At 66.6% G+C, this 113,024-nt stretch carries 114 protein-coding genes, 1 tRNA gene and 2 pseudogenes (1 of these 117 only partly in view); 70 read left to right on the top strand and 47 right to left on the bottom strand.

The window, feature by feature from the left end:
* Positions 1-148: 148 nt before the first annotated feature.
* The gene (locus tag VF643_RS02060) at positions 149-1,891 is read right to left on the bottom strand and encodes a fatty acyl-AMP ligase (RefSeq protein WP_331041692.1); all 1,743 of its coding nucleotides are present in this window, start codon (positions 1,889-1,891) and stop codon (positions 149-151) included.
* A 133-nt stretch (positions 1,892-2,024) separates the two neighbouring features.
* Here VF643_RS02060 and VF643_RS02055 point away from each other — a divergent pair, with 133 nt between their 5' ends.
* The 5 genes and pseudogenes from VF643_RS02055 to VF643_RS02035 all read left to right on the top strand — a co-directional run.
* Complete coding sequence (locus tag VF643_RS02055; RefSeq protein WP_331041691.1) at positions 2,025-2,594, top strand: regulatory protein RecX; 570 nt, start codon at positions 2,025-2,027, stop codon at positions 2,592-2,594.
* 77 nt (positions 2,595-2,671) lie between these two features.
* The gene (locus VF643_RS02050; protein WP_331041690.1) at positions 2,672-3,235 is read left to right on the top strand and encodes a cold-shock protein; all 564 of its coding nucleotides are present in this window, start codon (positions 2,672-2,674) and stop codon (positions 3,233-3,235) included.
* A 20-nt stretch (positions 3,236-3,255) separates the two neighbouring features.
* Positions 3,256-3,708 (top strand): DUF192 domain-containing protein, encoded by a 453-nt coding sequence (locus VF643_RS02045; RefSeq protein ID WP_414713767.1) that lies wholly within the window; start codon positions 3,256-3,258, stop codon positions 3,706-3,708.
* 146 nt (positions 3,709-3,854) lie between these two features.
* Positions 3,855-4,250 carry an NADH:ubiquinone oxidoreductase subunit NDUFA12 gene (locus tag VF643_RS02040; protein WP_331041688.1) on the top strand — a complete coding sequence of 132 codons (396 nt, stop codon included), beginning with the start codon at positions 3,855-3,857 and terminating at the stop codon, positions 4,248-4,250.
* A 71-nt stretch (positions 4,251-4,321) separates the two neighbouring features.
* Positions 4,322-4,693: pseudogene (locus tag VF643_RS02035) on the top strand (DUF2155 domain-containing protein); the annotation flags it as partial.
* Between the two features lie 35 nt (positions 4,694-4,728).
* Here VF643_RS02035 and aat read toward each other — a convergent pair.
* The 3 genes from aat to VF643_RS02020 all read right to left on the bottom strand — a co-directional run bounded on the left by aat (position 4,729) and on the right by VF643_RS02020 (position 6,664).
* Positions 4,729-5,451, bottom strand: a complete 723-nt coding sequence (gene aat / locus VF643_RS02030; protein ID WP_331041687.1) for a leucyl/phenylalanyl-tRNA--protein transferase — start codon at positions 5,449-5,451, stop codon at positions 4,729-4,731.
* Positions 5,452-5,456: 5 nt separating this feature from the next.
* A complete protein-coding gene (locus tag VF643_RS02025; RefSeq protein WP_331041686.1) occupies positions 5,457-6,158 on the bottom strand; it encodes a ParA family protein in 702 nt (233 codons plus the stop codon).
* Between the two features lie 122 nt (positions 6,159-6,280).
* Positions 6,281-6,664 carry a hypothetical protein gene (locus VF643_RS02020; RefSeq protein ID WP_331041685.1) on the bottom strand — a complete coding sequence of 128 codons (384 nt, stop codon included), beginning with the start codon at positions 6,662-6,664 and terminating at the stop codon, positions 6,281-6,283.
* 154 nt (positions 6,665-6,818) lie between these two features.
* Between VF643_RS02020 and VF643_RS02015 the strand changes: the two genes are divergently transcribed.
* The 21 genes from VF643_RS02015 (at position 6,819) to VF643_RS01915 (ending at position 30,850) form a co-directional block, all read left to right on the top strand.
* Positions 6,819-7,787 carry a cysteine synthase A gene (locus VF643_RS02015; protein WP_331041732.1) on the top strand — a complete coding sequence of 323 codons (969 nt, stop codon included), beginning with the start codon at positions 6,819-6,821 and terminating at the stop codon, positions 7,785-7,787.
* 77 nt (positions 7,788-7,864) lie between these two features.
* Positions 7,865-8,101, top strand: a complete 237-nt coding sequence (locus tag VF643_RS02010; protein WP_331041684.1) for a hypothetical protein — start codon at positions 7,865-7,867, stop codon at positions 8,099-8,101.
* A gap of 238 nt (positions 8,102-8,339) precedes the next feature.
* Positions 8,340-8,840, top strand: coding sequence for a division/cell wall cluster transcriptional repressor MraZ (locus tag VF643_RS02005; protein ID WP_331041683.1), 501 nt, complete (start codon positions 8,340-8,342; stop codon positions 8,838-8,840).
* A complete protein-coding gene (rsmH, locus tag VF643_RS02000) occupies positions 8,837-9,793 on the top strand; it encodes a 16S rRNA (cytosine(1402)-N(4))-methyltransferase RsmH (protein ID WP_331041682.1) in 957 nt (318 codons plus the stop codon). The genes VF643_RS02005 and rsmH overlap by 4 nt, the downstream gene beginning before the upstream one ends.
* Positions 9,790-10,470 (top strand): hypothetical protein, encoded by a 681-nt coding sequence (locus VF643_RS01995; RefSeq protein WP_331041681.1) that lies wholly within the window; start codon positions 9,790-9,792, stop codon positions 10,468-10,470. The genes rsmH and VF643_RS01995 overlap by 4 nt, the downstream gene beginning before the upstream one ends.
* Positions 10,467-12,206: a penicillin-binding protein 2 gene (locus VF643_RS01990; protein ID WP_331041680.1), complete on the top strand. Its 1,740-nt coding sequence runs from the start codon at positions 10,467-10,469 to the stop codon at positions 12,204-12,206. The genes VF643_RS01995 and VF643_RS01990 overlap by 4 nt, the downstream gene beginning before the upstream one ends.
* Positions 12,203-13,618, top strand: coding sequence for a UDP-N-acetylmuramoyl-L-alanyl-D-glutamate--2,6-diaminopimelate ligase (locus tag VF643_RS01985; protein ID WP_331041679.1), 1,416 nt, complete (start codon positions 12,203-12,205; stop codon positions 13,616-13,618). Before VF643_RS01990 ends, VF643_RS01985 begins: the two co-directional genes overlap by 4 nt.
* Entirely contained in the window at positions 13,615-13,755 is a 141-nt protein-coding gene (locus tag VF643_RS01980) for a hypothetical protein (protein WP_331041678.1), read from the top strand. Before VF643_RS01985 ends, VF643_RS01980 begins: the two co-directional genes overlap by 4 nt.
* Before the next feature lie 62 nt (positions 13,756-13,817).
* Positions 13,818-15,125, top strand: coding sequence for a UDP-N-acetylmuramoyl-tripeptide--D-alanyl-D-alanine ligase (locus tag VF643_RS01975; RefSeq protein ID WP_331041731.1), 1,308 nt, complete (start codon positions 13,818-13,820; stop codon positions 15,123-15,125).
* Complete coding sequence (gene mraY / locus VF643_RS01970; protein ID WP_331041677.1) at positions 15,126-16,196, top strand: phospho-N-acetylmuramoyl-pentapeptide-transferase; 1,071 nt, start codon at positions 15,126-15,128, stop codon at positions 16,194-16,196.
* Positions 16,193-17,653, top strand: coding sequence for a UDP-N-acetylmuramoyl-L-alanine--D-glutamate ligase (gene murD, locus VF643_RS01965; RefSeq protein WP_331041676.1), 1,461 nt, complete (start codon positions 16,193-16,195; stop codon positions 17,651-17,653). The genes mraY and murD overlap by 4 nt, the downstream gene beginning before the upstream one ends.
* Positions 17,654-17,715: 62 nt before the next feature.
* Entirely contained in the window at positions 17,716-18,897 is a 1,182-nt protein-coding gene (locus VF643_RS01960) for an FtsW/RodA/SpoVE family cell cycle protein (protein WP_331041730.1), read from the top strand.
* On the top strand, positions 18,894-20,039 hold the full coding sequence (murG, locus tag VF643_RS01955; protein WP_414713766.1) for an undecaprenyldiphospho-muramoylpentapeptide beta-N-acetylglucosaminyltransferase: 1,146 nt from the start codon (positions 18,894-18,896) through the stop codon (positions 20,037-20,039). The genes VF643_RS01960 and murG overlap by 4 nt, the downstream gene beginning before the upstream one ends.
* Before the next feature lie 151 nt (positions 20,040-20,190).
* Positions 20,191-21,606: a UDP-N-acetylmuramate--L-alanine ligase gene (gene murC, locus VF643_RS01950; protein ID WP_331041674.1), complete on the top strand. Its 1,416-nt coding sequence runs from the start codon at positions 20,191-20,193 to the stop codon at positions 21,604-21,606.
* Positions 21,603-22,502 carry a UDP-N-acetylmuramate dehydrogenase gene (murB, locus tag VF643_RS01945; protein ID WP_331041673.1) on the top strand — a complete coding sequence of 300 codons (900 nt, stop codon included), beginning with the start codon at positions 21,603-21,605 and terminating at the stop codon, positions 22,500-22,502. The genes murC and murB overlap by 4 nt, the downstream gene beginning before the upstream one ends.
* Before the next feature lie 133 nt (positions 22,503-22,635).
* Entirely contained in the window at positions 22,636-23,580 is a 945-nt protein-coding gene (locus VF643_RS01940; protein WP_331041672.1) for a D-alanine--D-alanine ligase, read from the top strand.
* A complete protein-coding gene (locus tag VF643_RS01935; protein ID WP_331041671.1) occupies positions 23,577-24,518 on the top strand; it encodes a cell division protein FtsQ/DivIB in 942 nt (313 codons plus the stop codon). The genes VF643_RS01940 and VF643_RS01935 overlap by 4 nt, the downstream gene beginning before the upstream one ends.
* Before the next feature lie 2 nt (positions 24,519-24,520).
* A complete protein-coding gene (ftsA, locus tag VF643_RS01930) occupies positions 24,521-25,783 on the top strand; it encodes a cell division protein FtsA (protein ID WP_331041670.1) in 1,263 nt (420 codons plus the stop codon).
* A 111-nt stretch (positions 25,784-25,894) separates the two neighbouring features.
* Positions 25,895-27,433 carry a cell division protein FtsZ gene (ftsZ, locus tag VF643_RS01925; RefSeq protein ID WP_331041669.1) on the top strand — a complete coding sequence of 513 codons (1,539 nt, stop codon included), beginning with the start codon at positions 25,895-25,897 and terminating at the stop codon, positions 27,431-27,433.
* 220 nt (positions 27,434-27,653) lie between these two features.
* Entirely contained in the window at positions 27,654-29,687 is a 2,034-nt protein-coding gene (locus VF643_RS01920; protein WP_331041668.1) for a tetratricopeptide repeat protein, read from the top strand.
* Positions 29,684-30,850: a deoxyguanosinetriphosphate triphosphohydrolase gene (locus VF643_RS01915; RefSeq protein WP_331041667.1), complete on the top strand. Its 1,167-nt coding sequence runs from the start codon at positions 29,684-29,686 to the stop codon at positions 30,848-30,850. Before VF643_RS01920 ends, VF643_RS01915 begins: the two co-directional genes overlap by 4 nt.
* Before the next feature lie 17 nt (positions 30,851-30,867).
* Here the strand turns inward: VF643_RS01915 and VF643_RS01910 are convergent, their stop codons facing one another.
* On the bottom strand, positions 30,868-31,164 hold the full coding sequence (locus tag VF643_RS01910) for a hypothetical protein (RefSeq protein ID WP_331041666.1): 297 nt from the start codon (positions 31,162-31,164) through the stop codon (positions 30,868-30,870).
* 190 nt (positions 31,165-31,354) lie between these two features.
* Between VF643_RS01910 and argS the strand changes: the two genes are divergently transcribed.
* From argS to tatC, 6 genes are all read left to right on the top strand, one after another.
* Positions 31,355-33,079 (top strand): arginine--tRNA ligase, encoded by a 1,725-nt coding sequence (gene argS, locus VF643_RS01905; RefSeq protein WP_331041665.1) that lies wholly within the window; start codon positions 31,355-31,357, stop codon positions 33,077-33,079.
* Positions 33,079-33,804, top strand: coding sequence for an SPOR domain-containing protein (locus VF643_RS01900; RefSeq protein WP_331041664.1), 726 nt, complete (start codon positions 33,079-33,081; stop codon positions 33,802-33,804). Before argS ends, VF643_RS01900 begins: the two co-directional genes overlap by 1 nt.
* Positions 33,805-33,841: 37 nt before the next feature.
* Entirely contained in the window at positions 33,842-34,843 is a 1,002-nt protein-coding gene (locus tag VF643_RS01895) for a glycoside hydrolase family 3 N-terminal domain-containing protein (protein ID WP_331041663.1), read from the top strand.
* Positions 34,844-34,959: 116 nt separating this feature from the next.
* Positions 34,960-35,208: a Sec-independent protein translocase TatA gene (locus tag VF643_RS01890; protein WP_331041662.1), complete on the top strand. Its 249-nt coding sequence runs from the start codon at positions 34,960-34,962 to the stop codon at positions 35,206-35,208.
* 15 nt (positions 35,209-35,223) lie between these two features.
* Positions 35,224-35,613, top strand: a complete 390-nt coding sequence (tatB, locus tag VF643_RS01885) for a Sec-independent protein translocase protein TatB (protein ID WP_331041661.1) — start codon at positions 35,224-35,226, stop codon at positions 35,611-35,613.
* Entirely contained in the window at positions 35,610-36,416 is an 807-nt protein-coding gene (tatC, locus tag VF643_RS01880) for a twin-arginine translocase subunit TatC (protein WP_414713765.1), read from the top strand. The genes tatB and tatC overlap by 4 nt, the downstream gene beginning before the upstream one ends.
* Positions 36,417-36,473: 57 nt before the next feature.
* Here tatC and VF643_RS01875 read toward each other — a convergent pair whose 3' ends face one another.
* From VF643_RS01875 to VF643_RS01865, 3 genes are all read right to left on the bottom strand, one after another.
* Positions 36,474-36,608 (bottom strand): entericidin A/B family lipoprotein, encoded by a 135-nt coding sequence (locus VF643_RS01875; RefSeq protein ID WP_331041660.1) that lies wholly within the window; start codon positions 36,606-36,608, stop codon positions 36,474-36,476.
* A gap of 261 nt (positions 36,609-36,869) precedes the next feature.
* Positions 36,870-38,417: a sensor histidine kinase gene (locus VF643_RS01870; protein ID WP_331041659.1), complete on the bottom strand. Its 1,548-nt coding sequence runs from the start codon at positions 38,415-38,417 to the stop codon at positions 36,870-36,872.
* Between the two features lie 95 nt (positions 38,418-38,512).
* A complete protein-coding gene (locus VF643_RS01865; protein WP_331041658.1) occupies positions 38,513-38,731 on the bottom strand; it encodes a NepR family anti-sigma factor in 219 nt (72 codons plus the stop codon).
* A gap of 240 nt (positions 38,732-38,971) precedes the next feature.
* Here VF643_RS01865 and VF643_RS01860 point away from each other — a divergent pair, with 240 nt between their 5' ends.
* From VF643_RS01860 to VF643_RS01820, 9 genes are all read left to right on the top strand, one after another.
* Positions 38,972-39,778 (top strand): response regulator, encoded by an 807-nt coding sequence (locus VF643_RS01860; RefSeq protein WP_331041728.1) that lies wholly within the window; start codon positions 38,972-38,974, stop codon positions 39,776-39,778.
* 47 nt (positions 39,779-39,825) lie between these two features.
* Positions 39,826-39,957 carry a hypothetical protein gene (locus VF643_RS01855; RefSeq protein WP_331041657.1) on the top strand — a complete coding sequence of 44 codons (132 nt, stop codon included), beginning with the start codon at positions 39,826-39,828 and terminating at the stop codon, positions 39,955-39,957.
* An 80-nt stretch (positions 39,958-40,037) separates the two neighbouring features.
* On the top strand, positions 40,038-40,694 hold the full coding sequence (locus tag VF643_RS01850; RefSeq protein ID WP_331041656.1) for a sigma-70 family RNA polymerase sigma factor: 657 nt from the start codon (positions 40,038-40,040) through the stop codon (positions 40,692-40,694).
* A gap of 362 nt (positions 40,695-41,056) precedes the next feature.
* A complete protein-coding gene (locus VF643_RS01845) occupies positions 41,057-43,654 on the top strand; it encodes a bifunctional [glutamine synthetase] adenylyltransferase/[glutamine synthetase]-adenylyl-L-tyrosine phosphorylase (RefSeq protein ID WP_331041727.1) in 2,598 nt (865 codons plus the stop codon).
* Positions 43,641-44,099 (top strand): peroxiredoxin, encoded by a 459-nt coding sequence (locus VF643_RS01840; RefSeq protein ID WP_331041655.1) that lies wholly within the window; start codon positions 43,641-43,643, stop codon positions 44,097-44,099. Before VF643_RS01845 ends, VF643_RS01840 begins: the two co-directional genes overlap by 14 nt.
* A 219-nt stretch (positions 44,100-44,318) precedes the next feature.
* A complete protein-coding gene (locus VF643_RS01835) occupies positions 44,319-45,044 on the top strand; it encodes a M23 family metallopeptidase (protein ID WP_331041654.1) in 726 nt (241 codons plus the stop codon).
* A gap of 54 nt (positions 45,045-45,098) precedes the next feature.
* Positions 45,099-45,437, top strand: coding sequence for a HesB/IscA family protein (locus VF643_RS01830; protein WP_331041653.1), 339 nt, complete (start codon positions 45,099-45,101; stop codon positions 45,435-45,437).
* Between the two features lie 4 nt (positions 45,438-45,441).
* Complete coding sequence (gene xth, locus VF643_RS01825) at positions 45,442-46,212, top strand: exodeoxyribonuclease III (protein ID WP_331041652.1); 771 nt, start codon at positions 45,442-45,444, stop codon at positions 46,210-46,212.
* 167 nt (positions 46,213-46,379) lie between these two features.
* A complete protein-coding gene (locus VF643_RS01820; RefSeq protein ID WP_331041651.1) occupies positions 46,380-46,610 on the top strand; it encodes a hypothetical protein in 231 nt (76 codons plus the stop codon).
* A gap of 50 nt (positions 46,611-46,660) precedes the next feature.
* On the opposite strand, the gene VF643_RS01815 is transcribed toward VF643_RS01820, so the two are convergent.
* Positions 46,661-47,815 (bottom strand): N-acetyltransferase, encoded by a 1,155-nt coding sequence (locus VF643_RS01815; protein WP_414713772.1) that lies wholly within the window; start codon positions 47,813-47,815, stop codon positions 46,661-46,663.
* A gap of 164 nt (positions 47,816-47,979) precedes the next feature.
* Here VF643_RS01815 and VF643_RS01810 point away from each other — a divergent pair, with 164 nt between their 5' ends.
* The gene (locus tag VF643_RS01810) at positions 47,980-49,071 is read left to right on the top strand and encodes a fatty acid desaturase (RefSeq protein WP_331041649.1); all 1,092 of its coding nucleotides are present in this window, start codon (positions 47,980-47,982) and stop codon (positions 49,069-49,071) included.
* Positions 49,072-49,157: 86 nt separating this feature from the next.
* On the opposite strand, the gene lptG is transcribed toward VF643_RS01810, so the two are convergent.
* The 11 genes from lptG to VF643_RS01755 form a co-directional block, all read right to left on the bottom strand.
* On the bottom strand, positions 49,158-50,255 hold the full coding sequence (lptG, locus tag VF643_RS01805) for an LPS export ABC transporter permease LptG (protein WP_331041648.1): 1,098 nt from the start codon (positions 50,253-50,255) through the stop codon (positions 49,158-49,160).
* The gene (lptF, locus tag VF643_RS01800) at positions 50,252-51,445 is read right to left on the bottom strand and encodes an LPS export ABC transporter permease LptF (RefSeq protein WP_331041647.1); all 1,194 of its coding nucleotides are present in this window, start codon (positions 51,443-51,445) and stop codon (positions 50,252-50,254) included. The genes lptG and lptF overlap by 4 nt, the downstream gene beginning before the upstream one ends.
* An 84-nt stretch (positions 51,446-51,529) precedes the next feature.
* Positions 51,530-53,377 (bottom strand): ATP-binding protein, encoded by a 1,848-nt coding sequence (locus VF643_RS01795; protein WP_414713771.1) that lies wholly within the window; start codon positions 53,375-53,377, stop codon positions 51,530-51,532.
* Between the two features lie 118 nt (positions 53,378-53,495).
* On the bottom strand, positions 53,496-54,758 hold the full coding sequence (gene spt / locus VF643_RS01790) for a serine palmitoyltransferase (protein WP_331041645.1): 1,263 nt from the start codon (positions 54,756-54,758) through the stop codon (positions 53,496-53,498).
* Positions 54,755-54,997 carry an acyl carrier protein gene (locus VF643_RS01785; RefSeq protein WP_331041644.1) on the bottom strand — a complete coding sequence of 81 codons (243 nt, stop codon included), beginning with the start codon at positions 54,995-54,997 and terminating at the stop codon, positions 54,755-54,757. Before VF643_RS01785 ends, spt begins: the two co-directional genes overlap by 4 nt.
* A gap of 40 nt (positions 54,998-55,037) precedes the next feature.
* Positions 55,038-55,931, bottom strand: a complete 894-nt coding sequence (locus VF643_RS01780) for an SDR family oxidoreductase (protein WP_331041643.1) — start codon at positions 55,929-55,931, stop codon at positions 55,038-55,040.
* On the bottom strand, positions 55,928-57,028 hold the full coding sequence (gene proB, locus VF643_RS01775; RefSeq protein ID WP_331041642.1) for a glutamate 5-kinase: 1,101 nt from the start codon (positions 57,026-57,028) through the stop codon (positions 55,928-55,930). Before proB ends, VF643_RS01780 begins: the two co-directional genes overlap by 4 nt.
* Before the next feature lie 31 nt (positions 57,029-57,059).
* Complete coding sequence (locus VF643_RS01770) at positions 57,060-57,620, bottom strand: Uma2 family endonuclease (protein ID WP_331041641.1); 561 nt, start codon at positions 57,618-57,620, stop codon at positions 57,060-57,062.
* A 62-nt stretch (positions 57,621-57,682) separates the two neighbouring features.
* Positions 57,683-58,741, bottom strand: a complete 1,059-nt coding sequence (gene obgE, locus VF643_RS01765) for a GTPase ObgE (protein ID WP_331041640.1) — start codon at positions 58,739-58,741, stop codon at positions 57,683-57,685.
* Between the two features lie 439 nt (positions 58,742-59,180).
* Entirely contained in the window at positions 59,181-59,672 is a 492-nt protein-coding gene (locus VF643_RS01760) for a hypothetical protein (protein WP_331041639.1), read from the bottom strand.
* Between the two features lie 229 nt (positions 59,673-59,901).
* Positions 59,902-60,486, bottom strand: coding sequence for a TetR/AcrR family transcriptional regulator (locus VF643_RS01755; protein ID WP_331041638.1), 585 nt, complete (start codon positions 60,484-60,486; stop codon positions 59,902-59,904).
* Between the two features lie 45 nt (positions 60,487-60,531).
* On the opposite strand from VF643_RS01755, the gene VF643_RS01750 reads away from it, so the two are divergent.
* Positions 60,532-61,380, top strand: coding sequence for a metal-dependent hydrolase (locus VF643_RS01750; RefSeq protein ID WP_331041637.1), 849 nt, complete (start codon positions 60,532-60,534; stop codon positions 61,378-61,380).
* Between the two features lie 210 nt (positions 61,381-61,590).
* On the opposite strand, the gene VF643_RS01745 is transcribed toward VF643_RS01750, so the two are convergent.
* The 4 genes from VF643_RS01745 to hspQ form a co-directional block, all read right to left on the bottom strand.
* Complete coding sequence (locus VF643_RS01745) at positions 61,591-62,136, bottom strand: GNAT family N-acetyltransferase (protein ID WP_331041636.1); 546 nt, start codon at positions 62,134-62,136, stop codon at positions 61,591-61,593.
* A 174-nt stretch (positions 62,137-62,310) separates the two neighbouring features.
* Positions 62,311-62,583 (bottom strand): 50S ribosomal protein L27, encoded by a 273-nt coding sequence (rpmA, locus tag VF643_RS01740; protein WP_331041635.1) that lies wholly within the window; start codon positions 62,581-62,583, stop codon positions 62,311-62,313.
* Between the two features lie 14 nt (positions 62,584-62,597).
* Positions 62,598-62,945 carry a 50S ribosomal protein L21 gene (rplU, locus tag VF643_RS01735; protein WP_331041634.1) on the bottom strand — a complete coding sequence of 116 codons (348 nt, stop codon included), beginning with the start codon at positions 62,943-62,945 and terminating at the stop codon, positions 62,598-62,600.
* A 108-nt stretch (positions 62,946-63,053) separates the two neighbouring features.
* Positions 63,054-63,428 (bottom strand): heat shock protein HspQ, encoded by a 375-nt coding sequence (gene hspQ / locus VF643_RS01730; protein WP_331041633.1) that lies wholly within the window; start codon positions 63,426-63,428, stop codon positions 63,054-63,056.
* A 119-nt stretch (positions 63,429-63,547) separates the two neighbouring features.
* On the opposite strand from hspQ, the gene VF643_RS01725 reads away from it, so the two are divergent.
* The 3 genes from VF643_RS01725 to VF643_RS01715 all read left to right on the top strand — a co-directional run bounded on the left by VF643_RS01725 (position 63,548) and on the right by VF643_RS01715 (position 67,842).
* A tRNA-Ser gene (locus VF643_RS01725) sits at positions 63,548-63,637 on the top strand.
* A 189-nt stretch (positions 63,638-63,826) separates the two neighbouring features.
* The gene (locus VF643_RS01720; protein WP_414713764.1) at positions 63,827-66,154 is read left to right on the top strand and encodes a TonB-dependent receptor; all 2,328 of its coding nucleotides are present in this window, start codon (positions 63,827-63,829) and stop codon (positions 66,152-66,154) included.
* Between the two features lie 29 nt (positions 66,155-66,183).
* Complete coding sequence (locus VF643_RS01715; protein ID WP_331041632.1) at positions 66,184-67,842, top strand: alkaline phosphatase D family protein; 1,659 nt, start codon at positions 66,184-66,186, stop codon at positions 67,840-67,842.
* Positions 67,843-67,863: 21 nt separating this feature from the next.
* Here VF643_RS01715 and VF643_RS01710 read toward each other — a convergent pair whose 3' ends face one another.
* The 4 genes from VF643_RS01710 to VF643_RS01695 are packed head-to-tail and all read right to left on the bottom strand — an operon-like array spanning position 67,864 to position 71,325.
* Positions 67,864-68,247, bottom strand: coding sequence for a hypothetical protein (locus VF643_RS01710; protein WP_331041631.1), 384 nt, complete (start codon positions 68,245-68,247; stop codon positions 67,864-67,866).
* Entirely contained in the window at positions 68,247-68,657 is a 411-nt protein-coding gene (locus VF643_RS01705) for a hypothetical protein (RefSeq protein WP_331041630.1), read from the bottom strand. The genes VF643_RS01710 and VF643_RS01705 overlap by 1 nt, the downstream gene beginning before the upstream one ends.
* Before the next feature lie 36 nt (positions 68,658-68,693).
* A complete protein-coding gene (locus tag VF643_RS01700; protein ID WP_331041629.1) occupies positions 68,694-69,701 on the bottom strand; it encodes an oxidoreductase in 1,008 nt (335 codons plus the stop codon).
* Entirely contained in the window at positions 69,694-71,325 is a 1,632-nt protein-coding gene (locus tag VF643_RS01695) for an NAD(P)/FAD-dependent oxidoreductase (protein WP_331041628.1), read from the bottom strand. The genes VF643_RS01700 and VF643_RS01695 overlap by 8 nt, the downstream gene beginning before the upstream one ends.
* An 83-nt stretch (positions 71,326-71,408) precedes the next feature.
* Here VF643_RS01695 and VF643_RS01690 point away from each other — a divergent pair, with 83 nt between their 5' ends.
* The 5 genes from VF643_RS01690 to VF643_RS01670 all read left to right on the top strand — a co-directional run bounded on the left by VF643_RS01690 (position 71,409) and on the right by VF643_RS01670 (position 76,856).
* Entirely contained in the window at positions 71,409-71,606 is a 198-nt protein-coding gene (locus VF643_RS01690; protein ID WP_331041627.1) for a hypothetical protein, read from the top strand.
* Positions 71,607-71,725: 119 nt separating this feature from the next.
* Positions 71,726-73,144 (top strand): hypothetical protein, encoded by a 1,419-nt coding sequence (locus VF643_RS01685; protein WP_331041626.1) that lies wholly within the window; start codon positions 71,726-71,728, stop codon positions 73,142-73,144.
* The gene (locus VF643_RS01680) at positions 73,141-73,905 is read left to right on the top strand and encodes a DUF72 domain-containing protein (protein ID WP_331041625.1); all 765 of its coding nucleotides are present in this window, start codon (positions 73,141-73,143) and stop codon (positions 73,903-73,905) included. Before VF643_RS01685 ends, VF643_RS01680 begins: the two co-directional genes overlap by 4 nt.
* Before the next feature lie 38 nt (positions 73,906-73,943).
* Complete coding sequence (locus tag VF643_RS01675; protein WP_331041624.1) at positions 73,944-75,239, top strand: family 1 glycosylhydrolase; 1,296 nt, start codon at positions 73,944-73,946, stop codon at positions 75,237-75,239.
* An 87-nt stretch (positions 75,240-75,326) separates the two neighbouring features.
* The gene (locus tag VF643_RS01670) at positions 75,327-76,856 is read left to right on the top strand and encodes a M28 family peptidase (RefSeq protein WP_331041623.1); all 1,530 of its coding nucleotides are present in this window, start codon (positions 75,327-75,329) and stop codon (positions 76,854-76,856) included.
* A gap of 25 nt (positions 76,857-76,881) precedes the next feature.
* Here VF643_RS01670 and VF643_RS01665 read toward each other — a convergent pair whose 3' ends face one another.
* Positions 76,882-77,109 carry a hypothetical protein gene (locus VF643_RS01665; protein ID WP_331041622.1) on the bottom strand — a complete coding sequence of 76 codons (228 nt, stop codon included), beginning with the start codon at positions 77,107-77,109 and terminating at the stop codon, positions 76,882-76,884.
* A 161-nt stretch (positions 77,110-77,270) separates the two neighbouring features.
* Here VF643_RS01665 and VF643_RS01660 point away from each other — a divergent pair.
* The 3 genes and pseudogenes from VF643_RS01660 (at position 77,271) to VF643_RS01650 (ending at position 80,113) form a co-directional block, all read left to right on the top strand.
* Positions 77,271-78,402: pseudogene (locus VF643_RS01660) on the top strand (aldose epimerase family protein).
* A 26-nt stretch (positions 78,403-78,428) separates the two neighbouring features.
* Positions 78,429-79,580 (top strand): endo-1,4-beta-xylanase, encoded by a 1,152-nt coding sequence (locus VF643_RS01655; protein ID WP_331041621.1) that lies wholly within the window; start codon positions 78,429-78,431, stop codon positions 79,578-79,580.
* Positions 79,577-80,113 carry a TonB-dependent receptor domain-containing protein gene (locus VF643_RS01650; RefSeq protein ID WP_331041620.1) on the top strand — a complete coding sequence of 179 codons (537 nt, stop codon included), beginning with the start codon at positions 79,577-79,579 and terminating at the stop codon, positions 80,111-80,113. The genes VF643_RS01655 and VF643_RS01650 overlap by 4 nt, the downstream gene beginning before the upstream one ends.
* 48 nt (positions 80,114-80,161) lie before the next feature.
* Here VF643_RS01650 and VF643_RS01645 read toward each other — a convergent pair whose 3' ends face one another.
* From VF643_RS01645 to glf, 3 genes are read right to left on the bottom strand one after another with little or no spacing between them, the layout of a single operon-like run.
* Complete coding sequence (locus VF643_RS01645) at positions 80,162-80,392, bottom strand: hypothetical protein (protein ID WP_331041619.1); 231 nt, start codon at positions 80,390-80,392, stop codon at positions 80,162-80,164.
* Positions 80,393-80,450: 58 nt separating this feature from the next.
* Positions 80,451-81,047 (bottom strand): isochorismatase family cysteine hydrolase, encoded by a 597-nt coding sequence (locus VF643_RS01640; protein ID WP_331041618.1) that lies wholly within the window; start codon positions 81,045-81,047, stop codon positions 80,451-80,453.
* A gap of 7 nt (positions 81,048-81,054) precedes the next feature.
* The gene (gene glf, locus VF643_RS01635) at positions 81,055-83,451 is read right to left on the bottom strand and encodes a UDP-galactopyranose mutase (protein ID WP_331041617.1); all 2,397 of its coding nucleotides are present in this window, start codon (positions 83,449-83,451) and stop codon (positions 81,055-81,057) included.
* Positions 83,452-83,634: 183 nt separating this feature from the next.
* Between glf and VF643_RS01630 the strand changes: the two genes are divergently transcribed.
* A complete protein-coding gene (locus VF643_RS01630) occupies positions 83,635-85,875 on the top strand; it encodes a sugar nucleotide-binding protein (RefSeq protein ID WP_331041616.1) in 2,241 nt (746 codons plus the stop codon).
* 6 nt (positions 85,876-85,881) lie between these two features.
* Here the strand turns inward: VF643_RS01630 and VF643_RS01625 are convergent, their stop codons facing one another.
* Complete coding sequence (locus tag VF643_RS01625) at positions 85,882-86,904, bottom strand: patatin-like phospholipase family protein (RefSeq protein ID WP_331041615.1); 1,023 nt, start codon at positions 86,902-86,904, stop codon at positions 85,882-85,884.
* A gap of 188 nt (positions 86,905-87,092) precedes the next feature.
* On the opposite strand from VF643_RS01625, the gene VF643_RS01620 reads away from it, so the two are divergent.
* Both VF643_RS01620 and VF643_RS01615 read left to right on the top strand, forming a co-directional pair.
* Positions 87,093-87,587, top strand: coding sequence for a ferritin-like domain-containing protein (locus VF643_RS01620; protein ID WP_331041614.1), 495 nt, complete (start codon positions 87,093-87,095; stop codon positions 87,585-87,587).
* A 12-nt stretch (positions 87,588-87,599) separates the two neighbouring features.
* Positions 87,600-88,454: a type 1 glutamine amidotransferase gene (locus VF643_RS01615; RefSeq protein WP_331041613.1), complete on the top strand. Its 855-nt coding sequence runs from the start codon at positions 87,600-87,602 to the stop codon at positions 88,452-88,454.
* Between the two features lie 17 nt (positions 88,455-88,471).
* Here the strand turns inward: VF643_RS01615 and paoC are convergent, their stop codons facing one another.
* Genes paoC through paoA form a run of 3 tightly spaced genes read right to left on the bottom strand, consistent with a single transcriptional unit; the run spans position 88,472 to position 92,267 of the window.
* Positions 88,472-90,688: an aldehyde oxidoreductase molybdenum-binding subunit PaoC gene (gene paoC, locus VF643_RS01610; RefSeq protein ID WP_331041612.1), complete on the bottom strand. Its 2,217-nt coding sequence runs from the start codon at positions 90,686-90,688 to the stop codon at positions 88,472-88,474.
* Positions 90,685-91,638: a xanthine dehydrogenase family protein subunit M gene (locus VF643_RS01605; protein ID WP_331041611.1), complete on the bottom strand. Its 954-nt coding sequence runs from the start codon at positions 91,636-91,638 to the stop codon at positions 90,685-90,687. The genes paoC and VF643_RS01605 overlap by 4 nt, the downstream gene beginning before the upstream one ends.
* Positions 91,635-92,267 carry an aldehyde dehydrogenase iron-sulfur subunit PaoA gene (gene paoA, locus VF643_RS01600; protein ID WP_331041610.1) on the bottom strand — a complete coding sequence of 211 codons (633 nt, stop codon included), beginning with the start codon at positions 92,265-92,267 and terminating at the stop codon, positions 91,635-91,637. Before paoA ends, VF643_RS01605 begins: the two co-directional genes overlap by 4 nt.
* Before the next feature lie 162 nt (positions 92,268-92,429).
* On the opposite strand from paoA, the gene VF643_RS01595 reads away from it, so the two are divergent.
* The 3 genes from VF643_RS01595 to VF643_RS01585 are packed head-to-tail and all read left to right on the top strand — an operon-like array spanning position 92,430 to position 94,477.
* The gene (locus VF643_RS01595) at positions 92,430-92,846 is read left to right on the top strand and encodes a cupin domain-containing protein (protein ID WP_331041609.1); all 417 of its coding nucleotides are present in this window, start codon (positions 92,430-92,432) and stop codon (positions 92,844-92,846) included.
* Positions 92,843-94,213: an AarF/ABC1/UbiB kinase family protein gene (locus VF643_RS01590; RefSeq protein WP_331041608.1), complete on the top strand. Its 1,371-nt coding sequence runs from the start codon at positions 92,843-92,845 to the stop codon at positions 94,211-94,213. Before VF643_RS01595 ends, VF643_RS01590 begins: the two co-directional genes overlap by 4 nt.
* A 12-nt stretch (positions 94,214-94,225) precedes the next feature.
* Entirely contained in the window at positions 94,226-94,477 is a 252-nt protein-coding gene (locus tag VF643_RS01585) for a glutaredoxin domain-containing protein (protein ID WP_331041607.1), read from the top strand.
* A 3-nt stretch (positions 94,478-94,480) separates the two neighbouring features.
* Here VF643_RS01585 and VF643_RS01580 read toward each other — a convergent pair whose 3' ends face one another.
* The 7 genes from VF643_RS01580 to VF643_RS01550 form a co-directional block, all read right to left on the bottom strand.
* On the bottom strand, positions 94,481-95,242 hold the full coding sequence (locus VF643_RS01580; protein ID WP_331041606.1) for a ZIP family zinc transporter: 762 nt from the start codon (positions 95,240-95,242) through the stop codon (positions 94,481-94,483).
* A gap of 54 nt (positions 95,243-95,296) precedes the next feature.
* Complete coding sequence (locus VF643_RS01575) at positions 95,297-95,965, bottom strand: spermidine synthase (protein ID WP_331041605.1); 669 nt, start codon at positions 95,963-95,965, stop codon at positions 95,297-95,299.
* Between the two features lie 55 nt (positions 95,966-96,020).
* Positions 96,021-96,146 (bottom strand): hypothetical protein, encoded by a 126-nt coding sequence (locus VF643_RS01570; protein ID WP_331041604.1) that lies wholly within the window; start codon positions 96,144-96,146, stop codon positions 96,021-96,023.
* Positions 96,147-96,180: 34 nt separating this feature from the next.
* Positions 96,181-96,564: a DUF6481 family protein gene (locus tag VF643_RS01565; RefSeq protein ID WP_331041603.1), complete on the bottom strand. Its 384-nt coding sequence runs from the start codon at positions 96,562-96,564 to the stop codon at positions 96,181-96,183.
* 19 nt (positions 96,565-96,583) lie between these two features.
* Positions 96,584-96,913 carry a hypothetical protein gene (locus VF643_RS01560; protein ID WP_331041602.1) on the bottom strand — a complete coding sequence of 110 codons (330 nt, stop codon included), beginning with the start codon at positions 96,911-96,913 and terminating at the stop codon, positions 96,584-96,586.
* 24 nt (positions 96,914-96,937) lie between these two features.
* Positions 96,938-97,144, bottom strand: coding sequence for a cold-shock protein (locus VF643_RS01555; protein WP_331041601.1), 207 nt, complete (start codon positions 97,142-97,144; stop codon positions 96,938-96,940).
* 268 nt (positions 97,145-97,412) lie between these two features.
* Entirely contained in the window at positions 97,413-98,639 is a 1,227-nt protein-coding gene (locus tag VF643_RS01550) for an MFS transporter (protein ID WP_414713762.1), read from the bottom strand.
* A gap of 213 nt (positions 98,640-98,852) precedes the next feature.
* Here VF643_RS01550 and VF643_RS01545 point away from each other — a divergent pair, with 213 nt between their 5' ends.
* From VF643_RS01545 to VF643_RS01525, 5 genes are all read left to right on the top strand, one after another.
* Positions 98,853-98,981, top strand: coding sequence for a hypothetical protein (locus tag VF643_RS01545; RefSeq protein WP_331041599.1), 129 nt, complete (start codon positions 98,853-98,855; stop codon positions 98,979-98,981).
* 73 nt (positions 98,982-99,054) lie between these two features.
* Complete coding sequence (uxaC, locus tag VF643_RS01540; protein ID WP_331041725.1) at positions 99,055-100,488, top strand: glucuronate isomerase; 1,434 nt, start codon at positions 99,055-99,057, stop codon at positions 100,486-100,488.
* A complete protein-coding gene (locus VF643_RS01535) occupies positions 100,488-101,495 on the top strand; it encodes a sugar kinase (RefSeq protein WP_331041598.1) in 1,008 nt (335 codons plus the stop codon). Before uxaC ends, VF643_RS01535 begins: the two co-directional genes overlap by 1 nt.
* Positions 101,496-101,623: 128 nt before the next feature.
* Entirely contained in the window at positions 101,624-102,730 is a 1,107-nt protein-coding gene (locus tag VF643_RS01530) for a DUF47 family protein (protein ID WP_331041597.1), read from the top strand.
* 15 nt (positions 102,731-102,745) lie between these two features.
* Complete coding sequence (locus VF643_RS01525) at positions 102,746-103,759, top strand: inorganic phosphate transporter (protein WP_331041596.1); 1,014 nt, start codon at positions 102,746-102,748, stop codon at positions 103,757-103,759.
* A gap of 294 nt (positions 103,760-104,053) precedes the next feature.
* Here the strand turns inward: VF643_RS01525 and VF643_RS01520 are convergent, their stop codons facing one another.
* Positions 104,054-105,889 carry a DUF885 domain-containing protein gene (locus VF643_RS01520; protein ID WP_331041595.1) on the bottom strand — a complete coding sequence of 612 codons (1,836 nt, stop codon included), beginning with the start codon at positions 105,887-105,889 and terminating at the stop codon, positions 104,054-104,056.
* A gap of 135 nt (positions 105,890-106,024) precedes the next feature.
* Here VF643_RS01520 and VF643_RS01515 point away from each other — a divergent pair, with 135 nt between their 5' ends.
* Positions 106,025-106,474 (top strand): DUF2141 domain-containing protein, encoded by a 450-nt coding sequence (locus VF643_RS01515; RefSeq protein WP_331041594.1) that lies wholly within the window; start codon positions 106,025-106,027, stop codon positions 106,472-106,474.
* Here VF643_RS01515 and VF643_RS01510 read toward each other — a convergent pair.
* Together VF643_RS01510 and VF643_RS01505 are read right to left on the bottom strand one after the other, a co-directional pair.
* Positions 106,458-107,630 (bottom strand): hypothetical protein, encoded by a 1,173-nt coding sequence (locus tag VF643_RS01510; RefSeq protein ID WP_331041593.1) that lies wholly within the window; start codon positions 107,628-107,630, stop codon positions 106,458-106,460. The genes VF643_RS01515 and VF643_RS01510 overlap by 17 nt on opposite strands.
* Entirely contained in the window at positions 107,627-108,739 is a 1,113-nt protein-coding gene (locus tag VF643_RS01505) for a hypothetical protein (protein WP_331041592.1), read from the bottom strand. Before VF643_RS01505 ends, VF643_RS01510 begins: the two co-directional genes overlap by 4 nt.
* A gap of 39 nt (positions 108,740-108,778) precedes the next feature.
* Here VF643_RS01505 and VF643_RS01500 point away from each other — a divergent pair, with 39 nt between their 5' ends.
* The 4 genes from VF643_RS01500 to VF643_RS01485 all read left to right on the top strand — a co-directional run bounded on the left by VF643_RS01500 (position 108,779) and on the right by VF643_RS01485 (position 112,964).
* Positions 108,779-110,104, top strand: coding sequence for a lipopolysaccharide biosynthesis protein (locus tag VF643_RS01500; protein ID WP_331041591.1), 1,326 nt, complete (start codon positions 108,779-108,781; stop codon positions 110,102-110,104).
* 171 nt (positions 110,105-110,275) lie between these two features.
* A complete protein-coding gene (locus tag VF643_RS01495; RefSeq protein WP_331041590.1) occupies positions 110,276-111,301 on the top strand; it encodes a diacylglycerol kinase family protein in 1,026 nt (341 codons plus the stop codon).
* Complete coding sequence (locus tag VF643_RS01490; RefSeq protein WP_331041589.1) at positions 111,298-112,212, top strand: hypothetical protein; 915 nt, start codon at positions 111,298-111,300, stop codon at positions 112,210-112,212. Before VF643_RS01495 ends, VF643_RS01490 begins: the two co-directional genes overlap by 4 nt.
* On the top strand, positions 112,209-112,964 hold the full coding sequence (locus VF643_RS01485; RefSeq protein WP_331041588.1) for a nucleotidyltransferase family protein: 756 nt from the start codon (positions 112,209-112,211) through the stop codon (positions 112,962-112,964). Before VF643_RS01490 ends, VF643_RS01485 begins: the two co-directional genes overlap by 4 nt.
* A 4-nt stretch (positions 112,965-112,968) precedes the next feature.
* On the opposite strand, the gene VF643_RS01480 is transcribed toward VF643_RS01485, so the two are convergent.
* Positions 112,969-113,024, bottom strand: the 3' portion of a protein-coding gene (locus VF643_RS01480; RefSeq protein ID WP_331041587.1) for a DUF6445 family protein. Its footprint extends 640 nt past the window's final position; the window shows 56 of its 696 coding nt (coding positions 641-696); the start codon falls outside the window, past its right edge; it ends in the stop codon at positions 112,969-112,971.

Raw genomic sequence — 113,024 nt, 5'->3', positions numbered from 1 at the left:
AGCACGAGCAGCGGGACTGCCGGCGATGCCGGGACGGGGGGGGGCTCATCGTTCACGATGCTGGCGTAGCAGCCGCTGGTTAGCGGATGGTTTGCGATCGTTGCCGGATGTAAATTTCTAATCGCAGTCGCGTCGGGTCAAAGCCGGATCAGGCCGCAATGTCGTACGGCTTGATCTCGCCGGCCAGGTACAGGTTGCGCGCCTTGGCACGGCTGAGCTTGCCCGATGAGGTGCGCGGCAGCGTGCGCGGGGGGATCAGTTCGATCACGCAGTTCATGCCCGTGACGGAGCGTACCCGCTCGCGAATCTCTTCGCGCAGGCGGACGCGTTCGGCTTCGTCGGAGCTGCGGCACTGAACGAGGACCGCCGGCGTCTCCTCGCCACCGGGCGTGGTGATGGCAAAGGCCGCGATGTCGCCCTGCTTGAAGCCGGGTAGCTGCTCGACCGCCCATTCGATATCCTGCGGCCAGTGGTTGCGGCCGTTGACGATAATCATGTCCTTGGCGCGGCCGACGATGTAGATATAGCCGTCGGACATATAGCCCATGTCGCCGGTGTCGAGCCAACCGTCCGACAGGCACGCATCGGTCGCGGCCTGATCGCGGAAATAGCCTGCCATCACCGATGGTCCCGATACCCATACCTTGCCGATCGCGCGTTCGGGCAGCGGCGTCCCATCCTCCTCGCGGATTTCGATCGTCATGTCGCGCGCGGGCTTTCCGCAATTGACGATCGCGCGGAACCGCTGCGGGCGGTCCCCGCCGCGCTCGCCCCCGGCCAGATCGGTTTCCGCGACGAGTTCGACGCGGATGCCTTCGCCCGGCGGCATGATCGACACCGCCAGCGTCGCCTCCGCCAGGCCGTAACTCGGCAGGAAGGCACTCGCCTCAAACCCCGCATCGGCGAAGGCATCGACGAAGTTTTGCATGACGTCGGGACGGATCATGTCCGCGCCGTTACCCGCCACCCGCCAGCGCGAAAGGTCGAATCGCGCGCTGGCCTTCGTCTGGCTGGACATCCGTCGCGCGCAGATGTCGTACCCGAAAGTCGGCGAGTAGCTCAGCGTCGTACCCTGGTTGCGGCTGATGAGGTCGAGCCAGGCGAGCGGACGGCGCGCGAAATCCTCGGTTTTCAGGTAATCGGTCGAGACCTGGTTCGCGATCGGCGACAGGAAACAGCCGACGAGGCCCATGTCGTGATACCAGGGCAGCCACGAGACGCAGCGATCGCCATCGCGAACGGCCATGCCGTGGCTGTGCGCTGCCAGATTGTTGAGCAGGGCGGCATGGGTGATCGCCACGCCGTGCGGGAAGCGGGTCGATCCGCTGGAATATTGCAGATAGGCGATGTCGCCGGTCTGGGCCTCGGGCAGAACGACCTCGGCGGCGTTGCCTTGCGCGAAGGTGGTCCAGTCGACGCCAACGATGCCGGCCGCTCTCGCCGCTGCCCCTGCCATCTCGCCGATCTCGGGCGGATAGACGATCATCCTGGGGTCGCAACTGGCGAGCTGGACGCGCAGCTGTTCGATATAGGAATCGCGCCCGCCGAATGAAGTCGGCAGTGGCAACGGCACCGGCCAGGCGCCGGCATAGACGGCACCGAAGAACAAGGCGGCGAACTCCGCGCCCGTTTCGGCCACCAGCGCTACCCGGTCTTGCGGCGCTATTCCAGCGTCCACCAGACGGCGCGCCATCGCCAGCGCATCCTCACGCAATTCGGCATAGCTATAAGCGCGCGTCAGGGTTCCGCGCGCATCGTGGAAGTTCAGCCCGCGCGTTCCCGCCGCGGCATAATCGAGCGCCTCGCCCAGCGTCGCGAAATCGGCAAGGCGCCGGGGCAGCGCGTCGTCGGTTGGCGTCGGCTCAAGCGCGGGCGTGAAAGGGATGGTCATGCGGTTCGTCGTCCTCGTTCGTCCTCGGCACGGACCAGTTACGCGGCAAACTCGCGCATGGACCCTGCCAACCCGCGACGATGCTCCTCGCGCACGTTCAAATTCCGATCCCAGTGTGGCACAATCATGGCGCATGACCGAAACGACCCGCAGATCGCCCAAGGCTGCCAAGCCCCGCAGCGAACGCCGCCCCCCGCCGCCGCTGGATGAGGCCGCGCTCGATCGGCTGGCGTTGCGCTATGTCGAGCGCTTCGCGACAACGCGTGGCCGGCTGACCGATTACCTCAAGCGCAAGATGCGCGAGCGCGGCTGGGACGGTGCGCCCGTCGATCCCCGCAGCGTTGCCGAACGGATGGCGGAACTCGGCTATATCGACGATCGCGCCTACGCCGAAGCGCGTGCAGGCGCGATGACGCGGCGCGGGCTGGGCGCACGCCGGATCGCAGGCGCCTTCCATCAAGCGGGAATCGACGAAGCGGATGCACAGGCGGTCGCGCCCGTGATCGCCGAGAGCGCCGGCAGCGCGGCGCTGGCCTTTGCACGACGGCGGCGGATCGGCCCCTGGGCGCGCGAAATGCCCGATCGCGCGGGCGCTGATCGGCAGATCGCGGCGATGCTGCGCGCGGGTCACCGGTTCGATCTGGCGCGGCGGATCGTCGCGATGCTACCGGGCCACGAACCCGAACCCGCTGATCTCGATTAAGCGGCGACGACGATCGCGCCGCCACGGATTGCGATGACGGTTAACCGTGCTAGGCTTTAGGACATGGGGGAATTGGCATGCGTGCAGAGGAGCAACGCGCCGGCACAGGCATGATCGACGTCGGGGGCGACGCGGTCGCTCTGAGCGGCACGATCAAGTGGTTCGACATGACCCGTGGCTTCGGCTTTGCGGTATGCGACGATCCGCAGGTCGGCGACATTCTCGTCCATTTTTCGGTCGTCCAGCCGCACGGCCGCCGCAGCCTGCCCGAAGGTGCGCGGGTCGAGACGATGGCGGTGCGTCGGGGCCGCGGCTATCAGGCACGCGAGATCGTCACTATCGACCTGTCGAACGCGGTCGAGGAATCTTTGCCCCGCCGTGGCGAGGGCGATGACCGGATCGACCCGGTCGCCTTGATCGACGCAGCCGGCCCGTTCGAACCCGCCGTCGTCAAGTGGTTCAACCGGCTAAAGGGCTATGGCTTCTTGATCCGCGGCAGCGATGGCAGCGACATATTCGTCCACATGGAGACGTTGCGGCGGGCGGGATTGGGCGCGATCGAACCCGAACAGCCGTTGCGCGCGCGGGTCGTCGTCGGGCGCAAAGGCCCGCTGGCCGTCGCGGTGGAGCCGGTCGCGTGAAGCGTCTATCCTGCTTGTTGATGCTCGCGATTGTGGCCTGCAAGCCCGGGGTCGGGACGTCCGGCGACAATGCGAGCGCAGCGGCGGCGGCGCGTGTGCCGGTGACTGTCGCAAGCGCGAGCGGCAGTCATGTCTTCCGGGTCGAACTGGCCAGGACTCCAGCGCAGCAGGAACAGGGGCTGATGTTTCGTACCGGGCTGACGCCCGACGGAGGCATGCTCTTCGCGCCGTATCCGGGCGATGGCGGCCCGCCCAGGCCAGCAAACTTCTGGATGAAGAACACCCCGAGTTCGCTCGACATAATTTTTATCCGCGCCGACGGCACGATCGCGCGGATCGCCGAGAATACCGTGCCGTTCTCCGAGGCAATGGTGTCCTCGGGCGAGCCGGTGGCGGCGGTGCTGGAGGTTGCGGGCGGCCGGACGAGCGCCTTGGGGATCGCAGAGGGAGACCGGGTGACGTGGCCGCGATGACATGGGCGTGTCTGTAAATTCGATCGCTGGATGAAGTCGAAGGACTGGCACTGGAGCCGGCGTTCTCGGGGTTACGCCTATGGCTCGGTGATGCACGGACGTCATCCCCATTGAAGCCCGCGCAACCGCACGGTAAGCGGGCGGACATGGGAATCCTCGCTTCGATCTTCACCTGGTGGAACGGCGCAAGTCTTGGCACGCGGGTCTGGGGCCTGCGTGGCATGGCAAAGATGGGGGCGGACCCGCTCGGGAACGTATATTACGAGGGCGGCGCTGATACGTCGGGGCGCAAGCGTCGCTGGGTGATCTACGAAGGCTCGAACGATGCCAGCCGTGTGCCGCCCGAATGGTTCGGCTGGCTGCACCACCAGGTTGACGGCATCCCCGACGATTCGCTCCCGCCCCCGCGGCGTTGGGAGAAGGAGGGGATGGCCAATATGACCGGCACCGCTCAGGCGTATCGTCCGCAAGGTGCGTTGGAGAAGGGTGGCCGCCGCGCCGCCGCGACGGGCGACTACGAAGCTTGGACGCCCGAAGGGTGAACAGGCGCTGGGTGGCCGCGGCCGTTCTGGCCGCGGCGCTGGCGCTGGCGGGCTGGTTTGTCTGGAGCGCGATGCGCGCCGACGTGCCGGTCGCAACTGGTGCCACCGAACAGGACATACCTGCCATCGCAGAGCCAGCACGTGGGGCGGCTGAGACGATCGAAACCGTGGATGCGGGGGCCGAGGCACTGCCAACGGGCGGCACGCCGATGGCGCAACGTATCGCGGTGGTCGGCCTGCTCAACAAGCGCAACGGGGTCAGCCGCGAACTGACCTTGAAGCCTGGACAGGCGGTGCGGGTCGGCGACGTGGTCGTCCGCCTGCGTGCGTGCGATCGAACCGCACCGTGGGAAGATGCGGCGCTGACCGGCGCGTTTGTCCAACTCGACGTGCGCGGCGTGGACAGCCGATGGCGGCGGGCGTTTTCGGGCTGGCTGTTCAAGGAACGGCCAGCGTTCAACGTCGTCCTGCACCCGATCTACGATGTCTGGACGAAAAGCTGCGCGATGTCCTTTCCCGATGGCGGGCCCGACACGGTGCCGGTCGGTAGTCTCCAGCCGCGGTCGAGTGCGCCGAAGTCGCCCGCCGCTGATTCCCGGATCCCTGAAGCCGCGCCCACAATCCCCGACAGCGCATCGCCGAGCAACGCCACATAGGCGTCGCGGTCGATCTCCACCGCGCCGAGCGAGGCAAGGTGCGCGGTCTGGAACTGGCAGTCGAGCAGGGTAAAGCCGCCGACCCTGAGCCGTGCGACGAGCCAGGCAAGCGCGACCTTCGAGGCATCGGTCGCGCGGCTGACCATGCTCTCCCCGAAGAATGCGCGGCCAAGCGCCAGCCCGTATAGCCCGCCCACGAGCTGCCCACCGGCATCGCGGCACTCGACCGAATGGGCAAACCCCATTGCATGTAGTTCGCTGAACACCCGCTCGATCCCACGGTTGATCCACGTCTCGGGGCGGCCGGGCACGCTCTCGGCACATAGCCGAACGACCTGGGCGAAGGCAGTATCGGCGGTGACGCGGAAGCGATCGGCCGCGAGCGTCTTGCGCAGCGAACGCGCGCAGCGGAACCCATTGAGGGGGAGTATCGCGCGCCGTTTCGGCTCGACCCAATAAACGTCGCGCGCGTCGCGATCGTCGGCCATCGGAAAGACCCCGACGGAATATGCGCCGAGCACCAATTGGGGGTCGAGGACCGGCATGCCGGTCACGCCGTCAGCCGCTGCTCGATTTCACGCCACAGGCTCGCGAGCGCGTGCGCGGGTGCGGTGCGCTTGGCGAAGGTGCCAACCGGCGCGCGGTGCAAGGCCATTGCTTCCATCGTGCTCGACATCGGCACGATCGGCCACTCCGGGTGCCGCGCCAGCGCTTCGGCATGCAACTTGCGACGGCGATCGACCATCGAAAACACGGGCAGAAGGGGCGTTCGACCACCGACCCGCTCGATCACCGCATCGAACGCGCGTTCCGACAAGGGTGAGGGGATGACGGGAATGACGATCAGGTCGGCAGCGCGGATCGCCTGATCGGCCACCTCGCCCAATCCCGGTGGACAGTCCAGTATCACCCGATCGAAATCGCCCGATCGCGCGATCAGTTTCAACAACCGCTTCTTGGCGTCAGCTTCGTGGAAGAGACGGTCCAGGCCGTGCAGCGACGCGTCGGCCCCGATGACGCTCAACCGGTCCCAAATGGTGGCACGCGGCTTGGGGACGGCTTCGCGCGCAAAGATCGCGCGGGCCTGCTCGCCGCCGGCGTCGCCGAGCAGCCATGTCGCCGCCGCTTGGGGATCGAGATCCCACAACAGTGTCCGCCGCGAAGACAGCGTCGCCGAGGCCCATGCCAGATTGACCGCGATGGTGGTCTTGCCCACCCCACCTTTCAGCGCATGTACCGCGATCGTCGCCATGGCGGCAGCCTGCCCGCGCATGCGGCGAGTGGCAACCCCGGACACCGGAGAGTGCACCAGGTCATCGAGCAGGCGCCCGCGCGAAAATTCGCACGGGCGCCCGGATCAGAGCGGTACGGAGTTCAGGCGCGGCAGGTTTGCGACGGCTTTCCGGGCACCGTCACGGTGATGCTGGCGGGCGTGCCGGTCAGCGTCCAGCCGCCGTCCGCAGTCAGCGGCTCGCCCGCCGCTGGTGCGGTCAAGCGCGTGACTGGCCCGGTCTGCTCGGTACGGATGCTCGCCAGCTTGTCGCCTTGGAAAAAGGTGACGTAGACCAGGCTGTTGTCCTTGCAGCGAAAAGTCTTGTCCGCCTTGATTGCAGGCGGGAGTTCAACCGGGGCCGCGTTGGCCAGGACGTTCTTCATCGGATCGGGGTTGGCATCGAGTACCTCGGGGGCCGAGGGCTGAGAATTGCACGCCGAGACCAGCGCGGCGGCGGTGAGAGCGAGGAAGGGGATGGTTTTCATAGTCCGGTGATGTTCGCGGATGCAGCATCCCTCGTCAAGCGCGTCTTCGCACCTGCACCATAAGGATGCGATGCGACGAAAGCGGGATCGGCTTGTCTGGCAGATTGCAGACTTGAGGTTGCGCCAAATGCCCCCGACTACCTATCTCACTGCCATGCACACGACCTCCGATACGCTCGCACTCATCGGCAATACGCCGCTCGTCCTGCTCAAAGGCCCCAGCCAGGCCGCTGGCGCTGAGATTTTCGGCAAGTGCGAATTCGTCAATCCCGGTGCTTCGGTGAAGGATCGCGCAGCCTTGTTCATCGTCGAGGATGCCGAGGCGCGGGGCACTCTCCAGGCTGGTGGGATCATCGTAGAGGGGACCGCCGGCAACACCGGCATAGGGCTGGCGCTGGTCGCCAATGCCAAGGGATATCGCACGATCATCGTGATGCCGGAGACGCAGAGCCGCGAAAAGATGGACACGCTACGTGCGCTCGGGGCCGAACTCGTGCTTGTGCCTGCCGCGGCTTATTCCAGCCCTTGTCATTTCGTCCACACCTCGCGTCGCATCGCCGAGGAAACGCCCGGCGCGATCTGGGCAAATCAGTTCGACAACGTCGCAAACCGGCGCGCGCATGTCGTTGGGACGGCAGAGGAAATCTGGGCGCAGATGGAGGGGCGGGTGGACGGCTTCACCTGCGCCGCGGGAACCGGCGGCACGATCGCCGGGGTCGGCCTGGGATTGAAAGCGAAGGACGAACGCGTCCGAATCGCGCTGAGCGATCCGCACGGCGCCGCACTCTACGACTATTATGCCCACGGCGAATTGCGGTCCGAAGGATCGTCGGTGGCGGAGGGGATCGGGCAGGGCCGGATTACCGCCAATCTTGAGGGCGCGCCGATAGACACGCAATTCCGCATCTCCGACGCGGAAGGCTATTCATGGGTGCGGCGACTACTCGACGAGGAGGGGCTGTGTCTTGGCCTGTCCTCCGGGATCAACGTCGCGGGCGCAGTGCGACTGGCGCAGCAACTGGGCGCGGGCAGCAGGGTTGCGACGATCCTGTGCGATACCGGCTTTCGCTACCTCTCGACTCTCCACGATCCTGCATGGCGTGCGGAGAAGGGGCTCGTGTGAGTCGCGATTGGACAGATCGGCCCGTTTCGGTTAGTTTTGTCGGAGCAATGAATCCCGTCCGCGATCCGAAACAGTCCATGCAGCGCGTCAAGGTCGGCCTGATCGGTCTTGCCGCGGTGATCCTGCTGATCGGCCTGGCCAGTTTGGTGATCGGGTCGGCCAGTCGCGAACGCCCGGTGTCCGCGATCGGAGCGCCGCAGCCCGAAGTGGTCGCGAACATGGCCCTCGATAATATGGCAGGCGTATCCAGCGAGCCGCTCGCTGAACTCGGCGTCGCGCCCAGCACTAACATCCAGGCTCCGGCGACCCCGTGATGCGTTCATACCTGACACCTCCAAACGTGGAAGCCGAACAGATCGGCAACGTCTTCATAGGCGAGTAGCTAAGCGCTCATTTCCCCTAAAATCCCGTAAAATCCCGTTGCGTCCCCGACTGGCCGCTGATACGTCGGTTGGACAGAGGGCAAACTCATATCTGCACGGAGCAGGACCGTCGGCGCCGAGAGGTGCTTGCCGGATCGAGGGCGCTTGTGCGTATGCGGTGGGGAATGGAGTGTCGGCCAGGGGGCGCTATCAGGGAGACGGTATCGGCCTTGTCGACGACAAGGGTCGGGTCGCGATCCCTTCTGCGCTCCGCACGGTTCTTGCGGCCAACAGCCCCAAATCGAACGGCAAGGACGGGGGCACGATCGTCATCGGCGCGCATCAGCGCAGCCGTTGCCTGATCGCCTACGATCCCAACTTTCTCGATGTCTTGGCCGAAAAGCTCGATCGCCGCGAAGCCGACAACACCAGTGCCGACGGCGAGTTTGATTACAATATCAAGCGCCGGGCCGCGTCCGGCGAAGCCGTGCCGTTCGACGGTTCGGGCCGCTTCATCATGCCGCGCTTTCCGCGCTTCCATGCCGGCATCGGCGAGCATGCCTTTTTCTACGGGGTGCTCGACTATATCGAGATCTGGGATCCCAAGACGCTGATCGAGACCGCCGACGCGCCCGAGATCATGAAGTCGATGGCCCGCTTCTACATGGCCGAGAAGGGGGTGGCGCTGTGAGCGACGATCGCCATGTCCCGGTGCTGCTGGAAGAAGTCGTCGCCGCGCTCGCGCCTACGCCGGGCGAGACGATGATCGACGCGACTTACGGAGCCGGAGGCTATGCCCGCGCGCTACTGGCAGCCGGGGTGCGGGTGATCGCCTTCGACCGCGATCCTGATGCGATCGCGGCCGGGCGGTCGGCGGCGCCCGAGGGGCTGACGCTGGTGGAGCGTGAATTCTCGGCGATGGAGAGCGCAGTCGAAGCCGCGTCGGCGGATGGCGTGACGATGGACATCGGCGTGTCGTCGATGCAGCTCGACCAGGCGGCGCGCGGCTTCTCCTTCCAGGCCGACGGTCCCCTCGACATGCGCATGGCGCAGGATGGGCCGACCGCGGCGGATTTCGTCAACGAAGCGGAAGAGAGCGATATCGCTGACGTCCTCTATCGCTACGGCGACGAACCCAGATCGCGCCGCGTCGCGCGCGCGATCGTGGCGGCGCGCCCGCTGACGCGTACCGGCGAACTTGCCAATGTGGTTCGCCGTGCGCTCGGCCACCGCGCGCACGACAAGAAAGATCCTGCCACCCGCGCGTTCCAGGCCATCCGCATCCACGTTAATCGCGAACTCGACGAATTGGCGGACGGTCTGGCTGCGGCCGAGCGCGTGTTGAAGCCGGGAGGCCGGCTGGCGGTGGTGACCTTCCACAGCCTGGAGGACCGGATGGTCAAGCGCTTCCTGCGCGATCGATCGGGTGGCGCGCCTTCAGGTTCGCGTCATCTTCCCGATGCGACGACCGCCCGGCCGGCTCCCAGCTTCGAAGGCGTGGGCAAGGCCGTGCGCGCGGGCGAGGCCGAATTGGCGCGCAACCCGCGCGCGCGGTCGGCGACGTTGCGGATGGCGCGCCGAACCGATGCGGCGGCTTGGACGATGGTGGCGGCAAGTAACGTGTTCGAGGAGCGACAGGCATGACGGCGGCGCATCGGTTGAAGGGCGTGGGCTGGTTCGGCAGCTGCGTTGTGGTGGTCCTGACCTTCTATCTCGTCTCGCTGCAGGTTGCGGCCGAGCGGAGCCGTCTGGAAGCGGTTAATGCGCGGGTCGTGGATGCCGAGCGCGACATCCGCGCGCTGGAAACCGAGTTCAACACGCGTGCGAACCTGGCGCAGCTCGAACGCTGGAATGGCGACACGCTGGCGCTGACCGCTCCGGTCGTAGGCCAGTTCATCGCGAACGAGACGGCGTTGGCGGCGATAGACGTGACCGCTGGTCCGGCAGCCGGCCCGGATGGTTCGCCGGTTCGCACCGCGGCCTTGCTGGTGCCCAGCCTTGCGGGCGTGAACCTTCAGACGGCCGTCGTCGCACCCACCGTTCCGCGGCAGGCATTCTCTCCCGCGACAATCCAGACCGCGTCGGTCCAGGTCGCATTGCAGCAGCCCGATCCGGTGCGCCCCGCCAGGCTGGTCCGGGCCGCGACGCCGATGCGGGCGATCGTGACGACCGCCAAGGCACAGGCAGCAATGTACCGTGCGGTAGCGGTCGCCAACGTCAGGCCGCAGGCAGTGGCGATGCTCGATCGCAAATTGCTGTCGGACACCACGCTCGGCGACATCCTGAGCGGTGCGCGCGCCGAGGCAGGTCGGCGCCGGTGACGGTGCTCGTCGCCCGGCCGATCGGTCAGCGCCGCGATTCGCGTCAGCGTCATGCGCTGATCGGGGTTGCGCATACGCGGCTGATGATGGCGATGCTGCTGTTCGCGGCGGCGGTGACGGTGGTAATCGGGCGGCTGGCGATGCTCGCGCTGTTCGCTGGGCCGGCCGATGCGGCGGTCCGTGCAGCGACGCTGGCGGGGCGCGGCGACATCGTCGATCGCAACGGATCACCCTTGGCGCGAACGATCGACGCCTGGACGATCGCGGTTCATCCCAGAAAGCTGATCGGCGATCCGATGGACATAGCCTCGCGCCTGGCCGCGCTGATGCCCGATCGCGGCGACCAGGCGTGGTTCTATGGTCAATTGACCAAGGACGTCAGCTTTACCTATCTCCAGCGCCGCGCGAGTCCGTCGCTGGTCGAGCAGGTCAATGCGATCGGGGAGCCTGCGCTGGTCTTCGCGCGCGAGACGCAGCGGCTCTATCCGCAGTCGAACATGGCGGCGCACGCGCTGGGATTTCTATCGACCGATGGGCATGGCATGAGCGGCATGGAACGCGTGCTCGACGAGCGCCTGACCAACCCCGCGACCGCGGGCAAGCCGGTTGCGCTATCGATCGACACCCGCGTCCAGGCCGCGATGGAGAGCGAACTCGGCCGCGCGCAGACCGCCTATATGGCGCGCAGTTCGGCCGGCGTCGTCCTCGACGTCGCGACTGGCGAAGTGATCGCGATGGTGTCTCTGCCGACCTTCAACCCCAATCGCGTCGGCATGTCGGGTGTCGAGGAGCTGCGCAACGCGACCACGCAGAGCGTCTATGAACTGGGATCGACCTTCAAGCCGATCGCGATGGCGACCGCGATCGACACGGGCGTGGAGACGTCGATGGCCCGGCGCTTCGACGCGACGGCGCCGATCAAGGTAGGCGGTTTCCAGATCCACGACGATCGCGGGCATGAGCAGAAGCGCTGGCTCAACATCCCTGAAACGCTAATCTATTCATCGAACATCGCCACCGCGCGGATTGCCGACGCGGTCGGGGCGCAGCGGATGCAGGCGATGTTCCGCAAGCTGGGTTTCGATACCAAGCCCGATATCGAATTGCGGGAGAAGGGCCGTCCGTTGTGGCCGACCTATTGGGCGCGGACCACCGTGATGACGACCGCTTACGGCCATGGCATCGCCGTCACGCCCCTGCACCTGGCCAGCGCCTATGCCGCACTGGTCAACGGCGGGGTATGGCGGCCGGCCACTCTGCTCAAGGTTCCAGCCGGTCAGGCGCCGGTGGGGCGCCGCGTCCTGAAGCAATCGACAAGCGATCGGATGCGCCAGTTGCTGCGGCTCATCGTGCTCGAGGGCACCGGCAAGCGGGGCGAAGCGCCCGGCTACCGGGTCGGTGGCAAGACCGGCACCGCAGAGGTCGCGCAGGCTGGCGGCTATGCCAAGAACGCCAACGTCTCGACCTTCGCGGCTGCCTTTCCCATGGACGCGCCACGCTATGTCGTCATCGTGATGATGGACAGCCCCAAGCGGGTGCAGGAGAATTCGTTCCAGACGACCGCCGCCTACACCGCCGCGCCGGTCGTCAGCCGGGTTATCAGCCGCACCGGTGCGATGCTCGGTGTGATGCCCGACGATCGAAAGGACGTAGACGAGAGCGATATCATGCCGCTGCTGTGGCATGCGCCCGGATCGTCTCACGCCACCGCGACCGCGGGCGGGGGGGCGGAATGAAGCTGGGGGCGTTGACCGGCGGCAGCGAGGCGGCCGTCGTGACCGGCTTCGCCATCGACCATCGCAAGGTCGCGCCGGGCACGATCTTCGGCGCCTTTCGAGGCATGCGCGTGAACGGTGAGGATTACATCGCGGACGCAGTGCGCTCCGGCGCCATCGCCGTCGTGGCGGCACCCGATGTCGCCGTCGCGGGCGCGCTCCACATCGCGCATGACAATCCGCGCGAATGCTTCGCCCACCTCGCCGCGCGCTTCTTCGCGCCCTTCCCGCAGACGGCGGTGGCGGTGACGGGAACCAACGGCAAGACCTCCACCGTCGAGATGACGCGGCAGCTCTGGCGAATGGCGGGGTTTCATGCCGCCTCGATCGGCACGCTGGGGGTGACCACCGCCGACGAGCGGGTGACCACCGGGCTGACGACCCCGGACGTGGTCACCTTCCTCTCCAACGTGGCGGGGCTCGCGCGCGAGGGTGTCAGCCATCTCGCCTTCGAAGCGTCGAGCCACGGACTGACGCAATATCGCACCGAGGGGCTATCGGTCTGCGCGGCCGCCTTCACCAATCTGACCCGCGATCATCTGGATTATCATGGCGACATGGGCGCCTATCTGACCGCGAAGCTGCGCCTGTTCTCCGAGGTGTTGGCGCCTGGCGGCACCGCGGTCGTGTGGGCGGACGACGATTCGGCGGGCCGCGTCGTCGATCTGGCGCATGCGCGAGGCAATCGCCTGATGACGGTGGGTACGCGCGGACAGACGCTACGGCTGGTGGATCGCGATCCGACGCCGCTGGGGCAGGGCCTGAGGATCGAGGCCGAGGGCGTTATGCATCAGGTCGCGCTGCCCCTGATCGGCGCCTATCAGGCGGCGAACGCGCTCGTTGCGGCGGGCCTCGTCATTGCGACCGGCGGCGACACCCGCGCGACGTTGGCGTCGCTCGCGCGGCTGCAACCGGTGCGCGGGCGCCTGGAGCGCGCGACGATCACCCGGTCGGGGGCGCCGGTCTATGTCGATTATGCCCACACGCCCGATGCCTTGGAAGCCGCGATAGCCGCGTTGAAGCCGCATGCGGACGGCAGGCTGATCGTCGCGTTCGGCGCGGGCGGGGACCGGGATGCGGGCAAGCGGGGGGTGATGGGCCAGGTGGCGATCACCCAGGCCGATCTGGTCATCGTCACCGACGACAATCCACGTACCGAGGATGCCGCCGCGATCCGTCGCCACATTCTCGATGGAGCGCCGGGCGCGCGTGAGATCGGGGACAGGCGGGAAGCCATCGCCACCGCCGTTGCCGAAGCCCGCAGCAACGACATCGTCTTGATCGCCGGCAAGGGGCACGAACAGGGCCAGATCGTCGGCGACATGGTGCTGCCCTTCGACGATGTCGCCGTCGCGCGCACGTGCGCTGCATGAAGAAGGTCGTGGTTCCGGCAAAGAGCGATCGGCCGAGTCTCTCGCGCGCACCGGTTCCCGCGGACAATGCCGCACGCCCGCGGCTTGCGCTGCGCTACGGCGGTCAGGCCCGCCCCGACGAGCGCGAAGGTTCGTGACCGCTCTGTGGACCGGCGCCGACATCGCCGCAGCCACCTCCGGTGTCGCGTCCACGACTTTCATGGCGCACGGTGTCGCGTTCGACAGCCGCGAGGTGGGACCGGGGGACTTGTTCGTTGCCTTGAACGGCGAGGCGACCGACGGCCACCGCTTCTTGCCCCAAGCGTTCGCGCAAGGCGCAGCCGCGGCGATCGTCACGCAACCGTGCGATGGCCCGCACGTCCAGGTGGCGGATACGACCGGAGCGTTGAACGCGCTCGCCCGCGCCAGCCGCGCCCGCACCGGCGCCAAAATCGTTGGAGTCACCGGATCGGTCGGCAAGACGAGCGCCAAGGAGGCGCTGTTCGCCGCACTGGATCGCGGCTGGCGCGGCGGAGTCCATCGTTCGGTCAAGAGCTACAACAACCACGTCGGCGTGCCGCTGAGCCTGGCCCGCATGCCGCAGGACACGCGCGCGGGCGTGTTCGAGATGGGGATGAACCATCCCGGCGAACTCGCCGCGCTGACCCGGCTGGTCCGCCCGCACGTCGCGATCGTCACCGCGATCGCACCCGCACACGCCGAGTTCTTCCCGGACGAGGCGGCGATTGCCGACGCCAAGGGCGAGATATTCCAGGGGCTGGAGCCCGGCGGTGTGGCGATCATACCTTTCGATTCGCCACACCGCGACAGATTGATCGACGCGGCGACGCCCTGCGCCGCAAGAATCGTGACCTTCGGCAGCGATGCCGGTGCCGATGTCCGCGCGGTGGAGGCGATGCGGGTGAAGACCGGCGGCAGCTTCGTCACCGCGCGGCTGGGAGATCGCGAACTGAGTTTCACCTTGTCTCAGCCGGGTGCACATTGGGTTTCCAACGCGCTGGCGGTACTTGCCGCGGTGGATGCGGTCGGTGGCGACCTGGGGCTGGCCGGGCTGGCGCTTGCCGATCTGGGCGGCCTGGCGGGGCGGGGCTTGCGCTTCACGACGCAAGTGGCAGACGGCGATGCCCTGGTCATTGACGAAAGCTACAACGCCAATCCGGCGTCGATGGCCGCGACCTTGGCGGTGCTGGCGCGCGAGCCGGGGCGGCACGTCGCGGTTCTCGGCGAAATGCGCGAGATGGGCGAGCATTCGGCAGCCTACCATGCCGCGTTGGCCACGCCGGTGATCGACGCGCGCGTCGAAGCGGCCATTCTCGTCGGCGAAGCGATGGCGCCGCTCGCCGAGGCGCTTGAGGGGCGGGTCGATTTCGTTCATGTGGCGGACGCCGCGGCAGCGCTGGCGGCGACACGCGACATACTCGCGTCCGGCGACGTCATTCTGGTTAAAGGCTCGAACGGGGTGGGGCTGTCGCGGGTGATCGCGGGCCTGCGAGGCGGGACAATTTAGATGCTCTATTGGATCGCCGAACAGCTGGGCTTCCCCGGTGCGGTCAACCTGATCCGCTATCTGTCTTTCCGCAGCGGCGCCGCAGTGGCGACTGCGCTCGTGATCGGCCTCATCATCGGGCCGAAGTTCATCGGCTGGCTGCGTATTCGTCAGGGTAAGGGGCAACCGATCCGTGCGGACGGTCCGCAGACCCACCTGGCCAAGCGCGGCACGCCGACGATGGGCGGGCTGATGATCCTGACGAGCATGTCGCTTTCAATCCTGCTGTGGATGGACTTGTCCAATCCGTTCGTCTGGGCGTGCCTGTTCGTGACGCTCGGGTTCGGCGCGATCGGGTTCCTGGACGATTACGACAAGGTCAAGAAGGCGAGCACCGCCGGCGTATCCGGCCGCACCCGGCTGGCACTGGAGTTCCTGATCGCGGGAATAGCGGCAGCCATCATCATGCGTCAGAACGGCAGCGGCCTGTTCCTGCCGTTCACCAACCGCATGTATATCGAGCTTTGGTATTTCTATCCCGTCTTCGCGGCGTTCACGATCGTTGCGTTCGGCAACGCCGTCAATCTGACAGACGGGCTGGACGGGCTGGCGACGATGCCGGTTATCATCGCCGCCGTGGCCTTCATGATAATTACCTATCTGTGCGGCAACGTGAAATTCGCTGACTATCTGGGCATCCCGCACGTCCCCCGCGCGGGCGAACTGGCGATATTCTGCGGTGCGGTGGTCGGCGGCGGGCTGGCGTTCCTTTGGTTCAATGCGCCGCCCGCGGCGGTGTTCATGGGCGACACCGGCAGCCTGGCGCTGGGCGGCGCGCTCGGCACGATCGCGGTCGTCACGCATCACGAGATCGTGCTGGGGATCATCGGCGGGCTGTTCGTGGTCGAGGCGCTCTCGGTCATCATCCAGGTGTTCTTCTACAAGCGCACCGGACGCCGCGTGTTCAAGATGGCGCCCATCCACCACCATTTCGAACAGCTCGGCTGGAGCGAGCCGACCGTGGTGATCCGCTTCTGGATCATCGCGCTGGTGCTGGCATTGGCGGGCCTGTCGACGTTGAAGCTGCGGTGATCGTCGCAAAGGCCTGGAAGGGCCGGCGTTACGCCGTGCTCGGGCTCGCGCGGTCGGGTGCGGCGACGGTGCGGGCGCTGGTGGCGAGCGGTGCGCAGGTCGTGGCGTGGGATGCGGATGCGGAGACGCGGGCGGCATTCCTCCCCGGTACGGAGTTCGGGGTTGGATTGCCCCCGGCAATCCAAGATCGTGCTGGGAGCACGATCGACCCTGAACTGGGGACCGTTCGCGAAGCGAAGGGTGGAGGGGGGTATCCGCTGGGCGGTGCGCTTGTGGATGGCCACCTCCACCATCCTGAGGATGGTCCCCCTCCCCGTGCCGGGGAGGAATTGCGGGTGGCTGAGTTCGGCGACCTTTCCGAATATGACGCGCTTGTGCTGTCCCCCGGTGTCCCCCTCAACACCCACCCGCTCGCCGCCGCGGCGCGCGCCGCAGGCGTTCCGGTAATCGGCGATATCGAACTCTTCGCCCAAGCGCGCGCGGACCTCCTGCCGCACAAGGTCGTCGGGATCACCGGCACCAATGGCAAATCCACCACGACCGCGCTGGTCCACCATATCCTCGTCACCGCAGGCACTCCTGCGCTCATGGGCGGCAACATCGGTCTGCCCATCCTCGCACAGGAGCCGCTGGCCGCGGGCGGCGTTTATGTCCTCGAACTGTCCAGCTATCAGCTCGACCTGACGCAGACGCTCGACTGCGAGGTCGCGGTGCTGCTCAACATCACGCCGGATCATCTCGACCGATACGACGGGATCGACGGCTATGCCGCGTCCAAGGCGCGGTTGTTCGCGATGCAGTCGCCGGAGCATGAGGCGGTCATCGGCATCGGCGACGCTTATACAGCCGGCATCGCGCGCAGCCTGTCGGCGCGCGGCGAGTATCTGACCAGAATCGCGCCCGGCGTGTGCATGGACCAGCGCGCGTGGCCTGCGCTGCAGGGGCCGCACAATGCGCAGAACGCGCTTGCCGCGATCGCCGTCGCGCGCGCGTTGGAGATCGACGAGGCGACGATCGACCGCGCGTTGGCGACCTTCGCGGGGCTGCCGCATCGCATGGAGCATATCGCGACCGTGGACGGCGTGGCCTATGTGAACGACAGCAAGGCAACCAATCCCGACAGCACCGCCCCCGCGCTCGCCGCCTTCGACCGAATCCACTGGATAGTCGGCGGTCGCGCCAAGAGCGACGATCTGGACGCCTGCGCTCCCGCCTTCGGCCACGTCGTGCGTGCCTATGCGATCGGCGAGGCGGCGCCACGGTTCGCCGCCATCCTCAATGGCCACATGCCGGTGGAGCAGGCGGGCACGCTCGCCGCCGCGGTCGCCAGCGCCGCGTCCCAGGCTCTTGCCGGCGAAACCGTGCTGCTGTCGCCCGCTTGTGCTAGCTTCGATCAGTTCGGCGACTATGAAGAGCGTGGACGCGCATTTCGGGCTGCGGTTGAGGGGCTGGCATGACCGACGTCGTCGGGAACGTGGGAGGTAATCTGGCGGGCAGGGGCCGTGGCATCGTCGCGCAGATGCGGCATCGCGGCGGGCGCGGCGATCGCTCGCCGCTGGGCACCTGGTTCTGGGACATTGACCGGATGCTCCTACTGCTCACCATGTTCCTGATCGCCATCGGCCTGATCGCCGTCGCCGCGGCCAGTCCCGCGACGGCGGCGCGCTATTCGGGCGAGCATCACAAGCTGGCGCCGCTCCACTATTTCTGGCGCCAACTGCTGTGGGTCGCGGTGTCGATGCCGGTGCTGTTCGGCGTGTCGATGATGCCGGTGGTGCTGGTGCGGCGGCTGGCGCTGATCGGCGCGGCGCTGCTGATCGCCTGCCTTGCGCTCACGCCCTTCATCGGGGTCGAACATAATGGAGCGCGGCGCTGGATCGGGCTGATCGTCGCGGAGTTCCAGCCGTCCGAATTCCTGAAGCCGGTGTTCATCGTCACCGTCGCCTGGCTACTGTCGCTCAAGGCGCGCGATCCCGAATTGCCGACGGTGCTCATCACCGGCGGGATGACCGCCGCGGTGGCCGTCATGCTGATGCTGCAGCCGGATTTCGGGCAGACGATCATCTTCTGCTCGGTCTGGATGGCGTTGCTGATGATCGCGGGGACGCCGATGCGCGTGATGGCGGGGCTGGCCGCGCTGGCGCCCGCCGGCCTGATCGCGGCCTATTTCTTCTATGGCACCGCGCGCGCCCGGATCGACGCCTTCCTCTTTCCCGGCGTGGAGGGAGAGGGCGCGAGCGACCACTTCCAGACCGATGCCGCGCACCGCACGATCACCTCGGGTGGGTGGACCGGCACCGGGCCGGGCGGGGGCAGCGCCAAGTTCGGGCTGCCGGAGGCGCATACCGACTACATCTTTTCGGTGATCGGCGAGGAGTTCGGGCTGATCGCCTGCTCGATTATCGCGATCGTATTCCTGGCGATCGTCGTCCGCGTGTTCGTCAAGCTGCTCGACGAGCAGGACGAGTTCAAGCTGCTGGCGGCATCGGGCCTGGCAGTGCAATTCGGTGCGCAGGCGCTGGTCAGCATGGCGGTGAACACGGGGCTGGCACCGTCGAAGGGGATGACGATGCCGTTCATCAGTTACGGTGGATCGTCGATGATCGCGCTGTCGATCGGCATGGGCATGCTGCTGGCCCTGACCCGGCGCAATCCGTTCCTCACGCGCAGCCCCTATGTCGTGCGATGGGGCAGCGAATGAGCAAGCATTTCGTCCTGGCGGCGGGCGGCACCGGCGGCCACATGGTCCCGGCCGCGGCGCTCGCGACCGAACTCACCCGGCGCGGCCACCGCGTCGCGCTGGTCAGCGATGCGCGCGGGGTGCGCTTTCCCGACCTGTTTGACGGCATTCAGACCCACGTCCTGCCCGCGGGACGGTTTCAGGTGAAACGCCCGCTCGGCTGGGCCAGCGCGGTGCGCGAGATGTGGCGCGGCCGGGCGATGGCGCGCGAACTCTATCGCACGTTCAAGCCGGCTGCGGTGATCGGCTTCGGCGGCTATCCGGCGCTTCCTGCCTTGATGGCGGCGTTTGCGGAGAACGTCCCCACCGCGGTGCATGAGCAAAATGCGGTGCTCGGCCGGGTCAATCGGCTGGTCGCCGGGCGGGTGGATGCGATTGCAACCTCCTATGACCCGACCGAGCGGCTGCCCGCGAAGCTCGACGCCAAGGTTCACCGGGTCGGCAATCCCGTGCGCGATGCGGTGCTGGCACTGCGCGCGCGGCCGTATCCGCTGCTGGAGGAAGACGGCATCTTCCGCGTGCTCGTCACCGGCGGCAGTCAGGGAGCCAGCGTGCTTTCGCATGTCGTTCCCGATGGGCTGGCTATGCTTCCCGTGACCTTCCGCCGCCGGTTGCAGGTGACGCACCAGGCGCGCATCGAGGACATCGACGCGGCACGCGCGCAATATGCCGAGCATCACATCGCCGCCGAGCTGGCGACGTATCTGCCTGATCTGCCCGAGCAACTGGCCTGGGCGCACCTCGTCATCGCGCGTGCCGGCGCCTCGACCCTCGCCGAACTGACCGCGGCTGGCCGTCCGGCGATCCTGGTGCCGCTGCCATCGGCGACCGACGATCACCAGACAGTCAACGCGCGCGAGATGACGGCGGCGGGCGGCGCGCGGACGGTCCCGCAGTCGCAGTTCACCCCGGTCGAACTCGCCAAGCAGATGCAGAAGCTGGGCCTCGATCCCGCCGCACTGGAAAACGCCGCCGGCCGCGCGCGGGCATGCGGACGGCCGAACGCGGCCAGCGATCTTGCCGATCTGGTAGAAAGCCTGGACGCGCCGGTTGCGCGCCTCCCGGTGGGTATGCCGCAAAAGCCCAAGGCGGCGTTCGCGTGAGTGTTGTATCGCTGATCCGCCCCTGCAAGGGGAGGGGGGCCGCCGCCGAAGGCGGTGGTGGAGGGGGTCCGCCGCGTGCGATTCGCTTGCGGAGAACCCCCTCCACCACCGCTGCGCGACGGTTCCCCTCCCCGCGAGCGGGGAGGATGCGATGAAGGGCGTCGCGACCGACATCGGTACGATCCACTTCGTCGGCATCGGCGGCATCGGCATGTCGGGCATCGCCGAGGTGATGAAGAACCTGGGCTATAGCGTGCAGGGTTCCGACGTCGCCGAGGGCTATGTGGTGCAGGGCCTGCGCGACAAGGGGATACCAGTCGCCATCGGCCACGCCGCGGACAATCTTGGCGATGCCGCAGTGGTGGTCGTCTCAACCGCGATCGTGCGCTCCAATCCCGAAGTGGAGGCGGCGCTCGAACGCCGGATACCCGTCGTGCGCCGGGCGGAGATGCTCGCCGAACTGATGCGGCTGAAATCCACCGTCGCGGTGGCGGGCACCCACGGCAAGACGACGACGACCTCGATGATCGCGGCGCTGCTCGATGCCGGCGGCGTCGATCCCACCGTCATCAACGGCGGCATCATCAACAGCTACGGCTCCAACGCCCGCCTGGGCGCGAGCGACTGGATGGTGGTCGAGGCCGACGAGAGCGATGGCAGCTTCCTGCGTCTCGACGGCACCATTGCGGTCGTCACCAACATCGACCCCGAACATCTCGATCATTACGGCAGCTTCGATGCGATCAAGGATGCGTTCGTCGAGTTCGTTGAGAACGTGCCCTTCTACGGCGCCGCAATGCTGTGCCTGGACCACCCCGAAGTGCAGAACATCCTGCCGCGCGTGCGCGACCGGCGCGTGGTGACCTACGGCTTTTCGGCGCAGGCCGATGTGCGCGGGGTCAACGTCACCCCGGTCCCCGGCGGCAACCGCTTCGAATGTATCGTCCGCACGCGGGACGGAGCGACGCGCTCGATCGAGGGGATCGAAATGCCGATGCCCGGCCGTCACAATGTCCAGAATGCGCTGGCGGCGATCGGGGTCGCGCTGGAACTCGGCATCGACGATGCGACGATCCAGAGCGGGTTCGCCAAGTTCGGCGGGGTCAAGCGTCGCTTCACGAACGTGGGCGAAGTGCCGGTGGCGAACGGCAGCGTGACGATCATCGACGATTACGGACACCACCCGGTCGAAATCCGCGCCGTGCTGGCCGCCGCTCGCGAAGGCGCGAAGGGCCGGGTGATCGCCGTCGTCCAACCACACCGCTATTCGCGACTCGGTAATCTGATGGAGGATTTCCAGACTGCGTTCAACGATGCGGATCGCGTGCTGGTAACGCCGGTCTATGCCGCGGGCGAGTCGCCCGTCGCGGGCGTGGACGCGGGCGCGCTGGTCGAGGGGCTGAAACGCCGCGGCCATCGTTCTGCCGCAACCGTGGCGAACGCCGATGCGCTCGCCGAAGAACTCGCGGCGACGATCCGCGCCGACGATATGGTCGTGTGCCTGGGCGCGGGCGACATCACGAAATGGGCCGCCGGCCTGGCGAGCGCGATCGAGGCGCGGCGATGACCGCCACGCCCGCCGCTGCGCCGGTCCGCGGTCGCCTCACTCCTGATGCCCCACTCGCGCCGCTCGTCTGGTTCAAGGCGGGCGGTCCGGCCGAGCAGCTTTTCGAGCCTGCCGACATCGAAGACCTGTCCACCTTCCTCGCCGCCCTCGATTCCGCGACGCCGGTCATGGCGCTGGGGCTCGGCTCCAACCTAATCGTGCGCGACGGCGGCGTACCGGGGGTGGTGGTGCGCCTGGGCAAGGCATTCGCCAAGGTGGAGGCGGTGGATGCGATGACGCTTCGCTGCGGAGGCGGGGCAAGCGGCATCCTGGTTTCCTCAACGGCGCGCGACGCGAGCATCGCGGGCGTCGAGTTCCTCCGGTCGATTCCGGGCACCGTCGGCGGCTTCGTCCGCATGAACGGCGGCGCCTATGGCCGCGAGACGGCCGATGTGCTGGTCGAGTGCGAGGTCGTGCTGCGATCGGGCGAGCGGCGGATATTGGCGGCGGCCGATCTCGGCTACACCTATCGCCACTCCGAGGTGCCCGACGGCTGCGTCGTTATTTCCGCCACCTTCCGCGGGGTGTCGGGCGAACGTGCCGCGATCCAGGCGGAAATGGACCGCATCGCCGCTGCGCGAGAGGCCTCGCAGCCGCTCCGATCGAAGACGGGCGGCTCGACCTTCAAGAACCCTCCCGGCCACAAGGCGTGGGCGCTGGTCGATGCGGCGGGCTGCCGGGGATTGCGCCTGGGCGACGCACAAGTCAGTGAAAAGCATTGCAATTTCCTGCTGAACCTCGGCACTGCGACGAGCGCGCAGATCGAAGCGCTGGGCGAAGAGGTGCGCGACAGGGTCAAGGCGCATTCGGGGGTGACGTTGGAATGGGAAATTCAGCGGCTGGGGGTGAAGATATGATCCTCCCCGGCACGGGGAGGGGGACCAGCCGAAGGCTGGTGGAGGGAGCTCGCCACGCGCGCTGCACCATGTGGCCAACCCCCTCCACCATCGCTGCGCGACGGTCCCCCTCCGCGGAATCGGGGAGGAACGCATGACACTCCACGTCGCAGTCCTCATGGGCGGCTGGTCCGCCGAACGAGAGGTGTCGCTGTTGTCGGGCGCGGGGGTCGCCGACGCGCTGGAGCAGCTTGGTCACCGCGTCACGCGGATCGACATGACCCGCGAGGTCGCCGCGCGCCTTGCAGAGGCTGCCCCCGATCTCGTCTTCAACGCGCTTCACGGCACGCCGGGAGAGGACGGATCGGTGCAGGGGATGCTCGACCTGATGGGGCTGCGTTATACCCATAGCGGCTTGGCGACCTCGGTGATCGCGATCGACAAGGTGCTGACCAAGCAGGCCCTCGTGCCCCACGGCGTGCCGATGCCGGGGGGGCGCGTCGTGAAATCCGCCGAGCTGTTCGGCGCCGATCCGATCGCACGACCCTATGTGGTCAAGCCGGTGAACGAGGGTTCGTCGGTGGGTATCGCGATCGTGACCGACGACAGCAATTACGGCAATCCGATCGGGCGCGACGTGGCCGGACCGTGGCAGGATTTCGAGGAACTGCTCGCCGAACCCTATATCCGCGGGCGCGAACTGACGACGGCGGTGCTCGGGGGGCCGCCAGGCAATCGGGCGCTTGGCGTCACCGAGTTGAAGCCCAAGACGGGCTGGTACGATTACGATGCCAAATATACCGATGGCATGACCGAGCACGTCTGCCCCGCCGACATTCCCGATGTCATTGCCGATGCGTGCAAGGCATTGGCGCTGGAAGCGCACCGGCTGCTGGGTTGCCGTGGGTGCAGCCGCGCCGATTTCCGCTGGGATGACGAGCGCGGTGTCGACGGGCTGTTCCTGCTGGAAGTGAATACGCAGCCTGGCATGACCGCGCTCAGCCTGGTGCCCGAACAGGCGCGCCACATCGGCATGACCTATGCCGAACTCGTCCAGGCGATCGTCGATGAAGCGTTGCAGGATGGCGAACGCGCATGAGCCGCACGATCAAGCGCGCGCCACCGCCGCGAAAGCCGCCGCCACGGCGAAAGGTTGCGGTCAGGAAGATCTCGACGATGGACCGCGTGGTCGGGATGGTGCCGGTAAGCGAAGACACGCTCCGCCGGATCGCGACCTGGGCGATGCTCGGCACGGCGGGTGCTGCGGCCTTGGGCGTCGCATCGTGGGTCGGGTTGCCCGGCATGGTCGGCGCGGCGATGGCCGAACAGGCGGGTGCCGCCGGCTTTCGGGTCGATCAGATCGAGGTGACCGGGCTGAAGCGCATGGATCGCATGTCGGTCTATGCGGTCGCGCTGGATCAGCAGAGCCGCGCGATGCCGCTCGTGGATCTCGAGGCGGTACGCAGCAAGCTGCTGCGCTACGGCTGGATCGCCGACGCGCACGTCTCGCGCCGCCTGCCCGACACGTTGCTGGTCGACATCGTCGAGCGTACGCCGGCGGCGGTGTGGCAGGACAATGGCCAGTTGACGCTCATCGACGCCGCCGGCGTGCTGCTGGAGCCGGTGTCGCCGGACGCGATTCCCGATCTGCCGCTGGTCATCGGCCCGGGGGCGGATCGCCAGGAGGCAGCCTATCAGGCGCTGCTCGCCGCAGCGCCGGCGATGAAACCGCGGGTGAAGGCGGCCACCTGGGTCGGCAATCGGCGCTGGGATTTAACGTTCGATTCGGGCGAGACGCTGGCCTTGCCGGAGGATGGCGCGGAGGCGGCGCTGCTCCGCTTCGCGCAGCTGGACGGCGCGCGGTCGCTGCTCGGGCGCGGCTGGCTGCGGTTCGACATGCGCGATCCGGCCAAGCTGGTGGCGCGCAAGCCCGGATCGACGCTGGCGCGCAGCGTTCCGGATGACGGAAAGGGGCCGGCGGCGGCCGCGCCTGAGATGATGACGCCTAAGTTGATGGCGGGGGCGACGGAGGGGTAATCATGGCCAAGGCAGCACCTGAAGGATTGATAACGGCGCTGGACGTCGGCACGTCCAAAGTATCGGCGATGATCGCGCAGAAGGGCGACGGCGGCGAGCTGATCGTGCTCGGCACCGGCCAGCGCGAAAGCCGCGGGGTCAAGCATGGCTATGTCGCCGACATGAAGATGACCGAGGTCGCGATTCGCGAGGCGGTTGAACAGGCCGAACGGATCGCGGGGATCAATATCGAGAACGTGTGGGTCGGCTTTTCGGCCGGCGGGCTCGTCAGCGACGTCGCCGAAGTCGAATTCGAACTGGGCGGTCACCGGGTCGAACAAGGCGACATCGACGCGTTGCTTGCGGCCGGGCGCAACTCGATCGACCCGCAGGGGCGTATGGTGCTGCACGCGCAGCCCGCGCTCTACACGCTCGACGGACTGACCGGCGTCAAGAAACCGCTCGGACTGCACGCCGATCGGCTGGGCGTGCACATCCACGTCGTCGCCGCCGATGGGCCACCGGTGCGCAACCTCGATCTGTGCGTCCGCTCCGCGCATCTGGAGGTCAAGTCGATCATCGCCTCGCCGGTCGCGACCGGCCTTGCGTGCCTGAGCGACGAGGAGCGCGAACTTGGCGTCGCTTTGGTCGAACTGGGGGCGGGAATCACCAACGTGTCGCTGTTCGCAGGGGGAATGCTGGTCGGCCTGACCTCGATCGCGATGGGCGCGTCGGATATCACCGACGACATCGCGTCGGCGTTCGGCACGCGCCGCCAGCATGCCGAGCGGATGAAATGCTTCCACGGATCGGCCAATGCCTCGCCGCGCGACAATCACGACATGATCCCCCTCATGCCGATCTCGGCCGAGGACAATGGTCAGGAAGGCGCGCAGATCACCAAAGCGGCGCTGATCGGCGTGATTCGCCAGCGGCTGGATCATCAAATGGGCGAAATTCGCGGCGCGCTGGCCAAGCTGAAATTCGAAGGGCCGGTCGGTCGCCAGGTCGTGCTGACCGGCGGCGGCGCGGAACTGAAAGGGGTCGCCGATTATGCGCAGAGCGCGCTGGGTCGATCGGTGCGCATCGGACGGCCGCGCGGATTGACCGCGCTGCCCGAGGCGCATTCGGGGCCTGCCTTCGCAACGCTCGCGGGACTGGCCTTCTACGCCGCGTCCGATCCCGTCGATCTGCGCGCGCTGGCGCCCCAGCCGCAGACCGTCCATCGCACCCGCGGCATGGGCGTGTTCCGCAAGCTGATGCAGGCGGCGCGCGCCAATTATTAACAACCCCGTCCGGCCAATCGCCACTTTCAGCTGGAACGTGGTGAATCGTTCGGGCACAACGACCTATCAAGCGCCCGGCGGCGTAATGCGGGCACGTGGAGTGAACAGGGCATGAGCATCGAATTCCTTTCTCCCGAGGTCGACGAACTGACCCCGCGCATCGCGGTGATCGGTGTCGGCGGCGCGGGTGGCAACGCCATCGCCAACATGATGAAGGCAGAGGTGCAGGGGGTCGACTTCCTGGTCGCCAACACCGACGCGCAAGCGCTCAAGCAATCGACCGCGCCGCAGCGCATCCAACTCGGCGCCAAGATCACGCAAGGATTGGGTGCGGGCAGCCGTCCCGAGATCGGCCGCGCCGCCGCCGAGGAGACGATCGACAGCCTGGCCAAGCAGCTAGAGGGCGCGCACATGGTCTTCATCGCCGCCGGCATGGGCGGCGGCACCGGCACCGGCGCGGCACCCGTCATCGCCAAGGCGGCGCGCGATATGGGCATCCTGACGGTCGGTGTCGTGACCAAGCCGTTCGCCTTCGAGGGCAACCGCCGCGCCAAGAGCGCGGATGCGGGAATCGAGGAACTCCAGAAGTACGTCGATACGCTGATCGTCATTCCGAACCAGAATCTGTTCCTGATCGCCAACGCGAACACCACCTTCAAGGAGGCGTTCACGATGGCGGACGAGGTGCTCCAGCAGGGCGTCCGCGGGATCACCGACCTGATGGTGATGCCCGGCCTCATCAACCTCGACTTCGCCGACGTTCGTTCGGTGATGCAGGAGATGGGCAAGGCGATGATGGGCACCGGCGAGGCGAGCGGCGACAACCGCGCGCTGGAGGCCGCGCAGAAGGCGATCGCCAACCCGCTGCTCGACGGCGTCAGCATGCAGGGCGCCAAGGGCGTCATCATCTCGATCACCGGCGGCGACGACATGCGCCTGTTGGAGGTGGACGAGGCGGCGAATCACATTCGTGACCTGGTCGATCCCGATGCCAACATCATCTGGGGATCGGCGTTCAACCCCGATCTGGAGGGTCGCATCCGTGTTTCGGTCGTCGCGACCGGCATCGACGCCGAGGGATCGCGCCCCGCCGCCGCCCCGCCGCCGGAGCAGCAGACCCGCGGTTTCAGCTTCGGGATGGCCCGCAAGCCCGACGAGGCACCGTCGTTCCGCCCCATCGGAGCGGTCGTGCCCACGGCGTCCACAGCGGCCTCGGTATCGTCCCCGGCGCCCCTGGCTTCTGCGGGCGAGGCGGACTTCGCCGCACCCGCACCCGCCCCGGCGGCCGTCGCGGCGCGGTCGGAAGCTCCGCCTGAAGTCGACGATGCGGCCGACGACGAACTCGTCCTCGGCGCCGAGACGATCGTGGAACAGCCGGCTCAGCCCACCTATGCAGCCCCGGTAACCCGCGCGTTCGATGATGTCGTCCCCGTGCCTGCGGCCGACGAAGGCGGCGCGCGTCGTCGCTGGCTGGCCCCCGGCAACGAGGCGGAGCCCGAGCCGGTGCCGGCAGCGCCGCGGGTGAAGATGGGGGGCACTCTGTTCGAACGCATGTCCAACGCCGCGCGCGGCGCCCAGCGAGAGGATGGCGAGGCAGAGAAGGAGCCCGTCGATATTCCCCGCTTCCTGCATCGCCAAAATAACCAATAGCCGCGCGGCTGCTTCCGCTGCCGCGACACGGGCGGCAGTGGCCGACGGGTTGCCGGAGCAACCCGTCGTCGGGCCGACCCGTTCCAGCGCGGAAGGGGCCAGCGGTCATTGCGGGTTCAGCCCGACTCGGGTGTAGGATGGCGTCTGCACATTCGAGTCTCACGGCGCGCCCGGCCTTCCGGCTGGGATGAAGCGCCATGCAAGGGAAGCCGTCCGCCCGATGCGGTCCAAATCGTTCCTCACCGGCCTGTCGCTGGCACTGCTCACCATTGCGCCCGCCAGGGCGCAGGAGGTCGTGCAGGCGCTGCCCGGGACGACGGATGCCGACGCGCTTGCCGCGCAAATGCGGCGGCTGGCGGTCAATCCACGCGATGTCGGTGCGCTGGTCGACGCGGCGCAACTGTCGCTCAAGCTGGGCGACATGCGCGCCGCTGCCGCGCTGCTCGCCCGCGCCGAAAGCGTCGACCCGCGCAGCGGACGGGTCAAGGCCGGTCAGGGATCGATCCTGGTCCAATCCGAACGTCCGGGCGAAGCGCTGCGATATTTCGCGCAGGCGGAAAGCCTGGGACTGGATGCCCGCACCTTCGCTGCCGATCGTGCACTGGCCTATGATCTGACCGGTGAGCAGGATCGCGCGCAACGCGATTATCGTATCGCCCTGCGCGACCGGGCGGACGATGCCGAGACTATTCGCCGCTATGCGCTGTCGCTCGGCATTTCGGGACAGCGCGCGCCTGCGCTCGCGTTGCTCGATCCGCTGGTGCGCCGCAGCGATCGTGGCGCGTGGCGATCGCAGGCGTTTGTGCTGGCAATGACGGGGGACGTGGAGGCGGCTTCGCGGATCGCGGCGACGATGATGCCGGGCGGGGCAGCCGGTCTGTCGGCGTTCTTCCAGCGCCTGCCGGCATTGCCAGCGATCGACCGTGCATTTGCCGTGCATTTCGGCCAGGTGCGCGCGACGCCGGAGCGGCTTGCCGATGCCCGCATGGCGCCCATCCTGCCATCTCTCGCGCGCGATCCGGGCACCGCGACGCTGGTCGCCAGCAACACGCCGGTGCCAAATCGTCGCAACCGCCGGGATCGCGAGGCGCCGCCGACGCGATCCGCCACTGCGCAGCCGCTGGGTTCGGGCGTGCCCTATCGCACCGCGCCACCCGTGACGGTGGCATCGGTTACGCCTCGGCCCACCATCCAGCCGTCAATTGCCCCGCAGACAGGTCAGTCGAACACGATGGCAGCGGCCATGCTGCCCGCCAGCCCGGTGGCTTCTACCGGATCAAGTCCTTCGCCCGCGTCGACCGCCGCCGCCGCGACGCGGACAGCGTCGGACATCGCTGCGCAGCGCATTGCCGATACGCGTCTTTCTCCGGGGCCGACGATCGTTCCACAGTCTGCACTTGCACCCGCCACGACATGGGGGACGTCCGCAACGGCAACGCCGCTGTCCGCAACCATCGCGCCCTCGTCCGCACGCCCCACAGCGATCGACACGTTGCCCACACCTGCTCAGCCTGTTCCGGTGCAGGCCGCCGCCGTTGCGCCATCGACCAGCGCCGCGGTGAGCACGGTGTCGCCTCGCGCGATCAGCACCCCGCCGCGCTCCTTGCCCGCGGCCGGGAGCGCGCGGATGAGCGAGGATTCTATCCTTGCACGGATCGTCGCCGGGCTGTCGATTCCGGCATCCGAACTCGATGTCGAGCCGCCGCCGCGCTCTGTTGCGGCAACCGTGGTGGCGCCGGAAGCAGCATCTGCCGTGCCGCGACCCGGTGCGGCGCCCAATCCCTCTATCGCGGCCAAGGCTGAGGCCGATCGTCTGGCGCTCGCCAAGCTTGCGGCGGCCAAGACCCTGGCCGACAAGCGCGCCGCCGATCGCAAGGCGGTTGCGGAGCGCAAGGCGCTGGCCGAGAAGAAGGCTGCGGCCGAGAAAAAGGTCATTGCTGACAAGGAAGCCGCCGACGCCAGGAAGCTGGCGCGTTCGAACCCGCCGCGAATCTGGGTCCAGGTGGCCGGCGGGGCCTATGAAGGCGATCTTCCCAAGGCCTGGAGCGCGGTGAAGGCCAAGGCGCCGGCGGTATTCGGCAGTCGTGAGGCGTGGACGACCCCGCTGCGCGCAACCAACCGCGTGCTGGCCGGGCCGTTCAGGACCGACGCTGAAGCGCGCGGTTTCGTCAACGATCTCAAGAAGCAGGGCGTATCGGCCTTCACCTTCACCAGCGATGCAGGGCAGCCGGTAAAGAGACTCGGGGGTAAGTGAGCGCGCGCGCGCCCTGGGCCTCGGACCCGGCGCGCAGCAGAGGCCGCCTTCACGAAGAACATACCGGGACCGACCGCGGCCCGCGCGACGCCTTCCAGCGCGACCGGGACCGCATCATCCACTCGATCAGCTTTCGCCGCCTGCGCCACAAGACCCAGGTGTTCATGGCGCCCGATGGCGATCACTTCCGCGTTCGGCTCACCCATAGCCTGGAAGTCGCGCAGATCGGCCGCACGGTTGCCCGCACGCTCGGCCTCAACGAGGATCTGACCGAGGCCTTGTGCCTGGCGCATGACATCGGTCATCCGCCGTTCGGCCACGCTGGCGAGGATGCTCTGAAGGCGGCACTCGCCGGCGCGGGCGGGTTCGACCACAATGGCCACACGCTGCGCACCCTGGTGTCGATCGAGCGGCCCTATCCGCGATGGAACGGGCTGAACCTGACCTGGGAGACGCTCGAGGGATTGGCCAAGCACAATGGCCCGGTTCGCCACGCCGGCTGGGCCTTGGCCGCGGCGGATGCGGCCTATCCACTCGATCTGGCCTCATGGCCGTCGCTGGAGGCTCAGGTCGCCGCCATCGCCGATGACATCGCCTATGACAATCATGACATCGACGACGGGCTACGCGCGGGGTTGCTGACGCTCGATCAGCTACTCGCCGTCCCCCTCGTCGCGCGCAGCTGGGATGCAGCACGCACGCGATTCGCCGACGTCGAGCCGGCGCGGCTGATGGGAGAATTGATCCGCGGTCAGATCGGCGCGATGGTCAACGATCTGATCGTCGAGACCCGTGGGCGGATCGCGGCGAGCAGGGTGGGTAGCGTCGACGAGGTGCGTGCGGCCGGCATCTGCCTCGCCGGCTTCTCGCCCGCGATGCGCGAGGCGGAACGTGACCTCAAACGGTTCATGTACGCCAACCTCTATCACCATCCGCGCCAACTGGCGGCGGCGGACGCAGCCCGGACGATCGTGGCCGGGCTGTTCGCCGCTTATCATGGCGATCCCGGCGTAATGCCCGCCGAATGGAAGGATCGGCTGCCGTCGAGCGAGCCTGCACGCAGTCGGCACATCGCCGACTTCATTGCCGGGATGACCGATCGCTATGCCATTTCCCGATACCGGGAGCTGATCGGCGCGATCGATCTTCCCGACGGCTTCTAACGAACCGGGTCAGTGCCTCAGTTGGAGGCGATTTCCACGCCGGCGGCGGCGCCGCGGGCGGCTGCCGTGCGGAACGCTACGGGCACGCCGCCCGATGTTCCGGATACGCGACCGTCACGGACGACGAGACGGAAGGTCTCGCCAGTCGGCAGGCGACGGCCCGAGATGACGGTGCGGCCGTTCTGCGTCGGGGCTGCGGTATAAACGTAGGTGCTGCCGTTGTGGACGAAGCGATGTTCGCCTTCCTGCGCCATGCCGATGGTCGAGGTGAGCGCGAGGGCGGCGGCTGCAAGCATCTTGATGGTGGTGCGCATGATCGTGTCTCCCGCATGTGTACGTCGAGCCGGTCAGGTCTTCTCCCAAACTTTCGAGCGACCGATTATTGCGCTGCAGCATATCTCGCAAATGCCGACATCGTCATTTGAGTTGCAGGATTTGCATCCGTCGCTGCGATCGGTCGCCCCGTGATTGGACAGCGTCGTCGCATGCGGTAGAGCGCGAGGCATGACGCTATACACCCGCTTTGCCGCGCACATGGATGCCGCCCTCGATGCTCTGGTAGACGCGGGCACGCTGCCCACCGGTCTCGACCGCAAGCACGTGACGGTCGAGCCGCCGCGCGACACGACGCATGGCGATCTCGCGACCAACGCTGCGATGGTGCTGGCCAAGCCTGCCGGACTGAAGCCGCGCGATCTTGCCGATGCGCTGGCCGGCGAACTGTCGCGCCTGGAGGAGGTTGGCGAGGTCGCCGTCGCCTGCCCAGGCTTCATCAATCTGCGGCTCACCGACGGTGCATGGCGCAGCGAATTGGCCGCGATTGCCGACGCGGGCGACGATTACGGACGTTCGCGCACGGGTGAGGGCATCACCGTCAATATCGAATATGTCTCCGCCAATCCCACCGGGCCGATGCACATGGGCCATTGCCGGGGCGCGGTGGTTGGCGATGCGCTGGCCAATCTCCTCGCCTTTGCCGGCCATCGGGTGATCCGCGAATATTATGTCAACGATGCCGGCGGGCAGGTCGACGTACTCGCCCGCTCGGTCCATCTGCGGTATCGCGAAGCGCTTGGCGAGAGCGTCGTGATCCCCGAAGGTCTCTATCCCGGCGACTATCTTGTGCCGGTCGGTCGAGCACTTGCGACCGAGTTCGCACATCGGTTCGCAGACGAGCCGGAAAGCGATTGGCTGGCGCTGTTCCGCACGCGGTCGGTGGCGGCGATGCTGGTGCTGATCCGCGACGATCTGGCGCTGCTCGGCATCCATCACGACGTGTTCGCCTCCGAAGCCGAACTTCAGGCCGCGGGCAAGCCGGAGGCTGCGGAAGCCGAACTGCGCGCACGCGATCTGGTCTATGACGGGTTCCTGGATGCGCCGAAGGGCGAGACGCCCGAGGACTGGGAACCGGTCGAACTGCCGCTGTTTCGGTCTACGGCATTCGGCGACGATCAGGATCGCGCGATCAGGAAGTCGAATGGCCAATGGACCTATTTCGGAGCGGATCTGGCCTATCATTTCCAGAAGGCACAGAGTGCCGATGCGCTGATCGACATCTGGGGCGCGGATCATGCAGGCACGGTCAAGCGCATCGTCGCCGCGGTTGCCGCGCTGACCGGGGGCAAGACCCGCTTCGACGTGAAACTCGTCCAGATGGTCCGCCTGCTACGCGCCGGTGAACCGGTGAAAATGTCCAAGCGTTCCGGCAATTTCGTGACGCTTGCTGATGTCGTGGAGGAAGTCGGCCGCGACGTGGTGCGCTTCACCATGCTGACCCGCCGTTCAGACGCGCAGATGGATTTCGACTTCGCCAAGGTCGTCGAGGCATCCAAGGACAACCCTGTCTTCTACGTCAATTACGCCCATGCCCGCATCGCGTCGCTGCACCGGCGTGCGGACGAGGCGGGGATCGCCGCCGGTAAGGCCGATCTGTCCCGCCTTGATACGCAAGAGCTGGCGCTGGTGAAGCTGGCCGCGCAGTTTCCGCGCGTGGTGGAGACCGCCGCCGCTGCCCGCGAGCCGCACCGAATAGCGTTCTATCTCTATGACCTAGCGGCGGAGTTTCACGCGTTGTGGAACGTCGGCAACGATTCTCCCGATCGTCGCTTCCTCGTGCCCGATGATGCGGACGCCACGCGCGCGCGTCTTTTCTTGGCCGCCGCAATCGGGCAGATCATCCGCAACGGTCTGGCCATCATGGGGGTCGAGGCGCGTTCGGAGATGCATTGATGGCCGACGAGATGAACCTGCGCGAGGAGGACCGGTTGCCCTGGCTCGAAACAGTCGAGCCCGACGACAACGAAGGCGTCGCTGCCGGGCGCGTGATCGCGTTCGTGCTGCTCGGGCTCGTCATCCTCGCGGGGTTGATCTTCGCGATCTACCGGTTGCAGAATCCGACGCCTGCGGGCGACGGTCAGCTGATCGCCGCGCAGGAGGGCGATTACAAGGTCAAGCCCAATGATCCGGGCGGGTTGAAGGTGGAGGGCGAGGGTGATGCCGCCATCGCCGCCAGCGCAGGCAAGGGTGCGGGCAATGGCGCGATCGACCTTCGCGGCGTGCCCGAGCGTCCGGTGACAGGGCCGCGCGTCGTCGTAACCCCCGCCCCGCGCGGCGAGGGCGGTCGTAACGCGGTGGCGCAGGTGCCTGCCCCTGGCGGCAGGCTCGTGGCCGCGGCGCCGGTCACCGCCAGCCGTACCAATGCCGCATCCGCCACGCCCAGCGGATCGCTGGTCCAGCTCGGCGCCTTCCCGAGCGAAGCCGTCGCCAATGCCGCCTGGACCAGCTTTTCCAAGCGGTTCGCCTATCTCGCGCCGCTCGGCAAATCGGTTCAGCCGGTCGCGAGCGGCGGACGCACGCTGTTCCGCCTCCGGGTGAATGCAGGCAGCGCCAATCAGGCCGCGGACATATGCGGGAGGCTGCGGGTCGCAGGGGAAAGCTGCTTTGTCGCGAGCTGACCTTTGCGGACGCGCCGCGCGGGGCTAGACCGGCGCGATGACACCTGCGATCTTCGGCCTGTCCGGCCCCGTCCTCACCCCCGATGAGCGTGCGTTCTTTGCGGCCGTGGAACCTGCCGGATATATTCTCTTCAAGCGCAACGTGGTGGATCGCCCGCAGCTGCGGGCGCTAACCGACTCGCTGCGCGATGTCGCCGGGCGTGACGATTTGGCGATCCTGATCGACCAGGAAGGCGGGAGGGTGGCGCGGATGGGGCCGCCGGAATGGCCGGCTTTCCCGGCAGGGCCGCTTTTCGACACATTGTACGAACGCGCGCCGATGTCGGGAATCGAGGCCGCGCGTGCCAACGGCCAAGCGCTGGGACTGATGCTGCGCGAATGCGGTATCACCGTGAATTGCGCACCGATCCTCGATGTCGGTCAGCCCGATACGACCGACGCGCTGGCGACCCGGGTCTATGGCCAGGAGCCGATGCGGGTCGCCGCCATGGGCCGCGCCACGCTGGAGGGACTGGCCGCGGGCGGCGTCGTCGGCGTGGTCAAGCACATGCCGGGTCACGGCCGCGCGATCGTCGATAGCCATCACCTGCTCCCGATGGTCAGCGCGACCGAGGCCCAACTCGAAATCGACCTCCAGCCCTTTCGTGCGCTCGCCTCGGCGCCGATGGGCATGACCTCGCACATCGTCTTCGAGGCATGGGACGCTGTCCGCCCCGCCACCTTGTCGCCCGTCGTCATCGCCGACGTGATCCGCGGGCGAATCGGCTTCGACGGGCTGTTGATGACCGACGACATAGACATGAAGGCGCTGTCCGGCACCGCCGGCCAAAAGGCAGCGGCGGCAATCGAAGCGGGGTGCGACATCGTGCTCGATTGCTGGGCGCGCATGCCCGAGATGATCGACGTCGCCAACCGGCTCGATCCCATGAGCGAGCGATCTCGCGCCCGGCTTGACGCGGCGATGGCGAGGGTCGGCACGCCATCGGGGGACTTTGCCGCAGCGGTCGCCAAGCGCGACGCGCTTCTGGCGCTCGCCTAGCTGTGCGACGCGTTCCCGCGGTTGCGAGAAGTTCTGCCTCCGACCACCAGGATCAACGCGGGAGTGGAAAAGCACGACGATGAGGCCTAGATAGAAGGGGTCATAGGAGAATTGTCATGGGCGGTTTCAGCCCCATCCATCTGCTCGTGCTCGCGGTCGTGGCCATCCTTCTGCTCGGCGGCGGGCGTTTCTCCAGCCTGATGGGCGATGTCGCCAAGGGCGTGAAGAACTTCAAGAAGGGTATGGCCGAAGAGGATACGCAGGCATTGTCGGCGCGGATCGAGGCCAAAAAGGCGGCGGAGCCGGCGTTCGACCGCGACGGTGAGCGGCTGCGCGACGCCGATCGCACCCGCGACGAGCGCTGATTCGCGGGCAGCTGAATGTTCGGTATCGACACGTCCGAATTGCTGCTGGTCGCGTTCGTCGCGTTGGTGGTTATCGGGCCGAAGGACTTGCCCAAGGCGATGCGGGTCGTCGGCTATTGGGTTGGCAAGGCGCGCGGCGTCGCGCGGCAATTCCGCTCAGGCTTCGACTCGATGGTACGCGAGGCCGAACTCGAGGAGATGGAGAAGCGCTGGGCGTCGGAGAATGCGCGGATCATGAGCGAGCATCCCGCCACCGCTACCGCCCACGCCGATATCGCCGATCCGATCGAGACTGAGGCACAGCCGGCCGATACCACCGCGGAGCCGATCATGGTGGAAAAGCCCGAAATGGTCGCGGGACCAGATGATCGCGGGCCACCGCGTACCGGCGAGGCGCTGTCGTGAGCGATACGACAGTGAACGAACCCGCCGAACTGGAGTCGGAGATCGACGCCAGCCGCGCGCCGCTGCTCGACCATCTGATCGAACTGCGCCGTCGCCTGCTCTATTGCATCGCCGCGGTCGTCGTCGCGTTCGGAATCAGTTATTATTTCGCCGAAGACATTTTCGCGCTGCTGGTCCAGCCGCTGCTGACCGCCGGTCAGAAGACGGTGATCTACACGCAGATCTTCGAGGCTTTCTTCGTCAAGGTGAAGGTAGCTTTCTTCGCGTCGATGATGATCGCCTTCCCGGTGATCGCCAACCAATTGTGGCAGTTCGTCGCGCCCGGCCTGTACAAGAAAGAGCGTCGTGCGCTTCTCCCGTTCCTTTTTGCGACTCCGGTGCTCTTCGCGATGGGTGCCTCGCTCGCCTATTTCATGGCGGTGCCGATGGCGCTTCACTTCCTGCTGAGCTTCCAGGGCGACGTGGGCGGCGTGCGGCAGGAGGCTCTGCCCGCGATCGGCAATTATTTGTCGTTCATCATGCAATTTCTTTTCGGCTTCGGCATCGCCTTCCTGCTGCCGGTGCTGCTCATGCTGCTGGAGCGGGGCGGGATCATCACGCGAAAGGGGCTCATCGGTGCGCGCCGCTATGCCATCGTCGGCGCAACGGCCATCGCCGCGGTGCTGACGCCACCCGATCTGATGAGCCAGGTACTGCTCGCGGTCCCGCTGATCCTTCTGTACGAAGTCGCGATCATCGGCATCTGGTTTACCGAGCGCAAGCGCGCGCGCGAAGGCACCGGAGACGAAGCCGTCGAAGCTTGACGTGAAAAAGGCCCCGCGCGACGCACGGGGCCCGTTCAAAACACTTGACTGAGCGACTTACTTGGCGTCGTCTGCCGTCTTGGCGACCGTCTTGCCCGCCGAACTGACATCGCGGCCGACACCTTCGACCGTGTTGCAGGCGCTGACCACGAGAGCGCCAGCGACGATCGCAAAACCGAACAGTTTGCGCATAGATACCTCCTTGAAGGGCTTGGATGCCACAGGTGCAATGCGCGGGGCAGATGCTTCGTTCCGGACGATGCGCGCCCAGGCAATTCTGCAATGTCTGGAAAAGGTTAAGGCCCGAAGACGTCACCGGGGGGGGAGGGTGGACGCCTTCGGGCCTATGACTTGGACAGCGAGAGCGGGGGGGCATAAGGTCGCTGTCCGAATATGAAAACGACGTTTGCCGATCGGGGTTCCGTGCGACGACAACTTTTTTCGACGGTCCGGTCAATCCCGGCCCAGCACCGCCACTGCGATCTCATAAGCGCCGGTTAACGGATCGTGATGGAGCGGTGAGCGCAACTGGCGCGACAGGCCCTCCATCACCCGCCCGTAGCGGGTCGATGCGAGCGCGCGCAGATCTTCCGAATCGACCAGAGCGCGTGACACGACCCTGAGCGTGGCGCGACCGTCGTTCTCGCCGGGCTTGAGCGACAGTCTGATCTGCGCGACGGGATCGCAGCCGGTCGCCAGTTCGACCATTTCGGTAATGAGGAAGGCGATCGCGACGGCGACGTCCTGGCTAACCAGATAGGGATCGATGTCCAGCGTAATGCCCATGCCGTGCGATTCGGCCGCCGCGGTCGCTCGGATGTTGGCGGCGAGTTCACCAAGGACCGGCCTCAGATTGAGACCGCGATTGTCTTCCATCTCCGCAAAATGGTTGCGGTGGACGACGGCAAGCGCATCGACGCGCCGCTGGATCGAGGCATAAGCGGCGGTCGCATCGGGGCTGGGCGCACCGCGGGCGTGGAAATTGATGAGGCTGGAGATCACCTGCAGGTTGTTCTTCACGCGGTGATGGACCTCGCGGGTCAGCTTGGTCTGGCGGACCAGCCCTTCGGCAAGCCCCGCTTCGTGCAGCGCAACCGTCCGACTGATCGCGCGAAAGGTTTCGCCCAGTTCGCGTATCTCCTGCGCGGGCAGGGTGCCGAGCGCGCTGGGTTCGATGACCTCGCCCGGCAGGAACGATGCAACATTGGCCTTCAATCGCTGCAACGGGCGGATGAGCAACCGGTCAACGACGAACCAGCCGATCCCCGCCGCCGCCGCCCACATCAGCAGCGGCAGCAGCAGCGCGATGACGAGCGAAGAGGTTATCGGCGCGCTCGGCACGCTGGTCGCCAATTGCAGCCCGGCGATGCCCAGGTCGGCGCGCATCGTCTCGACCCGCTCGAACCGGCGATCGGGATCGCTGGTCTCTAGCGGCAGCGAATCCTCGCCGTGGACCAGCACGCTGCTCATGGCTGCGTTCCGCGCGCTCGGGGTGCCGATCCGCGCCAGAAAGGCCTGGGGGAAATAGGCTTGTCCGGTCAGCCTGCCGCCGGGGCCTTCGACGCCCAGAACCAGGGCGCGTCCCGGAATGATCGCAGCCTCGATCGGCATCGCCGATTCCTTGGTCGGCAGATCGACGGGCAGGGGATCGCCACACACCACGCGCCCGCGGCGATCGGTGATGACGAAGCGCGTGCCGATGGGCGAGGTGCCGTTGGCGGCTTGCTGCGCGAACACGCCCTGAGCACGCGCGCAACTGGGGGCATCCGCCGGGTCGGTGCCGAGTGCGTTGACCGCCACGCGCAGCGCCGTCATGTCGCCGATCAGTTCGATCGTAATGGCCCGCGCGCTCTCGGTAGCGGAAACGCGAAGTCGCGCTCGGGTTTCGGCATCGACGACGCGGGTGGTCTTCAGGGTCGCGACGATCGCGATCAGCGCAAGCGGGAGGAGCGCGGCGCTCAGGATCAGGAACAGCTTGGCGCCCGTGGTCAACCGAGCCATCGCGCCGTGGGCACCCGGGAGTGCCGATGGTTTGGAGGATGAATGTGGGGTGGCGCGCGCGGGTGAAGGCAATGGGGTGGCCATTCGGCCAGTCGCTAGCCCAACTTGCCCAAGAGGTCGAGCAGATCGTCGGGAATCGCCTCGTCCACCGTGCGCTGATAGACTGAACGCAAGGCGGTGCCCATGTCCCGGTCCTTGCCCTGTACCTTGGCCGCACGGGTCTTGGTCCGGCTATCGGCGGCGCGGCCATCGGCGGAGCCGCGCTGTTCGTCTGCCGCCTTGATGCTGGTGGCGGTCTTGTTGTCCTGGCCCAACCTGAAAATGTCCCCTGCACCGCCCCGTCGTGGGCCTACGCAACTATATGGCCGCATGACGCTCCGGGCGCGTGAACATGCGGCGATGGCGTGGAAACAAAAGAGCCGCTCGTTGGTTCCGCGAACGCAATCGAAATTTCGTTGCGTCGTTTGGGGGTGGGCATTCCGCCGCAGGACGTTCTAATGACACGCGCCCGCGGCCATGCGGGGCAGTGGATTTCCAGGGAGTTTCGCATACCCATGTCGCTTGGACAGCAACTCGCACCGCACCTTCCCTTCCTGCGGCGCTATGGCCGGGCGCTGACCGGCAGCCAGAGCCATGGCGACAAATACGTCCGCGCCACGCTGGAGGCGATCGTCGCGGCGCCCGGCGAATTTCCTGCGGACGTCGATCCGCGGCTGGGCCTCTATCGCATGTTCCAGGGTATCTGGAACTCGACGAACTACGACGAACAGCCGGGCGACGGCACCGAGGCCGCGGAGGCGGGCGATCAGGAATCGGTCGCGCGTGCGCGGCTTTCGCGGATGACGCCGCTGTCGCGCCAGGCGCTGCTGCTGACCGCGATGGAAGGCTTCACGCCCGAGGACGCGGCTTATCTGATCGACGTGGATACCTCCGAGGTCGATGCGCTGGTCGCCGAAGCGCTCGCCGAGATCGAGAAGCAGACCCGCGCGCGCGTGCTCATCATTGAGGACGAGCCGATCATCGCGATGGACATCGAAACCATCGTCCGCGACCTCGGCCATGACGTCACCGGCGTCGCGGTGACTCGCGACGAAGCCGTCGGTCTGGCGATGGAGGATCGTCCGGGCCTGGTGCTGGCCGACATCCAGCTGGCCGACGACAGTTCGGGGATTGACGCGGTCAAGGACATCCTGGCCAGGTTCGAAGTGCCGGTGATCTTCATCACCGCCTTCCCCGAGCGCTTATTGACGGGCGAGCGGCCCGAGCCGACCTTCCTCATCACCAAGCCGTTTCAGCGATCGACGGTCAAGGCGGCGATCAGCCAGGCGTTGTTCTTCAACCAGGCCACCGTGCCCGAGTGATCGGCGACGGTTACGGACCCAAAACGAACCTCGGGGGTTTGAGCGACATGGCAGACGAAGAAATCCACATCGGCGAGCAGGACGCCAGCGCAGGCAAGAAGCTCGGCGTGATGCGCTATGTCTTGGGCATATCGCTCGCGCTCGTCATCATCATCTTCGCGGTACTGATCCTGCGTTGAGCCGCGACCGGGCCGCTGGCATTGCGCGGCCTATGTCGCTATGTTGCATCGCATAAAGCTGCGGGACCGAACGGAATTGCATGACTGAGACTGCCGCGCGGCTCGATCGCGATGAGGACGATGGCGAGGACGCCCCCGCGCCCGTCGAACACGTCCCGCTGTCCGACAAGGATTTCAAGGCGCAGCTCGCGCAGGTCATCCCACACCTGCGCGCGTTCGGCCGCTCGCTGTCGGGCAGCCGCGATCTCGCCGATGATCTGGTGCAGGAGACGCTGCTCAAGGCGTGGGGCGCGAGGCTGCGGTTCCAGGCCGGCACGAACATGCGCGCGTGGACCTTCATCATCCTGCGCAACCTCTATCTTTCGCAGATGCGCCGCGCCCGGTTCAAGGGCGAGTGGGACGATCTCGTCGCCGACCGCATCCTGGCCGCACCTGCGAGCCAGGATCGCCATGTCGAACTCGGCGACATGCAGCGCGCGCTCCTCCACCTGCCGCAGCCTCAGCGCGAGGCGCTGATCCTCGTCGGCGCAGGCGGCTTCGCCTATGAGGAGGCCGCCGACATCTGCAACGTGGCGGTCGGCACGATCAAGAGCCGCGTCGCGCGCGGCCGCGTAGCGCTGGAGGCGATCCTGACCAACGGTTCGCTACCCTCGCGCCGCCAGCATGAAGTCGATGTGTCGAAGACGGCACTGGAGACGATCATGGATGAAGTCGAGGGTCTCAGCCGCGGCCACTGAGCCCCATGCGGCGCCGGTTCAGTGACCGCGCGGTGCACGATCGAGCATGTGCAACAGTCGTCGCATGTCTTCGGGCAGCGGCGGCAGCTCGCCATAAATGTCCCGCAGCGCCGAGCCGAGCGCGTCGCTCGGCAGCGGACGGCGGACGACGCCGAATTCGTCCGTGCGCGGTATCGAGGCGGGAAACCCTATCATACGTCAAGAACGACCAACCCACCGTTTCGTTTCCGCATGCTTGCAATATGTTAGATAGTCGCTCGATGCAGCGCCAACCCGCCACCCCGTCAACGATCCCGCAATGCGTCGACTCGCGTGTCGCCGCCGCAACCCGCCGCGCACGCGCCAATGCGCCGTTCCTGGCGATGCTGCTCGACCGCGAACCCGGAGTCGCGGCGCGGCTGGCCGATGGTCATCTCGATCCGCCGCCGGTCATCGCCAGCGACGTTTCGGTCGCGCGCCGCCTGCGCATGGAACGTTGCGCTCTCGCGCTGACCGTCGCGATCGGCGACCTGGCCGGAGTGTTCGATCTCACCACGGTGACCGCCGCACTGACCGATTTCGCCGACCATGCGCTTGATACCGCGATCGTCACCGCCATCGCCGAGCGTACGCCGGGAGAGGCGCCACGCGGCTTCGTCGGCATCGCGCTGGGCAAGCAGGGAAGCCGCGAACTCAACTATTCCTCCGATATAGACCCCATCCTTCTCTTCGATCCCGCCACGCTTCCCCGCCGGCCGCGCGAGGAGCCGGAGGCGGCGGCGGTGCGCATCGGCCGGCGCGTGGTGGAATTGCTCCAGGCGCGCGACGGCGACGGCTATGTGCTGCGCGTCGACCTGCGCCTACGACCGTCGCCGGAAGTCACGCCGATCGTGCTGCCGGTGGGTGCCGCCATCGCCTATTACGAAAGCCAGGCGCTGCCGTGGGAACGCGCGGCGTTCATCCGCGCGCGGGCGGCGGCGGGCGACATCGCGCTGGGGCAGGGGTTTCTCGACACCATTCGGCCGTTCGTCTGGCGGCGCGCGCTCGATTTCGGCGCCATCGGCGAAATCCGGGGCATCTCGCGCCGCATCCGCGATCACCATGCGCAGGGGCAGGCGTTCGGACCGGGCTATGATCTCAAGCGTGGCCGGGGCGGCATCCGGGAGGTGGAGTTCTTCGCGCAAATCCATCAGCTGATCCACGGCGGCCGCGACGCGGAGTTGCGGGCGCCCGCCACCCGCGATGCGCTGGGGCGGCTGGCACGGGCCGGCTGGATAGAGGCGCCGGCGGCCGATGCGCTGGCACGCGCCTATACGCTGCTGCGGACGATCGAGCACCGCGTCCAGATGATCGACGATCGCCAGACGCATGCGCTGCCAGCGGGCGAGGCGCTCGACCGCGTGGCCAGGCTGCACGGCCTGGAAGACGCTGCCGAACTGCTCGCGCTGCTGGCGCCACATGTCGGCACGACGGCTCGGACCTATGACGCGCTGGACGATGGCGCGGCACCGGCATTGTCGCGCGATCCGGTGACGCTGCGCGACGCGCTCGGCGGTTTCGGCGATGTCGACGCCGCGGTGCGCCGGATCGCCGCATGGCGCGCGGGCACCTATCCCGCGTTGCGCAGTGCAGTCGCGCGTGAGGCGCTGGAAGCGGTGCTTCCCGTCCTCATCCCCGCGCTCGCCGCCTCGGCGGATCCGCAGGCGGCGCTGCTCCGGCTTGATGGCCTGCTCGAACGGCTGCCCAGCGCGCTTAACATATTCCGCCTGCTGGAGGCGCGACCCGGGCTTGCCGCCTTGCTCGCCGCGATCCTCAGCCACGCCGCCACGCTGGCCGAGGCGCTCGCCCGGCGTGCCGAGCTGCTCGACGGGTTGATCGACGCGACCGCGCTCGATCCTGTCGGCGACGTGGCGGCATTGGCAAGCGCGATGCGCGGCGGGGAGGCGGGGCAGGATTATCAGGAGCTGCTCGATCATGTGCGCCGCATCGTCGGTGAAACGCGATTCGCGCTGGGGGTTCAGATCGTCGCCGGGGTAGCCGATCCGATTGAGGTCGCCGCAGGCTATGCCCGCCTTGCCGAAGCGGCGATCGGGGTGCTGACGGAGGCGACGATCGCCGATTTTGCCCGCGTTCACGGGCGAGTGCGGAAAAGCGAATTCGTCGTGCTCGCCCTAGGCCGCATGGGCGGCGGGCTGATGACCCATGCGTCCGATCTCGATCTCGTCTATCTCTTCACCGGCGATTTCCGCGCGGAATCCGACGGCGCCAAGCCGCTCGGCGCAACGCTGTATTACAATCGGCTCGCGCAGCGGGTGAGCGCGGCGCTGTCGGTCGCCACCGCTGCGGGCGCGCTTTATCAGATCGACACCCGGCTCCGGCCGCAGGGTGCGCAGGGACCGCTGGTGGTCTCGTTCGACTCCTTCGCCCGGTATCAGCGAGAGGACGCCTGGACCTGGGAACACATGGCGCTTACCCGCGCCCGGCCGGTCTTCGGCTCGGCGGCAGCGCGCGCCTCACTGGCGGCGATCGTCGCCGATACGCTGGCGGCGGGGCATCCCGGTCGCGACGCGGTGCGCGATGCGATCGCGATGCGCACCGACATGGCCGCGCACAAGCCGCCGGCGGGCGCCTTCGATGCCAAGCTGCTGCCCGGCGGGCTGGTCGATCTGGAATTTCTTGTCCACGCCGTTCAGCTCGTCAATCGTACCGGCTTCGATCCCGATCTGCGGGTGGCGATCACGCTGCTGGCGGGGCAGGGCCTGATTCCCGCGGAGCTGCGCGAGGCGCATGACCTGCTCACCCGCATGCTGGTGACGCTGCGGCTCGTCGCTCCCGATGCAAAAGAGCCGGGGGAGGCGACGCGTGCGCTCGTGGCGCGCGCGCTGCGCCTTCCCGATTGGGCCAGCGTGGTTGCGGCATTCGCCACGACCCGGCAGGAGGTGGCCGGGCTTTGGCAGGAGATCGCCGGTGGAACACGGTGACGCACTTCCCGACGTGACGGTGACGCTGGTCGACGGCGCCATACTTGCGCTCCCCTCACTGAAGGGCGCGCCGGCGATCGTCTATTTCTACCCCAAGGACGACACGCCCGGCTGCACGCGGGAGGCCAACGACTTCTCCGATCTCGGCGAAGCCTTCGCCGCATCGGGCGCCACCGTGATCGGCATTTCGCGGGACATGCCCGAGCGCCACGCCAAGTTCGCCGCCAAACACGGCCTCACGGTGCGGCTGGCGAGCGATACCGACGGCAGCACGTGCGAAGCCTTCGGCACCTGGGGAGAGAAGCAGCTGTACGGCAAGACGCACATGGGCATCGAGCGTGCGACCTTCCTCTTCGCGGCCGACGGCACGCTCGCGCAGGTGTGGCGAAAGGTGAAGGTGCCGGGTCATGCGCAGGCGGCGTTGGCGGCGGTGCAGGCCCTGTAATCGGCCCCTGTACTCGAGCGTTTTGTTGCTGCGGGACTTCGGTTCAACGGTTCGCCGCTGCCCGATGCCGGTCTGACGCGCTGCGAGCGTCGCGCTATTGCACAAAGCGGACGCGCTGGGTCACACATTAATTGTCCAGGGAGCGGTGGGGCTGCAACCCGGTCGGTTATTCACGAGCATGGCGGCACACGGCCGTCGGGCGCATCGTATCGGGTTTTGATGACCATTTTCACCGTATCGGTCGTGTCGAAATATCGCACTGCGGTCCTGGCGCTGGGCTTGGCAGCATCGGCCACGTCCGGGATCGCGCAGGCCGCCGATGGCGCCGCCGCCACCCCCGTTTCGTCGGGCGGACCGTTCCTTGCCGCCGCCAGCGAGGCTGCGACGGCGGAACTTCGCTCCGACCAGCAATTCCGCACCCTGTTCCAGACGTGGAAGCGGCTGGACACGCCCCAGAGCGGCATCGGCGCGATCGCCATCCCCTCGGTCCAGCCGGTGCAGAAACTCTCTTTCACCAGCAATTTCGGCATCCGCAGCGATCCGTTCCGCGGCACCGCGGCGATGCACGCGGGCGTCGACATTCCCGGCCCCGTCGGCACGCCGATCTATGCCACCGCGGACGGCATCATCAGCCACGCCGGGCGCCAGGGCGGCTACGGCAATCTCGTCGAGATCAATCACGGCAAGGGCATTGCCACCCGCTATGGCCACCTTTCGCAGATCCTCGTTGCCGACCACGCCCGCGTAACGCGTGGCCAGATGATCGCGCTGATGGGTTCGACCGGGCGCTCGACCGGCCCGCACCTCCATTACGAGGTGCGCATCGACGGCCATGCGGTCAACCCGATCCCCTTCCTGACGACCGCCGACTATCTGCTCGCGTCTCAGGATCAGGCGGTGCGCGCGATCCCAGTATCCACCGATGGCCCCGCGCCCCAGGATTGAGGCGGATCACGCACGTCTGTTGCCGGGCACGACACACGCGCCTATCTGCGTAACATGGCAACGCTCGTTCAAGACATCGCTCTGACCCCATCCGCTGCCGCGCGCGTCGCGGCGATTGCCGCACGCCAGGGAAAGCCGGCGATCCTGCGGCTTTCGGTGGACGGCGGCGGTTGCTCCGGATTCCAGTATAAGTTCGCGCTCGCCGACGCGCCGGAAGCCGCCGATACCGTCGCCGAGACCGACGGAGTTCGCTTGCTGGTCGACGAAATCAGCCTCGATCTGGTCCGCGGCTGTTCGGTCGATTACGTCGAGTCGCTTGGCGGCGCGGCGTTTAAGGTCGCCAATCCCAACGCCGCCTCGGGCTGCGGCTGCGGGTCGAGCTTCGCTGTCTAAGCCGTTGAAGATCGTCACCTACAACGTCAACGGCATCAAGGCACGGCTGCCCCGCCTGGTCGAGTATCTGGCCGAGGAGCAGCCCGGTATCGTCTGCCTTCAGGAGTTGAAGTCGAGCGACGAGACGTTCCCGGCGGCAGAGATCGAAGCGACCGGCTATGGCGCGGTGTGGCACGGGCAAAAGGGCTTCAACGGTGTCGCTGTCCTGGCGCGCGGCAAGCAGCCGGTGGAGCGTCAGCGCGGGCTATCCGGCGAGATTGAGGACGAGCATAGCCGCTATCTCGAATGCGACGTCGACGGGCTGATCGTCGCCTCCATCTACCTCCCCAACGGCAATCCGCAGCCGGGGCCGAAGTTCGACTACAAATTGCGCTGGTTCGAACGGTTGCGCGCGCGTGGCCGGGAATTGTTGTCGTCAGAGGTGCCGACAGTGTTGGCGGGCGACTTCAACGTCATTCCCAACGACGACGACACCTTCTCGATCCGGGCGATGGCGGAAGACGCGCTCATGCAGCCCGAAAGCCGGGAAGCCTATCGCCGGCTGGTAGCGGACGGCTGGACCGACGCCCTGCGCACCCGACACCCGCGGGGAGGCGTCTGGACGTTCTGGGATTATCAGGCGGGGGCGTGGGCGCGCGACGCCGGGTTCCGCATCGACCACCTGCTCCTCAGCCCGGCGGTCGCCGACCGGCTGCATGATGCCGGCGTGGACAAGACGCATCGCGGTCGCGAGCGGGCGAGCGATCACGCGCCGACCTGGGCGGCGCTTCGCTAACATTTTTTGAGGCCGCTTCGTTGCGCCAGGAATTGGCGGAAGTGGCCACGATCTGGCGAATGGCGCAGAGCTCTCTCGTGCTAAGTCTCTGAGATTGCACGACCTGAGTGTATGGCACGACTAATGCAGTGACACACCTGCGGCACGGGGCCGCAGGGAGAATGAAGATGGTTGGATTTCAGGACGTCGCGCTGAGCCTGGTGGCCATGATCGCAGCGCCAACCGAAGCGCCGCGCACCGCGCCCGCGCCGACTGCTGCACAGAGCATGTCCGCGAAGGACGACAGGACGCGCTATTGCGTCGTCGATACGATCACCGGCTCGCGGATCGCCCGACGCATCTGTCACACCCGCAACCAATGGCTGAACCAGGGGTCCGATCCGCTCGCCGGCAAGTGAGCCGATGCCACGCGCACCCGCACCCGCCGCCGTGCGGGTCGGGTGCGCCGTCACAGGTCGCGCGCGTAGATCTGATAGACCTTGTTGATGCGGCCTTTCAGCGTCTCGGCAATCGACACCATTCCCTTGTTGTCGTCCAGGATCCAGCCGATCTCGCCCCGCGTCGCCCCATAATGCGCGATGGCAGCCCGCCGAATATAATCGATCATCATAAAAGCCAACTGACTAGCCATCCGCGAGGTTTGCAAATCCTTGACGACCCCCATCAGGGGCACTCGCACCGTCCTTGCCTTGGGCGCGCGCAGCCATAACAGCAGCTTGGCCCACCCAAAGGGCAGCAGCCGGCCGTTCAGCGGCGCGATAGCTTCGTTCAAGTCGGGCAGCGTTATCATGAACGCCACCGGCCGCCCGTCGACCTCAGCGATGCGGATCAGGTCGTTGAAGACGATCGGCTTGAGCTTGACGCCGACGTCGGCGATCTCGGGTGGGGTGAGCGGCACGAAACCCCAGTTGTCCGACCACGCGTCGTTGAGAATGGCCAGGATGATCGCCGCCTCCTCGTCGAACTTGCGCTTGTCGACCTGCCTGATCCGGATGCGCGAGTTATTTTCGCCCGACTTGATGATGCGTTGCACCAGCGGCGGGAATTCGGGGATGATGTCGACTTCGTAGGTCAGCAGTCGCTTGGCGCGGGCATAATCCGCCGCTTCGATCCATGCGCGATATTCCGGCATGGCGTGGCCCATCATGATCGTCGGAGGATGGTCATAGCCTTGAACCAGGAGTCCCGGCTCTTCCCAAATCGACATGCTGATTGGTCCCAGCGCACGCGTCATGCCCTCGCCACGCAGCCACGCCTCGGCACGGGCGAGCAGAGCCTTGAAGATGTCCTCGCGCTCCGCCTCCATCAGTCCCCATTGGCCTACGCCGGGGCCGAAACCTTGCGCGGCCGGCATCTCCAGTGCCAGGGTGTCGATGTGCGCCGAGATGCGCCCGACGACCCGTCCGCCTTCCTCCGCCAGAAACAACTGCGCCTTGGCATGGCTGAACCAGCCGTTCTTGGCCGGCGTGATGAGCCCAAGCGCCTCTCCCTTCAGGGGCGGCACCCAATTCGGGTCGCCTGCATATAACCGGAAGGGCAGGTCGATGAAGATCTTGCGATCGCGCGGCGTTTCGACGGAGCGAATGGTCAATTGGGTCGGCAATTCGTCCTCCAGAATGTGACCGAGGTGTTTACCAGCGCGGACGGGCAAGGCGAGTGACGATTGCGTCATCGCATCGCAGCCGACCGCAGGCTGCAACTTTCACCGCCGCGCTCGGCCTGTAATTGCCACGCTGCCGCCACTATCTCCGGGCAATGGACCATATTATGAGCACCTTGTCCCTTCATCGCTCGGCTCCGGCTGCCGCGCGTGCCGCTGCTCCCACGCACCGCGTAGCGGACGACCGCGCGATGCTGCGTGCCGCGGCGGAACTGACCCGTGATCTTTCGGCGCCGCGACCCGCGATCTATTGGGCGGACCTCATCGTCTCGGCCGTGATCGGCTATGGCTCGTTCGTGCTGGCGGTCAGCACCAGTTCGACTGCTGTGATGATCCCGGCCGGGATCGTTGCGGTCCTGGCATTGTACCGCGCGCTCAGCTTCATCCACGAAGTCAGCCACATGAAGCATAGCGCGTTGCCCGGATTTCGCCTCGGCTGGAACGCGCTGGTCGGCGTGCCGCTGTTGACCCCTTCGTTCATGTACGAAGGCGTCCACAACCTTCACCACGCAAAGACGCGCTATGGCACGTCGGAAGACCCCGAATATCTACCTCTCGCGCTGATGAAGCCGTGGACATTGCCGCTGTTCATCCTGGTGGCCGCGCTCGCGCCGGTGGCGCTTCTGGTCCGCTACGCCGTCCTCGCACCCCTGTCGGTTCTCGTGCCGCCGCTGCGCCGCATTGTCGTGGAACGGTATTCGGCACTCGCCATCAATCCGGCATTTCGCCGACGCAGCCCGGAGGGCGCGGCGCGTACCCAGTGGAATCGCATCGAGATCGCTGCAAGCGTTTGGGCGATCGTCATCGTCGCATCGGTCGTGACCGGCGCCGTGCCGCTGCGAAGCTTTGCGATCGGGTTCGCGTTAGTCTCCGCGGTGGCGGTGACCAACCAGGTGCGCACACTTGTGGCGCATCTTTGGGAGAATGAGGGCGAGGCGATGACCGTCACCGCGCAATATCTGGATTCGGTCAACGTGCCGCCACCCACCTTGCTGCCCGCTTTGTGGGCGCCGGTCGGATTGCGCTACCACGCCTTGCACCATCTGCTGCCCAGCCTTCCGTACCACGCGTTGGGAGAGGCGCATCGTCGCCTCAGTGCGGCGCTTAGCGAAGACTCACCCTATCACAAGTCGAGCTACGCCGGTCTACCCGGCCTGGTCGGCCGCATCGCGCGCAGCACCATGCGCCTCGCGCGTTAGGACTGTCCTCCAGGCCGCCCGTGGCCGTTCTGCGGCCAGGAGCAATCGAGCGAAGGGCAGGGTGGTGTGAATAACACAACCCGCCGTCATTCCTCCGTACGGATCAGTACCGCTTCGCCGATCAGGAGGAACAGCAGGAACGGCGCCCAGGCCGCCAGAAATGGCGGATATGCGCCCAGATTGCCCATCGCGAGCGCGAAATTATCCGCGACGAAATAGGCAAAACCAAGCGCCATGCCGATCACCGCGCGCACGAACAATTGCCCGGACCGGGCCAGGCCGAACGCGGCTACCGCGCCCAGCAGTGGCATCAGTACGGAAGACAGAGGGCCTGAGAGTTTGTGCCACAAGGCGCCTTCCAGTGCCTTTGTCGGCCGGCCCGATTCTGACAGGTCGTCGATCGCCGCCTTCAGCGCATCGAAGGGCAACCCCTCTGCATCGACCGTTGCCAGCGTGAACTGGTCCGGCCGCACACCCCGTGCAACCATGATCGTGCCGAGCGGAGTCTCCCGCCCCGTCGCCACGTCGAAGCGCCGCGCGTTGGCGATCCGCCAGCCGTCACGGTCGCGCATGCCGACCGTGCCCCGGACTATTGCGACCAGATTGCCGCCGGTGCGATCATAGATAGTGACGCCGCCGAGCCGCGCTGCGTCGCCGCGGCCACGAATCTGATCGACCTGGATCAAATCGTCGCCATCTCGCACCCATACATTCGATCGGTCGCCGCGGTCGATCGGCAGCGCCCCGTAATCCACCCTTTGCCACTGATCGAGAGTCGCAGTCGCGCGCGCGACGATCCGCTCGTTGAAGCCGAAGCTGATGATCGCCACGCCGAAGCTGGCGATCAGCAGCGGCGCGAGTACCTGATGCGCCGACAGGCCGGACGCCTTGAGCGCCACGATCTCGCTGTTCTGGTTCATCTGGATCAGCGTCAATATGGTGCCGAGCAGGACCGAGAAGGGCAGGAAGCGCGCGACGATCTGCGGCGTGCGCAGTCCGACATAGCGCCAGACCTCCGCATCGCCATTACCCGCCTGCGCCAGAATCTTGCCGGTTTCGCTCAGCAGATCGAGCGCTTGCAGAACCAGTACGAGCGCCGCCAGGATGCCAAAGGTGCGGACCAGAAACAGCCGCGCCATGTAGATCGCGACTGTGTGCGACGGGAAGAAGCTGGCGCCTTTCATGCCGGCAGCACCTTCCTACGCGTCGGCAGCCGAGACATGATCGCCTTGCCCGCCTTTGAGAATACGCGTTCCAGCGCGCCGATCGGCTGACCGCCGGGGACATAGGCGATCGTGTAGTACATCCAGAACACCAGCCCAGCGAACAGTCCAAACGGAACCCACAGGGCAATCAACGGGTCGATCCGCCCGAGTTCGCCCACGTCGGCAGCATATTGATTGATCTTGTGATAGGTCACGATCATCACGATCGAAAGGAAGACTCCCAGCGCGGAGGACGACCGTTTCGGTGGCACTCCGAGCGCGAGTGCAAGCATCGGCAGCAGGAACATCGACGCGACCTCCGCCAGGCGGAAGTGGAATTCGGCGCGGCTCGAATCGCGCTGCGCCTCCGTCGTCCCCTGCTTGCCACGTCGGGCCAGTTCGATCAGACCCGACTCCAGATTGTCGCCGCCGCGCTGGCGGAAGTTCTCGAAGCGCGGCAGGTCGATGGGCAGGTCATGGCTGCTGAAGGTCAACACGCGCGGAGCCTTGAAATCGGGTCGGTTGTGGATCAGCGTGCCGTTGGTCAGCCGAAAGATGATGACGTTTTTGTCGTCTGTGCCCAGGAACTGACCCTGTTCGGCGGTCACCGCGAGCCAATCACCCGTAGGGGTGCGGACGTTGACGAAAATACCGGACAGGTCGCGCCCGCTTTCGCGGCTTTGCTCGATACGCAATGTCATGCGCGCGCCCAGATGGGTGAATTCGCCGACCTTGATGGATGCTCCAAGCGCCCCGGTGCGCAATTCGAAGCGCAATTGTTCATAAGCATAACGGGCGCGGGGCTGGACATATCCCACGATCGCCAGGTTCACGAGCGCAAGCACGACCGCATACATGTACGGTACGCGCAACAGCCGCGAATAGCTCATGCCGACCCCGCGCATCACGTCGAGTTCGGACGACGTGGCCAGCTTGCGAAAGGCAAGGAGGATGCCCAGCATCAGTCCGATCGGAATGCCGAGGCCGAGATATTCGGGTAACAGATTGGCCAGCATCCGCCAGACGACACTCACCGGCCCGCCCTCGGTCGCGACGAAATCGAACAGCCTCAGCATGCGGTCGAGCACCAGCAGCATCGCCGCGATGACGAGCGTCGAGAGCAGCGGCACCGCGATCAGCCGGGCCATATAGCGGTCGATGGACTTCATGCTGGGACGCGCTGAACCTTGGACGGTGAGTGCCGGGTATAGGCACGGCCGTCGCCCCCGTCAGCCTTATTCCGCGGCGATCGGCTAGGGAGTCGCCCCCCGCGTGCGCGCCATCGCGGCGTCGATCGCGCGTTCGAGTCCGGCCAGCGTGAACGGCTTGCGCAGCAGCACATGGCCACCAAGGGCCTCGCCGTTGGCCTCGCCTGCGAAACCAGTGACGAAGAGCACCGCCAGATGCGGAAAGTCGGCCGCCAGCCCGGCCACCATCTCGGTTCCGGTCTGGCGCGGCATCAGGACGTCCGAGAGAACGAGGTCGATGTGCGGATGACGCTGGAGCAGCGCGGGCGCGGCGAGGGGATCGTCGCAGGAAATCGCACGATGCCCCAGTTCCGCCAGCGCGCTCATCGTGGCTGCCAGAACCCGCGGATCATCCTCGACGACAAGGAGATCGATGCGGTCGCTGCCGGTCGCCTCGGGCGTTGCGGGTTCTGCGACGACGCGTACGGGCGAAGCCGTATCGCGGGGCAGATAGAGGATTACCGTAGTGCCCTCGCCGAGTTTCGTGTCGATGGCGATGCCGCCGCCAAGCTGACGAACCAGTGCAAAGATCTGGCTGAGGCCCAACCCGGTGCCCTTGCCCACCGGCTTGGTCGTAAAAAAAGGTTCGAACACCCGCTCAACCACCTCGGGGCTCATGCCGGTCCCGGTATCGGTGACCGCGATCGTGACGTGCTCGCCGGCACCGCATTCACCGACCTCGCCCTCCCGCAGCATCGCCCGCCCGGTCGCGATCGTCAGCGTACCGCGGCCGTTCATGGCATCTCTCGCGTTGACGGCGAGGTTGAGGATGGCATTTTCGATCTGCACCCGGTCGCATCGAATACGCCAGCCTCCGGATCCATCCTGGGCGACTAGCGTCACCGCGTCACCAAGCGTGCGGTCCAGCAACGCAGACATCTCGTCCACGATCTCGCGCGCGACGATGCTCTCCGCGTTCAGTGCGTCCTCACGCGAAAAGGCCAGCAGCTGACGGGTCAGGGCGGCCGCGCGGTTTGCGCCCTCGGTCGCGTTGTCGATGTGTCGGGCAGCGGACGTGGGGTCTGAGTGGAGCACGCGCCGGGCAAGTTCCAGGCCGCCGAGAACGACGGCGAGCATATTGTTGAAATCATGCGCGATGCCGCCGGTTAGTTGGCCCACCGCTTCCATCTTCTGAACCTGACGCAACTTGGCTTCCTGCGCGCGCAGTTCGTCGGTGGCCTGTGTCACCGCCTCTGCCAGTTCGCGGGCGCGCTGGCGCGCTGCATCGGCCTCGGCCTGCGCCACCTTGCGTTCGGTGTAGGCACCGAGCGTCATCCAGCCCAGCGTGATGGCGCCGAGCACCAGCAAGATGCCGAATACCGCCAGGAGCAGCGCGATCCGACTCGATTCCTCGACGGTGCCCATGACCGCGCGGGTACGGTTGGCGAGCAACGCCTTCTCGCGCGCGATGATCGCATCGAGCAGTCGGTTGATCCGAACGAGCTCGGGCGCCATACCTGCCTGATTGTAGAGGGCGTAGGCCTGGCGGTTCTTCTTGTACGCAGTGCTCAGGGCGGTGAGGGAAAGATCGCGTCCTCGTGCGATATAGGCTTCCCGCAGCGCGTCGATCCGACGCTGCTGCTGGCGATCGTCCGCAATGCGGTCCAGGCGGTCAATCTGACTGGCGGCCAGGTTCCAGTCTTCCGAATAGAGCTGCCCCATCCCCCGGTCGCCCGATATGACATAGCGACCGAGCGATGCCTCCGAGCGGGCAATCGTTCCCGACAGCGACCGAGCCAGGATCATCACGTCGTAGCTGCGCGACTGGAGTTCGAGCGCCTGGTCACGCTGCCGGTTCGCCCCGCCTAGGATGACCATCAGCGCAACGAGGGTCGCTGCCCCCAACGCCGCCATCGCGACGAACGCGAAGGTGCGCCAGAGCGCATCTCCGTCTTCCGGTGCGTGGTCAGCCGTCCATTCCACCGGCGCGATACTATCGCATCCGGACGTACGCGCAAACCATCGCTGGACCTCAGTCGATCGCGCCGACCATGCGGCCCGCCGACTGGAACATGTGCAGCACTATATCCAGCTGTGCCGGCGTGTGTTCGGCGCATAGCGAGCAGCGTAGCAGGAACGTGCCGGCCGGGGTTGCCGGGGGCCGGGCCATGTTGACGTACAGACCGCCTTCGAGCAGCGCCTGCCACATCGCCACCGCCTGCTGCTGGTCGTCGAGGATCACCGCGACGATCGCGCTGTCGGGCGTCGCGGTGCCCAGGCGGAACCCCATTGCGGTAAGTCCGCCGTGAAGGTGACGGGCGTTGCGCCAGAGCGCCTCGCGCTTTGCCGTCGCGGTCATCAGCTTGCGGATCGAGGCCGTCGCTGTCGCCACGACGGAGGGAGGCAGGCTCGCGGTGAAGATGTACGCGCGACAGGCCAGGCGGATCGCCTCGAACTTGGGATGGTTCGAGACGCAGAAACCGCCGACCGTGCCGACCGACTTCGAGAACGTCCCAACGATGAAGTCCACCTCATCGTCAAGCCCCTCGGCCTCGTACACACCGCGCCCATTGGGACCGAAGAAGCCCATCGAATGCGCCTCGTCGCTCAGCACCATGCACCCGTGCTTCTTGGCGACCGCGACCATTTCCTTCAGCGGCGCGACGTCGCCGAGCATCGAATAGACGCCCTCCAGCACGACCAGCTTGGCGGGTTCCCTGGGCAAGCGCCCGAGCCGCTTGTCGAGATCCTCGACGCTGTTGTGGCGGAAGCGGACGATCTCGGCATTGCCCTGCGCGCAGCCGTCGTAGATCGACGCGTGGCTGTCGGCGTCGAGGATGACGTATTCGCCTTTGCCCGCCAGCGTCGAGATCATGCCCAGATTGGCCATGTAGCCGGTCGAGAACACGATCGCGCCGCTGACGCCGTAGAAGTCGCGCAGCGCCTGTTCGACCTCGATATGGTCGTGGAAGGTGCCGTTGAGCATCCGGCTGCCGTTGGTGCCCGAGCCGAATTTGTCGAGCGCGGCCTTGCCCGCCGCGATCACATCGGGGTCGAAGGTCATGCCCATGTAATTATAGGTGCCGAGCAGGATCGTCTCGCGCCCCTTGATGACGGCCTGGGTCGGCGAGAGCACCTCGTCCATCACGATTGCGAACGGATCCGTGACGCCGGTGTCGATCAGCGCCTGCCGCTCGGCGATCAGCGCGTCGAACTTGCTCATCAGGTCGCGTACAGGGGGGGCTGCGGGCGGATCGAGGTCGAGCGTCTCGGCCTGGAAACCGGCGTCGGTCATGCCTTGAGCTTCGCGACCGCATCGACCAGCTGGCCGACGGTCTCGATCTCGGCCTGCATGTTCATCGTGATGATGATGTCGAATTCGTCCTCGATCGCGGCGACGAAGTCCATGACGGTCAGGCTGTCCCACTCCAGATCGCCCTGGAAGGTCGTCGCGTCGCTCAGCGCCACGCCCTTCTTGTTGAACGGTTCGATCTGGGCGGTGACGGTGTCGAATATGGCTTGGCGATCGGTCATGCACCCTCCTTGGCCGATGAATGCGGCGGCTTTTCGGCGGCTATAGCAAAGCGTGTGCGCGATACCATGCCGCCGTCGCCGCGAGGCCGGCCGCGGTGGCGGTCGCGGGGGTCCAGAGTTCGGGCGGCGGGCGGCGCGCCGGACCGGCGGTCCAGTCGGCGTGGCAGAGATAGCCGACGCGGTCGCGGGTGAGCTTGGCGCCGCGCCCGCGTATCGCCGTGTCGATCGCGGCGGCGAGCGACAGCAGCGGGCGGGGGAGGTGGACCGGCAACACCTTGCGGCCGACCGCCATGCCGATCGCCTGGGCGAGTTCGGCATGGGTCATGCCGGTGCCGTCATCGACTTCGTAGATCGCCCGGTGGTCCCGGGCTTCGGCGAGCGCCAGCAGCAAAGCGGCGAGATCGCCGGCCGCGATCAGCGACACGCGGCCCGACGGCGGCAGCAGCACCAGGCCGCGGGCGGCCATGCGGAACATGTCGCGCATCTCGGTGTCGCCGGGGCCGTATACGCCGGTCGGGCGGACGATCGTCCAGTCGAGTCCGCTCGCCTCGACCAGCGCCTCGCCCTCGCGCTTCGACCAGCCATAATCGGACAGTTGCGGCTCGCGGGCCGAGAGCGACGACACATGGACGAAGCGGCGCACGCCCGCCTCCCGTGCCGCGGCGATGACGGCGCGCGTGCCCTCGATATTGGCGGCGGCGAAGCCGGCGCGGTCGGCGTTCACCGTCCCTGCGATATGCAGGACGGCGGCGGCGCCTGCGCACAGGGTGCCAAGGCTTTGCGGGTCGTCCAGTGCGCCCGCTATCCAGGTCACCCCGGCGCGCGGCGGTTGCGGCGCCCTCGCCAGCGCGCGGACCACGTGGCCGGCGGCCAGCGCCCTGTCGATGACGTGCCTGCCGACGAAGCCGGTGCCGCCGGTGACGGCGAGGATCACAGCAGCGCCAGATGGTTGCGGTGGATCAGCGCGGCGCGCGGGGCATAGCCGAGGATCGCGGCATGCTCGTCCGATCGCCGGCCGAGCAGCCGCACCGCTTCGGCGGCGTCATATTCCGCCAGCCCGCGCGCGATCGTGCCGCCCGGCCCCTCGACGGTGATGAGGTCGCCGCGTGCGAACCCGCCGTCGATCCGCGTCGCGCCCGCCGCCAGCAGGCTGCCGCCATCCGCCAGCGCGCGCGCCGCGCCGGCATCGACGTGGATGCTGCCGCGCGCGGTCAGCCCGCCCGCGAGCCATGCCTTGCGGGCAGGGGCGGTCTTCTCCGCCACGAACAGGGTATGGCGGTGCGCGCCCGAGAGCGGCCGCTCCGCCCGGCCGCTGGCGATCGCCAGATGCGCGCCCGCGGCGGTGGCGATCCGCGCCGCGGCGATCTTCGACACCATGCCGCCCGATCCCATGCCCGAGGCCGATCCGGCGTCCGCCATCGCGGCGACCGTGTCGATCCGCTCGACGCGGGCGACGTGCTTGGCCTCGGGGTTGGTGTGCGGATTGGCGTCGTACAGGCCATCGACGTCGGACAGCAGCACGACAGCGCCCGCCGCCGCCGCCTGCGCGACGCGCGCGGCCAGCCGGTCGTTGTCGCCGAAGCGGATTTCGGCGGTGGCGACCGAATCGTTCTCGTTGATGACCGGCACCACGCCCAGCGCCAGCAGCCGCGACAGCGTGGCGGCGGCGTTGAGATAGCGGCGGCGATCCTCCAGGTCGTCGAGCGTCACCAGCATCTGTGCAGCGGTCAGGCCCCGCGCGCCGAGCAGCTCGGCCCAGACCTGGCACAGAGCGATCTGCCCGGTCGCGGCCGCCGCCTGCGCATCCTCCAGGCTCGCGCGGCCACCTTTCGCCAGCCCCAGCCGCCGCGCGCCCAAGGCTATGGCGCCCGACGAGACGATCGCCACCTGCTGCCCGGCGCGGACCCGGTCGGCGATATCGGCGACCAGCCCCGCCAGCCAGTCCCGCCGCACCGCGCCGTCGGGATCGACGAGCAGCGCCGAGCCGACCTTGACGATCAGGCGCGGGCAGGTGGCGGGGGCGAACAGCATCGGCGGGGCTTAGCCGGTGCGGCCGATCGCCTCAATCGCGCGCGAAGATGTCTTCGTGGGGAATGACGATAGCGAGCGTGGGTATCTCGATCCCGCGCGTGCCCGAAAACATATGGTCCAGCCAGCCCTGGCTCATGCGCTCCACCGTGCGGCACATCTCGTTGACCGGATCGACAAAGGCGATCGTGCGGACGCTCGGGAGCCGCTTATATTCCTCCAGCTTCGTCCCCTGGTCGAGCGTCGCGGTGCTCGGCGACAAGACCTCCACGATCACGGTCGGGTTCGCGAGCGTCTTCGCATCGGTCAGGTCGTCGCGCGGCGGCTGGTCGCAGTAAATGCTGACGTCGGGATAGCGCACCTCGGTCTCGCTCACCCGGACGGCCATGTCCGGGCCGTAAGGGCGACAGCCCGACCCGCGCAGATGCTGCCGCAACCACGCAAAGACATTTCCCTGGACCCATGCGTGCGGCTCGGTTCCGCCGGCCATCATCACGATGACGCCGTCTTCCAGCTCGAAGCGCCGGTCGGTGCCGAAATCCATCTCCAGAAACTCGTCGGCCGTGATCTTTCTATAGGCGGGATCGTGACGCATGGCCGATTCCTCGATGGTCAGGCGGAGCGGACGCAAGGATAGCACGATTCACCCCGGATGCATCACACCGGCGACCATTCCACCGCCACCTCGCCCTGATCGTCGTCACCCACCCGGCTGCCCTCCGGACTCGCCTCCGGCCCGATCGCCTCGATCAGCTTGTCGAGCACCCAGTCGACGCCGGTCCCCGCCGCGCCCGACAGCGGGATCACGTCGGCGCCGCTGATTTCCGCCAGTTCGGCGGACAGCGCCTCGATCAGTTCGTCGTCCAGCGTGTCGATCTTGTTCAGCGCGACCACGAACGGCTTGTCGGTCAGCCCGGCGCCGTAATTCTCCAGCTCCTCGCGCACCACGCGGTAGGATTCGGCGACGTCGTCGTCCTGCGCGTCGACCAAATGGAGCAGCACCCGGCAGCGTTCGATATGCCCGAGAAAGCGGTCGCCGATCCCGGCGCCCTCGGCCGCGCCCTCGATCAGGCCGGGGATGTCGGCGACGACGAATTCGCGGTTCTTGTGGCGGACGACGCCCAGTTGCGGGCGGGTGGTGGTGAAGGCATATTCGCCGACCTTGGCCTGGGCGTTGGTCACTGCGTTGATGAAGGTGGATTTGCCCGCATTGGGCAGCCCGACCAGCCCGGCATCGGCGAGCAGCTTCAGGCGCAGCCACACCCATGCCTCCGCACTCGGCCAGCCGTCGCCGTGCTGGCGGGGCGTGCGGTTGGTCGAGGTCTTGTAGCTGGCATTGCCGCGGCCGCCGTCGCCGCCGCGCAGGAAGACCTCGCGCTGGCCGACCTTCGTAAAATCGAGCAGCACCTCTTCGCGGTCCTCGCTCAGCACCTGGGTGCCGACCGGCACCCTGATGACCAGATCGTCGCCGCCGCCGCCGGTGCGGTTCTGCCCCGATCCGCCGTGGCCGCGGGGCGCGCGGAAATGCTGGGTGTAGCGGAAGTCGATCAGCGTGTTCAGCCCGGCGACGGCTTCGAAGATGATATCGCCGCCCTTGCCGCCGTTGCCGCCGTTCGGGCCGCCATATTCGATATATTTTTCGCGGCGGAAACTGACGGCCCCGGGGCCGCCGCTGCCGGAACGCACGAAAATCTTGGCTTGGTCGAGGAAATGCATGGCGCAGCGCCTAGCGCTTTAGCGCCGCTAAAGCGACCCGGCGCAAGCCCGGCCGGCGCGGCTCGCCGCGACCGACGACGCGGCTTTGCCGCGGCGTGGATGGAACGCCCGGTCGGCGCAGACGAAAGGTCACTGGAAAGTCACATCCTGCAGCGTGCTTCTTGTACTTCGTCACGACCAACGGTCGCAGATATTGCCAAAGGTGCCACGCATCGTCGCGCACGAAATGGCGATGAGCTGGTCTGCACGAGGGAGAACGAGCGGGCACCCCGGGTTCCGAGTCGCAGACCTTTGCATGGATGCTGGGCTGTAGGACAGGGGGTGCGTGTCGGCTTCGCCCATTCCTCGCCATTTGAGCGGCTAACGATCCTCCCGAAAGCGATCAGTCATTCAGGATGCCATCGCCAGCGGCAGGATCGAACCATCCAAAGCTTCTTTCCTACCAGCCCTGCCCGCCATTTACGCTCGCTACGATAGCTTCAGTCGCCGCACATGGCGGCCCTGAAAGTGTTCTACCAGTCAGGCGCAACAGAAGAGGGGCGTTCGCCATCGTATCCCGCTGCATCCTCAATTCCACTACATGAAAGTTTGTAACAAAGCCGCCCCGGTAATACCAAACGATGGTCTTATCTTTAAATACATAGGCGCGAATAAACTGACGATGCGGTAAACCTTTCGATTTTTGATCCTCTACATCGAACGGGATAAACTTCTCGCCAACATCTGCAACGTCCAGCTTCTGTCTACGAAATTCGGCAGCGACATCTGGAAGCTCGCGTAGCGAGGTGACTATGCGAGCGGGCTTAGAAAACCGGCATTTTGCTGGAACTGGTGCGCTAAAGCTTGTCGTTACGGTTTGAGCACTAGCGGGCTGAAGACCAAATTCTAAACAGCAGGCTACGGCAAGAACCAACGCTCTCTTCTTCAGCATGCCGCATCTCCGATCGCAGCCACCAATGATGCAAACACGAGGTCTGCTACGATCCCGGCTGTCCGGCGAATATCCGCTAACAGCATTTAGTTGGCAATAGCGGCCCGGCTGTTCACCACCATCACCGGACGTCACGCTGGAAAGGAAAAAAGCGGAACCGCGGGTCAAGCCTGGGGTGGCAGAACACGGTTCACGGTTCGCCACCCTTTCAGCCCCCGAGCCTCCACCATCACCCCGCAGCCCCCCGCGACGCCAGCAGCGCCCGTGTCGCCAGTTCGCGCGCCTTGTCGCGGGGCAGGGCCAGCGCCTTGGCCATCGGGCCGCCGAGCAGTGCGTCGCCCAGCGCCATCAGGACCAGTTGCAGCGTCTCCTCGTGGAGCGGCAGTGCGGCTTCGGTGTGGCCGTCGGCGAGGCGATCGACCAGAGTGTGGATCGCCTCCAGGATCGGATCGAGCGCGTCCTCGTTGCCCGACAGGATCATCCAGCTCGCCAGCGCACCTGCGCCACCCTTGCCGAACGCGTCGAAGGTCATCGCGACGACTTCGCGCGGGTTCTGGTCGCCGGCGCGCGCGCGCAGCGCCGCCTCGGCGATCTGCCCGACCACCGTGTCGGCCATGCTGGCGATCAGCGCCTTGTGCAGCCCTGCCGCAGAGCCGAAATGATGCAGGACGTTGGCGTGGGTCCGCCCGATCCGCGCCGCCACGGCCTTTAGCGTGACGGATTGCGGTCCATGTTCGATCAGCAGCGCGCGCGCCGCATCCAGAGCGGCATCGCGCGACTCCTCGGGAGAAAGGCGACGGCGGGTAATTGACACTTGTGTAAGTAATACCTAGTTTGTGCTATCACTTCGGAGGTTTCCATGGCGAATGCAACGCCCGCCGACCTGACCATCACCCCACGGGACCGCCGTTTCGGCCGCGGCGCCGCGATCCGGCGCTGGTGGCTGAACGACGATCCCTATGCGACCGCCTTCTACAACGCGCTGTCGGTGACGTTTCCCAAGGGCGAGGGCTATTTCGTCGAGAGCGTCCGCGCCTTTCGCGACGGCACCCCGCCGCGGCTGAACGCCGAGATCAACGCCTTCATCAAGCAGGAGGTGATCCACACCCGCGAGCATGTCGCGTTCAACCGCCACGTCGCCGACCAGGGTTACGACACCGGCCTGCTCGACCGCGACGTCGATGCCGCGCTGGCGCTGACAAAGGGCCGGCCGCCGATCGCGAGCCTGGCGGCGACCACCGCGCTCGAACATTTCACCGCGATGCTGGCGCACGAGCTGATCGCCAATCCGAAGCATCTGGCGGGCGGCGACGAACAGGCGCGCGCGCTGTGGCTGTGGCATGCCGCCGAGGAGATCGAGCACAAGGGCGTCGCCTATGACACCTGGCTCCACGCGACCCGCGACTGGCCGCGCTTCAGGCGCTGGCGGGTGAAGTCGCTGGTGATGCTCATCACCACGTGGCGCTTCTTCACCGGCCGGGCGCGCGGCATGGCCGAACTGCTGCGCCAGGACGGGATCACCGGTCCCAGGGCGTGGGCGCGGATGGCGTGGTATGCGTTCGGCAGTCCCGGCATGGCGCGCAAGATCGCGGGCGTGTGGGCGGCCTATTTTCTCCCCCGGTTTCACCCGTGGTCGCATGACGACCGTGCGCTGATCGCGCTGGCGGAAAGCGATTATGAAGCCGCGGTGTTGCCGCCGGCGGCTTGAACGAGGAACGTTGGTTCACGCGGAGGCGCGGAGCCGCGGAGATGTTGTGCTCGGGGCGGCCTTCATTCCGTCTTCGCGACCCATCCGATGATAGAGCCCTGCGGGCTCGGCCGTCCCGAGCGCCGCAGGCACTACCCTTCTTCTCCGCGTCTCCGCGCCTCCGCGCCTCCGCGTGAATCAACCTTTGCTCCTTCGCGCGAACTCACTGCCCTACGCCGCGATCGGCATCGGTGCGGATTGCTCCCCCTCCAGGTCGAGCGCATATTCCACGCTTGGCGTCACACCTTCGCGCCCGCCCGAGGTCTTCGCCGCGATCTCGCCCGTCCGCCGGAAGCCCAGCTTGGCGAGCACCCGCCCGGACGCTGCGTTGTCGGCGAAGTGCCAGGCGCGCAACTCGCGGATCGGCAACGCGTAACGTGCCATCGCGATCACCGCGCGCCCGGCTTCCGTCGCATAGCCGCGGCCCCAGGCGTCCGGCGTCAGCCAATAGGCAAGATGATGGCCCTCCGGCTCCTCCTGAATCGCGATCCCGCCGACGATCGTGGGTGCGGGACGATCGTGGGCGACGATGACGAAGCGCGGGTCATGCGGCGCGCGGGCGCGGGCAACGAAGGCCTCGGCATCCGCCAGACCATAGGGATAGGGCACGCGCATCAGCATCCGCGCGACCGATTGGTGGCCGATCGCCGCCGCGACGGCGGGCGCGTCCTCCGGCCACACGGGACGAAGCGTCAACCTCTTCGTGCGCGCGAACATAGCTCACTCTCCTCTCGCGTCGGCGCCGACCTGCCACGTCTGGATGACGCGGCGGGGACAGCGGCAGGGGAGGGAGCAAGAAAAAAGGGAGCCGGGGTGACCCGTCTCCCTTTCGAAGCTGGTTCCAGTCAAGGAACCCGGGTCACCCTGGTGGGCAACCCGGCTGGTTGCCCGTTATTCCGCGGCTTGTGCCATCGGCTGCTCGATGAAGCAGAACTTGCGACCGAGCTTGCCCTGTTTGAACGCGACTCGGCCATCGACCAGCGCGAACAGCGTGTGGTCGGTGCCCATGCCGACGCCGGCGCCAGGATAGAATTTGGTGCCGCGCTGACGCACGAGGATGTTGCCGGCGATCGCTTCCTGGCCGCCGAACTTCTTCACGCCGAGGCGGCGTCCGGCCGAATCGCGGCCGTTGCGCGACGATCCGCCTGCTTTCTTATGTGCCATGTCGAATAGCTCCCTTACGCCTGAGCGGCCGGGGCGGTGTCGCCCGCATGCTGCTTTTCGGTGTGACCGCCGACCGACACGATCTTCAGGATCGTGTGCTGCTGGCGATGGCCGTTGCGGCGGCGATAATTGTGGCGACGGCGCTTCTTGAAGACGATGACCTTGTCCGCCTTTGCCTGCGCGATGATCTCGGCAGCGACTGTGAACCCGGCCAGATCCTGCATCTCGGAGCCTTCGCCCGCCAGCAGGACATCACCCAGCGTCACCGACGCACCTGCCTCGCCATCGATCTTGTCGATGACGATCTTGTCTCCGGCGGCGACGCGGTACTGCTTGCCGCCTGTGCGCACGATAGCGAACATGGCCAAAAGTCTCTTTCAAAAAGCTCAAGACCCGCCAAGCACAAGCCTGCCGGGAAAGAAGTGCCAGCTAGGCAAGCGCGCCCGTGCTGTCAACCTAGAAGGGCGCGTCTAGTGCCGGTGTTCGCGCTTCAGCTCGTACTTGCCGTCGGCATAGGCCTTGAACAGACCCGAAATCGCCGGGTGATCGACCGGCTCATCGGTATCGTCGGGCACCAGATTCTGCTGGCTGACATAGGCGACGTAGGTCGATTCCATGTTCTCGGCGAGCAGGTGATAGAAGGGCTGGTCCTTGCGCGGACGGATACCTTCGGGAATCGCCTCATACCATTCCTCGCTATTGGCGAAGACCGGATCGACATCGAATATGACGCCGCGAAAATCGAACATGCGGTGGCGCACGACCTCCCCGATCGAGAACCGCGCATGGGCGATCGGCGGTGCCTTGGGGTCGGCGACGGATTCGGGCAGGTCATGGCGAGGCATGGCACCAATCTAGTGCGTCTGCGGCGGCGCACAAGCGTGCTTGCGGTCCCGCCGGGGTTGCGATAGTGGCACGCCCCTGACCGACCGGCCGACGTCCTGGACGTCGATCACGACCTCGCGGAGAGGTGGCAGAGTGGTCGAATGTACCGCACTCGAAATGCGGCGTGCCCTCACGGGCACCGTGGGTTCGAATCCCACCCTCTCCGCCAATCGCCGCCTTTAAGCCCGCATCGCCGCGAATGAACACAAAGGCTGTGCCGTGCAGCTGTGCTGCACCGCGGGAAAATATCGCTTCCGTCATTTAGAAAATATCGCTTCCGTCATTTAACTGTCACCGCCACGCCTCGGCTGAGTCACGCCATCCGGCCACCGCAACGTCATTCAATTAAGGAATGGCGATGTCTGGAAATGCCTCGACCGCGATGATTCTACTCGCGACTGGTGTCTTGTATTCGAGCGGGGCGTGGGGGCAGGCGTCCGTGCAAGCGCCGGCCGCTTCTCAGGAATCAGCGGGGAGCGACGAGATCATCGTCACCGCGCAGAAGATCGAACAGCGTGCGGTGGATGTGCCGATCACGATTTCCGCGGTGACGGGAGCGCGCATTGCAGAGTTGGGCGTCGGCGACCTGGACGAATTGTCCAACTACATCCCCGGCCTGAACGTGCAGGAACAGAGCGCCAACAATCCCGGCATCGTGATCCGCGGCATCACGTCCGATTCGGGATCGGCGCAGCAGGGGCCGCGGGTGACGCTCTATTATAATGGCGTCGACATCTCGCGGTCGCGTGGATCGTATCAGGCGATCTACGATCTGGAGCGCGTCGAGGTCATCAAGGGGCCGCAGGCGACGCTGTTCGGCACCGCATCCGCGGTCGGCGCGATCAGCATCACCTCCGCGCGGCCGCGCGAAGGCTTTTCCAGCGCGGTGACCGCCGGTTATGGCAATTTCGATCAGACGTTGCTGTCGGGCTTCGTCAATGCAGGGTCGAGCACGCTGGCCGGTCGCGTCGCTTTCGAGTGGAAGGCGCGCGACGGCTATGTCGAGAACCTCTCGCCCAATCAGGACAAGGAACTGTACGCGCAGGACCAGCTCGGCGTGCGCGCCTCGCTGCGCTGGACGCCGACCGACGCGCTGACCGTCGATCTGATCGGAACCTATGACCGCCAGCGCAACGGCGGTACTCCGTTCGTTTCGCGGGCGCTCCCGACCTCCGCGGGGCCGGGCAATCCGTTCGGCGTGGCGAACCTGGGTGGTTCACCGGTGTCGGAGGCGGTGCTTGGCGCCGCCCAACTCGGTCTCGACCGCGATGTATACGATGCCAACCTGACCGTGTCCTACGAATTCGCGCCCGGTTTCACTTTCACGATGGTCAACGGCTATCGCGACTTCGACAGTCGCGAGGTGTTCGATGCCGACGGCTCGGCCGCCTGGTATCTGGAATTCGCCGAGATCGCCAAGGGGTGGCAGGCAAGCCACGAGAGCCGCTTCGCCTACAGCAATCCCAATTGGCGCGCTTCGTTCGGCTGGAACGTCTTCGTCGAGGACAGCAGCCAGAACGTCCCCTTTTCATCCGAAGAAGGTACGTTCCTGCAATGCGCGGCCCGCGTCGTGCCGGGCCTGGCGTGTATCGACGCGGCGGGTGTGGTGCAGGCGTCGCGCGCCACCGGGATCCTGTCGGGTGGGCGGCTGAGCCAGGTGCCCTATAGTTCGACCTTCGAGAACCAGGGCCAGAACGACAGTTATTCGGTCTTCGGCGACACGACCTGGATACCGGTTCCGGCGCTGGAACTGACCGCCGGCGTCCGCCTGCTGATCGAGCAGCGCAAATCGGGATTCATCGCGCGCGTCCCCCGGCCGGTGCTCAATCCCACCGCCTTCTCGCTGATTCCCGGCCAGATCGACACCGGCGGACAGACCTATATCGCGCAGCGAAGCTATTCGGCGGTGCTGCCGCGCATCAACGTGCTTTACCGCCTCAGCCCGGACGTCAACGTCTTCGCCACCGTTTCGAAGGGGCGCCGGTCGCCGGTGGTGCAGCTCAACGCCGCGCGCCTGCCGAGCGGTCAGCCCACGCCCAATCTCCAGGCGATTCCCGAAGAGGTCGTCTGGAACTACGAAGGCGGGCTGAAGGGAAGCATCGGCCCGATCTCCGGCTCGGTCGGCGTCTATTACCAGAAATATGACGGATTTCAGGTCAGCGTCACCCAGCCCAACGGCACCGCGCTGACGCAAAGCGCCGGCACCGCCAGCAATCTGGGCGTCGAGGCCGAGGTCGTGGTTCGGCCGACCTCGTGGATAAACCTGTTCGGCAACGTCGGCTATATCGACGGCGGCATCGACGAGAACAACAGCTTCGCCCCCGCCTTCTCCGGCGCACGCTTTCGTCTGCAGCCCGAGTGGCAGGCGGCAGCCGGTCTCACCGTTGATGCCCCCATCGGCAATGGCATGCGTCTGTTCGCCACCCCCAGCGTAACCTATCGCAGCCGCATCTTCTTCGAACTGCCGAACAATCCGGCCATCTCGCAAGCGGCCGTCACGCTGGTCAATGCCCGCGCCGGAATCAGCTTCGCCGAAAAGAGATTCGAACTCGCCGGGTTCATCCGCAATGCGACCGACGAGAATTACCTGCTCGACGCGGGAAATACCGGTGGCGGGTTCGGCATACCCACCTTCATTCCCGCCGAGCCGCGCTTCTACGGCGCGCAGCTCACCGCGCGCTTCTGATCGACGCCGCCAGCAAGAGGACAGGATTGATGACGACGATAGGCCGGCGGGGCGCATTGGCGCTGATCGGAAGCGGTGCGACCCTCGGCCTGCCGGGGCTGGGGAGGGCGCAGTCGGGCGAGGGCGCACGCTTCGTGCATGGCGTGGCCAGTGGCGATCCGGCACGCGACGGCGCGGTGATCTGGACGCGTGTGACCCCCGCGGGCGGGGCGACCGGTGATGTCGCGCTGGAATGGCATGTCGCGACCGCGGCTGACGGTGAACCGCTCCGCTCCGGGCGCGTCTCGGCCCGCGCCGTCGCCGATCACACCGCAAAGGTCGACGTCACGCGTCTCGATCCCGGCCGGGATTATTGGTTCTGGTTCACTACCGCGGCTGGTGGGCGGTCGCCTGTCGGGCGATTCCGGACGCTGCCGGTCGGGGCCGTGGACGAGCTGGTGTTCGCGGTGGCATCGTGCCAGCTCTATCCGGGAGGGCTGTTCAACGCCTTCGCGGACATCGCAGCGCTGCCGCGGCTCGATGCGGTCATCCACCTTGGCGATTACATCTACGAATATGGTGCCGACGGCTATGGCGGCGAGATCGGCCGAAAAATCGGCCGCGCGCCCGATCCCACCCATGAGATCGTGACGCTCACCGATTATCGCCTACGCCATGCGCAGGCCAAGGCTGACCCCGACCTGCAGGCCGCGCACGCCCGCGCCGCCTTCATCTGCGTTTGGGACGATCACGAGGTCGCCAACGACGGCTGGATCGGCGGCGCCGAGAACCACGATCCAGCGACCGAAGGCGACTGGAAAGCGCGCAAGGCCGCGGCGATGCAGGCATGGTTCGAGTGGATGCCGGTGCGCGATCCCAAGCGCGGCCGGCCGTGGGAAGCGATCAACCGCAGCTTCGAATTCGGCGACCTCGCGACGCTGGCGATGGTGGAAACGCGGCTGCTCGCGCGGTCGGAGCAGGTCGCTGCCAAGGGTGAGGCACCCGGCCCCGACGAATATGCCGGGATGCTTGCCAAGCGACAGCGCCCGGATCGCGAGTTGCTGGGTGCCACGCAGCAGCGCTGGCTGGAGGGCGTGCTGACCGGGTCGGTCGAGGCGGGCAAGCCATGGCAGGTGTTGGGGAACCAGGTGGTGATGGCACGGGTCGCCGGCCCCGATCTCGAACGATCGTGGGGACCGGAGAAGTTCGCCGCAACGATGGCCAAGCTGCCGCCGATGTGGCGCGAGCGGCTGAGCGCGGCGAGCGCGAGTTATCGCGCCGGATTGCCGTTCAACTTCGACAGCTGGGACGGCTATCCTGCGGCGCGCGAACGCCTCTACGCTGCGTTTCGCCGAGCGGGATCGCGCCCGCTGGTGCTGTCAGGCGATAGCCATGCCGCTTGGGCGAACGACCTGCGTGACGCGGCAGGAACGCTCGTCGCCGCCGAGTTCGGGGCTACGGCGATCACCAGCCCGTCCTACGGATCGTTGCTGCCCGGCATCGGGGCGGCCATCGCCGAGGTAAATCCGGAGGTGCTGTTCTGCGATCAGGACGGCAAGGGCTACACGCTCCTGACGCTATCGCGCGCTACGGCGACGGCCGAGTTCGTCGTGGTTTCGACGATCATGACCAAGCCCTTCGAGCGGCGCGTTGCCGCGCGCTATGAAGCTCTGCCTGGCGGGGGCAACACCGGCCTGCGCGCCGTATAGCGCTACCATCGGGCACTTTGCCTATGCGGGCTGGGGCGCCAGCGACATGTCGTCCAGCCAGGCATCGGCCTCCACGACCGTTTCGAAGGCCTTGATATGGTCGTTCGGCAGCACGCGACGGATCTGCATGCGCAGCAGGGGGCTGGCCGCGACGATGGCGATGCGACGGGCCTTGAGCGGTGATCGGACGACGAGTTGCTGAAAGGCGCCCATCACGTCCTGCCCCTGGGCCTTGGCGCCGGGCGTTTGGACGAGCAGGTCGAAATAGCCCTTGTGACGGATGATTTCGCGCGCACCCTCCTGCTCGTCGCGCGCGAAGGCGGCGACATCGCTCAGGCTGAGGAAGCCCGACATGTCGGCCCGGATGCGTCCTCGCTCCAATTCGATGGAGACGTCACAGGCCATCAGTGGGCACTCGCATAGGCGTGGGGCGCGTGGGGTGCGTTGGCCTGAGCGGAGAACAGCCACTTTTCCGCGCTTTCCACGTCATCGAAAAACCGGCAGCTGCCCCGGTTTATGATCCGACGGACCTGCATTTTTGCGGGCGAACCGCCGGTGACGAAGGCCATGCGCTGGGACATCAGATCCTTGTCGTCGAGCAATGCACGAAAAGCCGTGACGACATCCTGAAGCTGTATCCGGCATGCCGACACGTCGCACAGCGTCAGATGAGAGCCTCTCGCCCGAGCGAACCTGCCGTGGGCCTCTCTCAGCGAAGCCGTAAAGGCGTGAACGTCCGCAATCGCGAACAGCCCCGACAAAGCGATCCTCACCAGTGGCACGGCCGGATCGACGGTTATGCGATATTCCGCCATGCGAGATGCTTTGGCATGACACCTCTTAAAGATGATTTAAGTGGCCGCGCCCGCGGCATGCGCTGCCTCCAAAACCTCCATCACGGCCAATGCGTCACCGGCAGGCACGGGGTTCGGCTCCTCGCCGCGGATGGCTGCTGCCAAAGCGCTCCAGAACATGCAGTAATCGCCCCGTGCGTTGGGGAAAGGAACGGGTTCGGACTTGCCGGGAACCGTGAGCATCCCGTTGTTCCCGTCGAACCCCCACGTGCCGCTTCCCGGCCGTTCGCCTGCCAGCGTCGCGGCCTCTTGCGGGTCGATGCCGTGTTTGATCCAACTGCCCTGCGTGCCATGGACCGCGAAACGCAAGCGATGGTCGGCGACCAGCTTGCTTGCGTGCAGGATCACGCGCCGTCGCGGATACCGGAGCACGACATGGAAATAGTCGGACGCGGGCGCACCGGCGCGCAAGGTGGCGAAGTCGGCGTCGATCGCGCTCGGCATGCCGAAGAGCTGGAGTGCCTGATCAACGAGATGCGGCCCGAGGTCCAGCCACGAACCGCCGGTGCGGGCTTCTTTCCAGACAGCAGCGAGCTCGGGACGCCAGCGATCGAAGCGGCTCTCGAACTGCACGATCTCACCCAGGGTTCCCGCGGCGATCAATCGTCGCAGCGTCAGAAAATCCGCATCCCAGCGCCGGTTGTGGAAGACGGTGAGCATCAGCCCACTCGCCTCAGCCCGGTCGGCGACGCGCCGTGCGTCGGCCAGCGTGGTGGCGAAGGGTTTGTCGATCACCACGTGCTTGCCCGCCTCCAGCGCGGCCAGCGCATGTTCGGCGTGCAGGGCGTCCGGGCTGGACACCACCACGAGGTCGATGCCTGGTTCCGACAGCAACGCCTCGACACTGGACACCACGCGCATGCCCGGCAGGTCGGCATGAACCTTGGCAGCATCGCGCGACACGACCGCGCGGAGCGCCATGCCGCGGGTGATCGCGATATACGGCGCGTGAAAGGCACGGCCGCCCAGGCCATAGCCGATCAGCCCGACGCCGATGTCAGCCATGCGCTCGCCCCGTCATCTGTAATGCCACCGCTTCGGCGACCTTGATGCCGTCAACGCCCGCGGACAGGATGCCGCCGGCATAGCCCGCGCCTTCGCCCGCCGGGTAGAGTCCGGCTGTGTTCAGGCTCTGGAAGCCAACGCCCCGCGTGATCCGCACCGGTGACGATGTGCGGGTTTCCACGCCGGTCAGTACGGCATCGGGATGATCGTAGCCGGGGATGAGCCGTCCGAACACCGGCAGCGCCTCGCGCAGCGCGGTGACCGCGAAGTCGGGCAGGCACGTCGCCAGATCGGTTGGCCGGACGCCTGGCCTGTAGGAGGGGATGACGCTTTGCAGGCACGTGGACGGTCGCGCCGCGACGAAATCGCCCAGGGTCTGAGCGGGCGCCTTGTAGTTAGATCCGCCCGCGACATAGGCCAGCGTTTCCCAATGGCGTTGCAGCGCGATGCCAGCAAGCGGATGCCCGGGATAATCGCGCTCGGGATCGATGCCGACGACCAGCCCGGAATTGGCGTTGCGCTCGTTGCGCGAATATTGGCTCATGCCGTTCGTCGCGACCCGCCCGACCTCCGACGTTGCGGCGACAACCGTGCCGCCGGGACACATGCAGAAGCTGTAGGCAGTGCGGCCGTTGGCGCAGTGATGCGACAGGCTGTAGGCGGCCGCGCCGAGATCGGGATGACCCGCGCACGCGCCAAAGCGCGCCTGATCGATCCAGGACTGGGGATGCTCGATCCGCACCCCGATCGAGAAGGGTTTCGCCTCCAGGTGGACGCCTGCGGCGTACAGCATCTCGAACGTGTCCCGCGCGCTGTGGCCGATGGCGAGGACGACGTGATCGGCTTCGAGATAGTCTGAGTTGCCCAGGTGCAGGCCGCGCACGCGGCGCGTTCCGTCCGCATCGGTCGCGATGTCGATGCCGTCGACGCGGTGACCGAAACGATATTCGCCGCCCAGCGCCTCGATGGTTTCGCGCATGCTCTCCACCATCGTGACGAGGCGGAAGGTGCCGATGTGCGGATGTGCTTCGGTGAGGATTTCGGGCGGGGCGCCTGCCTTGACGAACTCGGTCAGCACCTTGCGGCCGAGGTGGCGCGGGTCTTGGATCTGGCTCCACAGCTTGCCGTCGGAAAAGGTGCCCGCGCCGCCCTCGCCGAACTGCACGTTTGATTCCGGCTCCAGCACGCCCCGGCGCCACAGCCCCCAGGTGTCCTTGGTGCGTTCGCGCACGATCTTGCCGCGGTCCAAGATGATCGGGCGGAATCCCATCTGCGCGAGGATCAGACCGGCAAACAGCCCGCAGGGGCCGGCGCCGATCACCACCGGGCGGCGGTCCGAGGGCAGGGCAGGGGCCTGCGCCACGAATTTATAGCGGGTGTCGGGGGTACGCTGGACGTTGCGATCCTTGCGAAAGCGGCCGAGGACCGCCGCCTCGTCGCGCAGCGTCACGTCGACGGAATAGACCAGCAGGATCGCGGACTTGTCGCGCGCGTCATGGGCGCGCCGCGCGACGGCATAGCGGATGAGGTCGCGCGGGGAGATCCGCAGCCGTTTGCAGATCGCTGCCTGCAGGGACTCCTCGGGCATGTGGAGCGGCAGGGTGAGTTCGGTTATGCGCAACATGTCGGCGGCGCGTTTACCCGCGCGGCGCGGGGTTGACCACCGCGCGGCTTGCGGGGGCCGGGCGCTTCGCGCATTCTCGGGCGATGCGCACGACTTCCGACTCCGATGCCGTCCGTCTGTATCATCTCGACGACGAGGGTGGGGTAGCGACCACGCTGATGTACGGCCCGCTCGCGGAGGCGCTCGCCTTCGCGGCTGCGCAGCCGGAGGAGGTCCAGGCGGGGCTGTTCCTGCAAACGCGCGATGACGTCGTATCCTATGGTGATCTCGTCGAAGGCTGACGGCCCGATCCGTCGCATCCTTCGGCATCGCCCGGCGTTTCGCGCCCTGTTCGTCCAAGGAAACGCGCCGAATGCATCGTCACGCCGCACTGACTTCCCCTGACATCGAGCCTGCGCCCATGATCCCGGCGCAGGATGATCGGCCGCGGTGGATCGTCACGCGGCCGGGTATCCCCTATTTCCTCACCGACAAGGGTCAGCCCTGGACGCCGATCGGCCAGAACGACGCGATCAGCTGGCCCGAACTGAGCGGACTGTTCCGCCGCCGCGATCTGGCTGGCGTAGAGGCGCATCTGCGCTGGTTGAAGGCCCATGGTGTCACCTGTCTGCGGCTGATGCTGGAATATGCGCAGGTCGAACACCGCTATATCGAACGCCCCGCCGGCCGGTTTCCGCCCAACATGGTGGCGCTGTGGGACGATCTTTTCGCGTTGCTGGAAAAGGTCGGGCTGCACGTCCTGCTGACGCCCTACGACACGTTCTTCATGTGGAAACGGTGGCCGCACCATCCCTACAACCGGCGCAATGGTGGCCCGGCGGCGAGCCGGCGGCAACTGCTGACCTGTGCCGATACGCGCGCCGCGATCAAGGCCCGCCTGGCGTTCGCGAGCGATCGTTGGGGCGGCAGCCCCGCGCTGTTCGCCTGGGATTTGTGGAATGAGATGCACCCGGCGCATTGCGGCGACGATCCTGTGCACTTCACCCCCTTCATCGACGATGTCGGCCCCTGGCTGCGCGCATTCGAGATCGAGCGCCACGGCCGCGCGCACCTGCAAACGGTGTCGGTATTCGGACCCGAACTGCTCAGGCACCCGGAGATCGCTGAACCGATCTTCCGGCACCCTGCACTCGATTTCGCCAATACCCACCTTTATGAATCAGGCACGATCGACGATCCCAAGGACACCGTCGCGCCGGCGATGGCGGTCGGGCGGCTGATGCGCGCGGCGGTCAACGACGCCCGCGACCTGCGGCCGGTATTCGATTCGGAACATGGACCCATCCACCGGTTCAAGGACCGCAAGCATACGCTGGCCGAAGCCTTCGACGACGAATATTTCCGCCATATCCAATGGGCGCATGTCGCCAGCGGCGGCGCGGGCGGCGGCATGCGCTGGCCCAATCGCCATCCGCACGTGCTGACCGCGGGCATGCGGCGGGCACAGGCGGCCCTCGCCAGGATGCTGCCGCTGATCGACTGGACACGGTTTCACCGGCGTAACCTCAACGAGGAATTGCGCGTCACCGACGATCGCGTCGCCTGCTTCGGCTGCGGCGACGCGGAGCAGGCGTTGGTCTGGCTGCTGCGCCGCGATCTGGCCAAGCGAAATAGGGTGCTGGATCGCGAAGCCGCGCCGATCGCCATCGGTGTAACTGTGCCGGGGTTGGCCGATGGAGGCTATTGCATCACGCAGGTCGATACGCTGTCCGGCGACTCAATCGGAACCATTGGTGCGAGTTCCGGGGGAGGAAAGCTGACGATCGACCCGCTCACCATCGGCACCGATCGCGCGCTCGTGATCCGGCGGATCGGATGAGTGCCCACAGGACGGTGCGCATCGGCACCGCCGGTTGGGCGATCGGCGCCGCCTTTCGCAACCGGTTTCCCGCCCAGGGCACGAGCCTACAGCGTTACGCGACCCGGCTGGCGGCGGTGGAGATCAACTCGTCCTTCCACCGTCCGCACCGGCCCGCGACCTATGCCCGCTGGGCGGGCAGCGTGCCCGATGACTTCCGCTTTGCCACGAAGGTGCCGCGCGCGATCACCCACGATGCGAGGCTGGCGAACTGCGACGATCTGTTGTCGGCGTTCGCGGCAGAGTGCGGGGCGCTGGGCGCCAAGCTGGCCGTGATCCTCGTGCAATTGCCCCCAAGTCTTGCGTTCGACCCGGCGATGGCGGCGTTCTTCGCCGGCGTGGCGGGACACTTCGACGCAGCCATAGCTTGCGAACCGCGGCACGCGAGCTGGTTCGAAGGCGAGGTGGACGCCTGGCTCGCCGAACGCCGCATCGCGCGCGTCGCCGCCGATCCGGCACGCCACCGCCACGCCGGCGAACCCGGTGGCTGGCGCGGGCTGACCTATTACCGGCTGCACGGTTCGCCGGTGATATACCGATCTTCCTATGATGACGCGGCCATCACGGACATGGCCGGGCAGCTTGCCGCCGATGCGGCGCCCGAGCGCTGGTGCATCTTCGACAACACCGCATCGTCGGCTGCTTTGGGCAACGCCCTCGATCTCGGGGCGCCGGAACGACTGAATCTTTTTCTGGCTCCCCCGCCCGCGCTTCGGCGTTGAGACGATCCTGAAGCAGGAGACATCCCATCGCCACCTTCATGTTCGCCACAGGCGTCGAGAACAGCGTCCCAACGATCAACGGCGGCCGCACCCGTGTCGACGAGATGGAGAGCTGCGGTCATTACAAGCATTGGCAGACCGATTTCGCGCTCGTCGAGGACATGGGAATCGGATACCTGCGCTATGGCCCGCCGATCCACACCACCTGGCTGGGCGTGGGCAAGTACGATTGGGACTTCGCCGATCGCACCTTCGCCGATCTCAAACGGCGCAACATCGTGCCGATCGTGGATCTCTGTCACTTCGGCGTGCCGGACTGGATCGGCAATTTCCAGAATCCGGACTTTGCGCAGCTTTTCTGCGCTTATGCACAAGCCTTCGCCGCGCGCTTCCCGTGGGTGCAGATCTATACACCGGTCAACGAGATGTACATCTGCGCGACCTTCTCGGCACGCTATGGCTGGTGGAACGAGCAGCTCAGCAGCGACCGGGCGTTCGTCACCGCGCTCAAGCATATCGTCAAGGCCAACGTGCTGGCGATGCGCGCAATCCTGGAGGTCCGCCCCGACGCGATATTCGTGCAGAGCGAATCCTCGGAATATTTTCACGCCGAAAGTCCCGCCGCCATTCGACCCGCCGAGGTCATGAATTCGCAGCGTTTCCTGTCGCTGGACCTGAATTACGGCCGTCGCGTGGATTCCGAGATGTACGAATATCTCCTGGATAATGGCATGACGCGCGAGGAATATCACTTCTTCCTCGACAATCGCCTGAAGCAGCACTGCATCATGGGCAACGATTACTACATCACCAACGAACATCGCGTCGCGGCAGACGGCGCCACGCATGCCTCGGGCGAGATCTTCGGCTACAGCGAGATCACGCGCCAATATCACGATCGCTACCGTCTGCCGGTGATGCACACCGAAACCAATCTGGTGCAGGGGCCGGGCGGCAACGAGGCGGTCGATTGGCTGTGGAAGGAATGGGCCAATGTGCTGCGCGTCCGCAACGACGGCGTGCCGATGGTCGGCTTCACATGGTATTCGCTGACCGATCAAATCGACTGGGACAGCGCGCTGCGCGAAACCAACGGCAACGTGAACCCACTCGGCCTCTACGACCTGGACCGCAACATCCGCCCCGTCGGCAAGGCGTATAAGAAGCTGATCGCGCAATGGCGCGACGTCCTGCCGACGCAGAGCATGTGCCTGATCGTGCCGGTCGTGCCGCCGGACGAGGCCGAAGATCTCCACACCACGCGCCAGAAGACGCGCGCCGCCGGGATGATACGTAAGCTGCCGAGTGCCCCGGCGGTGCAGGACAACGGCTGAGCGTCCACTGGAGGGTGCCGGTCGTGGATGGCTTCCGTCCGCCCACGTGGCACGATAGCGCGCATCCGTTCACAGGGGATAACCGCCATGTTATTGAAATCGCTCACGGTCCTTGGGGCGGCGGTGTTCGCGGCGACGCCGGCGTCGCGAGTCGCGGAGATCGAGGATCCGGATACCGCGGCGTGGTGGCAAGCGACCGAGGCGCTTTCCGGCGATGCGATGGAGGGACGCGATACCGGCTCACCGGGCTATGATCGCGCGGCGGGTCTGCTGGCTGCCAAATTCGCTGCGGCCGGGCTGAAGCCCGCAGGCGAGAACGGCACATGGTTTCAGCCGCTGCGCTTCTCGGACGAGACAGTCGATCCTGTAGCCTCGCGCATAAGCGTCGGCGCGGCACGATTGCGGATGCTCCACGACGTCACGGTGGCGCCGTCACCGGGGATGCCTGGCACGGTCCGCGCGGCCCTGGCCTTTCGCGGCTATTGCGCGCCCGGCACGCTCGGCGACGTTCGCGGCAAGGTCGTGCTCTGCTACGGCTGGCGCCGGGCAGGGCTGACCAGCGGCGCGACGCGTGCTGCGGCGGTAGAACAGGCGGGGGCGGCGGGGATCGTGACGATCGCCGACCCGGGGTTTACGGTCGAGCCGATGCGCTGGCCGGTGGCCTATGCGCGCCGCGTCGCGCCGGTCGACGCGAGCGCGCCCGCCGCCGATCGCCTGCTCGTCACGACGCTCAACCCGCAGGCACTTGCAGGCGTGCTGGCCGGCAGCGGGCATGACGCGGCGGCGCTTTTGCGCGCGGGGAGTGCGGGTGCGTCACTGCCGTCGTTCGATCTCGACGCGCCGTTCGTCGCGACCGTGGCCATGCGCCGGCGTATGATAACCTCCGCCAACGTGCTTGGTGTGCTGCCGGGCCGCGATCCGTTGCTGCGTCGCGAGCATGTGGTGCTGTCCGCGCATCTCGACGGATACGGCCGGGGAGAGGCGGTGCGCGGCGATGGCCTCTACAATGGTGCGCTCGACAATGCGGCCTATGTCGCCCTGCTCCAGCGATTGGCGGAGCGGCGCAAGGGGGTGGGGTATCGCCGGTCGGTGATCTTTGCGGCATTCACCGGCGAGGAGAAGGGGTTGCTGGGTGCCCATGCGTTCGTCGCCCGCCCCACGGTTCCGCGGGGCGATCTGGTGGCGAACATCAATCTCGATCAGCTGCGGCCGATCTTTCCGCTGGAACTGCTGACCGTTCACGCGCTCGACGACACGACGCTGGGCGACATGGTGCGTGCGACCGCGACGGCGGCGGGCGTGGCCGTGCAGCGCGACCCCGAACCCGAGCGCAACCTGCTGCGCCGCGCCGATCATTGGCCGTTCCTGGCGGCGGGCATCCCCGCGACCGGGTTCGTCTTCGGCTACCGGCCGGGAACCGAAGCGGAGCGGCGGTATCGCTTGTGGTACGAGACCCGTTATCACAAGCCGCAGGACGATGCGGGGCAGCCGATGGACTGGACCGCGGCGGCCAAGTTCAACGCCTTCTTCTATGCGCTCGTCGAGCGCGTTGCCGACGCGCCGGCGGCACCTGCCTGGAAGCCCGCAAGCGTGCTGCGCGAACCGGCGAGGCGCTAGAGCAACCCGCTTTAAGGTGCCTGCTTCAAGCCGCCACGATGGCGTGGCGCGCACGCAGTGAATCGACCATCTTCTCGACCGCGTCGATCTCGCTACGGGTGCCCGACGATCGCACGTCCCAATTGCAATGCGGGTGGGTCGCGACCGGATAGAGCTTCACCGTCCCCACCGCGCGGCGCCAGCGTTGCCGCGTCCCGCCGTGGTCGCGCACGAGTTGCGTCACGATAAGCTGTTCGAGGTCGCCGCGGGTCATTCGCACGCCATTCACATCGGCAGCGATTCCCGCAAGGGTCTGCTGGCGGAAAGGTCCGCTCGACGCCGAAAGACCAGATCGCGACGGCTACCGGTGCCGCGATCCTTGCAGCAAAGCCGTAATTGTATGATATAAGCGGCGATGACATGTTGGAGAGGCGGATGCGAGGGTGGAGCTATGTGGCGGCGGCAGCTGCGCTGATGTCGGCGGCGCCCGGCTGGGCTGTGGAGGCGAAAAGATCGACCTTCGGCCGCCTGCCCGACGGGCGTGAAGTCGCCGCGGTGACACTGAGCAACCGCGCCGGCGTTTCGACCACGCTGATCGCTTATGGCGCGTCGATCCAATCGCTGATCCTGCCCGACCGCGCCGGTCGTCGGGCCGACGTCGCGCTCGGCCATGCGACGATCGCGGACTATCTGGCGACGCCGCAATATTCGGGGCGACGGTGGGACGCTTTGCCAACCGCATCGCGCGCGGCCGCTTCACGCTCGACGGCCGCGAGTATCGGACCCCGGTTAACAACGGTCCCAATTCGCTCCACGGCGGCACCCGCGGCTTCGACAAGGTGCTGTGGGACGTGCGCGAGGTGAAGTCGGGCGCGACCGCGTCGGTGACGATGCGCTATGTCAGCCCCGACGGTGATCAGGGCTATCCCGGCACGCTGACGGTCGACGCGACCTACAGCCTGGATGAGCGTAATCAGCTTTCGATCGAATATCGTGCGACCACGACCGCGCCGACGATCGTCAACGTCACCAACCACGCTTACTGGAACCTGGGCGGGGAGGGTTCGGTCGCGGGCGCAATGGGACATGTCGTGCCATTCCCGCCGAGACGTATCTGCCGACGGACGCCGGCGCGATACCCACGGGCACGTTCCAGCCGGTGGCGGGCACGCCGTTCGACTTCCGCACGCCGCATGCCGGGGGGAAACGGGTGCGTGATGCCTCGGACCAGCAGCTGGTGTTCGGCCGCGGCTACGATCACAATTGGGTGGTCGGGCGCACCGTCACTCCCGATTCGCATCTGATGGCGCGAGTGGACGAGCCGGTGTCCGGGCGTGGCTTCGAGCTTTGGTCGAACCAGCCGGGACTGCAATTCTATTCGGGCAATTTCCTCGACGGTACCACGTCGGGAAAGGCTGGCAAGGTCTACCGCGGCGGTGATGCGATCGTGATGGAGCCGCAGATCTTTCCCGACACGCCGAACCGCCCCGAATTCGGATCGGCGCGGCTGATGCCCGGCCAGACGTATCGAAACCACATCGTCTATCGCTTCACGACCGGCCGATAAGCCGGCGTATCCAGGAGAGTATGTCCATGAAATTCAAACTGTTCCTCGGCCTGAGCGTCGCCACGCTGACGATGACCGCGAGCCCCGCCGACGCGCGCAACATCTGGACCAAGGCTGAGGCCAAGACCTGGTACGATCGCCAGCCCTGGCTGGTAGGATCGAATTACGCACCCGCCAGCGCGATCAACCAGTTCGAGATGTGGCAGCCCGAGACCTGGGATCCCGCCCGGATCGACAAGGAACTGGGCTGGGCGCAGTCGATCGGCATGAACACCATGCGGGTCTATCTCCACAACATGCTGTGGGAGAATGACGCGGAAGGGCTGAAGCGGCGGATGGATGAATTCCTCGCCATTTCCGCGCGGCACGGCATACGTCCCGTGTTCGTCCTCTTCGACAGTTGCTGGGATCCCGATCCCGTCGCCGGGCCGCAGCGGCCACCGATCCCCGGGGTCCATAATTCGGGCTGGGCGCAGGCACCCGGGGCGGCGCGGCTTGCCGATCGTGCGCAATATCCCCAGCTGGAGGCGTATGTGAAGGACGTCGTCGGCCACTTCGCACGCGATCCGCGGGTGCTCGCCTGGGATGTGTGGAACGAGCCGAACAACGAAGGCGGCGGCAATTTCAAGCCGACGCCCGATAAGAAGAAGCTGGTCGCCGGACTGCTGGGGCGGGTGTTCGACTGGGCGCAATCCGCCGATCCGACGCAGCCGCTGACCTCCGGGCTGTGGATCGGAGAGATCTGGGACAAGCAGGAGACGCTGGATGCGGTCGAGCGCATCCAGGTGTCGCGCTCCGACGTCAACAGCTTCCACGATTACAATTGGCCCGAGCAGTTCGAGCGACGGGCGCGTCAAATGCTCAGCTATGGCCGCCCGGTCTTCTGCACCGAATATATGGCGCGCGGCAATGGATCGACGTTCGATCAGTCGCTGCCGATCGGCAAGCGGCTGGGAATCGCGATGATTAACTGGGGCTTCGTCGATGGCAAGACGCAGACCCGGTTGCCCTGGGATTCGTGGAAGAAGCCCTACACCTATGACGAACCGCCGATCTGGTTCCACGAAGTGCTGCGCGCCGACGGGACGCCTTACCGCCAGGCCGAAACCGACCTGATCCGCTCGCTGGCTGCGCAGCCCAAGGCACTCGTCCCCGCGGGGCGTGCCGCGCGGCGGTGAAGCCGGCGGCGCTGCTTTTGCCCCTGGTGCTCGGCGCAGCGTCCGCCGCGCCGGCACCTGAGAAGGCGGCATTTGCCGGTGCCGCGCCCGATCTTCTCCGCAGCTTCGGTATCCAGGCGAACTACACCTACCTCAACGCCAAGACGGGTTTTCCCAACGCCGACGGCAGCTTCACGCTCGATCGCATCCTGGGCGTGTCGAAGCACACCTACAACATCGTCGGGCTGTTCGAGCGCGGGCCGGTGTCGTTGCGCCTTACCTATAACAAACGCGGCAAGTTCCTGGCCACGCGCCAAGATCGGAGCGACGACTTCTATACGGAGGAAGCCAAGCCTGCGGGCCGTCTCGACCTGTCGACAAATCTCACCTTCAGCAAAAATGCGACCTTCTTCTTCGACGCGACCAACCTGCTGGGCGACCCGTTCCGCACCACCTTCACCTCCGCCCGCGGAGGTGCGCCGAGCGCGGATTTCGTCCGCTTCCTGCGTTTCGAGGAACAGACCTTCTCGGCGGGTCTGCGCTTCCGGCTCTGACGGCGACCGGGGTGGCTGACGTCACCCCGGTCATCCGGCTTCAGCGGGTCAGCAAGCGTGGGGTGGCGTATGAAGGGTCATCGCCAGTTCGGCGATGCGGCTGCTGTTGAGGGTGTGGCGGATGCCGGGCTCCACACCCTCGACCACGATATAGCTATGCGCCCGCGCGCTGCCGTCCAGGTTGGACCAGCGGTCCAGGCATTCGGCGACGGTGGCCCGCCACGGGGAATGGAGATTGGCCACAAGTTCGGCGCGGCGATTCGGTTCGACGACGATCATCGGGCTCTATTGCGCTTCATTGGCAAACGACACGCTAACGCGGGTTATGCACTGGGCCTCAAGCGCCGATTTGGCCGACCCAATCGCGTAGCGACATGTCGTCGGTCGAGCAGATCTGTGCTGCCATGCTGTTCTTCATGATCTCCAAGGCCCAGGACGTCCGCTGCGCATGCTCGCCGGCAACCGCGTCGCTGGGCACCCAGAGGCCGTAATCCCTCATATGCGCATCGGCGGCGGTGAACAGCACACAGATGTCCGCGGCGACCCCCGTCAGGATCAGCCGTGACACCCGCAGCTTGGGGAGCAATACCGGCAGGTTGGTCGCGTAAAATCCGGAAAACTGCGGCTTGATGACGAAATAATCGTCGTCGCGCGGCTGCAACGCGCGCAGAAAGTGGTTGGCGTCGCCACCGTCGAGGCAGCGGTCGACCAGCCGGCTTCGTTCGGAATGCCACTCACCGAAATTGTCGTTGACGTACACCACCGGCACGCCGGCCTCGTCCGCCGCATCGCGCAACCCCAGGATCGCGTGCGCAGCGGCTTCGGCAGGGCGGCGCAATTCGTCCGCGCCCTCGAACCGCATGTCGTTGATCATGTCGATGATCAGCAAGGCGGTGCCCCCTGCCGCGGGCGTGTCGATCGTGGCGCGCGCCATGTCGGGATCAGGCGAGCTTGAGATCCTCCGTCGCCCGGCTGCGCGTGGGCGACGTCGGCGCCGCCGCGGGGTTCTCCCCAGCCATCCTGGCGGCAAGGCGCTTGTAGGTCGCCAAGGCCTGCCCCACAACCTGGTCCATATTGTAATAGCGATAGGTTGCCAGCCGCCCGACGAAGGTCACCCCGCTTTCCGCGATCGCCAGTGCCTCGTACCGCTTGAACAACGCCTGGTTCTCGGGCCGGGGAATTGGATAATAAGGATCACCCTCCGCGCTCGGAATTTCATAGGTGATGCTGGTACGCGGCGCCTGCTGGCCGGTCAGATACTTATATTCGGTGATGCGCGTGTGCGGCACGCTTTCGTGCGGATAGTTCACCACGGCCACCGACTGGAACCACTCCCGATCATGTGTTTCGTGGCGGAACTGCAGCGAGCGATACGGCAGCTTGCCGTAACGATAACCGAAATACTCGTCGATCGGCCCGGTGAAGACCAGATGATCGTGCGGGTAGGCCGCGCGAACCTCCTCGTAATCCACGCCGAGCAGGAGGTCGATATTGGGATGGTCGAGCATCCGCTGGAACATCTGCGTATAACCCTCCAGCGGCATCGCCTGGAACGTGTCCGTGAAATAACGATCGTCGTCGTTGGTGCGGGTCGGCACGCGCGCGGTCACCGACTTGTCGAGTTCCGAAGGATCCATGCCCCATTGCTTGCGGGTATAGCCCTGGAAGAAGGTCTCGTAGAGTTCTCGCCCCACCTTGGACACCACGACGTCGGCCGACGTGCGGATCGTCTCGACCGGCTCGGCGCGGCTGGCCAGAAACGCTTCGGTCTCCTCGTCGGTCTTGAGATCCAGATCGTACAGCGCGTTGAGCGTCGTGCGATTGATCGGCATCGGCACCAGCTTGCCGTCGATATCCGCCAGCACGCGGTGCTCGTAGGGACGCCATTCGGTAAAGCGCGACAGATAATCGACGACATCGGCCGAATTGGTGTGGAAGATGTGCGGCCCATATTGGTGCATCAGCACGCCCGCATCGTCATAGCGGTCGAATGCGTTACCGGCCACGTGGGGGCGGCGATCCACCACCAGCACCCTCTTGCCTGCGTCGGCAGCCAGTCGCTCCGCCATCACGGCGCCGGCAAACCCCGCGCCGACGATCATCACGTCGTAATGCACCGGCGCATCCGCGGGCCAGGTCGTCGGGGAGACGATCGGCTGCGCATCCTCCTGCTCGTCGATCACGGAGTCGATCAGGTCGGCCATACGTGCGAACGTGCTGTCCCACGACGTGTCCGCGAGCAGCACGTCGGCCTCGGAACGCCAATCGGCGTCGCCTGCGGAAAGCGCCAGCATCTCTTCGCAGGCTGTTACGAAGGCCGCGGGTTCGGCGGCGATCCGCACGCCCTGCAGCGTGCCGTATTGCCGCACGACGTCGACGATCGGAGTCGATACCACCGGGCGCCCGGCCGCGAGATATTCCGGGGTCTTGGTCGGGCTGATGAACCGGGTCGCTTCGTTGATGGCGAACGGCATCAGCGCGACATCCCACCCGCGCAGGTAATCGGGAAGTTCGGCGTAGGACTTGCCGCCGAGATAATGGATATTGGCGCGTCGCGGCAGATCATCCGTGCTGATCTTCACCACCGGACCGACCATGACGATCGACCATTCCGGGTGGGCATCGGCCAGTGCGGCGACGAGCGCGAGGTCCATCCGTTCGTCGATCACGCCGTAGAAGCCGAGGCGAGGCGTCGGCGATCCAGACTGGTCGGCGGGTTCACGACCAGGCGCCCGCGCGGCTGCGAAATGCGCAACCTCGACGCTGGAGGGGAACAGATGGGCATTGGCGTGCCGGTCGCGCTTGGCTTCGTACAGGCTTGCGCCGCCGGTAAAGACCAGATCGGCCTGGTCGAGCAGCCGTGCTTCGAGCGCGAGCAATTCGGGCGGCGCGCCGCGAAATCCCGACAATTCGTCCATACAGTCGTAGACGACGCAGGCTGCCGGCACACGTTCCGAAAAGGGAAGCATCATCGGCGTATAATACCAGCGGACGAACGGCCCGGCCTCGCCTGCCAGAAAGGCCGTCAGCAGGTCGCCGAGGTGATCGTCGACGCGCGCACGATCGGTCGCGGTCGGCAACATCGGCGTCAGGACGACAACGCCGGTATCGGCGCAGGCGGCGACGTTCAGCCGCGGCGCCACGGCGGCGTCGTCGAACTGCGGCTCCTCCCAGAACAGTACACGGTTATCCCGCGCAAACCGAACCATCAGATGCTGCGGGCGCTGAAACACGAAATTCCAGCGCAAATGACTAAAGCAAAGGATCGTCGATGCGCCGGTTCGCCCCTGCTCCGTGATCTCGATCTGCGCTGCGGGGGGGAACATCGGTGCGGTCATGGAGCCTACCTTGCTGATGAATGAACACGATGAACGGCAGAAACGGCGGTCAGGTTCCTGAAATGGCGGTGAATGGCGCGGGAATTAATCTGCTTTGTAACGATCTTGGACTCGTCGCATGCAACCACGAAGCGCCGCGAGCGGTTCCTGACCACCGGCATATGTCGGTTGGGAGGCCGAGCCGTGAAGGAACTGGAACTCTGGGGCGGCCCGGAATGCACCCTGAACCGGGTCGAGAACAGCTACCGCGACCAGCTTGTGCGATCGGGCCATTACGATCGGGACGGCGATCTGGATCTGTTCGCGGACCTGGGTATTTCGGCGATCCGATATCCGGTTCTTTGGGAACGCGTCGCCCCGACCGATGACGAGCCGTGCGACTGGAACTGGCCGGACCGGCAGCTGCCCCGGCTACGTGCGCTCGACATCCGCGTCATCGCCGGGCTTTGCCATCATGGCAGCGGACCGCGGCATACCGACCTGCTCGATCCCGGCTTTGCGACAGGCTTGGCGGCGTTCGCGGCCAAGGTTGCCGAGCGGTACGACTGGATCACCGATTGGACCCCGGTCAACGAACCGCTCACCACCGCGCGCTTCGCCGCCCTTTATGGTCATTGGTATCCGCACCGGCGCAGCGAAGCCGCATTCTGGCACGCCCTGGTCAATCAGATCGACGGCGTTCGGCTGTCGATGCAGGCGGTGCGGCGGATCAATCCGCGGGCGCGATTGATCCAGACGGACGACCTCGGCCGCACCTATGCAACGGTTGCGATGCGGGATCAGGCTGCGTTCGACAACGTCCGGCGCTGGGCGAGCTGGGACATGCTGTGCGGGCGAGTGACCCGCGAGCACCCGTTCTGGACGCGGCTGTGCGGCTTCGGTCTCGAAAGCCGCTTGCGCGCGATCGCCGATGATCCCTGCCTGCCCGACGTCATCGGGGTGAACCATTATCTCACTAGCGATCGCTTCCTGGATCATCGGTTGCGGCGCTATCCAGCGGCCACCCACGGGGGCAACCGCCGCGCACGGTTCGCCGATGTCGAGGCTGTGCGCGTGCTGGACCCTGCGCCGCCGGGCTTGGCCGGTACGCTGCGGGAGGCCTGGGAACGCTATGGCATCCCGCTTGCGATCACCGAGGTTCACAATGGCTGTACCCGCGACGAGCAGATGCGCTGGATCGCCGACGCGTGGGACACGGCGGCTGTGTTGCGGGCCGAGGGCGTCGCGATCGAGGCTGTCACGGCTTGGGCGCTGCTGGGCAGTTTTGACTGGAATACGCTGGTCCGCCAGCCGGGCGCGTACGAGGTCGGTGCCTTCGATGTTAGCGGCGGTGCGCCCAGGCCGACCGCAGTGGCCCCGCTTCTGACGGGGCTGACGCGTGGTGCCGATCGCCACCCGGTCACGCGCGGCACGGGATGGTGGCAGCGGCCCGTGCGGATCGTGCATCCGCCCGTGTCCCGGCCCGCGTCACTGCGCGAACACGATCGGGTTGCGGCCGGACGGGGAACCTCGCAGCCCCTGATGATCTGCGGCGCCACCGGCATGCTGGGGCAGGCATTGGCCCGCGCCTGTGCCCACCGCGATATCCACCACGTCGTTACCAGCCGCTACGACCTCGATATCTGCGAAGAAACCACCATCGCGGCAACACTCGATCGACACGCACCTTGGGCCGTCATCGACGCGACCGGCTGGGTTCGCGTCGACGAGGCGGAGGCAAATGCTGACGCCTGCAAAGCGGTCAACGTCGACGGAGCGGTGGCGCTGGCGCGGGCGTGCGACGCCCGCGGCATCCCCTCGGTTCATTTCTCCAGCGACCTGGTTTTCGACGGGACCGCGGGGCGCGCCTATACCGAAGACGATGTTCCGGCACCGCTCAGCGCTTACGGCCGCAGCAAGGTGGCGATGGAGGAGGGTGTCGGCGCCCTGCCTGGCGCCCACATGGTCATCCGCACCGCGTCCATCTTTTCGCCCGAAGATCCGCGCAATTTCGCTATGGCCGTCACCCGTGCGCTCCGCCGTGGCCGCGCGCTGTTCGCGGCGCAGGACCAGATCATATCACCGACCTATGTCCTCGATCTCGTCGATCGCGTGCTCGACCTGACGATCGACGGCGCCTCTGGTATTTGGCATGTCACCAACGACGATGGTGTCTCATGGGCTGATTTCGCGCGGCGCATCGCCCGGGCAGCTGGTCTGGACGATCACCTGATCCGCGGCATTCCCGGTGCCGAAATCGGGATGGAGGCTCCGCTCCCGGCCTGTGTCGTGCTGCGCAGCAATCGGGGGCAGGGGCTGGGATCACTCGATGGCGCCATTGCCGATTTCGTCAGGCGTCTGCCCGCGCAGCCCGCGGCACCCGTGCACGATTCGCCGGTCCCATGGATGCTGGGGGCCGCCCCGCCAACCCCGCTCGTCGTCTGATCGGGGTCATTCCATCTGGGAGATGGTGAGTCCGGCCCGGCCGAGCGCTATGTCGTCGCTGGTCAGTCGGGCGAGCATGGCAAGCGTATCGCGGTGGCCCGCCTGCCAACGATGCCGTATCGACTCAGGCGAGAAATCCATCGCCTTTCCCGCCACTTCGGACGCCTGGTCGGTGTAGCTCAGCCGCACGAGCGTCACCGACGCCGCCTGCCGCTGGGGGTCGAGCGCATAGACGGCCTTCCAGTGTTCGATGGTCCGGCGAGATTGCGCGGCGAAGGTCAGGTTCTGCGCACGGCTCATCGACTCGCCCAACGTCCGGGGCCGACGATCCGCGAGGGGAAGGAGATCGGCCGTGATGCACAGCGTCGTTCCCGCGGGCGGCGCCGCGAGAACCGGATCGAGCGGCAGATTGGAGGACAGTCCGCCGTCGACATACGCGCGGCCATCGATCTCGACGGGGGGGAAGGTCGGCAGCAAGGACGCGCTCGCACGGACATGGTCGGCGCTCACCGTCTGTCGATCCGTGTCGAAATACACGTCGTCGCCCGATTCCAGGTCCACGGCACCGGCGGTGTAGCGCATATTTCCGCAATTGAGCCGATCGAAGTCCACCAGCCGCGCCAAGGTAGCCGTCAGCGGCTTCAGGTCGAACAGACTCGGCGCAACGGCGATGGGATCGGGATCCCACCACGATCCTAATGGTCCCACCGGCCCGAAGAACCCTGGACGCCCGCCTGCCAGCGTCATCATGACCGCCGCGGTGCGACGAAGCGTTTCATCGGGCTGCGGCCACCACGGCTGGTCCGTGCCGGGCGGTGCAGGCTGCCATAGTTCGGCGAGCCGCGAGAGGCGATCGTCCGGCGCATTCCCCGCGATCAGCGCCCCGTTGATCGCGCCTGCCGACGTGCCCACGATCCAGTCTGGCTCATGGCCATTTTCGTACAGCGCCTGGTACACGCCGGCCTGGTAACTGCCGAGCGCATTGCCGCCGCCGAGCACGAGCGCGAGTTTGAAGGGAGGTTGGATCATCGGGTGTATCCCATGCGCACGGCATCGCCGGGCCTGTGTGGTCAGCGTGTTGCGTTCGCTTTTCGCCGTGGCGTTCACACAACGCCGTGAGCAACGTTCCGTCTCACGACTCCGACGAGTCGCCGGATTTTTGCGGAACATCCCAAGCACCCGCGCTTTGACATCGCGAACCTGCAAGGATCACGATCATGGCCAAAACGCTCGACACACTCTTCCACGACACGTTGAAAGATATCTACTACGCCGAGCGCAAGATATTGAAGTCGTTGCCCAAGATGGCCCGCGCGGCGCAATCGGCCGAACTCAAGGCGGCGTTCGAGAAGCACAAGGAGCAGACCGAAGGCCAGATCGAGCGACTCCAGCAGGTGTTCGAGATCATCGGCAAGCCCGCGCGGGGCAAAACCTGCGACGCGATCGAAGGCATCCTGGCCGAGGGCGAGGAGATCATGGACGATTACAAGGGCACGCCCGCGCTCGATGCCGGTCTGCTCGCGGCGGCTCAAGCTGTCGAACATTATGAGATCACGCGCTACGGCACGCTCAAGCGCTGGGCCAAGGTGTTGGGCATGGAAGATGCCGCAGCGCTGCTCGACCAGACGCTTCAGGAGGAAGCCCAGACCGACGAGGATCTGACGACCATCGCCGATGCTTCGATAAACGAGGCAGCGACAGAGGCAGCGTGATCCTGGTCGGCGATGAGTAGCAACTATCGGTTTCTGATCGCCGACAGCGAAACCGCCGGGGAACGTGACGAGCGGCGGCGCAGTGCGGGCAAGAGTGCGGGTGAGACCTATGCGGTCACGCTCGGTCAGATGGCGCCGGGCTGTGCCGTGACGATCGTCACGCCCTGCGATCCGGGCTGGCGGGCGATGACCCTGGCCGAACTGCGCTACGACGCGGTATTCCTGTCGGGCTCTCCGCTGCACGTCTATTGCGACACGCCCGAAACGCGAAGACAGATCGCTTTCATGCGTCTGGTCTTCGTCAGCGGCGTGCCCAGCTTCGGCTCCTGCGCCGGGCTTCAGGTCGCGGTCGCAGCGGCGGGCGGCACGGTGCGCAAGATGCCCGATCGGCATGAGGCAGGCATTGCGCGTCGGATCACGGCGACTGAAGCGGGTAGGGGCCATCCCTTGCTAGACGGGCGGGCGCCGGTGTGGGACGCGCTGGCCGCGCATGGTGATGAGGTCGAACGGCTGCCGGACGGGGCGATGTTGCTTGCCACCAACGCCGCGGCGCATGTCCAGGCTGCCGAAATCCGCAGCGGCAGAGGCGTGTTCTGGGGCGTGCAATACCACCCCGAATTGGCCCTTGGCGAGATCGCCGCAGCACTGCGCCGCGATGCCGAAGATCTGGTAGACGCAGGGCTGGCCGATTCACCCGATCACGTCGAGGCGCAGGCGGTGCTGTTCGACCAACTCCACCGCGATCCCAATAGTCGCGACGTGCGTTGGCGGCTGGGTGTCGACGACAGCGTGGCGCTGGAGGATCAACGCCGGACCGAATTGCGCAACTTCATCGACCATATCGGCACCGCCGCGCTGCGGGGCTGACCCGCAGCGCGACCCCATCACGCCATCATTGGCGGCAGCCGATCCAGGTGCTTTTCGAGCGTCAGCGGGTAATCGCGCACCCGCACGCCGGTTGCATTGTACACCGCGTTGGCGATTGCGGCGCCGACTCCACAGATGCCGAGTTCGCCGACGCCCTTGGCCTTCATCGGCGAGGAGATCGGATCGACCTCGTCCAGGAAGATCACCTCCTGATACGGAATGTCGGCATGCACCGGCACCTCATAGCCCGCCAGATCGTGATTGACGAAGAAGCCAAACCGCGTATCCACCGCCAGTTCCTCCATCAGCGCCGCGCCCGCGCCCATCGTCATCGCGCCGATCACCTGGCTGCGCGCCGATTTGGGGTTCAGGATACGCCCCGCAGCACACACCGCGAGCATCCGGCGGATGCGGGTTTCGCCCGTGTAGGAATCGACCGCCGCCTCGACGAAATGTCCGGCAAAGGTCGATTGCTGGTATTTCTTGCCGAGATCGCCGTATTCGATGCCGTCTTCCGCCGAGAGGCCGGCGGCGTCCTTCAGGTCGGCGGTGCGATTGCCGCTGCGCACCTTGCCATCGGCAAAGGTCGCATCGGCCGAGTTGAACCCCAGCTTCTGCGCCACGCTCTCGCGCAATTTCATGCACGCGGCATAGACGCCCGCAGTCGAGTTGTTCGCGCCCCACTGCCCGCCCGAACCCGCGGAGACCGGAAAGTCCGAATCGCCGAGCAGCACGACGACCTTGTCGAGGGGCACGCCCATCGTCTCGGCCGCGGTCTGCGCCAGGATGGTATAGCTGCCCGTGCCGATGTCGGTCATGTCGGTGGCGACTGTCACCACGCCCTTCCGGTCGATACCGACGCGCGCGGCCGACTTCATCAGCAGGTTGTTGCGAAAGCCCGCCGCCATGCCCATGCCGACCAGCCATTTGCCGTCGCGCACCTGCGCAGGCTTCGCATTGCGCCGGTTCCAGCCGAAGCGCACCGCACCCTGGTTCAGGCACTCGATGAACTGGCGCTGCGAATAGCGGCGCTCGGGATGTTCGGGATCGACCTGGGTGTCGTTCGCGATGCGGAAGGCGACCGGGTCCATGCCCAGCTTTTCGGCCATCTCGTCCATCGCGATCTCCAGCGCCATCAGCCCCGGCGCCTCGCCCGGCGCGCGCATCGCATTGCCCTCCGGCAGGTCGAGCACCGCGAGCCGCATCGAGGTCAGCCGGTTCGCGCCGGCGTACATCAGCCGGGTCTGCGACACCGCGGTCTCGGGACCGCCGCCGGGCAGGTCGCCCGATCCGCTCTCATGCGCGATTGCGGTGATCCTGCCGTCCGGCCCGGCGCCGATGCGGATGCGCTGGATCGTCGCCGGCCGGTGCGTCGTGTTGTTGATGATGAGCGGACGTTGCAGGGCGACCTTGACCGGCCGGCCGGCCGCGCGTGCGCCCAGCGCAGCCAGGATCGCGTCGGCGCGGACGAACAGCTTGCCGCCGAAGCCGCCGCCGATATAGGGCGAGACCAGCCGCACCTTTTCCTTCGGGATGCCGAGCGTCTTGGCGACCTCGCTCTTGCCCCAGGCGATCATCTGGTTCGACGTCCACAGCGTCAGCCTGTCCCCGTCCCACGCCGCGATGGTCGCATGCGGCTCCATCATTGCGTGGCTGTGATCGGGCGTCGTGTAGGTCGCGTCGATCGTCGTCGGGGCGGCTGCAAAGGCCCGTTCGAAATCGCCGATGCGGGCGACCGGCGGCGCGGCGCTGCCTTCCCCGCTGTTCTCGCCCTTCAGCGGCGCGGTCTTGATCTCTTCCTTCAGGTCGAAGCGTCCGCCCTTGGCGCGTGCATAATCGACCCGCACCAGCGCGGCGGCGGCCCGCGCCTGTTCGAAGGTTTCGGCAACGACCAGCGCGACGGCCTGGTGATAATGTTCGATCACCGGCCCGCCCAGCAGATGCGCGGTGTTCATGTCGCCCTTGCCCAGCTTGCCCGCGCTGTCGGCGGTGACGATCGCGATCACGCCGGGCGCGGCCTTCGCCTCGGCCAGGTCGATCGCGTTGATCCGGCCCTTGGCGATCGCCGATCCGACGACATAGCCATAGGCCTGGTTGGCGACCGCATCGTGGCGTTCATAGGCATAAGGCGCGGTGCCGGTCGTCTTGAACTTGCCGTCGATGCGGTCGACCGGCTTGCCGATCACCTTCAACTGATCGATGGCATTTTCGCCTGCGGGCGTGTCGAACTTCATGCCGTCCTCGCTTCTGCGATCACTGCGGCCAGCGTGCGCTCGACCAAGGGTATCTTGAAGGCATTGTCCTCGGTCGGCTTCGCCCCGCTTAGCAGCTGTGCGGCCACCGCCTTTGCACCATGGGGCAGATGCGCCTCCGCCGCCTCGACCCGCCACGGCTTGTGCGCGATGCCGCCGATCGCGATCCGGCCGCTGCCGTCGCGCTGGATCACGCCCGCCACCGACACCAGCGCATAGGCGTAGGACGCGCGGTCGCGCACCTTGCGATAGATGTGGGTGCCGCCCACCGGCTTGGGGAGCGTCACCGCCGTGATGAGTTCGCCCGCTTCCAGATTGGTGTCGATATGCGGCGCATCGCCGGGCAACCGGTGAAAGTCCACGATCGGAACCGCACGCGTGGTGCCATCGGGCTTGACGGTTTCCACCGTCGCGTCGAGCACCCGCATCGCCACCGCCATGTCACCCGGATAGGTGGCGATGCACGCGTCGCTCACCCCGATCACCGCCAGCTGGCGGCTGTATCCGCCAATCGCCGAACAGCCCGATCCCGGCCGCCGCTTGTTGCAGGCCATGTTGGTGTCGTAGAAATACGGGCACCGGGTGCGCTGGAGCAGATTGCCCGCGGTCGTCGCCTTGTTGCGCAACTGCCCACTCGCCCCCGCAACGATCGCGCGGGTCAGCACACCATAGTCGCGTCGGACACGCGCGTCGGCGGCCAGGTTGGTGTTGGTCACCCGCGCCCCAATCCGCAGTCCGCCCTCCGGCGTCGCCTCGATACGATCTAGCTTAAGGTCACCGACATCGATCAGGTGGCGCGGCGTCTCGATCTGGAGCTTCATCAGATCGAGCAGGTTGGTGCCCCCCGCGATGAACTTTGCGCCCGGAGTCTGTAGCGCCGATGCCGCCGCCTCGGCAGGTGTCTTCGCGCGCGCATAGGTGAAGGGGATCATGCGCGTGTCTCCGCGACATCGGTCATGGCGTCCACAATGTTCGAATAGGCGCCACAGCGGCAGATGTTGCCGCTCATCCGCTCGCGCATCTCGGTCGCGCTGGCGGTGGGCCGCTCGGTCAGGCTCACGCTGGCGTGGCTCGGGATACCGGCCTTGATCTCGTCGAGCACGGCGACCGCCGAGCAGATCTGCCCCGGCGTGCAATAGCCGCATTGATACCCGTCATGCGCTACGAAGGCGGCCTGCATCGGGTGCAGCTTGTCAGGCGTGCCGAGTCCCTCAATCGTCGTAACCTTGTCGCCATCGTGCATCACCGCCAGGGTCAGGCAGGAATTGATCCGCACGCCGTCGACCAGCACGGTACACGCGCCGCATTGCCCATGATCGCAGCCCTTTTTGGAGCCGGTCAGGTGCAGATGTTCGCGCAGCGCGTCGAGCAGCGTGGTGCGCGTATCGAGCGACAGCGTGCGCCGGACACCGTTCACCTCCAGCTTGACGCTCGCCAGGGCAGGTGCGGGTGCCGACACCCCTTGCGCTTGCGCGGCAGGAACGGCGGTCACGGCAACCGTCGCCGCACTGCCCACCAATATGCCTCTGCGTGAAATGTCATGCTCTCCGCTCGTATTCATGGCGGTCGCTTCTCCCGTGGCGCGTCGGCGCGTCATATGTGCAGGTTAGTCGACCGGACGGTGTCGATACAATGGGCCAACTCCCGGACGCCTGCTTTGTTGCAGCGCGGTGGAGCGATCGCGCGGGGGGCTCGTTAAGCGCGCGCAATCAGGAGCGACGACATGGCGATCTTCAACAAGGATATGGTGCAACTGGCCACCGCGAACGACTTCTTCCAGAAGGAGGTATATCTCGATAGCAACGTCCAGATCGTCTTGATGACCATCCCTGCCGGCGAGGACATCGGTATGGAAACCCACCGCGCGGATCAAACTACCTTCTTCGTCGCAGGCGAAGGGCAGGCGATCGTCGACGGTCATCGCACAAAGGTAACGCCGAACCACATGATCGTGATTCCCAAGGGCGCCGAACACAATATCGTGAACAAGGGTACGGAGCCGCTCAGGCTGTTCTCGGTCTATGCACCCCCGGCCGAACCGGCGGGCGTCGCGCACCGGACCAAGGCGGAGGCCGAAGCCGCCGAGGAAGGGTTCATCTCGCGCGCGGCCAAGAAGGTCAAGGCAGCGGTGAGCGGATGACGACCAAGTCGGGCCAGCCGCCGGCGGGCAGGCCGGTCCCCAGCGGACGGCTGTCCCGGCTTAGCGCCTTCGGCCGTCTGGCCGGGGGCGTCGCCGGCGGCGTCGTGGCCGAAGGTGCGAGACGATTGGCCGCCGGTGAGCGGCCCAGGATGGGCGACCTGTTGCTCACGCCCGTCAATGCCGCGCGCGTCGCCGATCAACTCTCCCACCTGCGTGGTGCGGCGATGAAGCTGGGTCAGATGATCTCGATGGACGCAGGCGACATCCTGCCGCCCGAACTGACAGCGATCCTGGCGCGGCTGCGCGAGGGCGCGCATCACATGCCACCCAGGCAGCTCGATGCTGTGCTGGCGCGCGAATGGGGCACGGGTTGGCGCGCAAGGTTCGCGCATTTCCAGGCGCACCCGATCGCCGCCGCCTCGATCGGTCAGGTCCACCGCGCCCGCACCCGTGACGGGCGCGACCTGGCGATCAAGGTGCAATATCCGGGCGTGCGCGAGAGCATCGACGCGGACGTCGACAATGTCGCCACCCTGTTGCGGATAACCGGGCTGCTGCCGCGCGAACTCGACTTCGCACCGCTGCTGATCGAGGCCAAGCGGCAGCTGCATGAGGAAGCCGACTACCGGCGCGAGGGCGCAATGCTGGAACGCTTCGGCACCTTGCTCGCCGGCGATGCACGCTTCGCCCTCCCGGCCTTGGTGCCCGAACTCACCACCGATCACGTGCTTGCGATGACCTTCGTCCAGGGCGTGCCGATCGAGACACTGGAGGACGCGCCGCAGGAGGTTCGCGACCGGCTCGTGACCTCGCTGATCGCGCTGGTCCTGCGCGAACTGTTCGACTGGGGCCTGATGCAGACCGATCCCAATTTCGCCAATTATCGGTGGCAAGCAGAGACGGGCCGGCTGGTCCTGCTGGACTTCGGTGCGGCACGGCCAGTGCCCGCCGAGACGGCTCACGCCTATCGTGCGCTCCTGCTGGCGGGGCTGAGCGGTGACCGCGATGCCGTGCGCGAAGCCGCCGTGACGACCGGATTCCTCGGCGAAGCAGCGGTTGCCCGGCACCGCCCGCTGGTCGATCGCATGATCGACGTAGTGCTGGGCGAACTCAATCGCGCCGGCCCGTTCGACTTCGGCGACCGCGCCTTCGTCGCCGCCTTGCGCGAGCAGGGTATGACGATGGCGGCCGACCGTGCGACCTGGCATCTCCCGCCCATCGAGACGCTGTTCGTGCAACGCAAGATCAGCGGCACGGCGCTGCTCGCCGCACGGTTGAAAGCCTGCGTCGACGTCAGAACGATGATCGCGGACGCACTTGGCAGGGAACAACGAACTGCACCCGGTACTGTGCAGCCGACGCATTGAAGGATGACGACGATGGCCGACGAACGCTCCGCAACCCTGGTCCGCATGGTCCTGCCCGATCACACCTGCCCCTTCGGCGTGCGCGCCAAGCAGATGCTCGAAGGGGCCGGGTTCACGGTCGAGGATCGCCTTCTGGAGTCGCGCGACGAGGTGGAGGCGTACAAGAGCGAGGAGGGCGTTTCGACCACGCCGCAGATCTTTATCGACGGCGAACGCATTGGCGGCAGCGACGATCTCGAACGGTATTTGGCCGCGCGGGGCTGAGCTTCAGCTGTCCAGTTTCGTCAGCACGAACGCCAGTAGGAAGCCGACGACGGCGATCAGCCCGGTATATTCATGGGTGCTCTCGGTCGCTTCGGGGATCATCGTGTCCACCAGCATGGCCAGGATCGCGCCAGCCGCAACCGCAGTGACCGCGGCGATCACCTCGGGGCTGCTCCCCGCCAGCGCGACATTGCCGACCATCGCCGCGATTCCGGACATGGCCGCGATGCCGCCCCACACGCCGAAGACGTAGCCAGCGCTTCGCCCGGCCTTCTTCATGCCCGCGGCGCTCGACAGCCCCTCGGGCACGTTCGACAGGAACACCGCCGCCACCGTGACCGCGCTGACGGCGCCACCGCCAATCAGGCTCACACCGATCACGACCGATTCCGGAATACCGTCGAGCAGCGCACCGATCGCGATCGCGGCGCCCGAGTCCGTATTCGCGTGTGGCTGACTGGCGTCCGGATTCGACCCCGATCGTTTGCGGTGTTGCGCGCCGCGTCGAGACACGATCACGTTGGCGACTGTATAGATGCCCGCGCCACCCAGGAAGCCGATGGCCGTCGAATCGAAGCCACCCTGGTGAAAGGCCTCGTCCATGAGGTCGAATGCGACGGCGGAGATCAGCACCCCCGAACCGATCGCCATGATCGCTGCGATCAGCCGCTGCGGCAGTGATACGAGCCAGGCGATGCCCGCGCCCACGACCAGTGCTGAACCCCCGACAAGTCCCCAGAAGCCAGCTTCGATCATCCCCGACATGGTTGATGCCTCGCGCTCATTGCGCAGGAACGCCGGGCGCTCCGCCGGGTGCCATCAGTCCCTGTGCGCGAACCAGATGACGTGGCGCGGTCCCTTGCCGTTGCTGCGCGCACGCACCGCCACTTCATCGGTGCGAAAGCCGGCATGTGTCAAGCGGCGCGCGAAGGACGCGTCAGGCCCGGCGGACCACACCGCGAGCACACCGCCCGGGCGAAGCGCCATACGCGCCGCGCCAAGGCCGCGCGGTGCATAGAGCCGGTCGTTGCCCTCGTGGGTCAGCGCGTCGGGGCCGTTGTCGACATCGAGCAGGATCGCATCATACGTGCCGCGCGCGCGTTCGATGACGGCCGCCACGTCGTCGCGGATCAGCCGCACACGCGGATCGTCCAGGCACCCGGCGGTCAGCGCGCCCATCGGCCCGCGCGCCCATTCGATGATCTCGGGCACCAGTTCGGCGACGGTAATCTGCGCATCCGATCCTAATACCGCGAGCGCCGCCCGCAGGGTGAACCCCATGCCATAGCCGCCGATGAGGATGTGAGGCGATGCCGAGCCGATCCGCGCGCAGGTCATCGTCGCCAGCGCTTCTTCCGATCCGCTCATCCGGCTGTTCATCAGTTCGTTGCGGTCGAGGACGATCATGAAGTCCCCGCCGCGGCGGAACAGCCGCAGCGTCTCGCCGCCGGGGACGGAGGCGGTGTCGATCAATTCGCGTGGCGTCATGGCAGTCGCCTTCGCCGTGCAGTCGGGCGGTGACAAGTCCCGCGGCCGACGCGCCCTATTTTATCGTCGTCATCTCGACCGCCTTGCCCTTGGCAGACGGATTGGACGCATTCTGCTTGGGCGGCTTTTCCGCCTTGGGCTTGCGCACTTCGCGATTGGACTTCTTCTGACTCTTCGCCATGATGCCTCCTGATGCGGGTGCGCAAACCGCCAAGCTATCTCGCGCGTTTCTTGCGCGCGGCGTAACGCGCGTCGCGCGCGGCTTTGCGCTCGGCCTCGGTCAAAGTCGGTGCCGTAGGTGTGGCGGTGGCGCGTGCCTCGGCCTCAGCCTGAATCTTTGCAGCGAACTCGGCTTCTGCCACGCGCTTGCGCTCGGCGGCTTCCTCTTCGCGAGCGCGGCGCTCTGCGGCACGCTTTTCGGCTTCGGCCGCACGCTTGGCGGCCTCGGCCTCTTCACGGGCAAGGCGCGCGGCGTTGCGCTGTGCAAGCTCCTCGGCCGAGGGCTTGGGCTTGTCACGGAGCTTGGCAAGCGCCTCGCTCCTGGCGCGGTTGGCATTGGCCACCCGCTCTTGAAATCCGGGTTCCTTGAACGACGGCATGTAGGGTCGTAATCCTATATTATTGGTAGCGGGCGAGCCGTGTCGGCGTCCGCTGTACCGGGCCGGCGATTACCTTGGAGCCATAGGCTTTGGCAATATCGGCGGTGTCCTCGGCATTGTTCATCACGACCCGGACGCCGCCGGAATGCAGCGTTTCGATCGCGCTGATCGCGATCTTGCGCTTGGCGCAGGTGGCGATGACATGTGCCTCGGTGGCATTGACGTTGATCGCTCTCGACACAGGCGTCTCCGGGTTGCTTGCGGCCGCGCAAGCGGCGCCATCTTTCGACAGCGGCGCGGGGCCCTGAAAAAAACGACGGCGGACAAAAAGGCGATGGCGGAACACCATTTCGGTGTCCCGCCACGCATCAGGTCATGCGGCCTGAAGGTTCACCGCGGACGTCTTGCCGCGACGATCGGTTTCCAGTTCGTAGGAAACGCGCTGGTCCTTGTCGAGGGTCGCCATGCCGGCGCGCTCTACGGCCGAGATGTGCACGAACGCATCGCCGCCACCGCCCTCAGGCGCAATGAAGCCATAACCCTTGTCGGCATTGAAGAACTTGACGGTTCCGATAGTCATAGGGAATTCCTTTGTCCCATGTATGACGGGCATGCACCAACCGCGGCGCATCCCGGCTTCGTTGAGGCTAGAAAGGGACAAGGGGGAGCCGAAGGCGGCCCCATATCCGTCGCATGCGACGTAAGCCCCCTCCATATAGGGCAAGACGCACCGATTTGGAAGGGCAGGCACCGACTTTAAGCCCGAAAAGGCTGCGGGTGCGCCGGATACAGCCGGCTTCGGTCGACGCGAGCAGCGCGACGGCAGGACGAGCAGGCTCCGCATGGCGTCAGCCGGCGTCCACCCGCGCCAGCCGCGGGCTGAGCAGATGGACAGCGAGCAGCGCCACGAAATAGGCGCTTCCTGCGATCCCGAAGAGAATGGAATAATTGTCCCCGGTGCTGTCCAGAATGTAGCCGGTGAACAGCGCCATGCCCATGCCGCCGATCGCACCCACCGTCCCGCCGATCCCCACGACCGATCCGACTGCGCTGCGCGGAAACATGTCGGAGGGGATGGCGTAGAGATTGGCGGAAAACGCCTGATGCGCTGCCGTCGCCAGGCCGATCACGCCGACGGCGCCCCAGACGCTGGTGATCCCTTGCGCGAAGAAGATCGGCAGCACGCAACAGGCGCAGACGAACATGGTGGCCTTGCGCGCGAAATTCGGCGTGCGCCCCGATGCGATCAGCCGTGATGACATCCATCCCCCCGCGATGCTGCCAAAGTCGGAAATCAGATAGATTGCCGCCAGCGGCAGGCCGAAGGTCTTCAGGTCCAGATGATATCGCTCGAAAAGATAGCCCGGCAGCCAGAACAGAAAGAACCACCAGATCGGGTCAATGAAGAACTTGCCCAGCGCATAGGCCCAGGTTTCGCGGATCGTCGCGACCTTGGCCCAGGGCATCGGCTCGACCGGATCGGCGGCGTCCTGCTGGATATACGCCAGTTCGTCGGCGCCGACGCGGGGATGCTGGCCAGGATGACGATAGATCGCCAGCCAGGCGACTAACCACAGGATGCCGAAGACGCCGGTGATGTAGAAGGCGACGCGCCAGTTGAAGGTGAGCACCAGGAACGGCACCAGCAAAGGCGTCACGATCGCGCCGACGTTCGCGCCGGCATTGAACAGCCCGATCGCATAGGCTCGTTCGCGCTGCGGAAACCAGTCGGTCACCGCCTTGATCCCTGCCGGAAAATTGCCCGATTCGCCGATACCCAGGCCAAAGCGCGCCATCGCGAAGGTAATGATGCTGCTCGCTAGCCCGTGCGCCATGTGACTGATCGTCCAGACCAGAATGGCGATCGCATATCCGGCCCGCGCGCCGAAGGCGTCGACGATCTTGCCGAAGCCGAGGTAGCCGATCGCATAGGCGAGCTGAAACCAGAAGATGATGTGGGCGAAATCGCGTTCGGTCCAGCCGAACTCGCCCTGCAGCGTGGGCTTCAGCACGCCGATCATCTGCCGGTCTATGTAATTGATCGCGGTCGCCGCAAAGAGCAGCGCGCAGATCACCCAACGGTATCGTCCGTTTGGCGCCAGTTCCCGCGAAACTCCCGGCCTGTCCGCAGCCCCGGCCACGCCCCCCCTCGGTGTCGCCATTATCCGTCTCTCCCGTCGGCCCGTTTCGGGCCTTGTGCTGCACCCTATCGGGCCGTGATCGGGCAGGCTACAGCCAGCCGGCCCTGGAAGCGACCCTCGACCCGGGTTCGCAAGGCAAGTTCGACAGTGCGCTGGCCGATCGCACGCAAGCTCATCGCGGGCAGCGATGACGAGGGCGAGGACCACGTCGAGGAGCCGTCGCTGTTTCCTTCGGCACTGATCCGCCGTAGTTCGGTGGCGGCACCGTCGGAGTGACTTGAACCGTATTCGACACGGGTTACCGGAAGCGCGCCGCGCAAGTGGGATGCGATGGAGAGGAGGAGGAATGATGGCAAAGTCCCTGGTGCTGCACCCCGATCGGTTGTTCCCCGCCGATCCCTCCACCCGGGCCATCGCGCGCGCGCTCTATGCAGAGATCGCCGACCTTCCGATCGTCAGCCCACATGGCCACGTTGATCCCGCCTGGTTTGCGGATGATGCGCCCTGGACCGATGCGACGACCTTGCTGCTCGCGCCCGACCATTACCTCTACCGCATGCTCTACAGCCAGGGCGTCGATCTCGACGCGCTGGCGATCCCGCGCCGCGATGGCCGGCCGGCGACCGATCCGCGCGCGGCGTGGCGGTTGCTGGCGTCGCACTACCACCTGTTCCGCGGCACGCCGTCGCGCCTGTGGCTCGATCACGTCTTCGCCGACGTCTTCGGCATCGACGTGGCGCTCGACGCATCGTCTGCGGACCTGTATTTCGACGCGATCGGAGACGCGCTGGCGACCGACGCCTTCCGCCCCCGCGCGCTGTTCGACCGTTTCCGGATCGACTTCCTTGCGACCACCGAGGGTGCGCAGGACGACCTTGCCGCCCACCGCCGTATCGCCGGATCGGGTTGGAAGGGCAGGGTGGTCACGACGTACCGCCCGGACGGCGTGATCGACGTGGAGCACGAGGCGTTCCGGCCCGCGATGGCGCGCTTTGCCGAACTGACCGGCGAGGACGTCTACAGCTGGTCCGGCTACCTTGCCGCCCATGCCAAGCGCCGCGCCGATTTTCGCGAGGCTGGCGCTACCGCGACCGACCACGGTCATCCCACCGCCGCGACCGCCAACCTGTCGCGGGCGGAATCGGAGGCGTTGTTCGCGCGCATCCTGGGCGACGCCTGGACCGCCGCCGACGCCGAATTGTTCCGCGCCCAGATGCTCACCGAAATGGCGGGCATGTCCGCCGAAGACGGCATGGTGATGCAGATCCATCCCGGGGCGTCGCGCAATCACAATGCCGGCCTGTTCGCCAGCCACGGCCGCGACAAGGGCGCGGACATGCCGACGCGCACCGATTACGTCGGCGCGCTCAAACCCCTGCTCGATCGCTTCGGCACCCACGCGCGGCTGTCCATCATCGTCTTCACGCTGGACGAGAGCACCTATGCACGCGAGCTGGCGCCGCTGGCGGGGCATTATCCGTGCCTGAAACTCGGCCCGGCCTGGTGGTTCCATGACAGCCCGGAGGGCATGCTGCGTTTCCGCGAGGCGACGACCGAGACGGCCGGCTTCTACAACACCGTCGGTTTCAACGACGACACCCGCGCGTTCCTCTCGATCCCCGCGCGTCACGACGTGGCGCGCCGGATCGACTGCGGCTTCCTCGCACGGCTGGTGGCCGAGCATCGGTTGCAGGATTGGGAGGCCGTGGAACTGGCGCACGAACTGACCAGCGGCCTCGTCCGCCGCGCCTATCGCATCGATGGCGACGGGCTCGCGCGCTGATGGGCCGGCTGCTGTGCTTCGGCGAGATCATGCTGCGGCTTTCGCCTCCGGGCCGCGAACTGCTGATGCAGACACCGCGTCTCGACGTCTGGGTTGCCGGTGCCGAAGCCAATGTCGCGACCCAGCTGGCGCGGCTCGGCCATGACGTGGCCTTCGCCAGCGTGGTGCCAGATAACGATCTGGGGCGTGCCGCGATCACGACCTTGCGGGGGCACGGTGTCGATACGCGTCACATCGCGCTGCAGGGCGATCGGATGGGGCTGTATTTCGTCACCCCGGGCGCAGGCATGCGCGCCACCGAGGTCATCTACGATCGGGCGCATTCGGCCTTTGCACAAGCACCTGCCGAGGGATGGGACTGGGATGCGCTGCTGACCGGGATTGACCGGCTGCACCTTTCCGGGATCACCCCCGCGCTGGGGCCGGTGCCCGCGGCAAGCGCGTTGGCGGCGGTACGCGCCGCGTCCGATCGGGGCATCGCGATCTCTTTCGACGGCAATTGGCGCGGCAAATTGTGGGAGCAATGGGATTTGGACCCACGCAGTATCCTGACCGAACTTGTAGCCCATGCCGACCTGATGTTCGGCAACCACCGCGACATCGCGCTGCTGCTGGGGCGTGATTTTTCGGGCGAGGCCGAAGTGCGCCACCGCGCGGCGTGCGAAGCGGCGTTCGAAGCCTTCCCGCGGCTTCGGACGATCGCCTCGACCGCGCGCACCGTCGAGCACGTCGATCTCAATCGCCTGTCCGCGCGCATCGACACCCGCGATTCGCATGCGCAGACCGGCGAAGTCGTACTCGCCGGAATCGTCGATCGCATCGGCGGCGGCGACGCATTTGCGGCAGGCGTGCTCCACGCGTTGCGCAATGGTCAGGACATTGCCGGGGCCGCCACCACCGGCCTTGCACTCGCCGCGCTGAAGCATTCGCTGCCGGGCGACGCAGGCCTGTTCCGCCAGGCCGATGTGAACGCCTACCTCGCAGGTGGGCTGGATGTCCGCCGCTGATAGGCTGGTTGAAACGCGGTGAGGCCGGGTCTGGCGGGCACAGCTTGCCCCTTTGCGCATCGGCGATGATGCGCTAGGCGCGGCGCGACGGCATCATCAGAGTAACCGCCATTCGCCAGATCGCCGCCTTGCCCTATCGCACCGAAGGATCGCCGGTCGACGGCGGCGTGCGCGTGCTGCTGGTCACCTCGCGCACCACCCGCCGCTGGGTGATCCCGAAGGGCAACATCGGCACCGGCATGGCCCCGCACGCCGCCGCAGCGCAGGAGGCCGAGGAGGAGGCGGGCGTGCGCGGTGCGATCTGTCCGACCGCGCTCGGCAGCTATCGCTATCGCAAGCGGCGGGGCAGCGGTGCCTCGTTGATGGTGGATGTCGACGTTTTCCCGCTGGCGGTAACCAATGAACTGGATCGCTGGAAGGAGCAGGGGGAGCGCGAGCGCCGCTGGTTCTCGCTTGCCGACGCCGCGGATGCGGTCGAGGAAAGCGATCTGCGCGAACTTATCCGGTCGTTCAGCGCGACCGAGTTCAAGGCTGCCGCCCGGCGGATGTCCATGCTCGGCCGAGTGGCCGCAAAATCGAAGGTCGGATCGATGTTTTCCTGGTTTCAGCGCCTGCTCCCGAGGACGGGCAATTTCTTCGAGATGTTCGAAGCCCATGCACGAACGGTGACGACGGGGGCGGAGGCGATGTGCCGCCTGCTCCAGGGCGGGCCATCCGGCGCGGAGCATATCCGCGAGGTGATCGAGCGCGAGCATGATGCCGACGAGATCACCCGCGAGGTTCTCCAGACCGTCCGCCGGACCTTCCTCACCCCCTTCGATCGCGGCGCCATCACCTCGCTGATCGGCGCAATGGACGACACGATCGACGAGATGCAGGCCGCCGCCCAGGCGATCGACCTGTATCAGGTGACCGACTTCGCGCCGGAGATGAAGGATATGGCCGCGATCATCGTCGATGCGGCGCGGCTGGCTGCCGAGGCGATGCCGCTGCTCCGCGATGTCGCGCAGAACGGCGTGCGCCTCCACGAACTCACCGAACGGCTGGTCCGGATGGAGGGCCATGCGGATGAAATCCACGTCGCCGGCCTCAAACGCTCGCTGCGCGATCACGGCACCACCGACACGCTGCGCTTCGTCGTGGAGCGCGAAATCTACAAGCATCTCGAACGGATCGTCGACGCGTTCGAGGATGTCGCCAACGAGATCGACGGCATCGTCATCGACCACTCGTGACGCTGCGCCCGTCCCATGCATGAACTCGCCTTTCCCCTGCTCGTCGGCCTCATCGGGGTCGCGCTCGCGTTCGATTATCTGAACGGGCTGCACGACGCCGCCAATTCCATTGCCACCGTGGTCGCGACCCGGCTGCTGTCGCCGGTCAAGGCGGTGCTGTTCGCCGCGATATTCAACTTCGCCGCGTACTTCCTGACGATCGCCTTCCCCAGCCTCCACGCCGTGGCCGAAACGATCGGCAAGGGCCTGGTGGACAAGGACGTCATCACGCCCGCGGTGATCTTCGGCGCACTGGGCGGCGCGATGTTCTGGAACATCGTCACCTGGATGCGCGGTATTCCGTCCTCCAGCAGCCACGCGCTGGTTGGCGGGCTGATCGGCGCGGGGGTCGCGCATGCCGGCATCGGCGGCATCCAATGGACCGGACTCAACAAGACCCTGCTGGCGATCGTCCTTTCGCCGATGCTGGGGATGATGCTCGCGATGCTGGTCATGCTGGTCAGCAGCTGGGCACTGGTCCGCGCCACCGCCGTCCAGGCCGAACGCAGCTTCCGCGCGCTGCACCTGGTGTCGTCGGCGGCCTATTCGCTAAGTCACGGGCTGAACGATGCCCAGAAGACGATGGGGATCATCACCGTCCTGCTCTATTCGACCGGACGGCTTCAGGGGCCGTTCGAGGTGCCGCATTGGGTGGCGATCAGCTGCTATGTCGCGATCGCGCTCGGCACGATGACCGGTGGGTGGAAGATCATCGAGACGATGGGTTCGCGCATCACAAAGCTGTCGCAGCACCAGGGGTTCAGCTCCTCGCTGGCCGGTTCGATGGTGCTGTTCACGGCATCCGCACTCGGCATCCCGGTGTCGACCACACATACGATCACCGGCGCGATCATCGGCGCGGGCACCGCCCGCCGCGCGTCCGCCGTGCGCTGGGGCGTGGCGCGCACCGTGGTGATCGCGTGGATCGTCACCATCCCCGCATCGGCCGCGGTGGGCGCCGCCTTTTACGGCCTCACGACGCTGTTCTAGAGTCGTTTCGCTACCAGGTTGATACGCGATTAGCCTCTCCCTTTACGGGCAGGTCCATCGCATATCACCTTTCAGAGTTTATGGGCCTTGATTAGCGAACGCCTCCCGGCGAAGGCCGGGGCCCAGTGCACAGGTCGTGCGACGTCAGGACGAACCTTATCCGTCCAGTTATGCCGCCTGGGCCCGGCCTTCGCCGGGGAGGGGGCGATTTACATCCACGGACTGCGCCATATACAATTCCCCTCCCCCTGAAGGGAAGGGGGAGAGCAAAGCTGGTCGCGAACGACCCGAGCGCTATTTCCCCCCGGCCGCGATCCAGCGGTCGATCTTGGCCTCCAGCACCGGCATCGGCAGCGCGCCCGAATCGAGCACCTGTGCATGGAAGGCGCGCGGATCGAACTTGGTGCCGAGCGCCGCCTTAGCCTTCGCCTTGGCGCGCAGGATGGTCAGCTGCCCGATCTTATAGGCCAGCGCCTGCCCCGGAATCGCGATGTAGCGCTCGACCTCCGCGGTCGCATCGGTGCGGCCCATCGGGGAATTGGCGAGCATGTAGTCGATCGACTGGTCGCGGCCCCATCCCTTGGCGTGGATGCCGGTATCGACGACCAGGCGCATCGCGCGCAGCATCTCGTCGCTCAGCCCGCCCATCCGCTGGTACGGGTCGGTTTCCACGCCGAGTTCGGGCCACAATGTCTCGGCATACAGCGCCCACCCTTCGGCATAAGCCGTGTTGCCGCCGAAGCGCATGAAGGCGGGCAGCGCCGCATTCTCCTGCGCCACGCTGATCTGGAAATGATGCCCCGGCACCGCTTCGTGCAGGTACAGGGTCTCCATCGTCCACAGATAGCGCGACGGCAGGTCGTAGCTGTTGTAATAGAATACCCCCGGCCGCGATCCGTCCGGGGTGCCGCCCTGATATGATCCGCCGGCGTCGGTCTTTTCCTTGAACGGCGGCACCGCACGGATTTCGAGCGGAGTCTTGGGGATGAGCGAGAATTGCTCGCGAATGCGCGCATCGACGCGCTTGCCGATCGCGAAATAGCCATCGCGCACCTGCGTCGCCGACTGCGGCTGGAACCGTTTGTCGGTGCGCATGAAGGTGAAGAACTCGGGCAAACTGCCCTTGAACCCGGCCTTGGTCTTCTGCGCCTCCATTTCCCCCAGGATTCGCGAGACCTCCGACAGGCCGAGCCGATGCACCTCCTCCGCCTTCAGCGGCAGCGTGGTGTTGGATTCGATCAGATACGCATACAGCCTCTCACCGCCAGGCATCCCGCTTAGGCCCACGCTGTCGCGCGCTGCGGCCAGATAGGTGTTGGCCAGGAAGTCGCGCATCCGCCGTTCGGCGGGCAGGATCACGTCGCGAATCTGCGCGGCGTAAGCGGCACGCAGCCGCGCCTGATCGGCGGCGGCGATGCCGGTGGGAAAGGTCTTGATCGGGCCGGCGAAGGTCGATGCCTCGACGCCTTCCTTGATGAGCATGTCGAACTGCGCGATCACATTGCGCACGACCAGCTTGGGCTGGACCACGCCGGTTTTCATGCCCTGGCGAAAGCGGACGATCGCGGCGTCCAGCAACGCGGCATATTGCGCGTTGCGCATCAGATTGTTCTCGTAATCCGCCAGCGTCTTGAACGGTGCCGCGCCGATCCCCGACGCGAATTCGGGATAGAAGGTCTGGAAACCATAGAAATGATCGAGCGGGCGGACGACCGTCAGCGCGACGATCTCCGGGCTGAGCCCGCGCAGCGCCACCTGCGTCTGGTTCTGGAAGACGTCATAGGCGAGCTTGTCGACCGCGGTCAGCTTGGCGCGGTCGATCGCGTTCAGTCCGCGCAGATCGGCCTCCGCCGCGCTGCGCTCGGCCGCAATGGCGCGATCGGACAGCGGATCGCCGAGCCGGTCGGCATAGCGCAGGTCGCCGCGAAAAATCGCCTGGATTGGATTGCGCTTCAGGCTCGCCTCGTCGCTGTCGTAGAACAGCCGCTTCAGCCGCGCGTCCTCCGGGCCGTCGCCGGGCTGCGCCACCGGCGGCGGCAGCGCCTGCGCAAGCGCCGGGGTGGCGGTGGAAAGCGACATCAGCGCGAGCGCAAGAGCCTTGGGAAGCAAGCCGGTATCCTCGAATGACATGCGCGCTTCGTATGGGGCATCGCGCCACCGGGCAAGGGTCGCGCGATGCGGCCTTGCCGGGAACGGGCTTCGGCACCACATTACCTCGCGATGTCGATAGCGATACTCTTCTCTCTGGCCCTTGTCTCTCTGGCCATGCCTGGGCAATCAGCCGCTGCGCAGGGCGCCTGCCCCGCCGCAGGTGGCGCCGCGGTGCAGGTGGACGTGGCCGGGTTCAAGAACCGCGCGGGCGCGGTCCGCGTGCGGCTGTTCGGCCCGCCGGTCGAAAGCTATTTCGACAAGAAGCGCGCGCTGGTCCGCACCGAGATCCCGGTGCCGGCATCGGGTCGCGTGGCCATCTGCGTGCCCGTGTCGCGCCCCGGCCTTTATGCGATCGACGTTCGCCACGACGCCAACGGCAACGGCAAGACCGACCGCAGCGACGGCGGCGGCGCCTCGGGCAATCCCAGGCTGGGGCTGCTGGACGTACTGCTCGGCCGCAAGCCCGATCCGGCCAAGGTCCAGGTACGCGTCGGCGGTGGCGTCACCCACGTGCCGGTCACGCTGATGTATCTGCAGGGCGGTGTGTTCAGGGCGTGGTCGTAAGCGTCGGTTTCGCTTGAAACCACTGCACGATAGCGTCGGCTGCGCGCTGCGATGCCGGGATGTCCGACCGCAGGAATGTCGCCGACCGCGCCGCCTCCTGCGCCGCGCGATAGGCATCTGGCTGGGTCAGTGCGCGATCCAGTGCCGCCGGCAGATCGGTGATTTCGCGCACGACGTCGCCCAGCTGCCAATGTGCGAAATCGGCGTTGCCGCGCCAGTCGGCACCGCTGGCATCCAGGAAGATGGCCGGCCGCGGCCGCACGATCCATTCGTAAATCTGGCTGCTGGCGTCCCCCAGGTAGATGTCGGCGGCACGCGTATAGGTCATGTCGATAGACCGCGTGCTGCCTCGATCGACGATGATGTGGGGCAATCCGCAATACCGTGCCGGCACCTCGCGGCGCCAGCGTATCAGGCGATGTTCGACCGACGCATGAAGACGACGCTGGAACAGCATGACATGCGGTGCGAAGATCAGGTTGAACCGCGACTGACCCGCGAACCACTCGATCACATCTTGCCCCATCGTGTACCAGGACGAAAGAAGCGGGTCGAAATGCGGGTTGTACAGCACCGTAGGGCGATCGTTGTCGAACAGCCTGGGCGGCGGCGGCGCGTCTTCGATCGTGTCGAACTTCGGATAGCCGATCACCGCGTGATTGTCGGGTCGAAGCAGCCCGCCAGCGAGCATGCGGTCACGCACCTTCGTGCCCGACAGCAGCACGAGGTCAAACCCGCGCATGACGGGGCGGAACCCAACCGACCGGTCACCTGCGCCGTGAGGGATCCACACGAACTTCAGCCCGACCAGCCCGAAGCGATCACGCAGCAGCAGCGAGGTCGTCTCCGGCGTCACCAGCACGTCGAGCGCCGCGAACGCCGAAAGATTCTCGCGCAGCACCGCCACCCGGCGAAACGGGGCGACGAAGCGCAATCCGCGATCCAGCGCCTCGGCGACCCGGCCAATCCGCAGATCCACGAAGCGGACGGAGGTCGCCGCGTCGCCGATGAGCAGGCGAACCCGTGCTTCCTGGTTGGGCGATGATGTCAGGACGGTCACTTCCACCCCGGCATGGCGCACCAGTTCGGCGATGACCGGCGCTGTGTGGCTGATCTGATGCAGGGCATCGTGATTATAGAGGAAGCCGACCTTCATCGTGCGAGAAACGCGACGATGGCCTCTGCCGCCCGCCGGGCTGCGCCCGGACTGGTATCCCCCAGGCTCTCTGCGGCCATCGCCGCCTGACGATCGCGGTACAGCGCGTGGCGCGCGGGTGCGGCATGGATCGCGGCCATCAGATCGGCCGGATCGTCGACGACATCGCCCAGATGCCAATGCGCGAAGCTGGGATCATCGCGCCAGTCGATCCCGTGCGCGTTCAGGAAGACGCACGGCCGCGGCACGGCCAGGAACTCGTAGACCTGGCTGCTGACATCGCCGACGTAGATATCGGCTGCCGCGGCATAGCTCATGTCGACCGAACGATCCGATCCCGGATCGACCAGCACGTTTCCGGTGCTGCGCGCGCGCCAGCGTCCGCGAACCGCCTCGCTGCGCCGGCGGAACAGCTTGACGTGCGGTGCGACGATCAGGTTCATCCGCTCATCCTTGGCAAATCCGGCCAGCATCGGTTCGATGAACCGTTGCCAGGAGGTCAGGCGCGGTTCCTTGTGCGCGTTGTATAGAGCGATCGGGCGATTCTCGGCGAAGGCAACGGGGGCGGTTTCGGCGATGCGGCTCGCGGTGTCGAGCTTGACCGATCCGGTCAGCGCATGATCGCCCTCCCGCACCAATCCTTGCTCCAGCATGCGACGCGCGGTCTTGCGTCCCGCCAGAAGCACGAAGTCGAACGTCGCGATCCGCGGAATGTAGCCGCGCGCGCGGTCGCCGAAGCCGTGCGGGCTATAGATCAGCCGCGGGTGCCGCGCACCCAGCCGGCGCAGGGCCGCGACGGTGTTCTCGACCGCGAATACCGCGTCGTAGCCGTCGAGTTCGGCCACATTGTCGCGCATCACCAAATCCTTGAACATCCCCAGCATCCGCAGCTGCTGCAGCGCGCGCGTGGGCAGGGAGCGATGCAGCCGCCGGTAGTCCGCAGGCGGTGCGTCATAGGCGGCCCGGACGCGCTCCAGATGGTGCGGCGTTTCAGGATCGTTGAAATAACTGGTGACGCTCACGCCCGGCACTCGCGCGAGTTCGATGGCGATGGCCGCGCCGTGATAGCATTGGTACGCTTCTGCGATATAGAGGAAGGCGATACGCATGCAGCCTGCTGTAGCGCGAGCACGATTGGAAGAAAGCCGTTGAAATCGCCCCTCGGGCACCAGACTCCGTTCGGGCGCGCGCTTCGCAACGTCGGTTGGTTGCTGACCGGCAAGGGGGTCGGTGCGGTGCTCAGCATCGTCTATCTCGCGCTCGTCACCCGCTCGCTGGGCGTCGAGAAGTTCGGCCAGTTCACGCTCGTGCTCAGCACCGCGCAGGCGGTGGCCGCGCTGGTCGGTTTCCAGACGTGGCAGATCGTGGTGCGCTACGGCATGGAGCACCGCGGGCGGGGAGATGTCGGCGCCCTTGGCCGGCTGGTGCGTTTTTGCGCCATGCTCGATCTCGCGGGCGCGCTTGTCGGTTGCCTGATCGCAGGCATCGCGTTGCAGGTCATCCGCTCGCGCCTGGGTTGGTCGATCACCCAAACGCAACAGGGCATGCTGTTCTGCGTCGTCCTGTTGCTGTCGGTACGATCCACCGCGGTGGGCATCCTGCGCCTGCACGATCGCTTCGCGCTGGGCGCGGGTGCCGATGCGGTGACGCCCGTCGTCCGCTTCGTCGGCGCGCTGGCGGCGGTGTGGACCAAGGCGACGGTCAGCGGCTTCCTGGTCGCCTGGGCGGTGTCCGAACTGATGACCGCCCTGGTCTATTGGATCGGCGCGACGCGGACCGCGCCGGGCCTGTTCGGGCGCTGGCGCGACACCATGCGCGCGCCGATGGAGAATGCGGGGCTGTGGCATTTCGCCCTTGTCACCAACGTCAACTCGACGCTCGGCGCCGCCAGCCGCCAGTTCGTCGTCGTGCTCGTGGGCCTGTTCACCGGAGCGGCGGCGGCGGGCAACTACCGCCTGGCCTATCAGCTCAGCCAGTCGCTGGTCCGCCTGTCCGACGTTTTCGCACGCGGCATCTTCCCCGAATTCTCCCGCGCTCATGCCGGTGGCGCGAAGGCGGGGGAGGGATTGCTGACGCTGGTCCGGCAATCCACCCGGCTGGCGACCGGCGTGGGGCTGGTGACGTGCGTGCTGGTGCCGATCCTCGGCCAGCCCGCGCTGCTGCTGATCGCAGGCCAGAGCTACATCGGCGCCTACCCGATCCTCGTCATCCTGGGCATCGCGGCGGGGTTGGACATCATGGCGGCGGGTTTCGAACCCGTGCTGATGGGCACCGGGCGGGCAGGGCAAGTCCTCGGCATCCGGACGATCGCCACTGCCGCGCTGTTCGGCGGGGTCGTGCTGCTGATGCCCAGGTTCGGCGTGTTCGGTGCGGGGATCGCGACGTTGATCGCATCGGCTTTGGCGTTCGCGCTGTTCGCGCGCGCCGCCATCAGGGTGACGCGCGGCGTGGCCGCGGCACGGCACCGGACGTGAATATCGACTGATTGCGACGATCCGTGCCGCTACGCGTGGCGCCGCCGTCTCCCACCCCAAAAGCGCCACAATTCGCGCGCGATACCGAAGCGGTCGGGAACCATCGCGTCGTGGCAGCTCTTTGCTACATCCGTATGACCCCGTAATGACGTTTCGGAGAATGTGCCGTTCATGACGCCTGACCTGTCGCTGAGGCTGGACCGCACGGGGGGCGGCGCGTTGCGCCTGCCGGACGATTTCGTCGCGCTTCCGACGCATCGGCTTGAACGATATCGCCTCGCGCCGCGGCGCGGGCTGAAGATCGGCGTGATCCGCAACGCAAAGGCGCGCCGCAACATCGATCGCGCGGGTCCGCATGCCACGCTCGACGCCGATTGCGCGATGCCGCTGTCCTACGACGAACTCCACCGCGTACTCGCGACTTTCGCGCGCGACGGCATCAGCGCGCTGGTCATCAACGGCGGTGACGGCACCGTCCGCGACGTACTGACCGCCGCGGCGCGCTATTTTCACGACGGCTTTCCCCGCATCGCGCTCGTGCCGTCGGGCAAGACGAACGCGCTCGGCTATGATCTGAACATCCCGAAGGGCTGGACCGAACAGGCCGCGATCGAGGCACTGCGTGCGGGGCGGGTCGAACAGCGGGCGCCGCTGGAGATTTGGCGCAGCGGCGCTCGCCATGCGGAACAGCGCGGCTTCATCTTCGGCGCCGGCGCATTCGTGCGTGCCACTGCGCTGGCGCAGGACACCCATCGCCTGGGCGCCTTCAATGGACTGGCGGTCGGCCTCTCGGTCGCAGGCGCCATTGCTCAGACGATTTTCGCAGGCGGCGACAACGTCTGGCGGCGCGGCACCCGGATGCGCATCGCACCCGCCCATGCGAACGCGACCGATGGCGCCCGGTATCTGCTGTTCGGATCGACGCTTCACCGCCTCCCGCTCGACATCCGGCCGTTCGGTCGCCCGCGCGCCGGCCTGAAGACCCTGACGATCGACGCACCGCCGGCCAGGCTGGCGCGCGCGCTGCCGTCGGTTCTCGCCGGCTATGATCTTCCCCCAGGCGGTGGTTATCGCCGCGACGATGGCGAGGCGTTCGCGCTCGCGATCGACGGGGATTTCATCCTCGACGGAGAAACCTTCGCGGGCGGCGACATGATCCTGCGCCACGGCGCGCCGATCCGCTTCGCCGTGCCGTGACCGACCGGCTGACCGCGATGCTCTCGCGGGAGCTTGCGGCGGCCGTCCCCGACGAGATCGCGAGCGCCGCGGCGACTTTGGCGGAGGAACTGGGCGGGGTTGCGGTGCTGTTCTACGGATCGGTCCTGCGCACGGGCGATCTCGACGGCGTGCTCGATTTCTACGTCCTGACCGCCGCTGCCCGCGGATCGCCGCTGCGCCGCGCGGGCCTGCGCTGGCTCTGGCCTGACGTCAGCTTTCACGAACTTCACGTCGGCTGTCGCCTGGTGCGCGCCAAGGTCGCGACGATGCCGATCGAAACCTTCGAGCAAGCCTGTCGCGGCGCCTTCGTCGACACGACGGTCTGGACGCGGTTCGTTCAGCCGGCCGCCCTGGTCTGGCAGGACGGGGAGGGGAGTGCCGCCCGTGTCCGCACCGCCATCGCCGACGCGGCGATCACCGCGGCGCGCTTCGCTGCGGCGCTCGGGGCCGCACGGGGCGAACCGCTCGACTATTGGGCCGCGCTGTTCCGCCAGACCTACCGCGCCGAACTCCGCGTGGAGGCGCCGGGCCGCGAGCGCGAAATCCTGCGCCACGATCCCGCACGCTACGCCGCGCTGCTGCCCGCCGCATGGGCAGCGGATGGCATAGCCTGTGACCGCACCGACGGATTGCTCGTGCCCCGGCTCGATCCGGGGCGTCGCCGCACTATCGTGCGCGCATGGCGGAAACGGGCGCGGTTGGGCCGACCGCTCAATGTCGCCAGGTTGGTCAAGGCAGCCTTCACCTTCGAAGGCGCGGCGCGCTATGGTCTGTGGAAGGTCGCGCGGCACACCGGCGTCGATCTGCCGCTCACGCCTTGGCGAGAGCGGCATCCGATACTCGCCGCGCCGGGCGTCTTCTGGCGCGTATTGCGGGCGCGGCGTCCATGACCCCGCCGGCGCGCTTCGACGCGATCGTCCTCGCCGGGTCGCGCGGCGGCGCCGATCCGCTCGCGGAATATGCCGGGGTCGCGGACAAGGCGCTGATCCAGATCGGTGGTCACACCATGCTCGCGCGGGTCGTCTCGGCGCTGCGAGAGGCGGGGGCGAGGCGCATCCTCGTCGTCCATTCCTCCGATGCGGTTCGCGATTCCGCCCTCACGCTCGGTGCCGAGATACTTGCCGGCGCCAGCGGCCCGAGCGAGAGCGCCGCGCGCGCGCTCGACCTGCTCGGCGCCCCCGTCCTGCTCACCACCGCGGATCACGCGCTGCTGCGGCCCGAGTGGATCACCGCCTTTCTCGCCGCCGTCCCGCCCGACGCCGACGTCGCCGCCCTGCTCGCCAGCCGCGCCGTGATCGAAGCGGCGGTGCCCGAGACGAAGCGCACGTACCTGCGCTTTGCCGACGGCGCTTGGTCCGGCTGCAACCTTTTCTGGCTCGCCACCCCGCGCGCGGGGGAAGCGATCGGCTTGTGGCGGGAGGTCGAGGGTGATCGCAAGCGCCCGTGGCGGATCGTCCGCCGGCTGGGGCCACGCCTGCTGCTGCGCTATCTCGCCGGGCGGCTGCCGCTGTCCGCCGCGCTCGCCCACATCGGTGCGCTCGCGGGGGTGCGCGCAGCAATGGTGGCGAGCGACTTCGGCCTCGCCGCGGTCGATGTGGACAAGCCCGCCGATCTCGATCTCGTCCGCCGACTGCTGGCGTAGAGGGTCAGCGCGGCGGATCGAAAAGGAAGCTGTTGATGCTAAGCCGCCCCGTCTGCGGAT

Source organism: Sphingomonas sp., from assembly GCF_036387595.1.
Classification (GTDB): Bacteria; Pseudomonadota; Alphaproteobacteria; order Sphingomonadales; family Sphingomonadaceae; genus Sphingomonas.
This window is presented reverse-complemented; position numbering and strand designations above follow the sequence as displayed.

Bases quoted from the DNA above. Each gene is read 5' to 3' on its own strand.
- hspQ (WP_331041633.1), bottom strand. From the start codon at position 63,428: ATGCCTCGCCATGACCTGCCCGAATCCGTCGCCGACCCCAAGGCACCG.
- ftsA (WP_331041670.1), top strand. From the start codon at position 24,521: ATGGCCAAGGCAGCACCTGAAGGATTGATAACGGCGCTGGACGTCGGC.
- VF643_RS01830 (WP_331041653.1), top strand. From the start codon at position 45,099: ATGGCAACGCTCGTTCAAGACATCGCTCTGACCCCATCCGCTGCCGCG.
- VF643_RS01760 (WP_331041639.1), bottom strand. From the start codon at position 59,672: ATGCTGAAGAAGAGAGCGTTGGTTCTTGCCGTAGCCTGCTGTTTAGAA.
- VF643_RS01960 (WP_331041730.1), top strand. From the start codon at position 17,716: ATGCGGCATCGCGGCGGGCGCGGCGATCGCTCGCCGCTGGGCACCTGG.
- VF643_RS01855 (WP_331041657.1), top strand. From the start codon at position 39,826: ATGGCAGACGAAGAAATCCACATCGGCGAGCAGGACGCCAGCGCAGGC.
- VF643_RS02010 (WP_331041684.1), top strand. From the start codon at position 7,865: ATGCAGCGCGTCAAGGTCGGCCTGATCGGTCTTGCCGCGGTGATCCTG.
- VF643_RS01695 (WP_331041628.1), bottom strand. From the start codon at position 71,325: ATGTTGCGCATAACCGAACTCACCCTGCCGCTCCACATGCCCGAGGAG.
- VF643_RS01700 (WP_331041629.1), bottom strand. From the start codon at position 69,701: ATGGCTGACATCGGCGTCGGGCTGATCGGCTATGGCCTGGGCGGCCGT.
- VF643_RS01510 (WP_331041593.1), bottom strand. From the start codon at position 107,630: ATGAAGGTCGGCTTCCTCTATAATCACGATGCCCTGCATCAGATCAGC.
- VF643_RS01920 (WP_331041668.1), top strand. From the start codon at position 27,654: ATGCGGTCCAAATCGTTCCTCACCGGCCTGTCGCTGGCACTGCTCACC.
- VF643_RS01980 (WP_331041678.1), top strand. From the start codon at position 13,615: ATGAAGAAGGTCGTGGTTCCGGCAAAGAGCGATCGGCCGAGTCTCTCG.
- VF643_RS02020 (WP_331041685.1), bottom strand. From the start codon at position 6,664: ATGAAAACCATCCCCTTCCTCGCTCTCACCGCCGCCGCGCTGGTCTCG.
- obgE (WP_331041640.1), bottom strand. From the start codon at position 58,741: ATGCATTTCCTCGACCAAGCCAAGATTTTCGTGCGTTCCGGCAGCGGC.
- VF643_RS01525 (WP_331041596.1), top strand. From the start codon at position 102,746: ATGCATGAACTCGCCTTTCCCCTGCTCGTCGGCCTCATCGGGGTCGCG.
- VF643_RS01575 (WP_331041605.1), bottom strand. From the start codon at position 95,965: ATGACGCCACGCGAATTGATCGACACCGCCTCCGTCCCCGGCGGCGAG.
- VF643_RS01685 (WP_331041626.1), top strand. From the start codon at position 71,726: ATGATCCCGGCGCAGGATGATCGGCCGCGGTGGATCGTCACGCGGCCG.
- VF643_RS02025 (WP_331041686.1), bottom strand. From the start codon at position 6,158: ATGGCGACGATCGCGGTACATGCGCTGAAAGGTGGGGTGGGCAAGACC.
- mraY (WP_331041677.1), top strand. From the start codon at position 15,126: ATGCTCTATTGGATCGCCGAACAGCTGGGCTTCCCCGGTGCGGTCAAC.
- VF643_RS01520 (WP_331041595.1), bottom strand. From the start codon at position 105,889: ATGTCATTCGAGGATACCGGCTTGCTTCCCAAGGCTCTTGCGCTCGCG.
- VF643_RS01850 (WP_331041656.1), top strand. From the start codon at position 40,038: ATGACTGAGACTGCCGCGCGGCTCGATCGCGATGAGGACGATGGCGAG.
- VF643_RS01680 (WP_331041625.1), top strand. From the start codon at position 73,141: ATGAGTGCCCACAGGACGGTGCGCATCGGCACCGCCGGTTGGGCGATC.
- VF643_RS01785 (WP_331041644.1), bottom strand. From the start codon at position 54,997: ATGACCGATCGCCAAGCCATATTCGACACCGTCACCGCCCAGATCGAA.
- VF643_RS01715 (WP_331041632.1), top strand. From the start codon at position 66,184: ATGACGACGATAGGCCGGCGGGGCGCATTGGCGCTGATCGGAAGCGGT.
- VF643_RS01535 (WP_331041598.1), top strand. From the start codon at position 100,488: ATGGGCCGGCTGCTGTGCTTCGGCGAGATCATGCTGCGGCTTTCGCCT.
- VF643_RS01645 (WP_331041619.1), bottom strand. From the start codon at position 80,392: ATGATCGTCGTCGAACCGAATCGCCGCGCCGAACTTGTGGCCAATCTC.
- VF643_RS01605 (WP_331041611.1), bottom strand. From the start codon at position 91,638: ATGATCCCCTTCACCTATGCGCGCGCGAAGACACCTGCCGAGGCGGCG.
- VF643_RS01835 (WP_331041654.1), top strand. From the start codon at position 44,319: ATGACCATTTTCACCGTATCGGTCGTGTCGAAATATCGCACTGCGGTC.
- ftsZ (WP_331041669.1), top strand. From the start codon at position 25,895: ATGAGCATCGAATTCCTTTCTCCCGAGGTCGACGAACTGACCCCGCGC.
- VF643_RS01555 (WP_331041601.1), bottom strand. From the start codon at position 97,144: ATGACTATCGGAACCGTCAAGTTCTTCAATGCCGACAAGGGTTATGGC.
- VF643_RS01910 (WP_331041666.1), bottom strand. From the start codon at position 31,164: ATGCGCACCACCATCAAGATGCTTGCAGCCGCCGCCCTCGCGCTCACC.
- VF643_RS02060 (WP_331041692.1), bottom strand. From the start codon at position 1,891: ATGACCATCCCTTTCACGCCCGCGCTTGAGCCGACGCCAACCGACGAC.
- VF643_RS01745 (WP_331041636.1), bottom strand. From the start codon at position 62,136: ATGTTCGCGCGCACGAAGAGGTTGACGCTTCGTCCCGTGTGGCCGGAG.
- VF643_RS01570 (WP_331041604.1), bottom strand. From the start codon at position 96,146: ATGGCGAAGAGTCAGAAGAAGTCCAATCGCGAAGTGCGCAAGCCCAAG.
- VF643_RS01620 (WP_331041614.1), top strand. From the start codon at position 87,093: ATGGCCAAAACGCTCGACACACTCTTCCACGACACGTTGAAAGATATC.
- VF643_RS01655 (WP_331041621.1), top strand. From the start codon at position 78,429: ATGAAATTCAAACTGTTCCTCGGCCTGAGCGTCGCCACGCTGACGATG.
- VF643_RS01505 (WP_331041592.1), bottom strand. From the start codon at position 108,739: ATGCGTATCGCCTTCCTCTATATCGCAGAAGCGTACCAATGCTATCAC.
- VF643_RS01565 (WP_331041603.1), bottom strand. From the start codon at position 96,564: ATGCCGTCGTTCAAGGAACCCGGATTTCAAGAGCGGGTGGCCAATGCC.
- VF643_RS01860 (WP_331041728.1), top strand. From the start codon at position 38,972: ATGTCGCTTGGACAGCAACTCGCACCGCACCTTCCCTTCCTGCGGCGC.
- VF643_RS01995 (WP_331041681.1), top strand. From the start codon at position 9,790: ATGACGGCGGCGCATCGGTTGAAGGGCGTGGGCTGGTTCGGCAGCTGC.
- VF643_RS01640 (WP_331041618.1), bottom strand. From the start codon at position 81,047: ATGGCGCGCGCCACGATCGACACGCCCGCGGCAGGGGGCACCGCCTTG.
- VF643_RS02045 (WP_414713767.1), top strand. From the start codon at position 3,256: ATGCTCGCGATTGTGGCCTGCAAGCCCGGGGTCGGGACGTCCGGCGAC.
- VF643_RS01720 (WP_414713764.1), top strand. From the start codon at position 63,827: ATGTCTGGAAATGCCTCGACCGCGATGATTCTACTCGCGACTGGTGTC.
- VF643_RS01590 (WP_331041608.1), top strand. From the start codon at position 92,843: ATGACGACCAAGTCGGGCCAGCCGCCGGCGGGCAGGCCGGTCCCCAGC.
- VF643_RS01665 (WP_331041622.1), bottom strand. From the start codon at position 77,109: ATGACCCGCGGCGACCTCGAACAGCTTATCGTGACGCAACTCGTGCGC.
- argS (WP_331041665.1), top strand. From the start codon at position 31,355: ATGACGCTATACACCCGCTTTGCCGCGCACATGGATGCCGCCCTCGAT.
- VF643_RS01705 (WP_331041630.1), bottom strand. From the start codon at position 68,657: ATGGCGGAATATCGCATAACCGTCGATCCGGCCGTGCCACTGGTGAGG.
- VF643_RS01560 (WP_331041602.1), bottom strand. From the start codon at position 96,913: ATGGTGTTCCGCCATCGCCTTTTTGTCCGCCGTCGTTTTTTTCAGGGC.
- VF643_RS01750 (WP_331041637.1), top strand. From the start codon at position 60,532: ATGGCGAATGCAACGCCCGCCGACCTGACCATCACCCCACGGGACCGC.
- VF643_RS01770 (WP_331041641.1), bottom strand. From the start codon at position 57,620: ATGCGTCACGATCCCGCCTATAGAAAGATCACGGCCGACGAGTTTCTG.
- aat (WP_331041687.1), bottom strand. From the start codon at position 5,451: ATGCCGGTCCTCGACCCCCAATTGGTGCTCGGCGCATATTCCGTCGGG.
- VF643_RS01485 (WP_331041588.1), top strand. From the start codon at position 112,209: ATGACCCCGCCGGCGCGCTTCGACGCGATCGTCCTCGCCGGGTCGCGC.
- VF643_RS02015 (WP_331041732.1), top strand. From the start codon at position 6,819: ATGCACACGACCTCCGATACGCTCGCACTCATCGGCAATACGCCGCTC.
- glf (WP_331041617.1), bottom strand. From the start codon at position 83,451: ATGACCGCACCGATGTTCCCCCCCGCAGCGCAGATCGAGATCACGGAG.
- VF643_RS01940 (WP_331041672.1), top strand. From the start codon at position 22,636: ATGACACTCCACGTCGCAGTCCTCATGGGCGGCTGGTCCGCCGAACGA.
- VF643_RS02040 (WP_331041688.1), top strand. From the start codon at position 3,855: ATGGGAATCCTCGCTTCGATCTTCACCTGGTGGAACGGCGCAAGTCTT.
- VF643_RS01895 (WP_331041663.1), top strand. From the start codon at position 33,842: ATGACACCTGCGATCTTCGGCCTGTCCGGCCCCGTCCTCACCCCCGAT.
- VF643_RS01515 (WP_331041594.1), top strand. From the start codon at position 106,025: ATGCCTGGGCAATCAGCCGCTGCGCAGGGCGCCTGCCCCGCCGCAGGT.
- VF643_RS01710 (WP_331041631.1), bottom strand. From the start codon at position 68,247: ATGGCCTGTGACGTCTCCATCGAATTGGAGCGAGGACGCATCCGGGCC.
- uxaC (WP_331041725.1), top strand. From the start codon at position 99,055: ATGGCAAAGTCCCTGGTGCTGCACCCCGATCGGTTGTTCCCCGCCGAT.
- VF643_RS01810 (WP_331041649.1), top strand. From the start codon at position 47,980: ATGAGCACCTTGTCCCTTCATCGCTCGGCTCCGGCTGCCGCGCGTGCC.
- VF643_RS01795 (WP_414713771.1), bottom strand. From the start codon at position 53,377: ATGGCGGCGTTGGGGGCAGCGACCCTCGTTGCGCTGATGGTCATCCTA.
- spt (WP_331041645.1), bottom strand. From the start codon at position 54,758: ATGACCGACGCCGGTTTCCAGGCCGAGACGCTCGACCTCGATCCGCCC.
- VF643_RS01890 (WP_331041662.1), top strand. From the start codon at position 34,960: ATGGGCGGTTTCAGCCCCATCCATCTGCTCGTGCTCGCGGTCGTGGCC.
- VF643_RS02050 (WP_331041690.1), top strand. From the start codon at position 2,672: ATGCGTGCAGAGGAGCAACGCGCCGGCACAGGCATGATCGACGTCGGG.
- VF643_RS01585 (WP_331041607.1), top strand. From the start codon at position 94,226: ATGGCCGACGAACGCTCCGCAACCCTGGTCCGCATGGTCCTGCCCGAT.
- VF643_RS01985 (WP_331041679.1), top strand. From the start codon at position 12,203: ATGAAGCTGGGGGCGTTGACCGGCGGCAGCGAGGCGGCCGTCGTGACC.
- murC (WP_331041674.1), top strand. From the start codon at position 20,191: ATGAAGGGCGTCGCGACCGACATCGGTACGATCCACTTCGTCGGCATC.
- rpmA (WP_331041635.1), bottom strand. From the start codon at position 62,583: ATGGCACATAAGAAAGCAGGCGGATCGTCGCGCAACGGCCGCGATTCG.
- VF643_RS01670 (WP_331041623.1), top strand. From the start codon at position 75,327: ATGTTATTGAAATCGCTCACGGTCCTTGGGGCGGCGGTGTTCGCGGCG.
- VF643_RS01625 (WP_331041615.1), bottom strand. From the start codon at position 86,904: ATGATCCAACCTCCCTTCAAACTCGCGCTCGTGCTCGGCGGCGGCAAT.
- lptF (WP_331041647.1), bottom strand. From the start codon at position 51,445: ATGAAGTCCATCGACCGCTATATGGCCCGGCTGATCGCGGTGCCGCTG.
- VF643_RS01935 (WP_331041671.1), top strand. From the start codon at position 23,577: ATGAGCCGCACGATCAAGCGCGCGCCACCGCCGCGAAAGCCGCCGCCA.
- VF643_RS01845 (WP_331041727.1), top strand. From the start codon at position 41,057: ATGCTGCTCGACCGCGAACCCGGAGTCGCGGCGCGGCTGGCCGATGGT.
- tatB (WP_331041661.1), top strand. From the start codon at position 35,224: ATGTTCGGTATCGACACGTCCGAATTGCTGCTGGTCGCGTTCGTCGCG.
- lptG (WP_331041648.1), bottom strand. From the start codon at position 50,255: ATGAAAGGCGCCAGCTTCTTCCCGTCGCACACAGTCGCGATCTACATG.
- VF643_RS02055 (WP_331041691.1), top strand. From the start codon at position 2,025: ATGACCGAAACGACCCGCAGATCGCCCAAGGCTGCCAAGCCCCGCAGC.
- paoC (WP_331041612.1), bottom strand. From the start codon at position 90,688: ATGAAGTTCGACACGCCCGCAGGCGAAAATGCCATCGATCAGTTGAAG.
- VF643_RS01820 (WP_331041651.1), top strand. From the start codon at position 46,380: ATGGTTGGATTTCAGGACGTCGCGCTGAGCCTGGTGGCCATGATCGCA.
- VF643_RS01675 (WP_331041624.1), top strand. From the start codon at position 73,944: ATGTTCGCCACAGGCGTCGAGAACAGCGTCCCAACGATCAACGGCGGC.
- VF643_RS01870 (WP_331041659.1), bottom strand. From the start codon at position 38,417: ATGGCTCGGTTGACCACGGGCGCCAAGCTGTTCCTGATCCTGAGCGCC.
- VF643_RS01690 (WP_331041627.1), top strand. From the start codon at position 71,409: ATGCGCACGACTTCCGACTCCGATGCCGTCCGTCTGTATCATCTCGAC.
- murG (WP_414713766.1), top strand. From the start codon at position 18,894: ATGAGCAAGCATTTCGTCCTGGCGGCGGGCGGCACCGGCGGCCACATG.
- VF643_RS01615 (WP_331041613.1), top strand. From the start codon at position 87,600: ATGAGTAGCAACTATCGGTTTCTGATCGCCGACAGCGAAACCGCCGGG.
- VF643_RS01900 (WP_331041664.1), top strand. From the start codon at position 33,079: ATGGCCGACGAGATGAACCTGCGCGAGGAGGACCGGTTGCCCTGGCTC.
- VF643_RS01580 (WP_331041606.1), bottom strand. From the start codon at position 95,242: ATGTCGGGGATGATCGAAGCTGGCTTCTGGGGACTTGTCGGGGGTTCA.
- VF643_RS01875 (WP_331041660.1), bottom strand. From the start codon at position 36,608: ATGCGCAAACTGTTCGGTTTTGCGATCGTCGCTGGCGCTCTCGTGGTC.
- VF643_RS01975 (WP_331041731.1), top strand. From the start codon at position 13,818: ATGGCGCACGGTGTCGCGTTCGACAGCCGCGAGGTGGGACCGGGGGAC.
- VF643_RS01495 (WP_331041590.1), top strand. From the start codon at position 110,276: ATGACGCCTGACCTGTCGCTGAGGCTGGACCGCACGGGGGGCGGCGCG.
- proB (WP_331041642.1), bottom strand. From the start codon at position 57,028: ATGCTGTTCGCCCCCGCCACCTGCCCGCGCCTGATCGTCAAGGTCGGC.
- rplU (WP_331041634.1), bottom strand. From the start codon at position 62,945: ATGTTCGCTATCGTGCGCACAGGCGGCAAGCAGTACCGCGTCGCCGCC.
- VF643_RS01595 (WP_331041609.1), top strand. From the start codon at position 92,430: ATGGCGATCTTCAACAAGGATATGGTGCAACTGGCCACCGCGAACGAC.
- murB (WP_331041673.1), top strand. From the start codon at position 21,603: ATGACCGCCACGCCCGCCGCTGCGCCGGTCCGCGGTCGCCTCACTCCT.
- paoA (WP_331041610.1), bottom strand. From the start codon at position 92,267: ATGAATACGAGCGGAGAGCATGACATTTCACGCAGAGGCATATTGGTG.